Genomic DNA, 115343 nt, shown 5'->3' on the forward strand with positions numbered 1-115343 from the left:
GCGCCCCACACGGCCACGAGCACGAGGCACGCGCGGGTCACGCCGACGACGGTGCCGAGGGCCAGGGCCGCCGAGGTGAAGGCGAGACAGGGCAGCAGCGAGCGCCCGGCCGTCACCCCGGTCGCCGACTCGGCCACCAGCAGCGGAGGCAGGACCACGGCGAGTACGGCCGTGGTGCGCCACAGCACCAGATACAGCCCGGCTCTCGGCGAGGAGGCCGCCAGCTCGTACGCCGGGTCCAGGCCGCGCGACCAGGAAGCGGCCACCCCGCAGACGGGCAGCAGCGGTGCCAGCAGCAGCACCAGCGGCTCGTCACCGCCGCCCGGCCGGAGCCCGGCGACGTCCAGCAGCACCGCGATCAGCGTCACACTCACCGCCATGGCCAGCCACGGCACCATCACCGGTGTCATCCATGCCGACACACCTGCCGCCCGGTGGCTCCTGGCCGGAGCCGGCTCGGTCGCGGCCAGCTGGGGCTCCAGGTCGGCCCACACCGCGTCGACGAGCGACTCGACCGCGGGCGCCCCCGTGGTCACGGCGTGCGCGAGCCTTTCGCGGCACGTCCCGCAGGCCTCCAAGTGGGCCTCGAGAGCCCACACTTCGTCGGCGGCGATTGCGGAGTCGCCGCGCGCGTAGGCGTCGATGATCACTTCCGACGCATGTTCCACGCTCATGTCAGCGCCTCCCGCATCGCGATTCGGGCCCTGCGGGCGCGGGTCTTGACCGTGCCCTCGGGCAGTCCCAGGAGGACGGCGGTCTCCCGTACGGACAGCCCGTCGAGCACCATGGCCTGCAATACCTGCCTGAGTTCCGGTGCGATGCGCCGCAACGCGTCCCCTACGTCACCGCCGACGGTCTCCGCCAGCGCCTCCTCCTCGGCGGCGGGCGCGACGGTCTGTCCGGCGGCCGCGGGCGGCGGCTGCGCGTGGTGGGCACGGCGGCGGAAGGCGTCGACGAGGCGGCGTGCCGCGATCGTCCACAGCCAGCCGACGGCGGTGCCGCCCACGGCGCTTCCGGCGAACGCGCCCGCCGCACGCCACACCGCCAGATACGTCTCCTGCATGACCTCGGCGACGATCTGCTCGTCCGTGCACCGGCGGCGCAGCCGCACCGCCAGCCACGGCGCAGTGCGCCTGTACAGCTCCTCGAACGCGGCGCGGTCGCCCTTGGACACCAGGCGGACGAGGCGCTCCTCGTCCTGCTCCCGCGGCTTTGCCCTGACTGATCTCACACGTGCTAGACGCGGCGGCCGCGCCCCGGGTTTTCGATTCCGTGTGACCTGGGTCACTCTTGGGGGTGCGGGGCGGTACGGCGTCGGCGTCCGGCCTTATGGGGTGTCAGCAGTCCGTGGCTCGGCGCCGAACGGGCGTCGGCCGGGGAGGCTCAGGTCGGCCGTGGCGGTCGCGGCGCGAGGCGAGCCTGGAAAACGGGACCGGGGCACGGCCGGGTCCCGAACTGCGGTTCCCGCGGCGGCGGTTGACACGGCAGCCGCCGGAGGATCAGCTCTCCGTGCGGTACATCAGATCCCTCTCGTACATCGTGAACCCGAGCCGCTCGTAGACGCTCACGGCCGTGGCTTCGTTCACTTCTGGCGACAGCGCTCGTGCATGGGTTGCGGCGGCAGGCCCGTGCGCGGGTGCTGGCGAGGCGGTAGGAGTCGGCCCCGGTCTCGATGATGGTGCCGTTGAAGGTGAGGCGGTCGACGATGGCCGCGCAGAGGCGGGGACCGGTGAAGGAACGGGGCGTGCGGAAGGCGAACCACCGGTCCGTCTCCTCCACGTTCACCGGCGGGCGACCAGGACGGCCGCGACGACCAGCGGCGTCACGGCACCTCTGCGGAGTGCTCGCGCACGTCCGCCAGCGCCCCCGGGCGTGGACGAGGAGCGTCTCGGGGGCGACGGCGAAGACCGTGTGCGGCGTGCCCGCCGCGGCCCACACCAGCTCATGGCGGAGCAGGCCGCGGTCGGCGAGGACGCGCATCTCGGTGGCGTGGCCGAAGGGCGGCACGCCCCCGATCGCGTACCCCGTCGCCCGGCGCACCAGGTCCGCGTCCGCCCGCCGTACCTTCTGCGCGCCCAACTCCTCCCGCACCAGAGCGACGTCGACGCGCGAGGCGCCGTCCATCAGGACCAGTACGGGCTCGCCGTCGGCCTCGAAGACCAGGGACTTCACGATCTGGCTCAGCTCGCAGCCGACCGCCTCGGCAGCCTGCGCGGCGGTGCGCGTGGCGTCGGGGAAGGCGCGGATCTCCACATCGCCGACGCGGAGGGCGGACAGGGCGGCCGCGAAGCGGGGATGGGCTGATGGCGCCTGGCTCATGGCGCCGACGCTACCCGCTGCGGCAACGGGCACGCGACACGGTTTCACACGCAGCGCGGCGGGGGCGCAACGCACCGGGAGCGGCGCCCCCTTGAGGGGCACCGCTCCCGGTGCGTCCTGATGTGCGCGTCAGGGCACCCGCACATGGGCGTTCCGCCTGTGCGCCTTCGCCCGTGCCCGGGCAGGCCCGTGGCGCGGAGGCCGCGCGGGGCGCCGGGCGCGGGCTCAGCCCGTACCGGCCTCCAGGATCTTGCGGACGACCGGGCCGGCGTTGTCGCTGCCGTGCCCCGAGGCGGGTACGACCGCGGCCGCCGAGATGTCGCCGTTGTAAGCCGTGAACCACGCGTTCGGCTTCTTCTGGCCGTCGACCTCGGCGGAGCCCGTCTTGGCACCGACGTCGCCGCTGAGGCCCGCCATCGGCTCGGCGGCCGTACCGCTCGCCGCCGTCAGCTTCATCAGGTTCTTCAGCGCGCTCTTCGTCCCCGGCTTCATCTCACGCGAGGCCTTGGCGATCTCCCGGTCGTCCAGCGAGGGAGAGACGATCACCGGCTGCCTGAAGGTGCCGCTCTGCACGGTCGCCGCGACGGACGCCATGTTGAGCGGGTTCATCCGCACGCCGCCCTGGCCGATCAGGGAGGCGGCCATCTGGGCGTCCGACATGGTGGGCACGCTGCCGTCGAACGTCCCCGTGCCCACGTTCCAGTTCTGGCCGATGCCGAAGACCTCGCGGGTCTCCTTGCCCAGGTCGTCGTTCTCGAGCTTCTCGGCCTGGGTGATGAAGGCGGTGTTGCAGGAGCGGGCGAAGCTCTGCGCGAAGGTGCCGTTCTCGATCTCGAACTTGTCGTCGTTCTGGAACTTCCAGCCGCCGTACGTGTGGAACTTGGGGCACGGGTGCGGCTTGTCCGGTGAGGCGAGGCCCTTGTCGAGCAGCATCGCGGCGGTGATCACCTTCATGGTGGAGCCGGGCGCGAGGGAGCCGCGGAAGGCGGCGTTGAAGCCGTCGGCGGGCGAGTTGGCGACGGCGAGCACCTCGCCGGTGCTGGACTTCACGGCGACGGCGGAGGCCTTGGGCTTGCCCTTCACCGACTGCTCGGCGGTCACCTGGACGTCCTTGTCCAGAGTGGTCTTGAGGGTGCCCGGCTGCCCCTTGGAGAGCGTCCGCAGCGTGGTGCCGGTGTCCTCGCCCTTGGCGTCGACGATGCGTGTCTCGACTCCGGGGGTGCCGTCCGTCTTGTCGCCGTACCGCTTGCGCAGGTCGTCGAGGACGCCGGCGAGCATCGGGTGCTCTTCCTTGGTGAGCGGGGCGCCGTTGCGGTCGACGGCCTTGATCGGCGGCGTCCCCGCCTTGCCGGTCCTGACCGACTCGCCCTCCTTCAGCTTCGGGTTCAGCACCTGCGGCTTCCAGTCGACGACTGCCTCGCCGCTCTTCTTGTCGCGCACGACTTCGAGCGAGGAGCTGTAGGCCCAGGCGGAACGCTGCTTCTCGTACGCGATCTGCGCGGTCACGTCGAACGGGACCTTCGCACCGGAGGGGGTGTCGGGCGAGAGTCCGACCTTCGAGACGCGTGCGTCGTCGTGATAGCTCTTGAGGCTCGCGGCGGCCTGCGCCTTGTCGTCGGTCATCGCGGCGGCCTCCTTGGTGTCCCCTGAGGCCCACGCGCTGAGGAACTGCTTGGCCGTGGTGCGGACTTCGGCCGCGCTGGGCGGGCCGGTCCTGACCTTCTTCCCTCCCTCGCCGTCGTCGGACGAGGTGACGCTTCCGTTGCCGCCTTCCTTGCTGTCACCCCCGACGAGGGCGTAGACGCCGAAGCCGGTGGCACCGACGACGACTGCGGCGGCGCCCCCGATCAGCGCCATCTTCTGAGTGTCACGCATATCTGGATTCTGCCCCTCCGCCCGCCTCGGCCGACCCGGCCAAGGACCCGTCCGAGGCACCCTAGAGCACGCGTGCAACATCACGTGCCCCCGGTCGTCCCCTTCGGGGGCATATGGCCGGGAAGCGGATTCGAATAATCACCGATTCAGGGGTTACCTGCCGACCACTGGGGGCCCGACTGCCGGGCGGCGGGAGCCCGTTCAGATCCAGGTCTCGAACCACATGCGGCCGCGCCACTCCTCCATGGGGAGGGTCTGCCCCGTGTAGATCGGCCAGAAGTACACGAAGTTCCACACGACGAGCAGCACGAGCACGCCCGAACCGACGATCCCGATGGTGCGTCTGCGCTCGTCCACGCCCGGCGGCCCGGCGAGCGCGCCGATCATCATCGACACCGCCAGGCACAGGAACGGCACGAAGACGACGGCGTAGAAGAGGAAGATCGTGCGCTCCTGGTACATGAACCAGGGCAGATAGCCCGCGGCGACACCGCACAGGACGGCGCCCGCCCGCCAGTCACGCCGGAAGAGCCAGCGGTAGAGCACGTACAGCAGCGCGAAGCAGGCCGCCCACCACAGCAACGGCGTTCCCAGCGCCAGCACTTCGCGGGCGCAGCCCTCCGCCTGGTCGGTGCAGCCGTCCTTGCCGGCCTTCGGTGACTCGTAGAAGTAGGAGACGGGGCGGCCGAGGATCAGCCAGCTCCACGGATTCGACTCGTAGGTGTGGTGCGAGGTGAGGCCGACGTGGAAGTCGTAGACCTCCGCCTCGTAGTGCCACAGGCTGCGCAGCGGGCCCGGCAGCCAGCCCCACGGCCCGGCGGCGCCCGCCTTGTCCGCCCAGTCGCGGAAGTAGCCGCCGGAGGTGGCCAGCCAGCCTGACCAGGACGCGAGATATGTGCCGAAGCTCACCACCACCAGTGAGACGAAGGCGGGCGCCGCGTCCCGCCGGAGCATCGCGGCGAACGGTCGCGGTGCCCCGGCCGTGCGGCGGGCGCCCACGTCCCACAGGACGGTGAGGATGCCGAAGGCGGCGAGGATGTAGAGGCCGTTCCACTTGGTGGCGAAGCCGAGGCCCAGGCACAGGCCGGCGGCCAGACGCCACGGACGCAGCCCGTGCCTCAGCCGGGCGCCCACATCCGGGTCGGGGCGTGAGCCGCCGGCGGTGTCGCTGCGGACGCTGCCCCCGGGTCCGTCCGGGGGCGCGTGGACGGGCGGTCCTTCGGGGAGATCGACGGGCAGCGCGCGGGCGAGGTGCGCGCGGGTGCGCTCCCGGTCCAGCAGCAGGCAGCCGAAGGCCGCCAGGACCCAGAACATCAGCACCAGGTCGAGCAGCGCGGCCCGGCTCATCACGAAGTGCAGGCCGTCCACGGCCATGAGCGCCCCGGCCAGGCAGCCCAGCACGGTGGAGCGGAAGAGGCGCCGTCCGATGCGGCAGAGCATCAGCACGGACAGTGTGCCGAGTACGGCCGTCATGAAGCGCCAGCCGAAGGGGTCCAGGCCGAACATCCACTCCCCGGCGCCGATGATCCACTTCCCGGCGGGAGGATGGACGACGTAGGAGCCCTCCGGCGAGAGCGGAATCCGCTGGGGGTCGCCGAGGATGCTGTCGTTGGCCTTGTCCGGCCAGCTTCCTTCGTAGCCGTACCGGAAGAGCGACCAGGCGTCCTTCGCGTAGTACGTCTCGTCGAATATCACGGCGTGCGGGGAGCCGAGCTGCCAGAAACGCAGCACCCCCGCGACGAGCGCGACCAGAAGCGGGCCGCCCCACGCGGACCAGCGCGCGAGGAAGGCGGCGGCGCGGGGGGAGAGGCCGAACAGCGCGCCGATTCGCAGGTCCGGCCCGGGGAACGGCGGCACCAGGCGTTCCCGGGTGCCGATCCGCGGGCGTCCCGCGTAGCCGAATCGGCGCAGCCGGACCTGCCATGTGGGCAGGCTGTCCGGGCTCTCCACGCGCTGGACGTCTGCCGCGGTGTCACTGGTCGTCACCGGGCCATCGTAGGGAACCTGCACGCGCCCCACGGCCGGCCCGCGAAGTCCGCACAGGCGCACACGGCCGCAGCGGGTGCCGGGCCGCGGCCGGGTGCGCGAGGGCCGCTGCCGGGTGCCCGAGGACCGCTGCGGGGTGCCCGAGGACCGCTGCGGGGTGCGGGAGGCCGGTGACCGTACGTGCGGTGCGGCCCGGCCGCCCTGGGAGGATGGGGTGTGTGACTGGAACGCTCGTACTCGCCGGGACACCCATCGGGGACGTCGCGGACGCGCCGCCGAGGCTCGCCCGTGAACTCGCGGAGGCCGACATCGTCGCCGCGGAGGACACCAGGCGGCTGCGGCGGCTCACGCAGGCGCTCGGCGTACGCCCCGGCGGCCGCGTCGTGTCCTACTTCGAGGGCAACGAGGCCGCCCGCACACCCGAGTTGGCGGACGCGCTCGTCTCGGGGTCCAGGGTGCTGCTGGTGACGGACGCCGGGATGCCGTCGGTCTCCGACCCCGGGTACCGGCTGGTGGCGGCGGCGGTGGAGCGGGGCGTCGGTGTCACGGCTGTGCCCGGTCCGTCCGCCGTGCTGACGGCGCTGGCGGTCTCGGGGCTTCCCGTGGACCGGTTCTGCTTCGAGGGCTTCCTGCCCCGCAAGCGGGGCGAGCGGCGGGCGCGGCTGCGCGAGGCGGCCGACGAGCGCCGCACACTGGTGTACTTCGAGTCGCCGCACCGGCTGGAGGCCGCGCTGGAGACGATGTCGGAGGTCTTCGGCCCCGACAGGCGGGCAGCCGTGTGCCGGGAGCTGACGAAGACGTACGAGGAGGTCCGGCGGGGAACGCTGGGCGAACTGGCCGGATGGGCGGCGGACGGGGTGCGCGGCGAGATCACCGTCGTCGTCGAGGGCGCGGCGGTGGGCGGCGCGCAGGAACTGGACGCCACGGAGCTGGCGCGCCGCGTCGCGGTGCGCGAAGAGGCGGGCGAGCGCCGAAAGGAGGCGATCGCGGCGGTGGCACAGCAGGAGGGAGTGCCCAAGCGCGAGGTCTTCGACGCGGTGGTGGCGGCGAAGAAGGGCGCCGCCCCGCAGGGCGGTTCCGCCTGAGCGCACGGCCTCCGCACGGCGCGGAACGGCGGCGCCGGGGGCGGTTCGGGGCACAGCGCCGGGGTGCCGCTGCCCAAGCGGCGGGCAAGGCCGCCTCCGCGAACGGCAAAGAAGGTCCGGGCAGCCGGGCGGCTTTCCCACGGCGGGACCAAATCTCCCCCAACACGGCAGAAGGGGTCGTGTGTTCGGTCCGTGGGAGGAGTCCACTGGTGGTGAGCCGTTCAGTCCGGAGAGAGCCGGAGAGTCCGGCACGTCCGGAACGTTCGGAGAGAGGTGCTGCCATGGACCACTCCGGAACGACAGTTCACGAGGCGTACTCCTTCGCCTGCATGCGGTGCGGACACGGCTGGGAGCAGGAGTACGAAGTGAGGCGCCTCGAATATCCCGACGGCACTCCGTTCGTCACCTACCGCACGGACGGTGAGCGGGTGCCGTCACCGATCACGCACCCCACGTGCGTGAAGTGCGACGGGCATCAACTGCGGATCATGCGGGCCGGGCGGGTCGCCGCCGCCCGGCCGGAACGCACCCCGCAGCGGCGGCCCGCGCCGGAGGGCCGGCCGGGCAGGCCGTCACCGGCGGACCCGGGACACCCCCGCACGTAGGGCGGCGCGCGGTACGCGCGTGGAGCGGCGCGGTACGCCGCCCGGCGGCGCCCTTCGTCCGGCACGACCTAGGATCGCGGCATGCCCACTTCCGCCAAGCCGCAGTCCCAGCCCGCGCCGCCGCTGCCCGAACCGCTGCGCGTACCGGTGGCGGATTCGCACACGCATCTGGACATGCAGGAGCCCTCTGTGGAGGAGGCCGTCGCCGCGGCGGCATCGGTGGGGGTCACCACTCTCGTCCAGGTCGGCTGCGACCTGGAGCGCTCGCGCTGGGCAGCGGAAGTGGCCGCCGAACACCCCTCGGTGCACGCGGCCGTGGCCCTGCACCCCAACGAGGCACCCCGCGCGGGCACCCGGGCCGGACTGGACGAGGCCCTCGCAGAGATCGAGAAGCTGGCAGCCCTGCCCCAGGTGCTCGCCGTCGGCGAGACAGGCCTGGACTACTTCCGCACGGGCGAGGAGGGCGTCGCGGCGCAGCAGTACTCCTTCCGCGCCCACATCGGCATCGCCAAGCGGCAGCAGCGCGCGCTCGTCATCCACGACCGTGACGCGCACGAGGACGTGCTGCGCGTCCTGGCCGAGGAGGGCGCTCCCGAGCGCACCGTCTTCCACTGCTTCTCCGGCGACGCGGACATGGCCCGACTCTGCGCGCAGAAGGGCTGGTTCATGTCCTTCGCCGGCAACGTGACCTTCAAGAACGCCGCTCCGCTGCGGGAAGCCCTCGCCGCCGCACCCCCCGAACTGCTGCTGGTGGAGACCGACGCGCCGTTCCTGACGCCGATGCCGTACCGCGGACGGCCTAACGCGCCCTACCTCGTTCCGGTCACGCTGCGCGCGATGGCGGAGACGAAGGGAATGTCCGAAGATTCCCTGGCCGGGCACGTCGCCGCCAACACGGCGCGCGCCTTCGGCTGTTGAGAGCCGCTTCGCCACGGCTTCCCGAAGCACCGGACAGTCACTCTGCGCAGTGACTCCGCTTTGGAGAGTGACGCCGACTCCGGCTACAGTCCGCGCGACATCCCGCCGGATCTTGGAGTGCGTCGTTGAGCCAGTCGCAGGGAAGTCACCGCGCGGCGCGCCGTGGTGGACACGGCACCCGCGAGCAGATGAAGCCGTCACCGCACGTGCCCGAGCAGGCGTACGACACCGACCGGGGCCGCACCGTCCGTACACGCCGCGCGGCACCGCCGTACGTGCCGCCGGTCTACGCCCAGCCCTACGGCCCGCCCTACCTCCAGCCCTACGGCCGGCTCCACGAGCGCGGACACGGGCGGGAGTCCGGCACCGGCGTCCGGACTCCCCCGGTGTACGAGCGCGGCTTCCAGGCTCCCGCTGGCTACGACCGCCCCGTCGAGCGCAGGACCGAGCGCGCGATCGAGCGCACCGTCGAGCGCGGCCTCCAGGACACCTACCGCCCCTCCTACGAGTCCTACGAGAGTTCCGAGCCCTCCCGTCCCGCTGCTGAGCCCCTGCGCGCCCCTTCCGCGGCCGCGGGGGTGCGCACCGAGGGCGGACGTGCCGCCGCGCGGCGTGCCGAGCGCGCGCGCAGGGCGTCCCAACGCCCCGAGATGCTGCGCCGGTTGCTGCCGCAGGCCCTGGTCGTGGCGTTCCTCGCAGGTGGGACGTCCGCCTTCGTCGCCCACGACAAGGCGGTGAAGCTGAGCGTGGACGGTACGCCGCGCACCCTGCACACGTTCGCGGACGACGTCGGTGAACTCCTCGACGAGGAGGGCGTGAAGGTCGGTGAGCACGACGCCGTAGGCCCCTCACCGCAGCAGGCCCTCACCCACGGTGACACGGTCGAGGTCCGCCGCGGACGACCCCTCGACCTCACCCTCGACGGCACGCGCCGCCGCGCGTGGACCACCGCGCGCACCGTGGGGGACGCGCTGCGGCAACTCGGCGTACGCACCGCGGGCGCCCGCATCTCGCCGGCACGCAGCACCCCCGTCACGCGTGACGGCCTTGAACTGGAGGTGCGCACGGAGCGCGGCGTCACCTTTCTCGCCGACGGCCGGGAGCAGACCGTAAGGACGAACGCGGCGACGGTGCTCGACGCCCTCGCCGACGCCGGGATCGAACTCGGCGCCCTGGACAGCACGTCCGAACCGCCCGACAGCTTCCCGCGCGACGGGCAGACCATCACGGTGACGCGGATCACCGGGAGCGAGAAGGTGGAGGAGGAGCGGATCGGATTCGAGACGGTCCGGCGGGCGGACCCGGAGCTGACCGTCGGCACGGAGGTCGTGGCACAGGCGGGCAGGCCGGGCCTGAGGCGTGTCACCTACCGGCTGCGTACCGTCGACGGCGTGCGGGAGAAGCCGAGACGGATCGCCGTGGAGGTGCTGCGGCGCCCGGAGCACCGGATCGTCCGGGTCGGCACGAAGCCGCTGCCCACCTCCGTGCCGGGCGCGGACCACCTCGACTGGCAGGCGCTGGCGCAGTGCGAGTCCGGCGGCAGGCCGGGCGCGGTGGACGCCTCCGGGCACTACGGCGGGATGTACCAGTTCGACCCGCACACCTGGCGCGGGCTGGGCGGACAGGGACGTCCGCAGGACGCGCCGGCGGAGGAGCAGACCTACCGCGCCAAGAAGCTCTACGTCTCACAGGGGGCGAGTCCGTGGCCGTCCTGCGGCCGTAAACTGGCGGGGTGAACGCAGCCCCCGGCCCCGACCCCGACCGCGCTTCCGGCGGCCTCCCCGCCTCCGGCGCACAGGAGGAGGGCGGCGGCGACGCGCTCCTGGGCCCCGCCGAGATCCGCGAACTGGCTGCGGCGCTGGGCCTGCGGCCCACCAAGCAGCGGGGGCAGAACTTCGTCATCGACGCCAACACCGTGCGCAGGATCGTGCGCACGGCGGACGTCCACGCCGATGACGTCGTGCTGGAGGTCGGCCCGGGGCTGGGCTCGCTGACCCTCGCGCTGCTGCAGACCGCGCGGCAGGTCGTCGCCGTCGAGGTGGACGATCAGCTCGCCGGCGCGCTGCCTGCGACGGTAGGGGCCCGACTGCCGCACCGCTGTGGGGACTTCACCCTTGTGCACGAGGACGCGATGCACGTGAGCCGGCTGCCCGGACCGCCGCCAACCGCGCTGGTGGCCAACCTCCCCTACAACGTGGCCGTTCCGGTGCTGCTGCACATGCTGGCCACGTTCCCGGAGCTGCGACGGGCCCTGGTCATGGTGCAGTCGGAGGTCGCCGACCGGCTGGCGGCGGCACCGGGCTCGAAGGTCTACGGTGTTCCCTCGGTCAAGGCGTCCTGGTACTGCGAGGTGAAACGGGCGGGCTCCATCGGCCGCAGCGTGTTCTGGCCCGCGCCCAACGTGGACTCCGGGCTGGTCTCGCTGGTGCGCCGCGACCCGCCGCGTACGAGCGCGAGCAGGGACGAGGTGTTCGCCGTCGTGGACGCCGCGTTCGCGCAGCGCCGCAAGACGCTGCGCTCGGCGCTGACCGGGTGGGCGGGCTCCGCGGCGGCGGCCGAGGAGGCACTGAACCGTGCGGGCGTCTCCCCGCAGGCGCGCGGGGAGGCACTCACCGTCGGGGAGTTCGCAGCCATCGCCGAACAGCACTCGCCGCAGAAGGAGTCCGCAGCATGAGCGACCCCGGCCAGGTCACGGTGCGGGTTCCCGCGAAGGTCAACGTCCAGCTCGGAGTGGGTGGTCTGCGCCCCGACGGCTTCCACGGACTGGCGAACGTCTTCCTCGCCGTCGGCCTGTACGACGAGGTCACGGCGAGCCCCGCCGAGGAGCTGCGGATCACCGTCTCCGGTGCGGACGCGGCCCAGGTCCCCCTGGACGAGAGCAATCTCGCGGTGCGTGCCGCCCGGCTCCTGGCCGAGCGGCACGGACGCGAGCCGCGCGCCGCCCTGCACATCACCAAGGACATTCCCGTCGCGGGCGGTATGGCGGGCGGCAGCGCCGACGCCGCCGGCGCACTGCTCGCCTGCGACGCCCTGTGGGGTACGCGGACGTCGCAGGACGAACTGCTTTCGCTCGGGGCGCGGTTGGGCTCGGACGTGCCCTTCGCGCTCGTCGGCGGTGCCGCTCTGGGCCGTGGCCGCGGCGATCTCCTGACGCCGCTGGAGGTGGGCGGCGCCTTTCACTGGGTGTTCGCCGTCGCGGACGGCGGCCTGTCCACACCGGCCGTCTACCGCGAGTGCGACAGGCTCCGGGAAGCGGCCGGTACGGGCGCGGACGCCTTCCCCGAACCCGAGCCGTCGGCACGGCTGCTCGACGCGCTGCGCACCGGAGAGCCCGCCGCGCTGGCCGCCGCCCTCTCCAACGACCTCCAGGCCGCTGCCGTTTCGCTGCGGCCCTCACTGGCCGACACCCTCAAGACGGGTGTCGCCGCCGGGGCGCTGGCGGCGCTGGTCTCCGGCTCGGGCCCGACGTGCGCCTTCCTCACCGGGGACGCCGCCTCGGCGGACGCGGTCGCCCGCGCACTCGACGCCTCGGGCCACTGCCGTACCGCACGGCGGACGACCTCACCGGCACCGGGTGCGACGGTGGTGCAGCCATAGGGCCCGGCCGGTGAGCCGCGTGGCTGCCTGACGTTCCGATCGCTCCGATCGCTCCGATCGGCGTGACGCTGGGCGACTTGCCGAACGAACAACGGGCCCGGCAGGCGTCACCCCGCCCGAAAACCGGTGGAGCCGCACTGCCGTGCGCCGCTAGGGGGTGTCTGACAAATGGCGTCGTTCGCCCGCGAGGGCGGGGCCGCGGTGGCCGGTGCGTGCGATCGCAAGGCGGAGGGAGGAGAGCGCAGCGGGCTGCGCCGACGACCGACAACGCAGCGAGCGTGCGTGCCGGCCACCGCGGCCCAGACGGGATTTGTCAGACACCCCCTAGCGTGCTCCCGCCCCTGCCGCCTCGTCGAGGACTGCCGTTGTACATCCAGTGAGACCTCCTGAGCGCTGATTCGTCGCGCGTCGCGCATCTGCGACGCGCTCCTTTTCGCTGCGGACTTCTCACTGGAACCGGTGTACTCCTGTGTCCGAGAACTGGGTGGTTCTGCCCACCCGCCTCCCGCTCGTAATCCGCCGTTGCCACGCGTGCGCCTCCGAGCGCTTCAGGGCGAGCGGCAGATTCCGCGTCAACGCCAACCACAAGCTCATCGACGCCTGGCTCCTCGCGCTGTGCGCCCTCTGCGGGGAGACCAGCAAGATCACTGTCCTGGAACGGGTGAACGTGCGCTCTGTACGATCCGAGTTCCTGGACCTGCTGCACGGCAACGACCCCGGCCTGGCAGCCGTGTTGCTCCAGGACCTGCTCGTGCGGCGCCGCAATCGCATCGCCCTCGACTGGGACGGCGCCTGGCGCCTCGAAACCGGCGTCCCGGAGGAGCCCGACGGCGAGGCCACGGAGGTCTCCGTCCGCTTCGCGGCGCGGATTCCTGTACGGCCGGTACGGCTGATCGCTGAGGGCTTCGGCCTTTCGCGAGCCGAGGTCGGGAGACTGATCACCGAGGGGAACCTCGTATCGGCAGTCCGCCTGAGCGGCAAGCTGTCCGGCGATTTCGCCTTCACGCTCAAGCGCTGAGTCCGGGGGCGCCGGTGCGGGGCGGGCTGGGGCGGGGACGGTGGCCGGTACGGGGCGGAAATGCACGTGCGGAACATGCGTTCCGTTGACAGTCTGACGCCCATGAGCTCTCAGCCCGACCCCGTCCCAGGCGCTCCCTCCTCTCCCCGCGGGAGGGAGTGGATCACCACGCCCGTCTCCGCGGACCTCCTGCGCGGCGCGCTCGAACTGGAGCGCACCGAGCACGGGGTACTGCCGCACCGGCTGCCCGCCCGGGCCCGCGCACAGTGCGCCGACGGGCAGTTGGCCATGGCGGAGGCCCAGCCTTCGGGCGTACGGCTGGTGTTGCGGACCCGGGCCACCGCCGTCGAGCTGGACGCGCTCCGCACCAAGATCGCCTACGAGGGTGTCCCGCCCCGCCCGGACGGCGTGTACGACCTGCTCGTCGACGGCCGTCCGGCAGGGCAGGCCGGTGTGAGCGGCGGCAACGTCCTGACGGTGGACATGGCCACGAGCTCCGCGGAAACCCGGCCCGGCCCGGTCGGCACGGTCCGTTTCACGGGTCTGCCCGACCGCCTGAAGGACGTCGAGATCTGGCTGCCGCACAACGAGATCACGCAACTTGTGGCCCTGCGTACGGACGCCCCCGTGGAGGCCGTACCGCACGGGGACCGCAAGGTGTGGCTGCACCACGGCAGTTCGATCAGTCACGGCTCCAACGCGGCGAGCCCCACCACGACCTGGCCGGCGCTGGCCGCCTCCCTCGGCGGCGTGGAGCTGATCAACCTCGGCCTGAGCGGCAGCGCCCTGCTCGACCCGTTCACCGCCCGCGCCATGCGCGACACCCCCGCGGACCTGATCAGCGTCAAGATCGGGATCAATCTGGTCAACGCCGACCTGATGCGTCTGCGTGCCTTCGCTCCCGCGGTGCACGGCTTCCTGGACACCATCCGCGAGGGGCATCCCACCACGCCGCTGCTGGTCGTCTCGCCCGTCCTGTGCCCCATCCACGAGGACACCCCCGGCCCCGGTGCCCCGGACTTCTCCGAAATCAGCGAAGGAAGGCTCCGGTTCCGCGCCACGGGGGATCCGGCGGAACGGGCCACCGGGAAGCTGACCCTCAACGTCATCCGCGACGAACTGGCCCGCGTCGTGAAGCAGCGCTCGGCGGACGACGCGAACCTGAGTCATCTCGACGGCCGCGACCTCTACGGCGAGACGGACGCTGCCGAACTGCCACTGCCCGACCAGCTCCATCCGGACGCCGCCACCCACCGCCGCATCGGCGAACGCTTCGCCGCCCTGGCCTTCGGCTCCGGCGGCCCGTTCGCCGCCGAAAGCGCTCCCGGGAGCGGCTGACCGCCTCGAACAGCCGGCCGCACGGTGGTACGGGCCTAATCGCTGCCCGCACCACCGTGCCGAATGGCGTTGTGAAAGGCGGTGTTGACGGATGTGATGCCGCCGTCGACGGGGAGCGTGACCCCGGTGATCCACGCCGCGTCCCCGGAGGCCAGGAAGGCGACCGCCGCAGCGATGTCGTCGGGAAGACCCACCCGGCGCAGCGGATAGACCGCCGCCGCGCGCTCCAGTGCCGCTTCCCGTCCCGCCCAGGCCGCGGTGTGCACGGTGCCGGGAGCGACGAGGTTGACCCGAACGCCCCGTTCCCCGCCGTCCCCCGCGAGGGTGCGGGTGAGACCGGCGAGTCCGGCCTTGGCGGCGCTGTAGGCGTGGTTGCCGAAGTCCTGGATGCCGTTGACCGAACCGATGTTGACGATCGCGCCCCGTCCGCCGGCCGCCGCGAGGTACGGCATGGCGGCGCGTGCGCAGCGGAAGGCGCCGGTGAGGGTGGTGTCCAGGTCCCGCTCCCAGACCTCGTCCGGCTCGTCCTCCAGCAGGGAGGCGTCCGCATGGCAGGAGTAGGCGTTGTTGACGAGGACGTCGAGGCGGCCGAAGCGGGCCACGGCGCCTTCCACCGCTGCGCCCACGGCCTGCCGGTCCCCCACGTCGCAGGCCATGCCGTCGGCCTCGCCACCGCTCTCGCGGATCTCCCCGGCCGTACGGGCGGCGCGCGCGCCGTCCAGGTCGGTCACCAGCACCCGCGCGCCCTCACCCGCCAGCCGCCGGGAGACGGCGGCGCCGATCCCCTGTCCGGCTCCGGTCACCAGCGCCGTGTGTCCCTCGAATCTCCGCATCGGCCGAGCTTGACGTGCCCGCCCGGCCCAAGTCCAGGGATTCCGCGACGACGCGCGCCTGCCGGTGCGGTGGTGGTCAGTCCGGTGTCCGCTCCGGTGGCGGTCCCCCGGCGGCGTCCGCCGTGTCCACCGCCTCGGCCGGTGTCCCCGCCTCGGCCGGTGTCCCCGCCTCGGCCGCGGAGGCCGCCTCAGCAGTGCCCGGCTCCCGCGCCGCCTCCGCACCGTCACTTCGAGCCCGGCCACGCGCGGCGCGCGAGATCGGGATCACGGGAGCGAGCCGGTCCGCTCCGGCGCCGCCGTCACCGCGTCCGCCGGCCTCGCCGGCACCCGGCGGCGCCCCGGGCCCCGTCGCTGCGTCCCCGGACTCCGGCCCGTAGCGGCCCGCGCCCATGAACACCGACAGCACGTGCGCCACGGACTCGCCGGTCGTCCTGGCGCGTATACGGGCCATCTGCAGCTGGTGCTCCGTGGGCCTCTGTCCGCGGCCGGAGACCTCATCCCTTCCCAGAGGGTCACTCATGGCTTCCTGCCCACGGCCGCGTAGAGCGTGGCGCTGCGCAGCACTTCGGCTTCCTCCGCGGTGAGTTCGGCCGCCGGCTCCGGACGCCATTCGTGTGCGGCGGTCACTCCGGGTTCGAGCAGCTCCATGCCCTCGAAGAAGCCTTCGACCTCCTGCTGGGAACGCAGCTGCACGGTCGTGCCGCCCGCGTCGTAGATCTTCTTCACGCCCTGCCAGGCGGCCGCGTCGAAGTCGGTGGTGCAGTGCGAGAGGACCAGGAAGCTGCCGGGGGCGAGCTGTTCGAGCAGACCGCGCACGATGTCGTACGGCCTGTTCTCGTCCGGGACGAAGTGCAGGAGGGCCACGAGCGAGAGGGCCACGGGCCTGTCCAGGTCGATGATCTCGCGCAGCCGCGGGGAGTCGAGGATGGCGTCCTCGCGGACGTCGGCGTTGATGTAGGCGGTGCGGCCCTCGGGTGTGCTGCGCATCAGCACGTCCGCGTACTCCAGGACGGTCGCGTCGTGGTCGGCGTAGACGACGCGTGCGTCGGGGGCGGTCTCCTGGGCGACCTGATGGAGGTTGGGCGCCGTGGGGATGCCGGTGCCGATGTCCACGAACTGCCGGATGCCGTACTCGGAGGCCAGGGTTCGCGTCGCGCGGTGCATGAACGCCCGGTTGGTCTCGGCGGTGTGACGGATCTGGGGGCAGACCGTCAGGACCTTCTCCGCCGCCTCCTCGTCGACCGGGTACCAGTCCTTCCCGCCGAGGTAGTAGTCGTACATGCGGGCCGAGTGGGGCCTGCTGGTGTCTATCTCCGGCTTCCCGGGCGTGGTCATGTGTCATCCCTCTTCTGCCGTGCGGAGCCTGCGGGGGCGCGGCGGCGAGTACGTCCCCCGCAGGCCGGTCGGTGTGGTCGGCCGGACCGGCGGACGGTGCTGTGGTCGGGTCGTGCCGGTCCGGGTCCATCGGGCTGTGCGGACGAGTGCGGTCGACTCGTGCCCTGGTGCGGTGGTGCCGTGGTGCCGTGGTGCCGTGGTGCCGTGTGGTGCGGCGGCCGATGCGGTGACCGGCCCGGGTTCATCTGTCGAACTCCTTGCGCAGATCGGTCAGATACGCGCGCGGGTCCGGTACGTGGTCGGCGGCCAGCAGCGAGACGCGCGTGAGAGCCTCCAGGTGCGTGACGACGTCGGGACGCTGGTCCAGGTAGACCGCGCTGGTCAGCCCGACCTCGGTGTAGACGATGTCCTGCAACTCCCGTTCGCGGAAGCGGAAATAGGTCAGATGCCCGCCCGTTCCCGGGTGCGGGCCCGCCGCGAGCGGGAGGATGCGCAGCGTCACGTTCGGCATCCCGGTGGCCTCGATCAGCCGGTCCAACTGGCCCCGCATCACGGCCGGTCCGCCCACTTCGCGCCGCAGCGCGGACTCCTCCAGCACGACCCACAGCGTCGGCGCCTCCGGCCGGTCCAGCAGGGCCTGTCTGCGTACCCGCAGATCGACCCTGTGCTCCAGCGCGTCGTCCGCCTCGTGCGGGAAGCCGGCGCGGATGACCGCCCGTGCGTAGTCCCGTGTCTGCAACAGCCCCGTCACGTAGTGCGGTTCGTAGACCCGGATGACCTGTGCGTCGGTCTCCAGGCTCACGTAGGCACGGAACCAGTCCGGGAGGGCGTCGCGGAACGGATACCACCAACCGGGGGCGTTGGCCTGCTCGGCCATCGCGATGAACTCCCCGATCTCCTCGTCCTGGACGCCGTAGAGCCGCAACAGCTCCTTGACGTAGGGGACTTTCAGGCCGACTTGGGCGTTCTCCATCCGCCTGATCGTCAGATGGTTGACGCGCAGGGCCTTCGCGGCGGTCTCCACACGGACGCCCGAGGTCTCACGCAGCTCCTTGAGCCGCTTCCCGAGGATGATGCGCAGCACCGTGGGGGCACTCGAACCGCTCGGCAGTGCATCGGTCACGCCCTACCTCCTGCGGATCAGTGACTTCGGCAATGATGTCCGGACCCGGTGCTGCAGCGAAGAAATTCGGTCAACTCCGGCCACGTCATTGCGTCTTCACTCTGAAATTATCAGAAGGAAGCTTGCGAGTTGAAGACCGCAGCGCTCATAGTGACCACGTGCTCCCCTTGAGCGTGCCCCCCACGCACCTGCCGCCGCGTCTGCCGTCCGACACCGGCACGGAGACCCATGCGCTCCGGCTGCCCGCCGAGGAGATCAGCGTCCCCCGTGCACGGCATGCCCTGGACCGCTGGCTCCGTGAGCGAGGTGCCTCCTGTGATTTACGCGAGCAAGCCGCCCTCGTGCTGTCGGAGTTGACCACCAACGCGGTCACCCACACGGACAGCGAATGGATCGTCTGCGCCGCCGCCTTCTCCGCCGGCGGCGGGGTCCAGGTGGAGGTGCACGACGACGACACGACCAGCCGTGAACCCCAACGTCAGCCCCCCACCGCCGAGAAGGAGTGCGGACGCGGGCTGTACATCGTCGAGTCACTCGCCCACCGCTGGGGTGTGACGGTCTCCCCCGTCACGCGCGGCAGCGCCGTGTGGGCCCAGCTCGAAGGCTGAAACAGGGCGCCGCCGCGCCGGAGCGCCCGGAGCGCCACCGCTCCCCCGGGCCCCGGGCGCGGCAGGCGCCCGGGGCGCCGGTCTCCTCAGACGCACCCGCGCAGCGCCCGTACCAGGGCGTGCGTGCGCGGGTCCGAGGTGACGGAGCGCTGCATGGCGGCGGTGACGTACGCGAAGGCGGTGCCCGACTCGGGATCGGCGAACGCCAGCGAGCCGCCGCGCCCCGGGTGTCCGAAAGAGCCCGGCGTGAGCATCGGCGCCGACGCGCTGTGCAGCATGAACCCCAGCCCGAAGCGGGAACCGACGACCAGGACCCGGTCGGGCCCGGACGACTCCAGGGAGCGCGCCTGGGTCAGCGTCGCGGGCGTGAACAGGCGCCTCCCGCTGCCCGCCGGCGCGCGCCGCGCACCGCCCCGTCCGGCGCCGCCGGCGGGGCCCTGTGCGCCCTTGCCTCCCCGCGCGCCGTTCCCCTCGGGCAGCGGGCCGATGAGGGCCGCGTAGAAGCGCGAGAGGGAGCGGGCGGTGGCCACGGCGCCCGAGCCGGGGAGTCCGGCGGCGAGGTACGCCGGGTCGTTCTCGTCCGGACGGGGATCGATCGCGTCGAAGGCCCTCCGGGTCAGCGAGCGGGGATCGTCGTACGCCTCGGTCACCGCCTTCTTGGGCCGCAGCCGCAGCCCCGCGGCTGCCGGCAGCTCGGGAGTGGGCACCTGGACGAGACGGGCGAGATCCGCCCCCGCCGTGTCGGGGAGCCCGAACCACATGTCGAGCCCGAGCGGCCCCGCGACCTCTTCGGCGAACCAGCGGCCCAGCGTACGGCCCGTGGCACGCCGCACCAGCTCCGCCAGGAGCCAGCTGTAGGTGTGCGCGTGGTACCCGTGCGCGGTGCCCGGCTCCCACAGGGGCGCCTGCGCGGCGAGCGCGGCCGGCCCGCTGACGCCGTCGACGGCCTGGGCGAGGGTGAGCGGCGCGGTGAGGGCGGGCAGTCCCGCGCGGTGCGCGAGCACGTGGCGCACCAGCAGCCGCTCCTTGCCGTTGGTCTTGAACTCGGGCCAGTACGTGGCGACGGGCGCGTCGAGGTCCAGCTGACCCCGCTGGTGCAGCAGATGGAGGACGGCCGCGGCCGGCCCCTTGGAGGCGGAGCGTATGACGGCAGCCGTACCGGACCGCCAGGGGCCGCCCGGCCGCGCGAACCCGCCGGGCATGGGCAGCCCTGCCGGCTCGCCCGACCCGCCCGGCTCTCCCTGCTCCTCCGTCTGCTCCTGCGGCTCCCGCTCCTCCGGCCCGTCGTGCGCGCCGCGTGCCGCGTTGCCCGAACCCGCCCACAGGTCGACGACGACGCGGCCCTCCCGGTGCACCGTCAGCGCCGCGCCGGTCTCCCCGCGCTCCCGGAAGTTCGCCGCGAAAGCGTCACGGACCGGTTCGTAGCCGTCCGCCACCTCGCCCTGGACGTCCACCGCGGTCTCCGCGTTCTCAGCGCTCACGCCCTCGTCCGTCCGCTCGTGCCCGATGCCCGTGCCGTGTGCCCGTGCGCCTTCCATGGTGCTACCGGCCGGGGACGGTCACCGATCCGGGGTCGAAGCCGAAGGGCAGCTCCAGCCGGTGCCTGGCCATCAGCCCCTCGTCGCACAGAAGTTGCTGAGTGCCCCCGTCGGCGACGATGACACCGTCGCTGAGCACCACGGAGCGGGGGCACAACTGGAGGGCGTACGGGAGGTCGTGCGTGACCATCAGCACCGTGACGTCCAGCCGGCCGAGGATGTCCGCCAGTTCACGTCGGGATGCCGGGTCGAGATTCGAGGACGGCTCGTCCAGGACGAGTATCTCCGGCCGCATGGCCAGCACGGTGGCCACGGCGACCCGGCGGCGCTGGCCGAAGGAGAGGTGGTGCGGCGGACGGTCCGCATGGGCCTCCATGCCGACCTGTGCGAGCGCGTCGTGCACGCGCGAGGCCAGTTCCGCGCCCCGCAGACCCGCCGTGGCGGGGCCGAAGGCGACGTCCTCACGGACCGTCGGCATGAACAGCTGGTCGTCGGGGTCCTGGAAGACGATGCCCACCCGGCGCCGGATCTCGGCCAGGTTCCGTGGCCCGACGGGCAGACCGGCGACGGTCACGGAGCCCGCACCGGCGGAGAGGATGCCGTTGAGGTGCAGCACGAGCGTGGTCTTGCCCGCCCCGTTGGGGCCGAGCAGCGCGACCCGCTCACCCCGCGGGACGGTCAGGTCCACGCCGAACAGGGCCTGGTGGCCGTCGGGGTAGGCGTAGGCGAGCCCGGCGACATGGAGGGAGGGAGGCTGCGGCTCCTCTTCTCCCCGCGGGCTCCCGGCCGCTCCGGTGCCTCCGGTGCCTCCGGTGCCTCCGGTGCCTCCGGTGCCGGTCATGGTGTCCTCACAGGGCCCATCCCATCAGACAGACCGCGAGCGCTGCGAGCGGGAGCATCCCGGCCCCGGTCCACTGCCGGCGCGTCGCGGTCACTTCGTCGATGACGGGCATCGTGCCCGTGTATCCCCGGCTGACCATGGCGAGATGGACGCGCTCGCCGCGTTCGTAGGAGCGGATGAACAGCGCTCCGGCGGACTTCGCCAGCACCCCCCACTGCCGTACGCCCGTCGCCCGGAACCCCCGGGAGAGACGGGCCGTGCGCATGCGGCGCATCTCGTCGGTGATGACGTCCCCGTAGCGGATCATGAAGGACGCGATCTGCACGAGCATCGGCGGCAGCCTCAACCGCTGGAGGCCGAGCAGGAGTTCACGCAGCTCGGTCGTCGAGGCGAGGATGACGGAAGCGGCGACGCCCAGGGTGCCCTTGGCCAGGATGTTCCAGGCGCCCCAGAGACCGGACTCGGACAGGGACAGCCCCCACACCTCGACGTAGGGCCCCCGCGCGACGAACGGCATCAGGAAGGCGAACGCGACGAACGGCACCTCGATCAGCAGCCGTTTGAGCAGATGCCCGTACGGCAGCCGCGCCACGCGCGCGACGGCGGCGAGCAGGAACGCGTACAGCCCGAAGGCCCACATCGCCTCGCGCGGCGTGGAGACGACAAGGAGGACGAAGCAGAGGACGGCGACGAGCTTGCAGTGCGGCGGCAGGGCGTGCACGGGTGAGTGCCCGTGCAGATACAGCTTGTGGGCGTGGCCCGTGCCGCCCATCTCAGCCGGTCCGCTGGTCGTCGTCGTGCGGGGACGTTCCCGGAGTCCGCGCGGCCGGAGCCGGGTCCGGCAGGGACGAGGCGTCCTCGGCGGTGCCCTCCGCGCGGCGGCGGCGCACCGCCACGAAGATGCCGCTGCCGACCGCGAGCGTCGCGCCGACCCCGACCACGCCCGCGAGGCCGCCGGAGAGGCGGGTGTCGGTGACCGCCTCGATGCCGTAGTCGGCGAGGGGGGAGTCCTCGGCCGCGTGGTCCTCGGCCTTCTCGTCGATGCCGTTGTCGGCGGCGACGCTCTCCAGACCGTCGGGGCTGGAGGAGGCGTAGAAGCTGACGACGCCCGCGCACAGCAGGGTCGCGGCCAGACCTCCCAGCCACATCCCGCGGTTGGAGCGGGGCGCGGCAGCGGTCGCTGACTCACCCGCGGCTGCGGCCGCCGGCTGCCGCTCCCCCTCGGGCGCGGAGGCGGGCCGCGCAACCGCACCCTGTTCGGGACGGGGCTGCGCCGCCGTCTCTCCGGGCGCAGCGACCGGTGACGTACGCAGTTGGAGCGGGCCGGAGGCCAACTCCCGTGCCCCGTGGACGAGATCGGGCCGTACGGCGATGACGGCGCCGACCGTGGCCGCCGTGATCACCGCCTCGCCGATGCCGATCAGCACGTGCACACCGGTCATCGCCGCGAGGACGCGGCCCAGTTCGACGTCGGCGGTGCCGCCGAGTGCGTACAGCCCCGTGAAAGCGATCGCCGAAGCGGGGACCGAGATCAGCGCGGCGGCGAAGGAGGCCCCGGTCACCGCGCCGCGGCCGCGCGGCAGTACGAGCAGCAGCGCGCGCAGCACGCCGTACGCGACCAGGACCGTCACGACGCCCATGATGAGGATGTTCACGCCCAGCGCGGTCAGTCCGCCGTCGGCGAAGAGCACCGCCTGCATCAGCAGGACGACCGCGACACAGAGCATTCCCGTGAAGGGGCCCACGAGTATCGCCGCCAGCGCACCGCCCAGCAGGTGCCCGCTCGTCCCTGCCGCCACCGGGAAGTTCAGCATCTGCACGGCGAAGATGAAGGCGGCGACGAGCCCGGCGAGCGGCGCGGTGCGCTCCGCCGTCACCCCGGCCGCTCCGGGGTGGGCCGCGCCGTCCCGGTCGCCGCCGAGTTCGCGGCGGGCGCCGCGCAGCGAGAGCGCGACCGCTCCCGCCGCCGCCACCCCGGCCGCGACCGAGACGGGGGCGTTGATGAATCCGTCCGGCACATGCATGACGCCGCTCCGCTTCTCGAAATCCTGTGGACCGGTGGATGATCCGGCCACTGCACAACCGTTTGATGATAGGGGCTACCTGCAAAGTGATTGCAAGAGCGCCTCCCTGGCCGGAATGGACGGGCATGCGGCGGGTGTTCATCCGTCATTGGTGGAAACCTGTGGCATACCTCACCCCGTTCCGTCAGTGACTCTTTGCCTCTTCGTGCGTCTGACACCAGGAAGGGGCAACACAGTCAGAGCGGCTACGCCCGCCCCGACAACGACAGGAGCAGACGATGTCCGCAGTCTTCGATCAATCAGTTGAGGCACTGCTGATCGCAGAGCCGCCGGCCGCCCGTTCTTTCCACGCCGCACTCCGCTACGACGAGTCCGATCCGCTGGCCGTACGGCTCGTCTTCCCCGCTGACGCCTCCCTGGACGGGACGGAGGTGCCGTGGGCGTTCGCCCGTGAACTGCTGGACGCGGGACTGCGCGAACCGGCGGGCGAGGGCGACGTGCACGTGTGGCCGCGCAGCGGCACCCGTACCGTCGTCGAACTGCTCTCCCAGGAAGGCGTCGCCGTCGTGGAGTTCGACAGTGCGGACCTGCGCCGCTTCCTGCTCCGCTCCTACGACGCGGTCCCGGCCGGCCGCGAACACAGCGAACTGGACCTCGACAACGGCCTGGCCGCCCTGCTGCGCGGCGTCTGACCCCGCACAGGCGGAGACCGGGCGGCCGGGGAGTCCGTGTCCGCGCGCGGACACCCGGCACACCTACACCCGGCACGAGGACGCCCAGCACGCCGACGCCCGGTTCCGCGGAGCCCGGACAGCACCAGGACGCCCCACATGTGACCGTCCGCATGTGACCGTCCGCATGCGACCGCCCGCTCGCGGTCCGCACACAAGCGAAGAGCGGACCCGCGCCGCAGCGCCGGTCCGCCCCTGCTCCCACAGCCCGCGCCGCCCCGCCCGGGGGAGGGAGCGGCACGGACCGTCTCGTCACGTACTACACGTTGCTCGGCTCATGATCCCGCTGATGCGGGAGACGGGGAGCCCCCTCTCCGCCCTCCGCGCCGCGTGCGCCGTCCTCATCCGGCTCCAGCTGGCGCCGCAGCCGCTCACCCTCCACGTCGACGTTGGGCAGCAGCCGGTCCAGGCGGCCCGGCAGCCACCAGGCCTTCCGGCCCAGCAGAGCCAGCACCGCGGGAACGATCGCCATACGGACGACGAGCGCGTCGAAGAGGATCGCGACGGCGAGCCCGAAGCCCATCATCTTGATCATGGATTCCGAGGCGCCGATGAAGCCCGCGAAGACGCTGATCATGATGACGGCCGCGGCCATCACCACTCTCGCTCCCAGCTTGAAGCCGGAGACGATCGCCTGGCCCGGCCCTTCCCCGTGCACGTACGCCTCGCGCATGCGCGTCACCAGGAAGACCTCGTAGTCCATCGCGAGACCGAAGATCACCCCGACCATGAAGATCGGCATCATGCTCATGATCGGCCCCGTCTGTTCCACGCCGATCACGTCCGCGAGCCAGCCCCACTGGAAGACCGCCACGACCGAGCCCAGAGCGGCCAGCACCGACAGCAGGAAGCCCGCCGCCGCCTTGAGCGGAACCAGCACCGAGCGGAAGACCAGCATCAGCAGCACGAAGGCCAGACCGACCACGAGTGACAGGTAGGGCACCAGCGCGTCGTTCATCACCTGTGAGAAGTCGACCGCGACGGCGGTGGCACCGGTGACCAGCAGACCGGCCCCCGTGGCGGACCGTACGTCGCCCGCCTCGGCCCGGATCTCGCGCACGAGCTCCTCCGTCGCGGCGCTGCCCGGACCGGACTCCGGGATGGCCGTGAGGGTCGCCGTGTCTCCGCCCTTGTTGAAGACGGCGGGCGCGACGGCCACGACGCCGTCCGTCCCGGCGACCCGCTCGGAGACCTCCTTGGCCGCCGCCTTCGGGTCGTCGCTCCCGCGTGCGTCGACGACGATCATCAAGGGCCCGTTGAATCCGGGCCCGAAGCCCTCGGAGAGCATGTCGTAGGCCTTGCGCTGCGTGGTGTGCGGAGGCTGGTTGCCCTCGTCGGGCAGCCCCAGCTCCATGCTCGCCACGGGCACCGCGAGGGTGCCGAGCCCCAGCACGCCCACCGCGAGCACCATCAGGGGACGTCGCAGCACGAAGCCCGCCCAGCGCTCACCCGCGCCGGGCCTCGCCCCGGGAGCGTGCGCGTCCGGTACGCCGGTGGCCGGGTTGGCCTTGCGGACCTTGCGTCCGTAGATGCGCTTGCCCACGATCGCGAGCGCCGCCGGGACCAGGGTGATCGCGACGAGGACGGCGATGACGACCGTGCCGGCGGCGGCGAAGCCCATCTTGGTCAACAGCGGGATGTCGACCACGGCGAGTCCGGCCAGCGCGATCACCACGGTCAGTCCGGCGAAGACCACCGCGGAGCCGGCCGTGCCGACGGCCCGGCCGACCGCCTCCTCGCGCTCGCGGCCCTCGGCGAGTTCGGCCCGGTAGCGGGAGGCGATGAAGAGGGCGTAGTCGATGCCGACCGCGAGGCCGATCATCATGGCCAGCGTGGAGGTGTTGGCCGAGAGGCCGAGGGTGGCTCCCAGCGCGGCGATGCCCGAGATGCCGATCATCACACCGATGAGCGCCGTGACGAGCGGCAGCCCGGCGGCGACCAGCGAGCCGAAGGTCAACACGAGTACGACGGCCGCGACGGCGATGCCGAAGACCTCGCCGTTGCCCACTTCGGGCTGTGCGAACAGCGCGTCACCGCCGGTCTCGACCGTGAGACCCGCGTCGCGGCCCTGGCTCGCGGCCGAGTCGATCTGCTCGCGCGTCCCGTCGGAGATCTTGTCGGCGGGGACCTCGTAGGTGACGGAGGCGTAGGCGGTCGTGCCGTCCTTGCTGACGGCGCCGCTGCGCGGGGAGAAGGGGTCGGTGACCCCGGCCGCCTGACCGCCGCCGAGTTCCGCGACGGCCTCCTTCACGGCGGCCCTGTTGTCGGTGGCTGTGATCTTCTCGCCGCCGGGGGCGCGGAAGACCATCCGGGCGCTCGCGCCCTCGGCGTTCGCCTCGGGGAAGCGCTCCTCCAGTACGTCGAAGGCCTGCTGGGCCTCCGTACCGGGCAGCGCGAAGTCGTCGTCGGGCGGATTCGATGCGGTGGATGCGCCCGCACCCGCCGCTACCAGCAGCGCCACCCATATGAGGGCGACGATGCGGCGGCGCCGGAAGGCGAGCCTGCCGAGTCTGTAGAGGAAGGTGGCCACGCGAGAGGTTCTCCGGTCTCGGATCGGTTGGGACACGGCCGACGGGTCCTCACGGCGGGGACGCCGCGGGAAGAGTGTCAGCTCATGCCAAAAGACGCCGTCTCGCAAGTGAGGGATGACTCCACTGCCGCAATGAGGGACACATCACATGCCGGACCAGGGGCATCGCCCCGCGATACCAGGAGAAACAGAACAGAACCCAGTGAATCGCCACCGATCGGCTCCGCCGGACAGCCCTGCGGGTCAGCCGGCGAACGGTCACGTACGAGCGAAACCCCGTCACGGAATCCGGCTGCCCGTCAGCGGAAGGAGGGCGAGGCGCGGGAAACGGTCCGGCCGGGGCAGCCCGACGGATTCCCGGAAGGGCCGCGACCGGATCAGGATCTTGCTGAGGTGCCCTGGTCGGGCGTGACCGATGTGTTGATCGTTCGTGTCGTGTGGACCGGGCGTGCCGGGCCGGCCGTGCTTCCGGCCCGGCACGCCTCCGCGGCGCGGCGCCCCCCGAGGACGTCACACCACGCTCTTCACCGCTTCGCGGCCCGCTCCCCCTCGTCGGCGGCGCCACCCGCGCCGACCAGGCCGGTGCTGGTCCCGGCCGAGGAGAGCCGGGGCTCGAAGCGGCGCATCTCGCGCTGCCCCACCAGTCCGATGACCGGGGGCAGATATCCGCGGACGCCCTGCATACCGCGCAGCCACCACTGGCCGTACACATGGTGCGAGCGGCGTTCGATCCCGGCGACGAGGCGGTCGACGGCCGGGCCCAGCGGGTAGGTGCGGTTGGCCGGCCACGGCAGCCGCTTGCGCAGGTCGCGCATCACCTCGTCCTGGTCGGCGCCGCGCACCATGTCGGTGTCGGTCCAGGAGAGGTACCCCACTCCGACCCGTACGCCCTTGTGCCCGACCTCGGCGCGCAGACAGTGCGCGAACGCCTCCACCCCCGACTTGGAGGAGCAGTAGGCGCTCATCATGGGCGCGGGGGTGATCGCGGCGAGCGAGGCGATCTGCAGGAAGTAGCCGCGGGAGTCGATGAGCGCGGGAAGGAATGCGCGGCCCGTGACCGCTCCGCCTATCAGGTTGACCTCGATGACGCGGCGCCACGAGTCCGGGTCGGAGTCGGTGAACGGACCGCCGGTGGCCACGCCCGCGTTGGCCACCACGATGTCCACCCTGCCGAAGTGGTCCCGCACTTCGGACGCGATCCGCGTCATCGCCCCGTGGTCGGTGACGTCACCGTGCCAGCACGCGGTCTCCGTGCTCAGCGACGCGCTGACCCGCTTCAGCTCCTCCGGCTCCAGGCCGACCAGGGCGACCCGCGCGCCGCGCGCCGCCAGCTTGCGCGCCAGCAGTTCGCCCACGCCGCGGGCGGCGCCTGTGACGACCGCGACCTGTCCGTCCAGACTGCGACGACTCACGAAGTCTCCTCCTTGTCGGCTGTCCGCGCTGACCGCGCTGACCGCGGCTGCGGTGTGTGGCCTGTCTCCACGGATTCCTCCGCCCCCGCCGTTGCCGTCTCCACGGGGGCGAGGTGATCGCGTACGAGCTCCCTCAGCACCCCGGTCACTTCCTGCGGGCACTCGACCGGGGTCATGTGGCCGCGGCGTGGCAGTTCGTGCAACGCGGTGCACGACGGCAGCGCGTCCGCGAGTTCGTGGGCGAGAACGGGCGGTGTGAGGCGGTCGTGCGTACCGGTGATCACGGCTGTGGGGGCGCTGAGCGACGCCACTCCCGAGGCGATGTCGAGCCCGGCCAGCACCGCTCCCCAGCCCCCGCGCTCGCGCGGGCGGCAGGCGTGCACGATCCGGGTGACGGCCGTGACCTGCTCGGCGGTCGCGTCCGGTCCCATCGTTCCGTACTTCAGGGCCTTCTTCGTCAGCGGTGAGACCGGTCCCAGGGGAAGCTTCGAGCGCACCAGGAAGCGGTGGGCGCGGATGCGCGCGGCCTGCGAACGCAGCGGCAGCACGCGCGACTCGGACAGCAGCCGCTGTGCCCCGGTGTTGCACAGCATCACCGCGGCGGCCCGCTGCCGGAGCTGCGTGCGTCCGGCGGCGGCGATCAGGGTCATCGCGCCCATGGAGTGCCCGCCGAGCACGGCCTGTTCGCCGGGTTCCAGCGTGGCGTCCAGTACGGCGCACAGGTCGTCGGCGAGCAGGGCCGGGCTGTAGGCGTGGACGTCCGCACCGGGTGTACGGCCGTGTCCTCGCTGGTCGTACGCGATGACGCGGTGACCCGTCGCCGTCAGCTCCCTGATGACGGGGGCCCAGAAGGCCACTTGGCACGTCCAGCCGTGTACGAGCACCACGGCGGGGTCCGCCTCACGTCCGTGGACCTCGGCGTGCAGCCGTGCCCCGCCGGCGGAGGTGACGGTCAACTCCTTTGCCGCGGGCGGCAGGTCGTAGGGTCCGGCGGGCCTGCCCGCGGACGCTGTCAGGCGCGCCATCAGCCCTCCTCCGCCGCGTGGAAGGCGGCGGCCGCCCTGCCGCGTCCCGCCGTGGCCCGCACACCCGCGCCGCCGGAGGCGGCCGTGCCCGGCGCGGGACGGCGCATCACGTCGTACTCCTCCAGGCGCACCTCCCGGGTGACGCTTCTGAACTCGGCCGTGGTGCCGGGCCACACGGTCGTGTTGCGGCCGTTGGCGTCCAGGTACCAGCTGTCGCAGCCGGTGTTCCACACGCTGCGCCGCATCCGGTCCTGGATGTGCGCGTTCCAGGCGTCGACGGCCTCGGGACGGGCGTCGAGCGCGACCTTGCCGTGCGTACCGCCGAGGGTCTCCAGCTTCTTCACGTAGTCGGTCATGTAGTTGAGCTGGGCCTCGATCATGAGGATCATCGAGCTGTTGCCAAGGCCGGTGTTGGGTCCGATGACCGTCATGAAGTTGGGGAAGCCGCTTGCGGAGCAGCCGCGCAGCGCCTCCATGCCGTCCGACCACTCCTCCGCCAGGGACGTCCCGTTCGCGCCCTTGATGCGCTGTGCGATCGGCATGTCGGTGACGTGGAACCCGGTGCCGAAGATGACGGCGTCCACCTCGGCCTCGGTGCCGTCGGAGGCGACGAGGGTGTTGCCGCGTATCTCCTTCAGCCCGGAGGCGACGAGATCGACGTTCGGCCGGACGAGCGCCGGATAGTAGTTGTTGGAGAGCAGGATGCGCTTGCAGCCGATGCGGTAGTCCGGTGTGAGCTTGCGCCGCAGCAGGGGGTCCTTGACGGCGCGTTTCATGTGGGCTGAGGCCAGCTTCTCGACCAGCCCCAGCACGTTCGGGTGCTTCGCGAAGGCCGAGACCTGCAACTCCCTGATGCCCCACAGCAGTTGACGCCGCAGATAGCGGGTCGCGGGGATTCGGCCGTGGAGTGCGTGCTCGAAGCGTGTGATCCTGCGGTCGGCCCTGGGCATCACCCACGCCGGGGTGCGCTGGAAGAGGGTGAGGCTCTCGACCTCCGGCTGGATGGCGGGCACCACCTGGATCGCGGAGGCGCCCGTCCCGATGACGGCGACGCGCTTGCCGCGCAGGTCGTAGTCGTGGTCCCAGCGGGCGGTGTGGAAGACCTTGCCGCGGAAACCCTCCAGGCCGGGTACGTCCGGGATCTTCGCGTCGGAGAGCGGACCGGTGGCGCTGACCACGAAGTCGGCGGTCAACTGCCGTCCGCGGCTGACGGTGATGTTCCAGTGCAGCACCTCGGGGTCCCAGCTCATCAGTTCGACCTCGGAGTCGAACCGGATGTGCTGCCGCAGCCCGAAGGTGTCCGCGACGTTCTCCAGGTAGGCGCGAATGTGCTCCTGTCCGGAGAAGTTGCGCGGCCACTCGGGGTTGGGCGCGAAGGAGAAGGAGTACAGGTGCGAGGGCACGTCGCACGCGCACCCCGGATAGGTGTTGTCGTGCCAGGTGCCGCCGACCGCCTCCCTGCGTTCAAGGACGACGAAGTCGGTCACTCCGGCGCGGCGCAGCCGCACGGCGGCCCCCAGGCCGCCGAATCCGGATCCGATCACCGCCACCCGTACGTGCTCGTGCTCGCGCTCGGCCGCCATGCGCCGCCTCCCGAGGTCTTCTCTGCCGGCGTTCTATCGCGCCAGTAATCACTGGCACGATTGGAGCCTAGAGCAGAGAGATACCGATGGGTAGGGGGCGGACGCCGGAAGTTACCGCCGGTTGCACCACCGGCCGGGCATCCGGGGCCCCCGTCCGCACGCGTACGCACGGCCGGTACGGCCGATTCCCCTGGTTAAGCTGCCAAGGTGACCGACGACGGAGAGCGAGCACAGAGCACGGAACCGGACGGCGCGGGCGGCACCGGTCACTCCGACACCGGGGGCGGCCCCGGTGAGGGCGCCGTACCCGAAGCGGAGAAGCGCGAGTTCCGCACTTCCGAACTGGCCGAGCTCGCCGGGATCACCACCCGCACCCTCCGCTTCTACCGCGAACGCAAACTCCTGCCTCCGCCGCGCCGCGAGGGCCGTATCGCCTGGTACGACGAGCACCACCTGGCCCGGCTGCGCACCATCTCCGGCCTCCTCGCCCGCGGTCACACACTGGGCGGGATCGCCGATCTGCTCGGGGCGTTCGAGAGCGGACGCGACTCGCACGGGACGGCCGAACTGCTCGGCCTCGAATCACCTCTGATCAGCGCGCTGTTCGCGGAGGAGACGCCGATCCGGCTGACGCCCGAGGAACTGGCCGACCACTACCAGGGCGAGGTCACCGTCGAGAACCTCGCCGCGTCCCTGGACATCGGATACATCGCCGTGGACGGCGACGAGTTCGTACACGTCAGCCGCCGACTCCTGGACGCCTCCTCGGAGTTGGTGAAGAAGGGCATCCCTCTCGCCGCGGTGCTGGACGCCGGACGGGAGCTGCGCGCGCACAGCGAAGCGGTCGCGGACGTCTTCACCGACCTCTTCCGCACCCACCTGCTGCCCGGGGCACAGGCCGCCGCCCCCGACGGGCTCGACGCCGAATGCCTCAACGACCTGCTGACCCAGCTCCGTCCCCTCGCCAAGCAGGTCGTCGAGGCGGAGCTGGGGCTGGCGCTGGACCGCCGCGTACGGGCGGAGATCGAGCAGTGGATGGACGACGGCGGCCGGGCGGGCGGCGGCAACGGGGACGGGGACGGCCCGGAGCCCGGCACCCCGGGCGGGGCCTGACCCCGGGTCACTCGCGTCGCCGGCGCGGGGCGGCGACCGGGGCGCCGGGCGCCGGGCGCCGTCAAATTCTGCCCTCCTCCTCACCGAGCCGCGATCCGGAATACGGGGTTGCCGGTTGCGCTGTACGGGCGTTGCCGGGCACTCCTCGGGCGGGAACGGGCCCGTTCGGGCCCCGTCCGGGCAACGGGCGTGCGCCCCACCGTGGACACCGTTCCGCCCGCCGGACCGCGGGAGGGCGCTGGAGCGTGCCGCACCGCCCGCATTGCCGCACTCACGCACAGAACGAGAAACACGGGTGCAATACAGGACGGAAGAATCCGGCGGCATTCCGCCACCGCAGACGAACGCCACGGCGGCCCCGGGCAGCGGGAATTCATCCGGACGGCACGGAAAAAGAACATCATTCGCGTACCGTGCCGCCTCATCCCGGCGCCACATTCCGGACACACGACCGGAACGGACAGCAGAACCACAGCATTCCCCCGTGTCCGGGCCGGCGGGACCGGCCCGTCCGGCGGCGCCTCGACCGGGACGTTCCGCGGACAGAACGGAGTGCCGCGCGAACGGGACGGCGTGCGCGGCGGGCACCCCGCAGCCGTTCTCACCAGGGACGACAGGTCCGGCCGTACCCGGACCGGGCGCGGCCGCTGCGCCGGGCACCACACCCGCACATGCGCGCGGCCACCGCATATCCCCGTAACGCGTACCGGAAATGGAACGGTTGACGAGCGCGCCGTCCCTCATCAGAATCATGCACGGCCTTCGCGACGCTCATTCGGTCGGCAACCGGTACTCCGGTGTTCTCCGTCGCCCGGCCGGGACGGACCGGTGGAATTCCTCCGATGATCCTCTGCGGATTGGACGGAAAGTGCACGAAGAAGACGGCTGGAACAGAATGCAGCCGATGGCCGGTCCCACCCCGGTCCAGCACCAGATGTCTCTGAACGAGACATTCTTCCCGCCGACCCCGGGTGTGCTGCGGGCCATCCGCGAAGCGGCCGAGGAGTCGCACCGCACGCTCGACGCGCTTGCCACGGGCCTGGCGGGCGAGATCGCCAAGCACTACGGGGTGCCCACCGGTGACGTCCTCGTCGGACCCGGTTCCGCCGTGCTGCTCCAGCACCTGTTCAGCACCCTGACGGGGCCGGACTCCGAGACCGTGCACGCCTGGCCCTCCTGGGAGGCGTACCCGATGATGGCGGCCAACGCGGGTTCCGCAACCGTGCGTGTACCGCTGCGCGAGGAGACCCACGACCTCGACGCGATGGCCGGTGCCGTCACCCGGCGGACCCGCATGGTGCTGCTGTGCAACCCGAACAACCCCACGGGTACGGCCGTACGGCACAGCGACGTGCAGCGGTTCCTGGACCGGCTGCCGCCCGACGTGGTGGTCGTCATCGACGAGGCCTACCGGGACTTCGCCGACACTGACGCGGTCGCCGAAGGCATCGAGCTGTACCGGAACGACGAACGCGTCTGCGTGGTACGCACGTTCTCCAAGTCCTACGGGCTGCTCAGCCAGCGCGTGGGCTATCTGATCGGGCACGAGAGAACCCTCGAACCGCTGCGCGCCCTGCAGTTGTTCGTCCGCGTCAGCAACACCGCGCAGGCCGCGGCAGCCGTGGCGCTGTCCGAGGAGACGGAGATCAGGCGCCGCCGGGACGTCACCGCCGCGGAGCGGGAACGGCTGCGGGAGCTGCTGCTGACGCAGGGCTGGACGGTGACGCCCAGTCAGGCCAACTTCCTCTGGCTGCCGCTGGCCGAGGGCGTGGAGGAGTTCACGCAGCACTGCGCCGACCACGGCGTGCTGGTGTGCGGAAAGCCCGGCGAAGGCATCCGCGTGACCATCGCCGAACGCGAGGCGAACGACGACTTCGCGGAGCTGGCCGCCGCGTTCCGCGACCGGGGAAGCGGACCATGACGGCGCCGGCCCGCGGCCCCTGCCGTGCTTCGCCGCCCGCCGGGGCGTCCGGTCCGGGCCGCTCGACTCCCCGCCGGCTTCCGGGCATCGCCGCCCGGCACCGCCGCCGTGGCGGGGGCGGTGAGCGCGGAGGCGGACAGCCCCAGACCTGCGGCTGACACGACGCGCGACACGGCTTACGGGGGAACGGAACACACGGCGGACGCGAAGAGGCGTCCGCGAACCGGGCAGCCGCAACCCAGGCAGCCAGGCACAAGCAGACGGACGGCGGCCCCACCGCCGTCCCGGAAGTGATGGCCCCCATGACACCCCCCGACTCGACGACCCGGGACCACCCGGTCCCCGCCGGCCTCCCGGAAGCACCACCCGGCGCGGGGCCCACTCTCACGCTGCTGCTGCGGGAGCTGGGCCGCCGCTGGCCGGACGAACTGCCCGACGTGGACGGCGTCTCCCGCCACGCTCTGCTCCCGCCGGGAAAGCTGCTGCGCCCGCTGCTGGTCGTCGAGTCGGCGTCCGCCGTGGGCGGCGATCCCGAGAAGGTGCTGGCAGCCGCGCTCGGACTGGAATACCTGCACGTCGGCTCGCTCGTCCACGACGACGTCATCGACGGGGACGCGGTCCGGCGCGGACGGCCCACCGTGACCGCCCGTTACGGGACGCCGGAGGCCATAGTGGCCGGGGACTCCCTGATCATCGGGGCGTTCGCCGCGGTCGCGGAGGAGACGGATCTGCCGGCCGAGCGGCTGCTTGCCGCCGTGCGCTGCGTGTCGCGGGCAGGTGTCGACCTGTGCCGAGGCGAAGCGCTGGAGGCGGAATTGTGCGGCGACGCGGGGTGCGGGATGGACCGCTATCTGCGGATGATCGCCCTCAAGACGGGCGCGCTGTTCCGCGGTGCCTGCGGCACCGGCGTGCTGCTGGGCGGCGGCACCGCTCAACAGGAGCGCGCCGCCACGGGTTTCGCCGAGCACCTCGGGCTCGCGTACCAGATGGCCGACGATCTGCTGCCCCACACCAGTGACGTCACCGCCAGCGGCAAGTCCGCCCTCAGCGACGTCGCCAACGGCAGGCCCACCTTCCCGGTGCTGATGGCTCACCGGCTCGCGGGGCCCGCGGGCCGCCGGCGTCTGGAGGCGGCACTGCTCCCCGGCACGCCCGCCGCCGAAGCACACGAGACCGTACGGGAGTTGCTGGAGACCACCGGGGCGCTGAAGGCGGCGCGGGAGAGAGCCCGCGGTGAAGCCGCGTCCGCGGAGGCGTGCCTGGCGGAACTTCCCCCTTCACGGTCGCGCGACGTGCTCGCGGGCGTGGCGCGGCGGTCCGTGGACCGGGACCGGTGAGGGAAGGCGAACGATGGGGAACACAGGCACGGTCAGGACGGCCGCCACCGGTGGGCGCGAGGGCGCGGACCCGCACGCGGGCACGGGCACGGGCGAGGTCAGAGACGCGGACGCGGGCGGGACCGCGGAGTCCGGGGACCGGCGCGGCGGGGCCTGGCGTGCCCATCTGGAGACGTGGCGCCCCTACACCCTGGCCTATCCCGGGCTGGTGGGCCTGACCGGTGCGGCACTGAGCAGCGGCCACGCGGACGGGAACCCCACGGTCGGACGGCTGCTGGTGGCGTGGGCGGCCCCGACGCTCGGCTGGATCAGCGGCCACTACCTCGGCGACTTCTCCGACCGTGACCTGGACGCAGTAGCGAAGCCCCAACGCCCCCTGCCGTCCGGGCGGTTGAGCCCGCGCACAGCCCTGGTGTGCGGGGTCCTGTGCGCCGTCGCCGCGGCGTCGGCGGCCGCACTGGCCAACTGGCGTGCCGTGCTGCTCGTTGCCGCCGCGATGCTGGGCATCGTCGCCTACAGCAACCTGCTCAAGGGGCGCGGCCTGTCCGGCAACGCCGTACGGGGCGCGCTGACGGCCACCACCGTCGTCTTCGGCGCGATGACCGTGAATGTGCTGCCGCCGTGGCAGGTGCTGCCGTTCGCCGCGGCGTTCTGGGCGCAGGACACGGCCTCGAACCTGGTGGGCACGCTGCGCGACGTCGAGGGCGACCGGCGGGGCGGCTTCCGGACCGTCCCCGTGCGGCGGGGCATGCGCGTGGCAGTACGAACAGCGGCGCTGCTGCACGCCACCGCGCTCCTCACCGCTCTGGCGGCGCTGCCGCTGCTGCCCGCCGGCCTTCCGGGCGCCGGGGTGCTGATGCTGTGCGCGGCGGGGTGCGGCACCGCCGCGTTCCTGCCGCTGCTGCGTGACGGGACGGCCGCGGTGACGCCCAGGCGGGCGCTGCGGGCGCACGAGATCCTGGTCGCCGAACGCCTCGTGCTGGCCGGGGCGTTGCTCGCGGGGAGCTGGACCCTGCCTCCCGCGCTCGCGGTGCTCGTGCCGCTGCTCGCCGTCAGCCTTCTCGCCCAGTCCCGGATGCGCTCCGGGCACGAGTTCCCCGAGGACTCCCGCGGCACCGGCACCGGCACCGGAACCGGAACCGGAACCGGAACCGGCACGGGCAGCGGCGGGCCGGCCCGCACCGGCGCCGTGCCCGCCCCCGCGTCGGCACCGGTCCTCGGGCCGGACGAACCACACGAGAGGTGATATGAACGTCATGCCTGGTCCCGGCCTGAGCGAACGGGTGGGCGCGGCCGTCACCTCCGGCGCCGAGGCTCTCCTCACCCGGCAGAACGAGGACGGAGTCTTCGTCCCCGGAGGTGACCGCTTCTCCCCCGCCAACACCGCCGCCGCGCTCATCGCGCTCCACCACGCCGCCCCGGACGGGGCCGGAGGCCCCGCCGACCCGGACGGCGTCATCGCACGCGGCGTGATGCGGCTGTGCGCGTCCCAACGCGCCGACGGCGGCTGGGCGATGGCCGGCGTCCCCACCGAACTGCTCACCACCGCGGTCGTCACGGCGGCACTCCGGCTGACCGCCCCGGACGAGGCGGCCTCGGCCGTCCGGGCGGGCACCGCTCTGATCACCCGGCTCGGCGGGCCCGAGACGCTGCCCGAGCCGACGATGACGCGTCTGGTCGCACAGTTCGACGCCCTGGGAGGTGCCGGGGACGCGGCCGCACTGCCGAGGCTGCCGCTGGAACTCCTGCTGCTGCGCGGCCCGGCCCGCAGGCTGCTCAGCCTCCGTCTGCCGATCTTCGCGAGCACGGCGCTCGGTCAGGCGGCGCACCGGCCGCAGGGGCCGGTGCGTGCCCGGCTGAACGCCATGCTGCGGCCCGCCGCGCTCGGCATCGTCCGGGAGGCGTACGAACGCGAGGGCGCGACGGGCGAGTTCAGTACCGATCCATGGCTGACGAGTCTGATCTCCCTGGGCATCACCCGGTCGGGGCTCGCACCCGACATCTCCCGCGCCTCCGCCCGACGGCTGCGCGCCATGGCACGTCCGGACGGCTCGTGGGATCTGATGCCGCTCGATGTGACCTGGTCCGCCTTCGCCGTGTCGGCGCTCTTGGAGGCCGGCTACGCCGCAGACGAGAGGCTGGAGCCGACGCGTGCGATGTTCCACGCACGGCAGGCCGCGGAGCCGTTCGCCGCGCTCGGCTGCCCCGCCGGCTACTGGGGGTTCTCCAGCGCGGCGAGCTGGCCGATGTCCCTGGAGACCGCCGAGGTCAGCTCGGCGCTGCTGCGGCTGCCGGGCGGCGCGCACGACGAGCACGCGCGCCGCGGTACGGAATGGCTGACACGGATGCAGGACTCGGCGGGCTCGTGGAGCCTGGCCGTACGCGACAGCAGGCCGGGTGGCTTCGGCCCCTGCCCGCATCTGACGGCGAAGGCGGTACGCACGCTGCTGGACGCGGGGGTGCCGCCGGCCGACCGCCGGGTGACCAGGGCACTGCGCTGGCTTGCCCGGAAGCAGCGCGCGGACGGCTCGTTCGAGGTGCAGTGGTACCGAGGGCCGGTGCCCGGTACGGCCGTCGTGCTGGAGACGTTGTGCCGGGCGGGCAGCGGTGGCGGCCCGGCCGCGCGGCGTGCACGGGAGCTACTGCTGCGCACGCAGCGCGCGGACGGCTCGTGGTCCGCGGGACGGGACGACGAACCGGAGGGCACGGCCGGCGCGGGCGGCACGGAGGTACCGGGCGCGGGCGGCACCGTCGAGGAGACGTCCTGGGCGCTGCACGCCCTCCTGACCGCGGGAGCCGACCCCTACGGCGACGAGGTCGCGGCGGCTGCCCGCTGGCTGGCCGGCACGCAGTGCGGGGACGGCAGTTGGCAGGGCGCACCGGTCAACGAGTACGTACGGGGCTGCTTGCGCTACGCCGACGACGCGATCGCCTCCGGCCTGGCCGTACGGGCACTCGCCCGCCTGCGCTCCGCGATGTCCGGGAACGGCGCGGCGCCCGGGGCGGTCTCCGGCGCGGCACCCGGCACGGCACCCGGCCCGCTCCCCGGCGCGGCTCCCGCGGGGAAGGAAGCACATGAGTGACAGCTACGACGTAGTGGTCTGCGGCGCCGGAGCGGGCGGTCTCGCCGCCGCGCACGCCCTGGGCGGGCTCGGGCTGCGGGTCCTGGTGGCCGAGAAGCAGCGGGCGCGGCGTCCCGTGGCCAAGGGCGAGGTTCTGCAACCGGGCGCACTGCGCGTGCTGCGCCGATGGGGCACCGAAGCCCTGCTGACGGGCCGGTCCGCCGTACGGCTGGGGCGGCTGGTCGTACGCGACCCGCACGGCGTACCGGTGATGGCTCTGGACTACGGGCAACTCCCGGACGGGGACCGGTCGTTGCTCGCGCACGACCATCTGGCCGTCCTCGACGCGCTGACGGCCGGGCTCGGCCCGCGCGTCGAACTGCTGCGCGGCGTACGCGTCGCGGAGGCGCTGCGCGACGACTCCGGACGGGTCGCGGGCGTACGGCTGGAGGAGGGCGGCCGGGAGCGGACGGTCCACGCCCCGCTCGTCGTCGCCGCCGACGGCATCGGCTCCCGGCTGCGCCGGGACGCGGGCATCGGCGGCAGCCGCAGCGAGTACCCGCACCGGCTGGTCTCCTTCGAGCTGGAGGGCACGTCCCGTCAGCCCGGGGACTTCTCGGCCTACCTCACCGACCGTGGTCTGCGGCTGGTCTACCCGCTGCCGGGCGGCCGGGTCCGGCTGTACGTGCAGGCGCGGAGCGACGAGCTGCGCGGACTGGACCGGGAGGCCACCGCACGGTGGGCCGCGCAGGCGGTAAGTGAAGTGCCCGACCTCGAACCGCTCGCCGGTGCGGTGCGGGCCGCCGCCGGGACGCGGCAGATGTTCCCCGTCGCGCGCTTTCTTGCCGAGCGGCTGGCCGTACCGGGTCTCGCGCTCGTCGGTGAGGCGGCGTACGCCGTGCATCCCATGGCGGCGCAGGGAATGAACACGGCGATCACCAGTGCCGCCGCGCTGGCCGACCAGCTCGCCGCACGGCTCGACGCCCCACTGCAGGAAGCGGCACGGCGGGACGTGGAACGTCAGGACGCCGCACGGCAGGAAGGGCCGGTGTCCACGGCCGGCTCCCCTCCGGAGGGGCTGACACCGGCCAAGGTCGACGCCGCCCTGCACTCCTACCAGGACGAACGTCTTCCCGTGCTCGCTCACGCGGCACGGACCAGCGACAACGCCGCCCGCATGGTCACCGACCTGTCCCTGCCCGGACGGCTGCTGGGACGCCGTGCGGTGCGCTGCACGGGCGCCAACCCCCGGCTCCTGCACACGATCACGTACAACATGGCGGGCCTCGGTCCGCGCCCGCTGACGCTGCTCGACCGTCTGCACCAGATCGGGCTGCTGCCCGACCCCCGGGCCCACAAGGTCCCTCCGGCCTGAACCCCCGCTCCCCGTCCCCGGCGGCAACCGTCCCGCCGACCAACCGTCCCTGCGTCCGCGCTCACCCCACCTGCCCCCCGACTGCTCCAGGAGGACCCCATGTCCGCACAGAAGAACGAGATACAGGTACGCCCCGTCTCCGGCTCCATCGGCGCCGAGCTGCACGGCGTGGACCTCACGGCCCTCGACGACGATCTGTTCGCGCAGATCCGCGAGTTGCTGCTGCGGCATCTGGTCCTCTTCATCCCCGGCCAGTCCCGTCTGACGCCCGAGGCGCACGTCGCGCTGGGGCGCCGCTTCGGCGAGGTCGAGGTGCATCCCTTCCTGCCGAAACTGGAGAGCCACCCGGAGGTGACCCTCATCGAGTCCGACAAGGGCGGCAAGGCCGACGAGTGGCACATCGACGTGACGTTCAGCGCGAACCCGCCCGTCGCCTCGATCCTGCATCTCGTGACCTGCCCCGAGGCCGGCGGCGACACCATGTGGAGCAACCAGTACCTCGCGTACGAGACCCTCTCCGAACCCTTCCGTGAACTGCTCGACGGACTCACCGCCGTGCACGTGCTCGACGCGCCGGAGGTGGGCAGGCTCTCCGCCGAACACCCCGTGGTGCGGGTGCACCCGGAGACCGGACGGCGCTCGCTGTACGTCACGCGGATGTGGACCTCGCACATCCCGCAGCTCAGCCGCAACGAGAGCGACGCGGTGCTCACACACCTCTTCGAGCACTCCGAGGACCCGCGCTTCCACTGCCGCTACCGCTGGGAGCCGGGCGCGGTGGCCATCTGGGACAACCGGGCCACCCAGCACAAGGCCATCAACGACTACCAGGAGTACCGCAAGGGCCAGCGCGTGACGGTCCTCGGCGACCACCCCACCGGCTCCGCGCCGCGCTGGAAGGCATACGAACGCCGGGGCGACGAGCGCTACTACCCCCGCCGCGCGAACGCGCGCAGCGGCTACTGAGACGAGGAGGAGCATCCGCAACACCTGCGTCCGCGCCCGGAGTTCACCCTGGGCGTGACCTCGCCGGAGCCGTCCTCGTAGTTCGCCCTTCGGCCCGTCGCCTGTGCACGGCAGGGCTCGGGCGACATTCCGCGTCACCGTGCGCCGTCCTCACGCTCTTCTGTACCGCTACGGTGCGCAGCATCCTGGTAGCTCAACGAGAGGGGAAGGCATGTCGCGACGCATCCGCATGGTGGGTTCCGGCTCGGGCAACGACGGCTGTCCCACGCTGTAGGTGCAGGAAGCAGCCTGGCATCGCGCCGTCCCCGACGACCAGGCGCAGCGATAACTTCCACGTGTGAGTACCGACTTCCAGCGAGCACGGGTGGCCCTCGGCGCACGACTGCGTGAACTGCGCGGAGGAACCACCGGGCGCGCCCTGGCCGACAGGATCGGCTGGCCACAGTCGAAGGTGTCGAAGCTGGAGACGGGTCGCCAGACCGCGACGCCCGCGGACCTGAAGGCGTGGGCGGAGGCCACCGGACACCCGGAAGCCGCGGACGAACTCACCTCACGCCTGAGCGGGTTGGAATCCCGCTCGCGGTCCTGGCGACGGCAGCTCGCCGCCGGGCACCGGCCGGTGCAGGACGCACTCACCGCCGAGTACCAGCGCTCGACCACGCTGAGGGCGTGGCAAGGCTCCATGGTGGTGGGCATGCTCCAGACCGCGGAGTACGCCCGCGCCGTCTTCACCCGCTGCACCGACCTGCGGCAGTCCGTACGGGACGTGGACGACGCCGTGCGGGCCCGTCTGCGACGGCAGGAAGACCTATACACCCCGGGTCGGACGTACGACATCGTGCTGTGGGAGGCGGCTCTGCACTCCGCCGTGTGCCCGCCCGAGGTGCTGGCCGGCCAACTGGACAGGCTCAGCGGGGTACTGGGGCTCGACACTGTCCGTCTCGGCATCGTGCCGTTCGGCGCTGCGATGAGGATTCCCCCGGCCAACGGGTTCTGGATCTACGACGAGCGGCTGGTCATCGTCGAGGACTGGCACGCCGAGCTGTGGCTGGACGACTCCGAGAACATCGCCCTGTACCTGCGGGTGTGGGAAATGCTGAGGTCGTCGGCGGTGTACGGCGCCCGGGCGCACCGGCTCATCACCCGGGCGAGGGCGCAACTCGACCTCTCGTGAGCAAGGTTGAGAATCACCGCGCCCCGCTGGCGAATATTCGGGAATCACGGCCCCGCGTGACTGCCGGGACTCCCTATGGTCCTGCTCATGGACACGGGAGTGCCCTGGCCACGGGACGGCGGTCCGTCCCGCGTGGCTGCCGTCGGACGATCGCTGCTCCGGCGTCGGCCGCGGGGGGTGTCCCGGGACGGGGCCCCTCACGGATCCGGCTGCGACAGGTGCTGCCTCCGGGGGAGGCGCCCTGCCGGGGCTGACATCAGCAGGGCGCGACGAGAGGAGGGAACCGCATGATCACCTGCGTGGAGACCGACGGCGGCAAGCACGGTGGCGAGCCGTCCGACAGGCCGTGGACCCCGCCACCCGAGCCTCCGTCACCCGACGGCGACGGTCCCGGCCACAGCGGGGCCGGCGTCTGATATGAGCAGCACAGCCCATCCGGGGCACGCCGCGCTCGTCCGCCTGTTGGGCGGGCGCGGTCTGCTGACCCCGGAGGGGCGCAAAGCGTGGGAGGCCGTGCCGCGGGAACGGTTCATCCCGCCGCGGATCTGGCGGCAGGACCCGGGGCGCTGCACGCCGGTGCGCCACGAGTGCGACCGCATGAAGCTGATCCACAGTGATCGGCCCGTGGTGACGCAGGTGGATGACGGGAAGGCCGGCGGGCCCGGCGTCGCCACCTCGTCGAACAGCATGCCGTCCATGGTCGCGCACATGCTCGGGCTGCTCGACGTCCGCGACGGAGACCGGGTGCTGGAAATCGGTACCGCAACCGGCCACGTCGCGGCGCTGCTGTGCGAACGGCTCGGAGACGGGCAGGTGTTCAGTGTGGAGCTGGACCCGGAGCTGGCGGAACAGGCGCGGGAACAGCTCGCGATGGCCGGATATGAGCCAACGGTGGTGTGTGGCGACGGCGAGCACGGCTGTCCGGAGGCCGCACCGTACGACCGGCTGATTGCCACTTGTGCGCTGAGGCATGTGCCACTCGATCTGGTGGCTCAGGTGAGACCGGGCGGCATCCTGGTGGCGCCGATGGCGCGCGAGTTCTGGTCCGGCGCCGTGGTCCAGCTCATCGTGCAGGACGACGGCACCGCGGCCGGGCACTTCCGCGGCGGTGCCTCGTACATGCCGATGCGGTCACATCGGCTGCCGCCCGCCCCTTCGGTGGACCAGGAAGAGCCGCCCCGAACCGTGCAGGCGGCAGTCGACCCGCGGTCGCTGCTCACCCTCGGCTTCGCTCTGTACGGCGGAGCACGGCTGCCGGAGGTGAAGTTGGTTCACGCCCGGACCGGGGCCGGGTGCCGGGTGTGGCTGATGGACCGGGCAGGCTCCGGCGCCATGGCTGACGCCGATGCTGCGGTGTGGCAGTACGGGCCGCGCGACCTGTGGTCCGAGGTCGAGGCGGCGCACCGCGAGTATGTCGGCCTCGGCAGGCCGGAGCCCCATACGTTCGGCCTGACGGTGGGGCTGGGCGGGGAAGAGGTGTGGATCGGCGGACCGGATCAGGTGATCCGGCCCGTGCGGTGAGACGGCCACAGGCACTCGCCTGTTGCCGGGCACCGGGCGGGGGTCCGGCCTGCGGCTGCCCGTGTCTCCCCGTCGCGGACGGCCGGAGCCCGCCGCACTTCCTGGGGCGGCAGCACCCAGAGCAGACGGGCGCCAGGAGCGTGCTGACGCATTCGCGACCGCCCGCAGGCCGGCCTGCTCAATCGGCGTCCCGGCCCAGTGCGGCCGTGCCCGGGGCGCAGGCGGCCCGCAGGCGGGCCAGTTCGTCCCGCGGCAGCGTCCCGGCGGCACCGCTGCGGGCGCCGTCGAGCAGCCGTCCCGCCGCCGTCAGCCAGCCGGTGCGGGGCCGTACTCCGATGTGCCGTGCCAGTGCGGTCAGTTCGCCCTCCGGGTTCTCGAGGAGGTCCTCGTACGACAGGGACGTACGCAGCCCGGCCGGGACCTCCTCCAGCACGGCCAGACCCTCGGTGATCATCCCGCTCCACAGGTCGCCGAACCGCTCCACGGGCACCGGCACGTCCAGCGTGCCTCGCAGGTCGAAGGTGTCGTCCGCGAGCAACTGCCCCAGGTCGCCCGGCAGATCCCGTTCGCCTGCGGCGGCGCGCGCCGCGACCTGCACCAGCCGGAAACCGGCATGGCGGCTCATGGACAGCGCGCAGTCGGGGCCCGAGCGGTGGAGGTGGACGAAGCGTGCATCGGGGAAGACGGCCCGCAGCCGCGGCACCGAGCGCAGAGAGAACCCCGACCGCTCCACGACCACCCTGGTGCCGAACCGCTCCGAGAGCACCTCGAACAGCGCACGGTAGTGCACGGCCACCGGCGCCCTCTCCCTTACAGAGAGCACGGGCTCCAACTCGTCGTACAGCGCGTCGGGGGTGTCGGAGAGGTGCGGCAGTGTGGTCAGCGAGATGGCGGGTATGCCCTCCGCCGTGCTGAAACGGCCCCCCGGCACGCGCGGATAGAGGTGCTCCGGCAGCGGCGTGCCCTCGCGGGTCATCCGGTCGGCGAACGTACGGGGGGAGGAGAGCAGCGACCAGAACTCCGCCCCCGTCAGGGGCTCTTCGGGCAGTGCGCCGGGCTCGACGGAGGCGATCAGCTCGCTCAGGCTGAGGACGTCCGGATGCAGGCGCAGCACCTGCGAGAGGGCGGTCGAACCGCACCGTCCGGTGCCGACGACGAAGGTCAGGGGTCGTTGCGCCATGTCTCTCCCGCATCCGGCGGCCACGCCCGGTGGCCGGTGAGGAGCACGCACCGCCGTGGTACGGCACGCACTGTGGGCGGTCGCCCTGCGGCGAAGCCGCGAGCCCGCGACGCCGCGCCCCCGCAATCCGCGAAAGTCCGGCCGCGCGGGAACGGCAGCCACGGAAGGGCACGCTATCCGTCAGGCGTCCGGCCCGCCCACGGGCCTAACGGGCGAAGTCCACTGTCACCGGCGCGTGATCGCTCCAGCGGAGGTCGTGGCTGACCGCCCGCTCGACCACGGCCTTGACCGCCCGCCCCGCCAGACCCGGCGTCGCCGCCACGCAGTCGATGCGCCAGCCCGCGTCGTTGTCGAAGGCCCGGCCGCGGTAGGACCACCACGAGTACGGCCCGGCGACGTCCGGGTGCAGTTCCCGTACGACGTCCGTGTAGCCGCCGTCGGAGGCGTCGAAGACGCGGGAGAGCCACTCCCGCTCCTCCGGCAGGAAGCCGGACGACTTGCGGTTGGCACGCCAGTTCTTCAGATCCGCCTCCTGGTGGGCGATGTTCCAGTCACCGCACACCAGCACCTCGCGGCCGTCTGCCGCCGCACGCTCGCGCAGCGCCCGCAGGTAGGGCAGGAACGCCGCCATGAAGCGCTCCTTCTGCGCCTGCCGTTCGGTGCCGACGTCGCCCGAGGGCAGATACAGGCTGGCGACGGTCACTCCGGGCAGGTCCACCTCGGCGTAGCGACCCGAGTCCTCGAACTCCGCCGCTCCGAAGCCGGTCCGCGCCTCGTCCGGTTCGCGCCGCGTGAGTACGGCCACGCCCGCCCGGCCCTTGTCGGCGGACGGTGCGTACAGCGTGTGCCAGCCCTCGGGTGCCCGTACGTCGTCGGGGAGCTGGTGCGGCTCGGCCCGTACCTCCTGGAGGCACACCACGTCCGCGTCGGTGGCCGCCAGCCACTCCCGGTAGCCCTTCTTGGCCGCGGCCCGCAGCCCGTTCACGTTGACCGTCGTCACCTTCAGCATCCAGGTCACCATACGATGCGGGCATGCGAATCGTTCGTGTGCGGTACGACCACCCCGATGCCATGAAGCTCAACGACGCCGTACAGCAGGAGTACGCGGAGCGCTACGGCGACGAGGGTGACGTCACCCCGCTCGACCCTTCGATGTTCGAACCGCCCCACGGTCTCTACCTGATGGCCTACGACGAGGAGGACATCCCCGTCGCCACCGGCGGCTGGCGCAGCCAGGACCGCAGCGACGAGGGCTACGCGGACGGGGACGCCGAGATCAAGCGCATGTTCGTGGTCCGTGAGGCACGGGGGCGCGGGCTGGCCCGGCGCATCCTCGCCGAGCTGGAGAAGGACGCCCGCGCCGCCGGACGTTCGCGGATGGTGCTGGAGACCGGGACGCAGCAGCCCGAGGCGATCGCGCTCTACGTCTCCAGCGGCTACTCCCCCGCCGAGAAGTTCGGCCTCTACCGATTCGAGCCCGAAAGCCGCTGCTACGCCCGTGCTTTGTGACCCGCGGGCGGCGGACGGACAGCCGCCGCTCCCCTTCTCCTCTCCCCTCCTACGAGCCGGAGGACGCCGCGCGGGCCTCGTCCGCCGCCCCGGCGATGCCGTGCTCCTCCACGGACACGGCGCGCACGTCCGGCACTTCGGCCGTCAGCTGTGCCGTCAGCACCCGGCCGGGCGGCAGTTCCACACAGCACACGGCTCCTGAGGCGGTCAGCGTCGAGACCGTCCGCGCCCACTGGGCGGGACGCGCCACGGACCGGGCGAGGTCGTCGAAGACCGCGTTGGTGTCGCCGCGCAGATTGCGGCCCTGCAGCGTGCCGACGTACGGCACTGCCTGCGGGCGCCTCTTGATGGTCGCCAGATGCTGCGCGAGCCGGATCGCGACGTCGCCCTCAGGCTCCTGCCCACCCTCCAGCAGTTCACCGCGGAGCCGGACGGCGGCGAGCGCCTCGTCGAGAGTGAGCACCTCGGCGAGTACGGCCGCGGCGTACCCGCCGACGTCGTGACCGGCGACGAGAGCGGGCCGTACCTCCTCGTCCTCGATCAGGGCGCGGGCCCCGGCCACCCCCGCGACGAGCAGTGCCACATGGCAGGCGACCGGGGACTTCTCCAGCGCCTCCGCCGTGTCCAGTTCGACGATGCCGTCCGCGTACTCCCTGCTCGCCTCGGCAGGCGCCCCAGCGGCCCCGGGACGGGCGGCGAGCCGGCGCAGCGCCCGGTCCGCGTCCGCCAGCACGGTCGCGGACGCCGCGGTGTCGGGCAGCCGGTGCAGCATGCCGGGGCGCTGCGAACCGCGGCCGGGGAAGAGGAACGCGATGCTCATGGGGGTCAGCCTGGCCCGCACGACCTCGCGACGCCAGTCAGGTCCGCGCTCCGGAATCAGCGAACGCCCCCGCCACCACGCCGATCGGGCCGCGCCCCCCGCTCCTGGATCACCCGTGCGAGGGACGGCCGGAGGGACGCACGCTCTTGGGGATCAGCGTCCCCGCTCTCAACACCCCCCGGTGCCCCGTGTGATGCTGACCCCATGGACACTCCCGAGGACCCTCAGTTCGCCGAGAAGATCCAGGCGGACAGACCCCATTCGGCACGTGTGTGGAACTACCTGCTGGGCGGCCGGGACAACTACCGGGCCGACCGCGCGGCCGGGGAGATGATCCTCGAGACGTTCCCCGGAATCGCCCGGCTCGCCCGTCTCCAGCGGTACTTCCTCGCACGCGCGGTCCGCTGCCTCGCCGCCGAGGCCGGAATCCGCCAGTTCCTGGACGTCGGCACGGGGTTGCCGACCGTGGACAACACGCACGAGGTCGCGCAGCGCGTCGCGCCGGACTCCCGCATCGTCTACGTCGACAACGACCCGCTGGTGCTCGTGCACGCCCATGCCTTGCTCACCAGCAGCCCGCAGGGCGCCTGCGCCTACATCGACGCGGACGTGCGCGACCCGGCGAACATCCTCCGACAGGCCGCCGGGACCCTCGACTTCAGCAAGCCGGTGGCGCTGACGCTGCTGGGGACGCTGGGCCAGCTCCCCGACTCCGACGATCCGTCCTCGATCGTCGCGCGGCTCATGGAGCCCCTGCCCTCCGGCAGTTACCTCGTGCTGAGCGACGGCACCGACACCGACGAGGCACTCAACCAGGCCATCGCCGTCTACAACGACAACTCAGCGAGCTCCTACCACCTGCGCAGCCCCGAACGCATCGCGCGCTTCTTCGACGGTCTGGAACTGCTGGAGCCCGGCGTGGTCACCACGTCCAACTGGCGCCCGGAGTTCGCCGATCCCGACGACGGCACGGAGCAGGTGGACGCCATCTGCGGCATCGGCCGGAAGCCGTGACCCCCGCGGCCGACGGGGCTCCCGGCTTCGCCGGCTGAGGCGCGGCGCCCGCTGCTGTGCCTGTTCCCGGGCGCCGCCGACGGGCACTTCCCGCCCGTCGACGGCGGTGACGGATGACGCCACGCTGCGCTGCGCGAGCGGGCGTTCGCGAGGCCCTCTGTGGCGACGCGGCGATCCGTGCTTGTCTTGAGCATGACCATAAGACGCCGGTACTTCCTCCAGTCCGTGACCGCTCTTTCGGCCACCGCACTGCTGAGCGGCGCCTCATCGGGCCGGGCGAGCGCGGCGTCCGGCGCGGCGGCGCCCTCCCCCGCGTCGTGGATGGCACAGCTCCCGGACGGCACCGCCCTGCGCGAGCTGACGATCCCTGGCACCCACAACTCCGGTGCGCTGCACGGCGGTCCGTGGACCGAGTGCCAGAACACCGGCATCGCGGAGCAGCTCGCCGGCGGCCACCGTTTCCTCGACATCCGCTGCCGGCTCTTCGAGGGCTCCTTCACCATCCACCACGGCGCCAGCTACCAGCACCTCAACTTCGACGACGTCCTGAGCAGTTGCCGTGACTTCCTCGCGGCCGAGCCCTCCGAGACGGTCCTGATGCGGGTGAAGCAGGAATACTCGCAGGAGAGTTCCGAAGCCTTCCGCGCCGTCTTCGAGGACTATCTGGACGGACGGGGCTGGCGCTCCCTCTTCCGTCTCGGCTCCGCCCTGCCCGCGCTGGGCGAGGCGCGCGGCAAGGTGGTCCTGCTCGGCGACTCCGACGGGCTGCCGGGGGTGCGGTACGGCGACGCGGGGCTCTTCGACATCCAGGACTCCTACATGACGGAACCGGAGGCCAAGTACCCGCTGATCGAGGACCACTTCCGCAAGGCGGTCGCCGAACCGGGCAAGCTGTACGTCAACTACGTCAGCACGGCGGCCCTGCTTCCGCCCCGCTCCAACGCCGACCGGCTCAACCCCCGCGTGCGCGACCTGCTCTCCTCTGCGGAGGCCTCCTCCTGGCACGGTCTGGGCATCGTGCCGATGGACTATCCCAACGAGCACGGCGTCATGGAGACCCTGCTCGCCCGCCAGCCCGCACAGGCGGTCCGTACCGTCGGCTGACACTCGCGGCTGACGCACCGGCGGCCCCCGCCCCCGGCCCGCAGGCCGGGGGCCGGACCGGCCGACCGTACAGTGCCGTGCCGTGCCGTGCCGTTGCAGCGGGGGGTCAGCTCCTCGCCGGAACCTCGCGGGCGACCTCCAGGTTCACGAACCGGGGCTCGCTCGTGCACAGTTCACGCATCCGGTCGGCTATGCGGCCGGTCTCGGGCAGACCGTTGTTCTCCATCGCCTTGTCGTAGGACGGGAATTCCACGATGTCCACGTAGTGCGAAGGGTTGTCGCGGTCCTGGGTGTGCAGCTCGTGCATCACCGTCCGCTTGCCTTCCGTGGCGCTCATCCACTCCTCGAAGGCACGGTTCAACTCGTCGATGTGGTTGGTCTCGTACTCGATGATCTGGACGAATGTCATGGCAGGACCTCCTGTCGTGCGGTGTCTTCCGCTCCTGGACTCTCCGCTTCACCTCCCTGTGCCGTCGATCCGCTCTCTCCCGGCTGTGCGCGTCCTTCCCGCGGACGCTGTCGCTGTGCGCGCTTCAGCTTCAGTTGCCGGCTTTCGCGTACTCGGCCGCGCCGCCGGAGAAGTCATGCGTCACGAAGGGTTCGTCCCCCACCACCCAGGCGTCGTGGCCGGGCGGGCACACGAAGACGTCGCCGGGCCCGACCTCCGCCTCCTCGCCGTCGTCCATGCGCATGTGCATGCGCCCCTTGACGACGTAGGCCATGTGACGCACCTGGCAGCTGTCCGTGCCGGCGATGGGCCCTACGGCCTCCGACCAGCGCCAGCCGGGTTCGAGGGTGGCCACCCCGAAGGCGAGTCCGTCGAGGTCAAGGATCTCGATGTGACCGTGTGAGAAGTCCCGCCGCTCGTCCGCCTTGCGTATGTTCTTGACCTCGATCACAGCGACCATCTCCTTTGCTGTCTGCTCCCCGGGTGACCGTGAAAGCGCCGGCGTCACACGCTGAGCGTCACGGGATGGATCTCGTCGGCCGGGTGTCCGGCCCGCTCGTGGACGCGCCGCACGGCGCCGGAGGAGGGGCCCTCGGAGAGGCAGAAGACGGTTCCGGACTCCGGGTCCGCCCATGCGTGGTGGAAGTGGACGTTCTCCTCGCCCTCGATGGCGAGATCGGCCCGGTGGCCCTCGTGGAGCTGTTCCGGAGTGATGCCGTGCATTCCGTGGTGGACGTCCATGAACAGAGTCACCGCTTCGCACCTCCGGTGATCGCGCCGGGCCACCTTCGAAACCGTCCGTGAGGTCCACGGACGAACGTCGCCGTGCACGGCCTCTCTGTCTTCATGGTGCGCCTCCCGGGCCGTATGCCCAAGCGGAGCCGGCGGCGGCCGCGCGAGCCCCGCGCACAGCCCGTCCTCCCCGGATCCCGCGCGAGGTATTGACAGCGGAGAAGGCCGGGCGCAGCATCCTTCCCAGTCTAATTAACTATCTAGTGCGTTCACAGAGCCGGGCCGTACGCCTGGGGCCGCCCCGGCACGCATACGCTCGACACGGCCCGTGAGCGCACCCGCACCCGCACCCGCTCACCCCACGTTCCCCCCGGGAATGCCGGGCCGTATCCGGAGGAGCCACATGTCCGAGCAGCCGGCTGGAGCCCCGACCCAGCCCGACGTCCCACCGGGCAAACCCCGCAAGGCCGCGCTCGCCGCGTGGATCGGCAGCGCACTGGAGTACTACGACTTCTTCATCTACGGCAGTGCGGCGGCGCTCGTCTTCCCCAAGGTCTTCTTCAACCCCGACGACCCCGCCACCGCGACGCTCATCTCACTGGCGACCTTCGGCGTCGCCTACGCCGCCCGCCCCGTCGGCGCCCTCTTCCTCGGACACTTCGGCGACAAGCTCGGCCGCCGGAAGATCATGGTCCTCACGCTGCTCCTGATGGGCGTGAGCACCTTCCTCATCGGCTGCCTGCCCACATACGCGCAGATAGGGACCGCCGCCCCCGTGCTGCTCGTCCTGATGCGGGTCGCCCAGGGCCTCTCCGCCGCCGGCGAGCAGGCCAGCGCGAACTCCATGACGCTGGAACACGCGCCCGAGCACCGCCGCGGCTACTACGCGAGCTTCACCCTCAACGGGACACAGGCGGGCCAGATCCTGGCCACGCTCGTCTTCATCCCCGTCGCCGCCCTCCCCGACGACCAGCTCTACACCTGGGGCTGGCGCATCCCGTTCCTGCTGAGCGCGGTCGTCGCCGTCGCCGGCTACGTCATCCGCCGGAAGCTGGAGGAGACGCCCGTCTTCAAGCAGGTCTCCGCCGGCAACGAGGTGGCCAGGCTTCCACTGGTCGAACTGGTCCGACACCACTGGGCGGACGTGCTGCGCGTCGTCGCCGCCGCGCTCATCGCCACCGTCAGCACCATCTTCACGGTCTGGGCCCTCTCCTTCGCCACCGGCGACGACGGCGGCATGGAGGAGTCCTCGATGCTGCTGGTCGGCGTGCTCGCCAACGCAGTCGCACTGCTCGCGATCCCGCTGTGGGCGAAGCTCTCGGACCGGATCGGACGCAAGCCCGTCTTCCTCACCGGCGCCGTCGGCTCGGGCGTCATGATCTTCGTCTACCTGTGGGCGATCTCCACCGGCAGCTTCCCGCTGGTACTGGTCACCGGCATCCTCCTCTTCGGCGTGATCTACAGCGCGGCCAACGGCATCTGGCCCTCGCTCTACGGCGAGATGTTCACCGCGCAGGTCCGGCTGTCCGGCATGGCCGTGGGAACCCAGCTCGGCTTCGCCGTCGCCGGGTTCGCGGTCACCTTCGCCGAGCAGATCGCGGGACCGGGCGGTGACGGCTGGATCGGCGTCGCCGCCTTCACCGCCGCCATCTGCGCCGTCAGCGCGATCGCCATCGCCACCGGACGCGAGACCCACCGGGTGCCGACGCACGAACTCGGCCTGAAGAAGGACGGGGCCGACGCCCGCACCCGCGCGCCCGAGTCGGCCCTGCCCGGCTGAGCCCGGGCGCGGCAGCGGCGGCGGCAGCCCGCCGAGGTCCACGGCACAGCAGACCCAGACCCCAGTCCGAGAGCACGGGAGTGTGCACATGCGGAACCCCGCCGAGACGGCCCCTCAGCCCCCGGGAGCGGTGCCCGCGGCCCGGCAGAGCGGAGCCGTACGGTGAACGCGTCCGCCGCGCCCTCGTACCTCACCGGCCTCATCGGCGCCGGCATAGGTCCGTCGCTGAGTCCTCTCCTGCACGAGCGGGAGGCCGACCGGCAGGGGCTGCGCCTGCTGTACCGCAGCATCGACCTCGCTTCCCTGCCGGGAACCCGGACCCCGGAGGGAGCGGGCGAAGCCGCCGCCGAACTGCTGCGCGCCGCACGGTCGGTGGGCTTCGACGGGCTCAACATCACCCACCCGTGCAAGCAGTCCGTGATCTCCCACCTGGACGAACTGTCACCGGACGCGGCGCAGCTCGGCGCCGTCAACACGGTCGTCTTCCGGGCGGGCAGGGCCGTGGGACACAACACGGACGTGACCGGCTTCGCCCAGTCCTTCGCCCGCGGCCTGCCGGGTGCGCCGCTGCGTCACGTCGTACAGCTCGGCGCGGGCGGCGCGGGAGCCGCCGTCTCCCATGCGCTGCTCGGTCTGGGAGCGGCACGGCTCGCCCTGGTCGACACCGAGGACGCGCGGGCCGCCGAGCTGGCCGGAGCGCTCTGCCGGCGCTACGGCCGGGGACGCGCCACGGCCGTGACGCGGGAGGAGCTGGCCGGTGAACTGGCCGGCGCGGACGGGCTCGTGCACGCCACGCCCGTCGGCATGGCCGCACACCCCGGGCTTCCCCTGCCGGCGGGGCTGCTGCGCGCCGGGATGTGGGTGGCCGAGGTCGTCTACCGTCCCCTGGAGACGGAACTGCTGCGTGAGGCCCGCCGTACCGGCTGCCGCACGCTCGACGGCGGGGGCATGGCCGCCTTCCAGGCGGCCGACGCCTTCCGTCTCTTCACCGGCCTGGAGCCGCACACCGACCGGATGCTCGAAGACCTCGCCGACCTCGTCGCGGCCCCGGCACCCTGAGGAGCAAGTCCATGCGCAAATCCATCGCCACGGTCTCGCTGAGCGGATCGCTCTCCGAGAAGCTCACCGCCATCGCCGCGGCCGGCTTCGAGGGCGTGGAGATCTTCGAGAACGATCTGATCGCCTCGCCGCTCAGCCCCGAGGAGGTACGTTCACGGGCCGCGGACCTCGGGCTGGGCATCGACCTCTACCAGCCGTTCCGCGACTTCGAGGCCGTGCCCGCCGACCTCCTGGAGAGGAACCTGGCGCGCGCCGAGCACAAGTTCGCCCTGATGGAACGCCTCGGCGCGGACACCCTCCTGGTGTGCTCCAGCGTCTCGCCGCACGCCGCCGACGACGACGCTCTCGCCGCCGAGCAGCTGCACGCCCTCGCCGAACGCGCCCACGCGCACGGCATCCGCATCGCCTTCGAGGCCCTGGCCTGGGGGCGGCACATCAGCACATACGACCACGCCTGGCGCGTGGTGGAGGCGGCGGACCACCCCGCTCTGGGCACCTGCCTGGACAGCTTCCACATCCTCTCCCGGGCCTGTGACCCCCGCGGTATCGAGGACATCCCCGGCGAGAAGATCTTCTTCCTCCAGCTCGCCGACGCACCGCTGATGGCGATGGACGTCCTGCAGTGGAGCCGCCACTACCGCTGCTTCCCCGGGCAGGGCGGCCTGGACGTCACCGGACTGCTGGCCCACGCCGTCACCGCCGGATACGACGGGCCGCTCTCCCTGGAGGTGTTCAACGACGTCTTCCGGCAGGCGGACGCGGGACGTACCGCCGTCGACGCGATGCGCTCGCTGCTCGCTCTGGAGGAGTCCGCGGGGCTCACCGCGCTCCCCGCCTCCGTCGTACCGTCCGGCTTCGCCTTCACCGAGCTGACGGCGGCGGACACCGAACCGTTGCGCGCCATGCTCGGCGGCCTGGGCTTCACCCGTACGGGGCGGCACACCGGCAAACCGGTGGAGCTGTGGGAGCAGGGCGAGGCGCGCGTACTGCTCAACACCTCGGGTTCGGACCGCCGCTCGGGGCCCTCCCTGGCCGCCGTGGGCCTGGAGTCACCCGACCCCGGTGCCGCCGTGAGGCGCGCGGAGACGCTGCTCGCGCCCGTGGTGCCGCGGCGCCGCGGCCCTGGGGAGACGCCCCTGGACGCCGTCGCCGCTCCCGACGGCACCGAGCTGTTCTTCTGCCGTACCGGCCACGCCGACCATCCGAGCTGGACGGACGACTTCGCACCGGTGCAGAACGGGACGGGAGCCCCGGCACGGGCCACGGCGCACGAGGCAGGCGGGCAGGCGGAGCCGGAAGCGGAGGAGGTCGCCGGCACGGGTATCACCTCCATCGACCACACGGCCCTGACCCAGCCCTGGCACCACTTCGACGAGGCCGCCCTCTTCCACCGCACCGTCCTGGGGCTCCGGCCCGAGGAGAGCCAGGACCTCGCCGACCCCTACGGCCTCTTCCGCAGCCGCGCCGTCGCCAACTCGGGCGGCACCCTGCGGATCGCGCTGAACGTCGCCCCGAGCCCGGACGGTGCGGCCGTGCGCTCCCAGCACATCGCGCTCGCCACCGACGACATCGTCGCCACCGCACGGCAGTTGCGGCGGCGCGGCACCGCGCTGCTGCCCATCCCCGCGAACTACTACGACGATCTCGAAGCCCTCCACGACCTGCCGCCGGAGACGCTCTCGACGCTGCGCGAGCTGGACATCCTCTACGACAGGGACGACAGCGGCGAGTTCTTCCACTTCTACACCGCCACCCTCGGACGGGTCTTCTTCGAGATCGTGCAGAGAACCGGCGGATACAGCGGCTACGGCGCCCGGAACGCCACGGTGCGCCTCGCCGCCCAGCACACGGCCCAGCACGGGGTCGTATGAGTCGTATGAGAGGCGGGCCGCGGCGGCGGTGCCGCGCGGACGGTGCCCGTGCCGAGCCTTCCTAGACTGGTGGGTGTCGCACCGGACCAGACGAGGAGCCGCATGGTCGCCGCCGTCCCCCCGCCGTCGCAGCCCGCCAAGCGCACGAGAGACGCGGCCAGGACCCAGGCGGAGATCCTCGACGTCGCGACGGAGGAGTTCGCCAGGCTCGGTTACGCGGGGGCACGGGTCGACGAGATCGCCGCCCGCACCCGGACGACCAAGCGGATGATCTACTACTACTTCGGCAGCAAGGAGCAGCTCTTCACGGCCGTCCTGGAGCAGGCGTACGCGGTCATCCGGCGCCAGGAACAGGAGCTCGACGTCGGGCATCTCGACCCCGTGGCAGCGATCCGGCGGCTGGCGGAGCTCACCTTCGACCACCACGAGGCGCACCCGGCCTTCATCCGTCTCGTGGGCATCGAGAACATCCACGAGGCCGGGCACATCGCGGCCTCTTCCACGCTCGGCTCCCTCAACTCCCCCGCGATCACGGTCATCGAGCGCATCCTGGAGGCCGGCCGCGCGGACGGCGTCTTCACCGGCGGCATCGACGCCCTCGACCTGCACGCGATGATCAGCTCGTTCTGCTTCTTCCGGGTGGCCAACCGGCACACGTTCCGCACGATCTTCGGCCGCGACCTCACGGCGCCCGACCGGCGCGAGCACTACCGCACGATGCTCGGCGACATGGTCATCGCCTATCTCACCTCGGGCGGAGGCCGGCCGTCCTGACCGCGCCGGCGGCTGCGACGGTTCCTCTCACGTCCGCCCCGTCGGTGAACTTCTCACTCCGGTGACAAAGACGGCCCTCGCACGCGGGTGCGACCTAGAGTCGGGGATCTTCTCCTTCTCAGGGAGCGCTGATGAGAGACCAGTGGTCACCGGCCCACGCCGACCGCACCGAGCGGTACGGCGAGTCGTCGTCGCAGGGAACGCCGGCGCGGCGGTCCTTCCGAGGGCTCGCGCTGCCCGCGCTCGCGGCGGCGTCGGCCGCGGTGCTGCTCGCCGGCTGCAGCCAGGGGGACACCGAGACCGTGGCGAAGTCGGGCAAGCCCCCGTCGGTGGAGAAGCTGGCCGCCGCCCTGGGCTGCAAGGCGAAGTTCACCAGGGGGAAGGTCGAGGACTACCGCCAGGGGGTCTGCCAGATCGGGAAGCAGAAGTACACGCTGGTCACCTTCAAGGACAACGAGGCCAAGCGCGGCTGGCTGGAGTTCTCCAAGGCCTACGGCGGCAAGTACCTCGTCGGGTCCCAGTGGACGGTCGTGGCGAACTCCACCGAGAAGCTGGGCGCCGTCCAGGCGAAGTACGGCGGGACGGTCGAGGAGGGCGACGCCCACCACGTCGGCGGCGAAGGATCGCACCACAAGAAGGACTGACGCACCACGGGCCCCGGACGACCGGGACGGCCCGGTGACGTGACGGCCCCGGCCCACATCTGCACAGCGGCCGTCCGTCCGCGTACGCACCCGTCCGGGAGTCCGGCCGGGCCCGCACAGAGGCCCGGACAGAGGCCCGGACAGAGGGCCCGCGCTGGAACATCCCTCCCGCGCCCCGCCCGCACGGCCCGAACCGCCCACGCGCCGGGCGCCCGGCTCTCCACGGCACACACGAACGAGCGTTCCGGGGTCTTCAAACCGGCGCCGTGGCAATGCTTTTCGGACGAAGAAGGGCATCTGAACGCGTCCCGGGGCGGCCCGCAGAACGACGGCTTCCACCCGCCCGAAAAGGGAACAGAGGGAGAAAACCCCCGACTTCGGGCCTTACTCACCGACGGCGGAATACCGGGAGATACGGGGGTGCCGAGCCGCTCGAAATATGGCTCGTTGTGTTCGAGCACGCATTCTAATAAGCGGTGCGCCGCGTTTACATCCGCCCCACGGCATGCCTCCAGCGACAGTCACGAGCAGGCAAAGCGGACACGATCAAGCACAGACTATGCACACGGCGGGCACAAAAACACCGCTTCACCCACAACGGCCGACAACTGTCCCGCGGCACCCCGCTATTCGGCCACCACCGAGGACTTCGAGCGCGCACAGGACGCGTGAAGGCAGCGCACAGCACCCGCCTTCCCCCTTGTGCGCCCGGCAGTGCCGCCGGAACGCGCACGCCCCTCCCAGGAGGCACGGTGAAGGGTCCGCGCGCACTCACGCAGCGCGGAGGAGGAGATCAGAACCAGGTTGCGGGTTCCCGCCCGCCCCAGCGTCCGGGAACCACACCGACAACCGGCGCTCGACGCAGATCCGCGCCGCCTCAGCCGCCCTGGCCCGAGGTCGGCCACCCCGAGCCGATCCGCTCGAACTGGGAGGTGAGGTCGGCGGCGAGCTTCTGCTCGGTGCCGCTCGGGGACTGCGAGGTGATGTTCATTGCGACCGTCAGCACCCCGCTGACCGGCGCGCTGGGTGTCAGCCGTACCGGAGTGCAGGTGAAGGTGAAGGTCTGGGGGGACTCGTAGTCGTAGGACGCGATACGGGCCTCCCCCAGCGTGGCGGTCTTCCCCGAACGCAGCGCCTGGTCCATCGTCTTGAAGACGCCCACGGAGTCCAGGCCCGGCAGGACCTGGCGCCCCTGGCTCAGCTGCTGCACCCGGCCGAAGGCCGCGCCCTGCTTGGCGTTGGCGTATCGCAGCACGTGGTCCGACCCCTCGGTGAGCATGATGGGGAAGGGCGCGCCGTCGAAGATGGCGAACATCTCCTGCTGCTGGGCCAGGAGGCTGTCACGCAGCTGGAACTCCGACTGGAGTGTCTGCGCGAGGCTCTGCATGCTCTCCATGTGGTCCGCGTTCCACTGGCGCGGCCGCATGTCGGCGACGCACACCGTGCCCAGGACGACCCCTGTGTGGTCCAGGAGCGGCGTGCCCAGGTACGAGCGGACGCCCATCTCGTTGACCAGCGGATTGCCCTTGAAACGCGGGTAGTCGAAGACGTCGTCGAGTGCGAGTTGCGACTTGTCGGCGACCACGTGGGGACAGAAGCCGTAGTCGATGGGAGCCTCGCGGGCGACCTCCGGGATGTTGCTGAGGTCGAAGACGATGCCGCGGTCCTCCCCTGTACTGTTGTCGTCGGGGTTCGAGGGCGGGACGTACATCCCGCGGAACATCTGACGATCCTCATTGATGAAGTTGACCATCGCCAGCGGCGCCTGGGCGAAACGCCCGGCGAGCCGCGCGACGCGGTCGAACTTCGCCTCGGGGTCGGATGTGTTGAGACCGAGTATCTGCAGCCGGCGCCTGCGCTGCTCGCCCTCTTGAGGGGCTTGATTGGGTGTCAGGGGATCCATGACTGCACATGAAACCAGACCCGGGACCGTACGTACCGCCCCCAGAGGCAACTCTCGCCGCAACCGGTCGCATTGGCGCCGATCTCGCGCCATCATGCGTACCGACCGGTCTGCACCCGTCTGCGAGGGATCAGTCTTGCATTCTGTCCAGATTCCTTCTTCTCAACCGCCCGACGATCACTTCCCGCCAATCCACGTAGCGCTATCGAGCCTGACCGGTTTCGCATATGACAATGGGGCCGCGTGTTTGCCGTGCGGCGGCGGGCACGTCACTGCCCCGGCGGTGGACGTAGGCCGGGTGTGCGGGCCTGCCGCGCATGGGGCAGGGTGTGACACTCTCCCACCGCGACGGGTGCGGAGGGACGGGACGGAGTCGAGGTGTGAGGAGGAAACGCAGCGAGGCGAGCCGCGTACGCCGCTCCACGGGGAGCATCGTGGCGCAGGCTTCCGCAGCAGGGCCCTGTCAGTGAAGCGGTTATGAGCTGTCTCCTACGAACTCCAAGAATCCCCGAGAGCCTTGCGGCGACGGTGCGTCCACCTCGCATCGGCCGGATCGGCCCACCCCCACGAACGACCCGCCGCACCGGCACCACCGGCGCAGTCGGGCCGGCCGACGAAGACATCGGCAGGCCACGGCGCCGGGAGGGCGGTCCCCCCACGGCCGTGCCGTGCACGACCCCGCCACGCGAGGGCGCCGCAGCACAGAGCCCATACGGCACAGAACCCGGTAAGACACCCGCACGGGTGTCGCTGAGAACCACCGAGTCAGAGCTCATTCATCGAATTGCGTGTTCCCGCCTGCCCGTTCCTGGGGTGCCCTCCCCTCGGTACGGCGGCCCCGAGGACGGCACGAGACCTCTTCGGGACCGCCCCTCCGCCGGGGAGTCAGCGGCGCAGGTGAACGCACATCACAGGGGACGTCAGGGAAGCATCGGAGGGGTGTACGGGTGAAGAGGTCGAAGGCGGACATCGAAGCACGGTCGGTGGCTGTGATCGGCATGGCGTGCCGGTTCCCCGGCGCGTCGGGAGCGGATCAACTGTGGGAACTACTGCGCGAAGGGGCGGACGTCACCAGTGAGACGCCGCCCGACCGCTACGACGTGGAGGCCATCTACTCCACCTCGGGTGACGCCGGAACCATCGGAAGCCGCCGCGCGGGCTACGTGGAGGGCATGGCGGACTTCGACGCCGGGTTCTTCGAGATGTCGCACACCGAGGCCGTCGAACTCGACCCGCAGCACCGTCTGTTGATGATGGCGACCTGGGAGGCGCTGGAGGACGCGGGCCAGGTGCCCCAGACCCTCGCCGGAAGCAGGACGGGCGTCTTCGTCGGCAACGCACGTGCCGACTTCCTGGAGCGGCAGTTCCGGCAGGGGCTGGAGGCGGTAACCCCCTCCGCGTTCCACAACTACCGCTCGCTGCTGCCTGCCAGGCTCTCCTACACCTTCGACTTCCGGGGCCCCAGCGTCACGGTCGACACCGCCTGCTCCTCGTCGCTGGCCGCCATCCACTCGGCCGTCCAGAGCCTGCGCGCCAAGGAGAGCCCTCTCGCCGTCGTCGCGGGGGTCAACCTCGCACTCCGCCCCGACGAGGGCGTGATGATGACGCAGGCCGGGACGCTGGCGAGCGACGGCCGGAGCAAGTTCGGCGACGCGAGCGCCGACGGCTTCGCACCGAGCGACGGCGTCGGCGTCGTCATCCTCAAGCCGCTCGCCGACGCGCAGGCGGACGGCGACCGCATACGCGCGGTCATCCGCGGCAGCGCGATCAGCAACGACGGCCGCACCAGCGGCTCACTGCTGACGCCCTCCGCGACCGGCCAGTCGCAGGTGCTCAGGTGGGCCTACGAGGACGCCGCGGTCACCCCGGCCGACGTCGACTTCGTCGAGGCCCACGGGACGGGCTCGCCGTCGCTCGACCCGGTCGAGTTCAACGCCCTCGGCGAAGTCCTCGGCGAGGGAAGGCCCTCGGACCGGCCGTGCTACGTGGGGTCGGTGAAGACCAACATCGGTCACGCCGAGGCCGCGAGCAGCATGGCGGGGCTGATCAAGACCGTACTGTGCCTGGAGCACGGCCAGATACCGCCCAGTCTCCACATGGAGACCCCCAACCCGCTCGTCGCCTGGGACGAGTTGCCGCTGGAGGTCCCCGACAAGCTGCGTGACCTTCCCGACCGCGGACGGCCCGCCTACGCGGGGATCACCGGCCAGGGCGCCTCGTGCCTGAACGCCCATCTGGTGGTCGCCCAGGGCGAGACCCGCGCCGCCGGGGCGCACGCACCGCTGCTGCGCCGCCCCCTGCGCAGCAGCAAGCCGTACGTGCTGACTCTCTCCGCCCGTACACCCGAGGCCCTCCAGGCACTCGCCCGCGCCTACAGCGACTATCTCGGCCCCGGCGGCCAGGGCTCGGACTTCGCCCTCCGCGACATCTGCTTCAGCGCCGCGACGCGCCGGCAGCACCACGAGCACCGGCTGGCCGTCACGGGCGCCTCCCACGAAGCGATGGTCTCCGCACTGGGCGGCTGGCTGAGCGGTGCGGAGCCGGACCAGGGCAAGCAGTCGCGGGCGCTGGCCGACGTCGTGGAGAGGTTCCGCAGCGGCCAGCCCGTGTACTGGGACCAACTCTTCGGGTCGCGCTGCCGGTTCGTGCCGTTGCCGACCTACCAGTGGCAGACGCAGCGCTACTGGCCCGGCGAGCAGACCGGCGGGGACGACTCCGGAGACCTGGCCACCTCGGTACTGCGCGAGCACGCGCGCACCTCCCACACGGAGTTCCCCGACACCTCCCTGCTCTCCGACATCGGAATCGACTCGCTGGCGCGGCTGCAGATCACCGTGAAGCTGGCCGGCGAACACAACTACGACGTCGAGGCCGAGGAACTGGCCGAGCTGCGCACCGTGGGCGAACTGCGCAGTTGGCTCCATACGCTGGAGGCGCAGACCGTATGAGCAGTCGTACGAGCAACCGTACGAGCACCGGTCCGCAGACCCTCTACCCGTGGTTCACCGCCTCCGCCGAGGCCTTCGGCGGGCACACCGCCCTGGAGGTGGGCGGCCGGAAGCTGACCTACCGCGAACTGCTGGACGCGGCCGAGGCGTTCGCGGTGCGGCTGGTCACCGCCAACGGCGGCGTCCTGCCCAAGCGCGTCGGGCTGCTGGCGAGCCGTTCCGTGACGGCCTACGCCGGCTATCTCGCCGTGCTGCGCACCGGCGCGGCCGTCGTGCCGCTCAACCCCGAGTTCCCCGCCACGCGCAACGCGGCCATGGCCGCGGCGGCGGGAGCCGACCTGATCGTCACCGACACCCCGCAGCCCGAGGAGGCCGGATCGCAGCTGCCGGTCCTCTACGCCGACCCGGACGAACCGGCCGGGTCCGGCGGGGAGTCCGACGTCGCGGACGGGACGTCCGGCGCGCTGCCGCCCTGTCCCGCCACACCCGACGACGTCGCCTACATCATCTTCACCTCGGGATCGACCGGCACTCCCAAGGGAGTTCCGGTGCTGCACCGCAACGCCGCCGCCTACCTCTCCCACATCGTGCCCCGGTACGAGGCGGGCCCGGGCAGCAGACTGTCGCAGACCTTCGACCTCACCTTCGACGGCTCGCTCTACGACCTGTTCCTCGCCTGGGGTTCCGGCGGCACGCTCGTCGTGCCCAAGCGCAGCCAGTTGATGTCGCCGGTGAAGTTCGTCAACAACCAGCGGCTCACGCACTGGTTCTCGGTGCCCTCGCTCGTCTCCTTCGCCTCCCGCCTGGGCACACTGGTGCCGCAGAGCATGCCGACGCTGCGCTGGAGCGTCTTCGGCGGCGAACCCCTCCCGCTGGCACGGGCGACGGAGTGGCAGGCGGCCGCCCCGAACAGCGAACTGGAGATCCTCTACGGGCCGACAGAGGTCACCGTCTCGTGCACCGAGTACCTGCTGCCCCGCGACCCGGCGCTGCGGCCCGCTCCCGCCAACGGGACGGTGCCGATCGGTACGTGCTACCCGTCGCTGGAGCACGTCCTGCTGGGCGAGGACGGAAAGCAGGGCGACGAGGGCGAGTTGTGCGTACGCGGCCCGCAGCGCTTCCCCGGCTACCTGGACCCGGCGAACAACGCCGGACGCTTCCTGTCGATCGACGCCGACGGCACGGTCCACGTGTACGACGGCGACTCCCCGCTGACCGAAGGGCACTGGTACCGCACGGGCGACCGAGTGGGCCTGCAGGACGGCCAGTTGGTGCACCTGGGACGCGTCGACCACCAGGTCAAGATCCGCGGCTACCGGATCGAGCTCGGAGAGATCGAGGCCATGCTCAGGGCGGAGCCCGGTGTGCGGGACGCGATCGTCCTCGCCGTCGAGGGCCGCGACGGGCAGAACGACCTGGAGGCGGCGGTCAGCGGACCCGCCTGCGACACGGACGCGATGTACTCGGCGCTGAGCGCACGCTTGCCGACGTACATGATTCCGCGGAGGATCACGGTCGTCGACGAACTCCCGCTCAACGCGCACGGAAAGACCGACCGGCGCGCGCTGGCCGCGGCGCTCAGCGACTCGCACGACTGACCCTTCCGGGAGGGCCACCGGTGCCGCGATCCGACCAGGACGCGGCCCTCAGGTGGGTCCGGCCGCGTGCCACCGCGCGTGTGTTCCGGCCCGCTGCCCGTCCTCCCCGTACGTACCTTCCTGCACCTCGCCGACCCTGTGAGGAAACCATGTTCGACGCCATCGTCGTGGGGGCGCGGTGCGCCGGCTCCCCCACGGCCATGCTGCTCGCCCGAGCGGGATACCGGGTACTCATGCTGGACCGGGCGGAGTTCCCCTCCGACACCCTCTCCACCCACCTCATCCACCAGCCCGGCGTCGCCGCGCTCGCACGCTGGGGACTGCTCGACCGCATACGCGCGACGGGCTGCCCACCTCTCGACCGCGCGGTCTACGAAGTGGCGGACGTCCGCCTGGAAGGCTGCAGCGACGGCGTGGAAGGGCAGCGCGCCGGATACGCGCCGCGCCGCCACGTCCTGGACGCCGTCCTCGTGGACGGCGCCGTCGCCTCCGGCGTCGAACTCCGCGAGCACTGCTCGGTCAGCGGCCTGCTCCGCGACGAGACCGGGCGGGTCGTCGGTGTGGAAGGGACGCACCGCGGAAGCCGGTTCACCGAACGCGCCCACCTCGTGATCGGCGCCGACGGCATGCGCTCCAGCGTCGCCAAGCTGTGCGACGCGCCGTACACCTCGCACAAGCCGCGGCTGACGTGCGCCTACTACTCGTACTGGGAGGACGTGCCGGCGACGCTGGAGCTCTACGAGCGGCCCGGTAAGTGGGTGGCGGCCGTGCCGACCAACGACGGTGCGACACTCGTTCTCGCCTACTTCCCTCAGTCCCGCTTCGACGAGGTCCGCAAGGACGCCGAGGCCGCCCACACGGAACAGGTCCGCACCACGGCGCCCGCACTCTTCGAGCGGCTTCAGGGCAAGCGCCGCGTGGAGCGCCTGCGCGGCACCGGCGACCAGCAGAACTTCTTCCGGCAGGCGGCGGGGCCCGGGTGGGCGCTCGTCGGCGACGCGGGGCACCACAAGGACTCCATCACCGCGCGCGGAATCAGTGACGCCTTCCTGCAGGCGGAGAGCCTGGTGCACAACATCGGTGACCGGCTCGGGGACCCGGGGCAACTCGACGCCGCCCTGGACTCGTACGCGAAGGAGCGCGACGACCTGCTGACGGAGGGTTACGAAGCAACGCTGTCCGTGGCGCAGTTGGAGGTGCACGAGCAGCGCCTCTCGCTGCTGCGCGCGGTGCGCAGAGATCCCGAGCTCATCTCGACGTACTTCGACATCGTCGCCGGAATCAGGTCCGTCACGGCGCTCTACACCCCCCGGCTGGTGGCACTGATGTGACCGGCCGGGGAGGACCGGGGTGCCGGACCACGGCCGGGGTGCCGCATCGGGGCCGAGTTCCGCAGCACGGAAACCCGGTGGGAAGATTGGGCCGGTAATGGACAACTGCGCCAGAATTCCCCACAGTTCCCACATCTTCCCCACCGGGTCGGCGCGATCCCGGCACCGTCTCTCCAGGATTCCGGGAGACGAAAAATGGGGCCCCTCCCGCCTTTCGCAGGAAACTGATAGAACATAGCCCATGACACGGGAGTCCTCCTGGGCAGGGCGGTGGGCGAAACAGCAGGAGAATGCCCGGTCGGGCACGGTCGGCGCTCCGTTTCACCTGCGGCGGCGGAGCAACTCCGCTGCTCACAGCGCCCCGTCGCGTCGAAGGTACGCTCCGGCCCTGGTACGGTGCACCGGGTCGGTCGGCCGTTGATGACGCTCCGTCAGCGCGTCGCACGACGTTCGCGCAGAGCCTTTCGGGCATTGCGCGCACCTTCTTCGCACCGCCGCTGCACCTCTCCCATCGCCACCATCGTTCCGCTGCCGCACGAGGAATCAGATGCCAGGCATACGTGACCGGCACTCAGTGCCAAGGGCCCCTCATCGCAGATCTCTGCGATTCGCACTGGCCCTGCCGATCCTCATTCCCACAGTCGCCCTCGCTGGATTGTGGGGTTATGCCGCGAACGGCCTTGTCGGGGACGGGATGCGGATACGTGCCGAGGCGGGCACGGCCTCAACTGCCGGAAAGCCCGCCCACACACTCGTCGCCCGGCTGCAGGACGAACGCCGCGCGACCGCCGCCTGGCAGGAGTCCTCGACTCGCTCCACCCGCGCCGCCCTGCAGACCGCGCGCGCCGGAACCGACAACGCCGTCACCGACTTCCGCGAGGCGGAGACGGACCTGGAGTCCTCGGGTGCGGGGGTACGGAGCAAGGCCGACAGCCTCAACAAGGCACTCGGCCAGCTCTCCGACCAGCGCAGCACCATCAACGCGCGCAAACTCGACGCGACCCGGACGTTCCGCTACTACACGGACACCACCGCCGAGGCCACGGAACTGCTCGCCACCGCGACCCGCATGGACGACGGCGGCCTGGCACGCGCCGCTGCCGCCACGTCGTCCCTGGTGAACTTCTCCGAGATCATCTCGCGTGAGGAGGCGCTGCTCTCCAACGCCCAGCAGGACCCCGACGGCGTCCCCGAGGGCAGTGAAAGCGCCTCCACCCGCGGCGAGTTCTCCCAGTACCTCGCCGTCCAGCGGCAGAGCCGCTCCGCGTTCGAGGCGGACGACCTGCCCGGCGACGGCCCCGCCGCCTACGAGCGCCTCACCGGCACCCCGCAGTGGGACGCGCTGGTACAGGCCGAGGACACCGCGGCAGCGCGCACCACCGCGCTGCCCCGGGAGGTCGACACCTGGCAGGACTCGGCCGGCACAGTCGGCAAGGAGCTGCGGCAGATCAGCTCGGACTCCCTCGACGGCGTCGTCGAGGGCGGCACGGACCGTGCCAACGGCCTTCTGCTGGCCGCCGCTCTCGGCACTGTTCTGGCCCTGGCGGTGCTCGTGGCCAGTTCCGTGATGACCCTGCGGCTCTCACGCTCGCTGACAGGACGTCTCTCCCGGCTGCACCTGGCCACCGGCGAGTGGGCCGACACCGCCTTCCCCCGCTTCGTCGAGGAACTCGGCCGGGACGAGAAGCCCGGGACAGCGGCCGTTCAGAAGCCCGACGGGGACCACGACTACGGCACCGACGAGGTCGGCGGACTCGCCGCGGCCATCCACCGGCAGTGGCAGACGGTCGTGGAGACCACGCTGCAGCAGGCCCGCGGACGCGAGGGAGCCGAGACGGTCTTCCTCGGCCTGGCCCGCCGCACCCAGGTGCTGATCAACCGCATGATCCCCAAGCTGGACAAGCTGGAGCGGGAGCACGAGGACTCCAGGCTGCTGAAGGACATCTTCGCGGTCGACCACCTGGCCACCCGTGTACGGCGGCACACCGAGAACCTTCTGATCCTCGGCGGGGCGCTGCCGGGACGCCGCTGGAGCAAGGCCGTCCCCATCTACGAGGTGCTGCGCAGCGCCATCTCCGAGACCGAGGAGTACAGCCGCGTCGAGGCGCTGCCCGCTCCCCCGGTCTCCCTGGTCGGCCAGGCCGTCGCCGACGTCGGTCACCTCCTCGCCGAACTCATCGAGAACGGCACCTCCTTCTCCCCTCCCGAGACCAGGGTGACCGTCAGCGCGGAGAAGGTCGCCAGGGGCCTGGCGATCGAGGTGGACGACCGCGGTCTGGGTATGCCGGCGGAGCAGTACGACGAACACAACAGGATGCTGGCGGACCCGCCGAAGCCCGACATGATGGCGCTGGGCGAGGCGCCCCGCCTCGGACTCTTCGTGGTGGCCAGGCTCGCGAACCGGCACGGCCTGGAGGTGTCGCTGCGCAAGTCGGCCTACGGCGGCACGCTCGCCGTCGTGCTCCTGCCCAGCGGCCTGCTGGAGGAGACGCAGTCCCTGCTGTCCGGCCTCATACCGGAAGGCCAGCAGGAGCAGGCCGAGGACCGGCAGGACGAACTCCCGGCCGCGAACGTCGCGGCAGAGCTGCCCCCGCCGCCGGAGACCGTCGGTGCTGCCGTGGGTGCCGGAATCGGAAGCGGCCTCATCAGTGCCGAGAACGGTGCCGGAAGCGGCATGGAAGCCCCCGCGGAGCGCCCCGTCGGCGCCAGGGCCGTCAGTGTGGGCAGCGGCCTGCCGCAGCCGCACCTCGACGACCTCGGCGGCTACCCCGCGTACGCGGGTGCCGGCCTGCTGCCCACCGCACCGGGCGGCGACTCCTTCGAGACCCTGGGCACGGCCACCCTGGTCCCCGGCACTCTGAGCGTGCCGGGCCCGGGGATGCTGGACACTCCGGACCTGACGCTGACCCTCGGCTCGATGGGCCTCGGCACGGTCGGTTCGGACGCGGGCCCGCAGGGTGCCGGACTGCTGCCGAGCACACCGGAGACCGACCATCTCGTGGAGGACGCCCCCATGTCAGCGTCGCGGCCACACTCTCCCCATGACCGCTCCTCCCGGGACAGCTTCTCCCGGGACAGCTTCGGCGGCACCCAGTACGGCGGCGCCGGCCAGGGATCCGACGGGTTCCGCGACAACGGCTACGGCGACAACGGCCTCCGCGACAGGAGCTACGGCGACAGCGGCTACGGCGACGGCGGATTCGGCGACGAGCGGCACTCCCCGCCGGCCGAACCCGAAGCCCCGCAGGACCAGCCCGCCCAGCAGCGGACGACCGCGGGCCGGCTGCCCATCCGAGTGCGGGGAGAGAACCTCGCGGAGCAGCTTCGCCACTCGTCCCGGACGCCCTCCGAGACGAGCGACCCGTGGGAGGCCTCCCCCGACAAGGCGGGATCGACCATGGCCGCCATCCAGTCGGGAAGCAAGCGTGCCCGCGCCACGAAGTCCGGCGAAGCCGCCGGTGATTCGCAGGCGGAGACCCCCGGTTACGGAGCCGGTACCGATAATTCTGTGCGGAAGGACCAGTAATGACTGACCGGATCCAAACCGACAGCCGCCTGAACTGGCTGCTCGACAAGCTGGTGACCGGGGTGCCCGAGACCCACCACGCGATCGTGCTGTCGCAGGACGGGCTGCTGCTCGCGCGTTCGAAGGATCTCAGCAGAGACGACGCCGAGCACCTGTCAGCGGTGGCCTCCGGACTGCAGAGCCTCTCCCGGGGTGCCGCACACCGTTTCGAGGGAGGCCAGGTGCGGCAGACAGTCATCGAGATGGAGAACGCGTTCCTCTTCGTCACCAACGCCGGCCAGGGCGCGAAGCTAGCCATGCTCGCCTCCTCCGACGTCGACGCGGGGATGGCCGCGTACGAGATGACCAGGATCGTCCAGCAGGTCGGCGCGTACCTGAGCGCCGCGCCTCGCACGGGGGTTCCGGCGGCCGGTCAGTCACGGTAAGGATCTGGGGCGATTTCCAAGAACACGTCATGGTTCGAAGAGGGGTCCGGATATCTCATCCGGCCCTACGCCATCACCGGCGGGCGTACGACTCCCAACGGTGCCGACCTCCCGCTCATCACCCAGGTGGCCACCACGGGGTCCGCCCAGGGCCGCCAAGGCCAGCCGGCCCAGCCGGAACTGGCAGCCATCCTCGACTTATGCCGGGAGCGCGCACTGGCGATCGTCGAGATCGCGGCGCTTCTGGACCTGCCGCCGAGCGTGGTGAAAGTGCTCTGCGGGGACTTGCTCGCCAAGGCGATGATCGCGATCAAGGCTCCGGGCGAGGAGACAAGCACCCCCAGTGTGGAACTACTTGAGAGGGTAATCCGTGGTATCCGCAAGCTCTGAGCGGCAGGGTGGCTCCGTCACCATGCCCACAGCGCTGAAGATCCTGGTAGCAGGCGGCTTCGGCGTGGGCAAGACCACCATGATCGGCTCGGTGAGCGAGGTGACGCCGCTGGAGACCGACGAATACATGACGCAGGCGAGCCTGGGCGTCGACGACCTCGCCGGCACACCGGACAAGTCCACCACCACGGTGGCCATGGACTTCGGCCGGATCACCCTGGACCCCGAGCATGTGCTCTACATGTTCGGCACCCCGGGGCAGGAGCGCTTCTGGTTCATGTGGGACGACCTCGCGCTGGGCTCGCTCGGCGCGGTCGTACTCGCCGACCCGCGGCGTCTGACCGACAGCTTCGCGTCCGTCGACTTCTTCGAGCAGCGCCACATCCCGTTCGCCGTGGGCGTCAACTGCTTCTACGGGCAGTGCGACTTCGCGGTCGAGGAGGTGCAGACGGCCATGAATCTGCGCTCGCCCGCACCCGTCATCATGTGCGACGTGCGGCACCGTACGTCCAGCAAGCAGGTGCTTCTCGCCCTGCTGGAGTCGGCGAGGGAGCAGGCGGCCCGACGGATGGCGTCGGCTCCCGGCCGCTGACGAAGGCCCCTCCCGTGAGGAGCCCACCGCCCGGACCGGATTGCTGCGGGTCGCCGTACGTCACCGCGCCCCACGAGGACGGGAGCCCCCGCCGGAACTTTCCGGCGGGGGCCCTGCCTTGTGGTGCCGCGGCTCCGAGTTGTGCCGCGGCTCCGAGGCCAAGTGCGCGGTGCGTGCCGCGTCCGGGAGGAGTCACCGGCGTTGCCCGCGTCCGCGGGGATCACCGGCGCGCGCCGGGCACGTAGGTGAGGCCGAGGATGCCGTTCTCGAGCCGTTCGACGTCGACCAGTTCGAACTCCGTGGTGTCGATGCCGTCGTAGAGATGCGCGCCGCTGCCGGCGATCACGGGGAACAACCAGAACAAGTACTCGTCGACGAGGCGGTGTTCGAGCAGGGTGCGGCTGAACGAGCCGCCGGTGCCGACCTTGAGGATGTCCCCTCCCGGCTGTTCCTTGAGCTTCTGCACGGCACCGACCACGTCGCCTTCGAGGAGCGAGGCGTTCCAAGTCGTCGCGGCCAGCGTGCGCGACGCGACGTGCTTGGGGATCGTGTTCATCCGGACCGCGTACTCGCCGAACTCCTCCTCCAGAGCCGGCCACACCTCGGAGTGTGCTTCATAGCTGAGCCGCCCGTAGAGAAGCGCGTCGACCGAGAAGAGCAACTCCTTGGAGCGCCGCTCGAACTCACCGGCCCACCTGGCGGGCAGCCAGTTCTGCGGCGTGCTGACCTGACCGTCCAGAGTGACCACCCCCTGTTCGATGATCTTCCGCATGGCTCCGCGTCCCTTCTGCCGCCCCGCTGGACTGTGTGGTCACCGATTGACCAGCGGGAGGACGAGAACTCATCGCAGGACGGCACACGGCCGGACGACGCCGCCCGGCGGGAGCCGTTTCTCACGGCGGAATCTCGGGAGCCCCCTGAGCGATGGAGCTTTGCTGACACTCATCCCGATGGCGTCCGGCATTCGCCTCCGCCACCCGCCTCCCCATCAACCGCGTCCTCATCAACCTCCGCCGAGGCGACAGAGTCGGTGCTCCAGCCGTAGTACGAGCTCACCATGTCGGTGAAGGTGGGCCCTCCGACGCGCTCCGGCCTGATGTGGAGCCGGTCGGAGAAGGGCCTGCGTCCCGTCACCCTGTGCGGGCTCTCCACAGCGACGTACCGGAGGCGGGACGCCCAGTGGTGCAGCGGCGTGAGGTCGATCGTTCGAATGCCTGAACGCGCCGACAGGGCGAGAACAACGTTCTCCACACCGGGGAAGGCGTCCGGCAGGGGACCGAGCCCCGCGTCTCCCACTACGGTACGCAGCGCCAGGTGCCGCACTTGCGGGAGCCGCGGCGCCATAGCCAGTTCCGCGGTGTCCGTGACGTGCAGGGTCAGCGAACGCAGGTCGGGCAGCTCAGCGAGCCGTGCCAGCGCGCCGGCACCGGTCGTCGGCCGCGGAACCATCAAATGCTGGAGACCCGGCAGCCGTTCGATGCCCTCCAGCGCGTCGGGCTCGGCCCGCAGTCCGTCGATGCTCAGCTCCCGCAGCGGTGACACGCTCCGCCCGCTCGCCTCCTGCGAGCCGCTCAGCAGCGGATTCGGCAGCCTGCCCTGCAGGGTCAGCCTGATCAGCCGTGGCATGCGGGTGAGCGGCGTGAGATCGAGTTCCTCGGGCACGCCCAGCAGCTCCAGCTCCCGCAGTGGCAGCCGCTCCAGCGGAGCGCAGCTCTCCAGCCCCGCACAGTCCTCGACACGCAGGTACGCCGGCTCCCGTGACGCCAGACGCGCGGCCAGATGCTCCGCGAGGTGGCCTGCTGTGCACTCTGAGGTGAGGCCGCTTTCGATCACCACCTCCGGCACCGGTCCCAGCCGCTCCATGGCCTCCAACTCGCGCAGTCGCCCGATGCGCAGTCGGACGTGCTGCAAAGAGATGTGCGCCAGCACTTCGTCGGCATACTGGACGGCGTCGAAATTCCCCCACGCTTCGGCGAGGCGCTGCCGGACGCCGCGAGCGCTGTGCGTCGTGTACTGCCGCAGCATGTGCAGCGCCCTGTTGCCACCGAGTCGCCCGGCGATGAGTACCGCGGCCTCAGCCTCTCGTTCGCTCTTCACCTCGCCGGCCCCGGGCATGATGTCGAGGACGACGGGCCCCACGTCTGCGAGCATCCGTGCGGCCCTTTCGTTGTCCTGCGGCGGCCACAGCGCTCGGCCGTAGGACTGCGCCCTTGCCCGCATCGACGGGTCGAGCGTCGTTACGTGTTCGAGGCCCGAGACGGCGAGCAGATGCAGCCGCCGCCAGCGCAGCCCGAGCCCCGCGCGCCTCGCCGCCTCGCCCTTCTCCAGCAGGCCGTTCAACACCTCGGCGCACTCGCGTTCGCGGCAGTGGCCGAGGGTCATCCGGACCACGTCCTCCCATTGGTCCTTGTGCGCGTTGTCCACGAGCATCCCGAACAGCTCGTCCTCGACGATCTGCCGCGCAGCCAGGAAGTCCTGAAAGACTCGGTGCACGAAGGTGAGGGTCCGCTCCGTGGGTTGCACCAGCAGTCCGCTTCGCAGCAGCAGGTACCGCAGTACCGCCGGGGCCTTCTCCGCCCCCGCCACCTTGGGCATCGCGGGCAGCGCGCGCTCGATGATGCCTTCGGCGCTGCTCCGATGGACCTCCGCACGGCCGTTCTGGAGCAGCCAGAAAGCGATGCGCTGCAGCATCTGCTTCTCGGCAGGGGCCGAAGGATTGATGCCCTCCGGCGGCTGGACCTCGCGCTCTTCGTCGCGGCGGATCAGCAGCATGGTCAGCGCGGCCTCGTACAACGCCATCCGGTCCCGCGGGAGTTCCTTGTGCCGGTCCCTGTGAAGGGCACAGATCAGCGCACACAGCAGCGGGTTGGTGGCAAGCTGGCGTAAATCGGGCTTCGTCTGCAGGGTGTTGACCAAGGTGTCGCGCAGGTCGGTGACGATGTGCCGGTCCCGCGCCGTGACGGTGGTGGCCACGGCGGCATGCCATCGGTGCACGAAGCGCTCGATGTCGTGGCGGCTCAGATCGAGCAGCGTGACCTCGCTGAACGCCGACTCCTGCAGCCAGCCCGTGTCCAGCGCGGAGGGCCGGCTGGTGACCAGGCAATACGCTTCGGGGTACAGGCCGAGCAGTTCGGCGATCCACGCGCGAACCCGCTCCCGGTCCGCTTCCGGCGCCTCATCGACCCCGTCGATCAGCAGCATGCCGCGGCCCGATCGCAGGACGCGCAGCGCCCAGCCCTCCGGTTCCTCGTCCTGGATGAGGTGCCCGACGGACGAGAGGAACTGGCTGGGTCCGGGCATCTCCGCTTCCGGTGTGCGGGTCAGTGTCCTCACGGGCAGCACGAACGGCACGTACGCCGCCAGGTGCTCCAGGCCGGTACCGGACAGACGCCTGGTGGCAGCAGCAACGGCGAGCCACTGCACGAGTGTGGTCTTCCCCGAGCCCGCCTCGCCGCGCAGCATCACGCGGGGATGCCGGGACAGCGCTTCCTCGACGCGCTGGCGCTGCCCCGCGTGCGCGCCGCCGATCTGGCGCGTCTCAAGGCTCAGGTACGCCTCCCCGAGAGGCCAGTGCCCGCGCCGCGGGTCGGAGAAGTCCACACCGAAGATGCGCAGTTCACCATGTTTCTCGGCAAGGCGGGCGAGGTAGCGCTGCTCGAATCCGGCGTCCTCGGCGGACTGGTCGGACAGCCGTGTGAGCGCCTGGTCGACGCGCTGCACGAGTTCGTCCAGCATCCGCACCGTCTCCACGGCCGTGGCGGCGGGAAAGGTGTCCCGTCGGGTGAAGAAGTGCAGGATGTGCAGGCAGGCCAGCTCCAGCAGGCTTTCGTACAACGCCTCCCCGTCACCCGAGAGGTGGCGGACGGCGGCACGGGCGGGCTCGTCGGCCGCGCGACGCAGCACGAGTGCCAGGCCGTCCGGCCGCAGGCGTACGGCCTGCACCTCGTCCATGCCGATGTCGCCCAGCGACAGGAGGGTCCGGGCGAGTGCGTCGGCCACCGCGGATTCCTCGTCTGCCGGGACAGGAGGTTCACTCGGCTCGTTGCGCAGCGCTTCGCGCACCAATTGCTCGGCAACGCGCCGTACTTCGGCTTCGCCAAGTGTGCGCTTGCGGCTCCAGGAGACGAGGGAGTCCAGGCGCACGGCCGAGTCGACGAGGCCGGCCCCCGGGCCGGGCTGGACGAAGAGGCGCCGTACGAGCGGTGCGACGACGGCGGAGGAGACACGCGCGCCGATACTGATGGGTTCCATGGGCCCCCGTTACTGCCGATGTGACCTCGCCTGCACAGAAGTGACCAAGGGTATGCGGCGCTTGGCAGCTGGGCGGTCCGGATGTCAGGATCCCTTCTCGCTGTTGACGGTCGTTGCACTGTGCTGCTGCGGCGCAGCGGCAGCACCGTCGGCGGGCGTGACCGCGTCAGCGCCGCCGGGCTCGTGGTCACCGGCGCCGGCGGCCCGGCGCGGCAGCTTCGCCGCCACGACGATCGTCACCAGCGACAGGGCGGTCGCGACACCGAAGGCCAGCTTCATCCCGCTCACCTGTGCGGGCACGGCGGCGACACCGTCGGCGACCAAGTGGCTGGTGCGCGCGGACATCACGGTCACCACGAGCGCGGTCCCGAACGCCGCGGCGACTTGCTGCAGCGTCCCGAGCATCGAGCTGCCGTGCGAGTACAGGTGCGGGGGAAGTCCGCCCAGGCCGAGCGTGAAGACCGGGGTGAAAGTCGCCGCCAGGCTGACCATCAGCAGCGCGTGCAGGCCCAGTACCTGCCAGTACGGCATCGTCGTCGAAACCTGGGTGAACCCGCCGAGGGCGAGGAACGTGGCGATCGTGCCGGGCAGCACCAGTGGCCGGCTGCCGAACCGGTCGAAGACCTTTCCGACGGTCGGTCCCAGCAGGCCCATGGCCAGGCCGCCCGGCATGACCAGCAGGCCGGTCTCCAACGGGCTGAGCCCGCGCAGGTTCTGCAGGTACAGCGGCAGCAGGATCATCGAGCCGAGCATCGCCAGGAACCCGATGGACATGAGGATCAAGGACAGGCTGTAGGTGCGGTGCCCGAGGATGCGCATGTCCATCAGAGGCTCACCTGTGCGTTGCAGCTTGAGCTGGCGGATCACGAATACCGCGATTGTCGCGACCCCGGCGATGACGATGCCCGCGCCGAGCCCGACCCTGCCGTCCCTGTCGCCGAGGAGGCTCAGGCCGTACACCAGACCGCCGAAGCCGAGCGCCGCCACGCCCACGCTGAGCCAGTCGATGGAACTCACCTGCGGGTCGCTGATGTTCTTCACCTTGCGCAGCCCGAACAGGGTCACCAGAACCGCGATCGGCAGGACGACCAGGAACAGCAGCCGCCAGGAACCGACTTGCAGAATCACCCCCGACACGGCCGGTCCGAGCGCGGGCGCCACCGAGATCGCCAGGGTGACGTTGCCCATCACCCGGCCGCGGTCGTGCTCGGGCACCACGATCATCAACGAGGTCATCAGCAGGGGCATCATCACGGCTGTGCCGGCGGCCTGCACGATCCGTCCCGCCAGCAGCACCTCGAAGGACGGCGCGACGGCTGACAGGGCGGTACCCGCGATGAACACGCCCATGGCTATCCCGTAGGCCTGGCGGGTGGTGACCCGCTGCAGGAACCAGCCGGTGATCGGAATCACGGCCGCCATGGTGAGCATGAAGGCTGTGGTCACCCACTGCGCCGACTGCTCGGTGATGCGGAACGATTCCATCAACCGCGGCATGGCGTTGATCATGATGGTCTCGTTGAGGATCACCACGAACGTGGCCAGTACGAGCAGTCGCACCACCGTCGGTGTACGGCCCGCGCGCACGGCCGGTCGTTCTCGGATCGCAGCGGACATTGCAGCACCTCGTTGGGTTCCTGGTCACAGTCGCCTGGCGGCCGGGAGCCGTCGGCGAGGACGTGGGTATCGGCACCGGTGAAGACCGGCGCGCCTGGCAGAACTGATCGGTCAGCCCGAGTGTTCCGCATAGCCTCGCGGATCTCCTCCCAATTCCCGGGTCACCGGTCCCGGCCGGCGTGACGCGTGGCCACGGCTGGGTGTGCTGCTGGAAGGGTCTTCCCCAGACGGGCGAGTGGGGACAGGGCCATGAACAACGGCGACAGGGACAGCCCCGCGGCGGTCACCAGCAGACTGGTGCGCAACCCCCACTGACCGGCGAGGTACCCGCCCGCCAGCGAACCGAGCGGGGTCAGCCCCATGCCGACGAAATTGATCGTCGCAACGACTCTGCCCTGCATCTGTACGGGCGTGATGGCCTGCCGGACGGCCATGACGGTGACGTTGACCATCTGGCTGAAGACGCCGAACAGGAAGTTGATCGCCACGAGCAACGGGATCGTGACAGCTGAGGAGCCGTGCAGGGCAGGTACGCCCAGCATCACGCCGTCGGCGAGTGCCGCTGACGACACCAGCACGACGCCGTGGCCGAACCTCATCGGCAGTTTCGCGGACAGCAGCGAACCGGCCAGCGCACCCGGGCCCATTGCCGCCAGCGCCAGTCCGACGGCGGCGCCGGACAGGTCCAGCGTGCGTGGCATGAAGAGCAGGTAGACGGTCATCAGGGCCGCGAAGAAGAACTGAAAGATCGCGGAGCAGATACCCACAGCCCGTAAAGAGGTGTCGCAGGCGACGAGTTGGAGACCTTCGCGGATCTGCCGCCGGATCCGTTCATGTGGTTCGGCCTGCCCTGGTACCGGTTCGCGTCCACGGTGGATGCGTCGGATCGACAGGAAGGAAAGCGCGAAGAAGAACGCGCTCACCACGCCGGCGATCGGCGCTGAAAGCAGCGACACCATCGCGCCGCCGAGTGCGGGGCCACCGATCTGCGCTGCGGACCTGCTGCCCTCGAGCGCGCTGTTGCCCTGCACGAGTTGGTCGCGCTTCACCAGTCTGACGAGAGACGCCTGGTAGGCGACGTCGAAGAACACGGTGAGTACGCCGACGAGGAATGCGACGACGATCAGCGCCGGGATACCGAGCATTCCGAACATGTACGCGACGGGGACCGCCAGCAGTGCCAGAGCTCGGCCGAAGTCTGCCAGCACCATCACACTGCGGGACCGCCTGCGGTCGACCCAGGCACCGACGAAGAGCGAGATCAGGAGAATCGGCGCCTGTTCCGCCGCGCGCAGTACGCCGAGTTGGCCGGAGCCGGAGTCGAGTGCCAGCACGGCGATGAGCGGCAGAGTCGTCTGACTGGCGTGCGCCCCGAGCTGGGAGGCTGTCTGTCCCATCCAGAGCTTGCGGAAGTCACCGTCGCGCCACAGGCTCGGCAGGGCTGGACGGCGGGGACCGGCGGCCCTCATCGCCGGCCTCGCGCCCGCAGGCTTCCGGCACTGGGCGCGCACATGACAGCAGACCCGAAGGGCTCAGCAGATGGTGCTGTACGGGCGGCCGTGCCAGGACCGGAGCCGAGATCGCGGGACAGGAGGGGACAGCACGCAGGCGTGAGCGGGCAAACGGACGGCACAGGCATTCCTTGAGTCGTCGAGGACGCCCGCCACCGGCGCGTATGGCAGTGCACCGGCAGGTCTCGGGCGGGGAAGGCTCGCTGTGCCGCACATCAGGGGCAGCACGCGATGACGGGCCGAATGTGACCGGGTGATGTCAACGCGCGCTTCGGTGACCGACCATCTCAGCTCCTCAAGGCAGTTGTGCTCAAGCTTAGGCGGCGGGCGCTCCCCGCGGAAGGACAGCGGGTCCAACCCCCTTTGTGCGGACGGGACGCGGTCGGCGGGCGACCCGGTGCGGCCCGGTGCGGGCCGATTCGCCGCCGGACCACTGGCCGAGGACGTCCTCGGCCAGTGGTCGGGGCCCGGCTCGACTGTCGTGGAACCGTTCTCGCCGCCCAAGGGAGCGCGGACGGCCCGACGGCCGTGCGACCGGTGGCCTCTTGGGGCTCCGGGCCGCAGCGGGCCGAGGGGCCGAGGGCCGTCCGTCCGTCCGTCCGTCAGAGGTGCGGGGTTCCTGTCAGCAGTTGTTGCTCACGACGTTCCGCCAGGTCTGGCTGGCTCCGGCGTACTCGACTCCGTCGAAGGAGGCGTTGACCCGCTCGGAGTCCGCTTGGCCCCAGGAGGCCTCCCCGTCGCCGTTGGCGTCGAAGCCGAGCTCGAAGTGCAGGTGGGGGTGGTCGTTGGCTCCCGCGCCTGTCCGTCCGACGAAGCCGATCTCCTGGCCCTGAGCGACTGTGTCGCCCACGTTCACGGACCGCGACTGCATGTGGATGTACGTGGTGAAGTGGCCGTCACCGTGGTTGATCTGGACCACGTTGCCCGCGTTGTCGTGCCAGAAGGACATGTTGACGGTGCCTGCCTCCGAGGCGATCAGCAGCGCGCCCTCGGTCCCGTGCTGGTCGGGCTCGTGGACCATGTCCAGCGCGGGGTTGTGGCCCCAGGTGTCGAGTCTCCAGGAGTCCCCGCAGGTGAAGGGGAGTTGGAAGTTCGCCGCCTGCGGTTCCGCGGCCGACGCGACCGGTGCGCTCGCCCCCGCCACGAGGATCATGCCCAGCAGGATGCCGGTTCGCTTCTTCATGAGGGCCTCTCCGATGATAGTTGTCGTGAGCACGCCATTTCTGACGCGACAGCGTACCCTCGACGGCGAGTTGCGTCTGCGCTCCCGCTCAGGCGTCGTACCCGCAACCGGGCCACAATTACGGACGCTCTCGGGAGACCGGCCACTGGGCTAGCCTGCGGGTGTGAGCACCGGAGGGGAAGGCCCAGAAGCCGCGGGGTGGTTGGCGGACACCCGGGCGTCCTACGATGCCGACGCCACCAGATACGCGGACGAGGTGCGAAACCTCCTGGAGAGGCTGCCGGCCGAGCGGGACGTCATGGCGCTGTTCGCCGAGCAGGTGCGGGCGCAGGGCGGCGGACCCGTGGCGGACGTGGGGTGCGGGCCTGGGAGGATCACCGCCCACCTGAGGAACCTCGGCGTCGACGCCTTCGGTGTCGACCTGTCGCCCCGGATGATCGAAGTGGCGCGGCGAGAACATCCCGGCCTGCGGTTCGAGGTGGGGTCGATGACCCGACTCGACCTTGCGGACGGCTCGCTGTCCGCCCTGATCGCCTGGTACTCGATCATTCACGTCCCCGATGAAGCCATCGGCACGGTCCTTGCCGGCTTCCGTCGGGTGCTGCGGCCCGGCGGTCTGCTGCTGCTGGGCTTTCACGTCGGCGAGGCCGCACCGCCCGAGCCGCAGGAGATGGACGGGAACTGGCCGGAGTCCTACGTCCGTCGTCGACGGCCCAGCCAAGTCGCTGCCTGGCTCGACGAGGCCGGCTTCACCGTCGAGGCCCACCCCACGCTCACGTCGGCCGCGGGCACGCTCGGCGTGCTGCTCGCGCGCCGCTGAGCAGATCCGCGCAGTCCAACTACCGCACCTGCCACGCCTTCACCCGAGGCGTGCTCTGACCGACTCCACGAGCCACCTCGGACACGTCCCGAGCGAACCCCACAAACGCGAAGATCCCGTCCGATCTGCATGATCGGACGGGATCTCGTCAACCGTTCTTGAGTTGGTTCAAGAACGGCCCCGCTGTTGCTGTGGACCTGAGGGGATTTGAACCCCTGACCCTCTCGTTGCGAACGAGATGCGCTACCGGACTGCGCCACAGGCCCTTGCGACGGGTGAAACCTTAGCATCCCCGTAGTGCTGGGCGGTAATCCGTTCCGGTGCTGGTCACCGGGCTCCACCGGACCGCGATCGGCGGGCCGGGGAGCCACCGGTCACTCGTTGGCCGCGCGCGGGCGGTCCTTGTCCTCGTACTGGTCGAAGAGCGGTGTGCGGCCCGGACCCCGCCCCCGGCGGGAGCCCGGCGCGGGCTCCTCGTCCGGCTCCTGCGCTTCCGGCGCGGCCGGTTCGCCGCCCGCCAGGCCGGAGCGGGCCGAACTCCACGTGCCCGGGGCCTCCAGGTCGACTTCACGCGTCGTGCGCGGCGCGACGGGCGCGCTGACGTACGTCGGCAGCGGCACCGGTACCGGATCCCAGCCCTCGGACTGCTCGCGCTCGCCGTCGCGCTGCTGGTCGACCCACTCTGCGTGGTCGGTCTGCTCGACGAGGGCTCGGCGGTCGACCGCGCCGCGCTCCCCGGCGCGCCCCCCGGCGGGCTTCGCGGAACCTGCCGTCCCATGTGTTCCGCCCCCGGTGGCCGCCTCGGGGGTGGCGGGGTCTGCGTCGGGCCCCTCCCCGGCAGCACCGGGGACGGCCCGCGTCTCCGCACCGGGGCCGGGGGCCGGGGACGTCCGCTGTTCCCTCGGGCCCCGGGCGGGAGCCTCACCCCGCCCCTTGCCCACGGCGGCGGCGAAGCGCCTGCGCTCCTGCACCCGCAGGTGGACGATGTACGCGCTCAGCAGCAGTCCCGGCACGGCGGGCACCCAGAGGTAGGCGAGTCCGCCGACGGCGGCGACGATGGTGCCGGCCGTGAAGGCGAGGAAGAGCGCCATGGTGGTTCGGCGGCGCCGGGCGAGCACCCGGGCGCGCTTGCTGCTCTGCCGGACCCTGTTGCGCTCGGCGGTGCCGTGCTGTGCCTCGGCCTCGTGCTGCCGGGCCTCCTCCCCGGCGCCTTCGCCCCGCCCCTCTCCGCCCCGGGCGGCTTCACCCCGGGCGTCGGCGCCCTGGTGGTCCGCGTGACGCTGCGCGGGTCTGGCCACTATTTCGGTCGGGGCCTCGGCGCCGGCCGCTCCGACCATGGTCTTGGGGTCGGCGAAGGCCCGGACGTCGACCGACTCGTCCGCGGGGTCCGGGGCGTCTGGGTGCGCGTCGTCATGCCCGGTGCGGGAGCCGGAGTCCAAGCCGTCGGGAATGCCCTGACCCTCCGGGGCTTCGTCGTCGCCCCCGTCGCTCCCCTTCGCGTACCGCCGTTCCATCGCCGCCTTGCCCGACAGCAGCCGGATGGCGGTGCTGAAGCGTTCCGTCGGACGGGACTCGTTCAGCTCGTCCTGCCTGCGGAGCCACATCGGCACCAAGTAGGCGGCCCAGGCCCCGACGATGACTGCGTAGATGAGGCCACTGCTGTTCACCCTCACACGGTAGAGGGGTTTAGCCGCACCCATCTGCCAAATACGAGGTGTGTCGCACGATCTGCCTGATCTCTCGAGGTTCTTTTCCGATCGCGGCGCTCTTCGTGACTTGCGCTCAATTCCGAAGCGCGCGGGGTCTGTTCAGCGGGCATCATTCAAATTTCGAACACTTATCTTATTTCTTGGTGGTGTCCTGAGCCCTGCGGTGCCAGCGTGCGAGCAGCCCTTCGGGAACTTCCTCGGCGGTCAGCGCGAAAACCAGATGGTCGCGCCAGGCCCCGTCGATATGCAGATAGCGGGGCCGTACGCCCTCCTCGCGGAAACCCAGTTTCTCCACGACCCGGCGGCTCGGAGTGTTCTCGGGGCGGATGCAGATCTCGATGCGGTGCAGTCCGACCGCGCGGAAGCAGTGGTCGGTGGCCAGCGCGACCGCCGTCGGCATCACGCCTCGGCCCGCCACCGCGCGGTCGACCCAGTAGCCGATGTGCCCCGAGCACATCGACCCCCAGGTGATCCCCGCGACCGTCAACTGGCCCGCCAGGCGCCCCTGATGCTCCACCACGAACGGCAGCATCCGGCCCGCCTGCGCCTCCGCGCGCAGGTGGCGGACCATCTGCCGGTAGGAAGGGCGGCGCGGCGGGGTGAGCCCCGGCGGAGCCGGCGGGACGGTCGCCTCCCAGGGGCGCAGCCAATCGCGGTTGCGCTGGTTCACCTCGCGCCAGGCACGGTGGTCGCGCAGCCTTATGGGACGGAGGGCGGTCTCGCCGTCCGTCAGCACGATCGGCCAGGACGCGTTCAGTTGGGGTTCCCTCTGGGGTGGTCACCGCCGTGGATCTGGTCCACGGCGTGTTCCAGCATCCGTCCGAGGACGGCGAGCCCGTCGCGCACCCCGCCGGAGGAGCCGGGGAGGTTGACGATCAGTGTGCGGCCCCCCGCGACGCCCGCGATGCCGCGGGAGAGAGCCGCTGTCGGGACCTTGCCCGAGCCCTCGGCACGGATCGCCTCGGCGATGCCGGGGATCTCGTAGTCGAGCACGCGGCGCGTCATCTCCGGGGTGGCGTCCGTGGGTGAGATGCCGGTGCCGCCCGTGGTGAGGACGACGTCGTAGCCCGCGGCGACGGCGGCGTCGAGCACCTCGGCGACCGGCTCACCGTCCGGGACGACGCTCGGGCCCTCGGTCTCGAAGCCCATGGCCGCCAGACCTTCGATGATGATCGGACCGCACGTGTCCTCGTAGACGCCGTCGGCGGCCCGGTTGGACGCCGTGACGGCGAGCGCGCGATACGGCTGCTGAACGGGGCTCATACGCCGGTTCCCTCCTGGTTGGGGTACTCGTCCTCGGACGCCGGAACCGGTGAACTCTGTCCGGGACGAACCCAGTTCCCCGACCGGCCACCCGTCTTCTCCTCCACGCGTACGTCGGCGATGACGGCGGACTTGTCGACGGCCTTCACCATGTCGATCACGGTGAGGGCCGCGACCGTCACCGCCGTCAGGGCCTCCATCTCGACGCCCGTCCGGTCCGTCGTCCTCACCTGCGCGGTGATCTCCACGGCCTCGTCGGAGACCGACAGATCCACCCCGACGCCGGAGACCGCGAGCGGATGGCACAGGGGGATGAGGTCCGGTGTGCGCTTGGCACCCATGATGCCCGCGATACGGGCCGTGGCCAGGGCGTCCCCCTTGGGAACCCCCTCGCCCCGCAGCAGCTCGACGACACGGGGCGCGACCAGCACCCGGCCTGCCGCACGTGCGGTACGCGTGGTGACGTCCTTGGCGGAGACGTCGACCATGCGGGCCGCCCCGCCCTCGTCGATGTGGGTGAGGTGCTGTTGCTCGGCGCTGCTCATGGTTCTCCCGGTCCCGTCCCTGTGACCGGATACGGTACCGGGCCGGAAGCGTGCCGGCGCCGGCCCGTGACGCCCGTCAGCGAACCGTCACCCGCTCATGCCACGGCCGCCGCGGCCACCGGCACGTCCGCGCCGGTCCGGTCGGGGACGTCGACGGACGACGGGCGAGGACGGGCCGGCGGGGCCCGTCCACAGCACTAGTCCAGCAGAACCACGGTCACTTCCTCGCCCGGGGTGAGCCGGGTCGACTTCTCCGGGACGTCGATCAGTGCGTTCGCCTGTGCGAGCGCCGCGATCAGGTGCGATCCCGCACCGCCGACCGGCCGCACCGGACCGTGCGCCTCCCCCGCCGCCGGAGGGAGGTAACTGCCGCGCAGGAACTGCCGCTTGCCTCCCGGCGACGTCAGCGTCTCGTCCGTCTCCAGGCGGGCGCGAGCCGTCTCGCGGCGTACCGACGCGCGCCCCATCAGGGCCCGCACCGCGGGGCGTACGAAGAGCTCGAAGGAGACGTACGCGCTCACCGGATTGCCCGGGAGGGCGAGGACGGGCGTGCGCTCGGGCCCGATCAGGCCGAAACCCTGCGGCTTGCCGGGCTGCATGGCCAGCCGACGGAACTCCACGTGGCCGCTTCCGCCGTCGATCTGGGAGAGCACCTCCTTGACCACGTCGTACGCGCCGACGCTGACTCCGCCGCTGGTGACGATGATGTCGGCGCGGATGAGCTGGTCCTCGATCGTCGCGCGCAGGGTGTCGGCGTCGTCGGTGACGGCACCGACGCGGTAGGAGAGAGCTCCGGCCTCGCGGGCGGCGGAGGTCAGCATGAAGCTGTTCGAGTCGTGGATCTGGCCGGAGCCCAACTGCTCGCCGGGCTGCACGAGTTCACTGCCGGTGGAGAGGACGACCACTCGCGGGCGCGGGCGCACCCTCACGGTGCCGCGGCCGATGGCCGCCAGCAGCCCCACCTGGGGCGGGCCGAGGACCGTTCCGGCGCTGAGCGCCACCGCTCCGGCCCGTACGTCGCTGCCGCGCGGGCGGATGTGCTGCCCGTCCGTGACGGGACGGTGGACGCGGACCTCGCCGGCCGCACCGCGCGGGTCGCTGCTGCGGGCGTTCATCGAGTCGACCGGGCCGCCGCCCAGGCCGCCGTCCGTCCACTCGACGGGGACGACCGCCCCGGCGCCGGGCGGCAGCGCCGCGCCGGTCATGATGCGGGCCGCCTGGCCGGGCTCGACCACGGGGAGGGCGCCGCTGCCCGCCGCGACGTCCCCTATGACCGTGAGCACGGCCGGGAACTCCTCGGACGCGCCGTCGACGTCGGCGGTGCGCACGGCGTATCCGTCCATCGAGCTGTTGTCGAAGGGCGGCAGGGAGGCCGGCACCGTGACGTCCTCGACGAGCACGCACCCCTGTGCGTCGAGCAGTTGGAGCTCGATCGGCTCCAGGGGACGCACGCTGCCGAGGATGTCGTCCAGATGCTCCTCGACCGACCAGGTCTCGCTCAACGCCTCACATCTCCTCGGTGACGAAACTGCGCAGCCAGTCCCGGAAGTCCGGGCCCAGGTCCTCACGTTCGCATGCCAGTCTGACAATGGCGCGCAGGTAGTCGCCGCGGTCACCGGTGTCGTAGCGGCGGCCGCGGAAGACGACGCCGTGCACGGGCCCGCCGAGCGAGGGTTCGGCGGCCAGCGCCTGGAGTGCGTCGGTCAGCTGGATCTCGCCGCCCCGGCCGGGTTCGGTCTTGCGCAGCACCTCGAAGACGGCCGGGTCGAGGACGTAGCGCCCGATGATGGCGAGGTTGGAGGGCGCCTCGGCGGAAGAGGGCTTCTCCACCAGGTCGGAGACACGCACCACGTCGTCCGTGCCGGTGGGGTGTGCGGCCGCGCAGCCGTAGAGGTGGATGGTCTCGGGGTCGACCTCCATGAGCGCGATGACGCTGCCGCCGTGCTCTTCGCGTACCCGCGTCATCTGTGCGAGCAGCGGGTCGCGCGGATCGATCAGGTCGTCGCCGAGGAGTACGGCGAAGGGCTGGTCGCCCACGTGCGGGGAGGCGCACAGTACGGCGTGGCCCAGGCCGCGCGGGTCGCCCTGGCGTACGTAGTGCATGGTCGCCAGGCCGCTGGACTCCTCGACCCTGCTGAGCTTGGCCTCGTCGCCCTTGTCGCGGAGAACCTGCTCCAGTTCGTAGTTGCGGTCGAAGTGGTCCTCAAGCGGACGCTTGTTGCGGCCGGTGACCATGAGAACGTCCGACAGACCGGCCGTGACGGCTTCCTCGACCACATACTGGATCGCCGGCTTGTCGACGACCGGCAGCATCTCCTTGGGTGTGGCCTTGGTCGCCGGCAGGAAGCGGGTGCCCAGGCCCGCCGCCGGGATGACAGCCTTGCTGATCTGTGCTCGGGATTCAGTCATGTCCCGCACGATAACCGGTGGCTTTGCGCCGAAGACATGGATTCGCTCTGATATGTAGCGAAATGAGCAGGCCGGCAGGACAGGACGCGACACGGGGCGGAGCGGTGAGCGAAATCGACGGTAGTAAGCGCGCGTTGCGGGAGAGCATCCTCGCGGTTAGGGCCCGGTTGACGGCACGGTACGCGGAGGAGACCGCCACCGTGCTCGCCGAGCGGGCCCTGGAGCTTCCGGAGCTGGCGGAGGCCCGTTCGGTGGCGGCGTACGTGTCGGTGGGACGGGAGCCCGGGACGCTGCCGCTGCTCGAAGCGCTGCGCGCTCAGGGCGTACGCGTGCTGCTGCCCGTGCTGCTCGCGGACAACGACCTGGACTGGGCCGCCTACGAGGGCCCGGACCATCTCGTACGCGCCGGGCGCGGCCTGCTGGAGCCGGAAGGAGAGCGCCTGGGCCGGGAGGCGGTGACCCGTGCGGACGCCGTGCTGCTGCCCGGGCTGGCCGTGGACGGGGAGGGCGTGCGGCTGGGGCGCGGCGGCGGCTCGTACGACCGCGTGCTGGCGCGCATCGTGGCGGCGGGCGCCCGTCCGGCGCTCGCGGTGCTGCTCTACGACGCCGAACTGGTCGGCAGCGTACCGGCGGAGCCGCACGACCTTCCCGTCGCTGCCGCGGTGACCCCCTCCGGCATCCACCGCTTCGCCGCACCGCCGCCCCGGCACTGAACGCGGCACGCCACGAGCGCCCGTCCGACCGCACGGCCCGGACGGCGGCCCGACCGCGGCCGGCGCACGCCGGGGCGGCGGGCTCGCGCGCCCGGACGGCGGCCCGCGGACCGCGCCCTACGGAGTGAGAGCCATCTTGTCCTCGGTGGCCTTCTCGACCGCCTGCTGGCTGAACGCCCAGGGCAGCGTCGCGCCTTCCGACCACTTGTCCATCTGGTCCACGTAGTTCGGGTTGTAGGCGTGTCCGGACGCACCGGTGAGGTTGATCCAGCGGGACTTGTCGAAGTTGTCGAGGCTGACGACCATGCGCATCGACGGCACCCAGACCACCTCGTAGCCGCCGGCCGCGTTCCAGCCGGTGGCGTTGACCGCGTCCTTGCCGCCGCCGAGGTCCCAGGGGCCGCGGTTGAGCAGGAACTGCATGAAGCCGGGCCCGTCCGTGCCGATGGTCTGGTTCTTCAGCATCAGCTGGTGCAGACGGCCCCAGCTCCAGGTGTCTATGTCCTTGCCGAGCTTGGACGTCAGCTCCCAGCGTGCGTTCTTCATCGCGTGCGCGAGCAGTTCGTCGCGGTCGCGGTCGCCGCCCCTGCGCCCGTTGTCGGGGGTCTTCCACCAGTCGCTGTCGGTGTCCTTGATGAGGTTGCGCACGACCTCGTACCAGCGGTCACCGCCGTCCGGCTGCGCGGAGGCCGCGTCCCGGACGCCGCACTCGCGCACCAGCCGGGTGTTGCCGTTCAGGTCGTCCACCGGGCCGGAGTCGTCCGAGGGGCGCACGTTGAGGCAGTCGCCCTTCACGCGCAGCTCCTTGGGCAGCTTGTTGCCGAAGGCGAGCAGCAGCATGTTGCGCCACACGGCGTTGAAGTACGCGGCGGGGGCGGAGTCGGCGTCCTGGGTGTAGTCCCAGCCCTCCAGCAGTTGCTGCGCCTCGCGGACGTAGCTGTCCTCGACGTTCGTCTTCAGCAGGTACGGGACGAGCAGCTTGGCGATCTCACTGCTGTTGTCCATCTGCATGGTCTGCATGTCGCCCATGGAGATCTTGCCGCCGTCCTTGATCTTCGACCTGATCAGGTCGTTGATCCGCTGGCTGCGGGTGCCGTAGCCCCAGTCCTTGGTCAGCAGGTACGGGTACTTCTCCTCGTCGATGACGGCCTGGTTGGCGGTCACTATGTATCCGCGTTCGGGGTTGTACTCCCAGGGCAGCGCTCTCTGCGGCACATAGCCCTTCCAGCGGTAGCGCGGCTCCCAGCCGGGCGCCGGGTAGCGTCCGTCGCCGGCGCCCCGCACGGGGATGCGTCCGGGCGCCTGGTAGCCGATGTTGCCCTTGGTGTCGGCGTAGATCAGGTTCTGCGAGGGCACCGCGAAGTCGCGGGCGGCGGCGCGGAACTCCTTGAAGTCGGAGGCACGGTTGAGCTTGAAGACCGCGTCCATGGACTTGCCGGGGGACAGTGCCGTCCAGCGCAGGGAGACGGCGTAGCCGTCGCCGCGGTCGGGTGCCGCGTTGCCCACGGGTGCCTCGTCGCCGACCTCGCGCAGTTCGCTGTCGCGGTCGGAGATGACGGGGCCGTTGCCGGTCTCCCGCACGGTGATCTCACGGCTGGGGCCGCCCGCGACCTTGATCGTCTCCTGGCGGGTCTTGTACGAGCGCCGCTTGCCGTCGTAGACGTAGCCGCCGTCCCGCAGTTTCTCCAGGTACAGGTCGGTCACGTCGGCCCCGAGATTGGTCATGCCCCAGGAGATGTCCCGGTTGTGTCCGATGACCACACCGGGCAGCCCGGAGAAGGTGAACCCGGAGACGTCGTAGGGGCAGGACTTGCTGACCGTGCGGCAGTGCAGCCCCATCTGGTACCAGATCGACGGCAGTTGGGGCGAGAGATGCGGATCGTTGGCGAGCAGCGGCTTGCCGGTCGTCGTGTACTTCCCGGAGACCACCCACGAGTTGGAGCCGATGCCGCTGTTGCTCGGACCGAGCAGGGAGGGGATCTTGTCGAGCTGTGTGGCGACGGAACCGAGTTGCGCGTCCGCGTCCCGTACGGCCTGCTGTGCCTGCGCTCCGCCGCTGCTCCCCGCGCTGCCGGAGCTCCCGCCGGGCGTGAAGTTCTTGCTGCCGGGGTCTATCGCACCGTCGACGATGGGTTCGTGCCGGTCGGCGGGGTAGTCGGGGTACAACTCCTCGATCTGCGCCTCCGTGAGACGGCTGGACATCAGCGCGCGGTCGATCTCGGACGACATGTTGGCGCGCAGGTCCCAGGCCATGGCCTTGAGCCAGGCCACGGAGTCGACGGGGCTCCACTTGTGCGGCGTGTACTCCTGGGAGAGTTCGAGAGCCGCGTACTCGACGGAGGCGGCGGAGCCCTTGTGGTCCTTGAGATAGGCGTTGACACCCGCGGAGTACGCCTTGAGGTTGGCCCGGGCCTCCTGCGAGAGGCTCGCGTACTCGCGCTCGGCGACGTCGCGCCAGCCGAGCGTACGCAGGAACGCGTCGGTCTTCACCTGGCTCTCACCGAACATCTCCGAGAGCCGTCCGGACGTCATGTGCCGCCGTACGTCCATCTCCCAGAAGCGGTCCTGGGCCTGCACGTACCCCTGGGCGGTGAAGAGGTCCTTCGAACTGTCCGCGTAGATCTGCGGAATGCCCTGCCGGTCACGCTGGACGGTCACGGGGTCGCTCAGTCCATTGAGCTTCAGCGAACCGGTCGTCTGCGGGAACGAGTCGCGCACGCTGCTGATCGTCCAGAACGTGCCGCCCCCGATACCGGCCACGAGCAGCAACACGACTGCGATCACGATCAGACGGGCGCGTCGCGAGGTCTTCTTGGCGGGCATCGCTGTCCTTCGAGGGCAGGGTGGACCGGGGGCGTACGGAGCGGGAGCGAATCCACGCTGGGAGCCACCATAGGCGGAGCATGCGCGGCGCTACACAGGGAGTCACGGGCGAACCGGGCCGGACATTCAAGCAATGGTAAATTGTTAGCCACGCGAACGAACTCGCGCACCTGAAAGGGACTTCGCCCCACCGAGGAAGGAATCCGCCCCTGACTGTCGACCGCCTCAACCAGCTCCTGCTCCTCAGCACCCTCGTCCTGCTCTTCGCGGTCGCCGCCGTCAAGCTCTCCTCCCGCAGCGGACTGCCCAGCCTGCTGATCTATCTCGGCATCGGCATCGCCCTCGGACAGGACGGCCTCGGCGTGCAGTTCAGCAACACCGAACTGACACAGACCCTGGGCTACGCCGCTCTGGTGGTGATCCTGACCGAGGGCGGCCTGAGCACCAAGTGGCACGAGATCCGCCCCTCGGTGCCCGCCGCCGCGGTGCTCTCGACCGTGGGCGTGGGCGTGAGCGTGGCGGTCACGGCATGCGCGGCCCACTATCTCGTCGGACTCAACTGGCAGACGTCGCTGCTGATGGGCGCCGTCGTCTCCTCGACCGACGCCGCCGCCGTCTTCTCCGTGCTGCGGAAGGTGCCGCTGCCGAAACGGCTGACCGGAGTGCTGGAGGCGGAGTCGGGCTTCAACGACGCACCCGTCGTCATCCTCGTGGTCACCCTCTCCACGCTCCACATCGCCGTCGGCGACTGGTACGTACTCGTCGGGGAGCTCATGCTGGAGCTGGCCATCGGGCTGGTCGTCGGCCTCGGGGTGGGCAAACTGGGCGCACTGGGGCTGGGAAGGGTGGCGCTGCCCGCCTCCGGCCTCTACCCGATCGCCGTGACGGCGCTGTGCGTGCTGGCCTACGCCAGCAGCGCGATGGTGCACGGATCGGGATTCCTCGCCGTCTACGTCACCGCCCTGTTCCTGGGCAACGCACGGCTGCCGCACCGTCCCGCCGTACGCGGCTTCGCCGACGGGCTGGCCTGGATCGCCCAGATCGGCCTCTTCGTGCTGCTGGGCCTGCTGGTCTCCCCGCACGATCTGCTCACGGACCTCTGGCCCGCGATCGCCATCGGACTGGTGCTCACCATGGTGGCGCGGCCGCTGTCGGTGGTCTGCTGCATGCTGCCCTTCGACCAGCGCTGGAAGGACCAGGCGCTGCTGTCCTGGGCGGGGTTGCGCGGCGCGGTGCCGATCGTGATGGCGACCATCCCGAGAGTCGCCGACGTCGAGGGCAGCGAACGCATCTTCAACATCGTCTTCCTGCTCGTGATCATCTTCACCGCGGTGCAGGGGCCGACGCTGCCCTGGCTCGCGCGCAAGCTGCGCCTGAGCGACGGCGAGGAACCCGTCGACCTCGACATCGAGTCCGCCCCGCTGGAACGGCTCCGCGGTCACCTGCTGTCGGTGGCCATCCCGCAGCGTTCCCGTATGCACGGCGTCGAGGTCACCGAACTGCGCATGCCGCCCGGCGCGGAGGTCACCCTGGTCGTACGGGAGGGCAGGAGCTTCGTCCCCCAGCCGACGACCGTGCTGCGGCACGGCGACGAGCTGCTCGTCGTGACCACCGACCAGGTGAGGGACGCGGCCGAGCAGCGGCTGCTGGACGTCGGACGCGGCGGCAAGCTGGCCGGCTGGCTGAAGCAGTCACCGGGGGTCTGAGCGGCCGACGGTGCGGACGGAGACCGGTCCGCGGCAGGGGGACCGGTCTCCGTCCGAGCGGGCACGGCGGGCCGGACGGAGATCCGTCCCAGCGGCACCGCACGGGAGATCGGTCCGGACGGACAGCGGTCCCAGCGGCACCGGACGGGAGATCCGGCCGGAGCGGCACAGCCCCGGAACGCGGCCGAACCCGGCCGGGCCGAGGACGTCGTCGGGTCTCACCCCGCCGCCTCCCGTGACCGCGCCGCACCTCCGCGGCACCCCGTACCGGGCCCTCTCCGCCCGGAGCCGGAACGCCGTCCGGGCCGTTATCCTTCCTGTCGGAAAGTCTTGTTTCACCGATCCTGCCTGACGCAGGGCTGGCGCGAGAGGGAGATCCCGCGCGAGAGGACAGCCCTCGGCGCGAACGGAGCGCTACCAGGCGGCAGAGAGGCCCGGCCGTGGCAACTCCGGCCACCGCGACCGGCGAACGCCGTCCCGGCTACGGCGAACTGCTGCGCACACCCGGCGCCTGGCGATTCCTGATCCCCGGCTTCCTGGCACGGCAGCCCATAGCGATGCTCGGCATAGGCACCGTGCTGCTCGTCGAGCACACGACCGGCTCGTACGGCGCCGGCGGGCTCGTCACGGCCACCTCGGGCGTCGCCATGGCGCTCCTCGCACCGCAGAGCGGCAAGCTCACCGACCGCTTCGGCCAGGGCACCGTCCTCGTTCCCGGTGTCTTCCTGCACGCCCTCTCGGTCTCACTGCTGATCGTGCTCGCGCTGCGGGAGGCACCGCTGTGGGCGCTGGTCGCGGCCGCCGTGCCGGCCGGTGCGAGCACCCCTCCGATCAGTCCGATGGTGCGGGCCCGCTGGTCCGCGAGCCTGGAGGAGGGCTCGTCGCTCCTGAACACCGCCGCCGCTTTCGAATCGGTCACCGACGAGTTCACCTTCGTCGTCGGACCGGTTCTGGCGACGGCGCTGTGCACAGGGGTGCATCCGGCAGCGGGGCTGATCGCGGAGGTCGCGATGATCCTGGGCGGCGGGCTGCTCTTCGCCGCGCAGCGCGGCACACAGCCCGCGACGCGCGGGCGGAGCGTACGGAAGGGGCGCAAGGGGCGGAGCGCCACCGCCGGAACGGGTGCCGCGCGCAGCCGTGGACCGGAGGAGGGAGGCGGCGGGCACTCGGCGCTGAGCGTTCCGGGCGTACGCGTGCTGATCCCCGCGCTGCTGGGAATCGGCACCGTCTTCGGCGGCATGCAAGTCTCGGTGGCGGCGTTCACGGAGCACGCGGGGAAGCCGGAACTCAACGGCGTGCTGTACGGCGTCTTCGCCGCGGGCAACATGCTCGCCGCCCTCGCCGCCGGAGCCGTCCGCTGGAGGCGGCCCCCGCACGTCCGGCTGCTGATCGCCTATCCGGTGCTCGTCGTCGCGACTGTGGCGCTGGCCGCGACGGCTCAAGTGGCGCCCTGGCTCACGCTGCTGGGCACGCTCGGCGTGCTGGCGGGACTGTGCGTCGCACCGTCCATGATCACGAGTTTCACGCTGGTGGAACTGCTCGTGCCGGCGGGCGTACGCACCGAGGCGTTCACCTGGCTCACGGGGGCCGTGGCGCTGGGGCAGGCAGCGGGTTCGATGGCGGCGGGGCAGCTGGCGGACGGCTTCGGCGCGAGCGCCGGGTTCTTCGCGCCGCTCGCCGGTACGGGCCTTGCCCTGACCGCCCTCGTCGCCTTCCGGCGGTGGCTGGAGGACCGTACGGGCGGACGTCCGCCGGGGCGTGGGGTGGGTCACCGTCCACCTGTCGCGGTGGACTGAGACGCGGGAATACTGCACTATGGATCGTCGTTAGCACTCACCGAGTAAGAGTGCCAGGAGGATGAACGTGCCGACGTATCAGTACCAGTGCACCGAGTGCGGCGAGGGCCTCGAGGTGGTGCAGAAGTTCACCGAGGATTCGCTGACCGAGTGCCCCGACTGCCAGGGCCGCCTGAAGAAGGTGTTCTCGGCCGTCGGCATCGTCTTCAAGGGCTCCGGTTTCTACCGCAACGACAGCCGCAGCTCGTCGTCGGGCGCGGCCGCCGGCTCCTCGGACTCCTCGTCCAAGAGCAACGGAGAGGGCTCCTCGTCCTCCTCGGAGTCCTCTTCCTCGTCCTCCTCTTCGGAGAAGAGTTCCTCCGACTCCGGCAGCTCGGGCTCCTCCAAGCAGGGCTCCTCGTCCGGCGACAGCCCCTCCAAGAGCGCGAGCAAGGCGGGGACTTCGGCCGCGTGACGCCCGCGCCGGGCACTGTGCGGCCCGGCACCGGCCCGCTCGCGGGCTGCCCGTAGGGTGGCCCGCATGAGCGAACAGGCAGAGATCGGCGTCATCGGCGGTTCCGGCTTCTACTCCTTCCTCGACGACGTGACAGAGATCACTGTCGACACCCCGTACGGCCGGCCGAGCGACTCCCTCTTCCTCGGCGAACTGGCCGGGCGGCGCGTCGCCTTCCTGCCGCGCCACGGCCGTAAACACCACCTGCCGCCGCACCGCATCAACTACCGCGCCAACATGTGGGCCCTGCGGTCCACCGGGGTCCGGCAGGTGCTCGGGCCCTGCGCCGTGGGCGGGCTGCGCCGCGAGTTCGGGCCGGGGACGCTGCTGGTGCCCGACCAGTTGGTCGACCGGACCAAGTCGCGCGTGCAGACGTTCTTCGACGGTGAGCCGCTGCCGGACGGCTCCGTCCCCAACGTCGTGCACCTCACGTTCGCCGATCCCTACTGCGAGGCGGGCAGAAGGGCGTCCCTGGACGCCGCTGACGCACACGGCTGGGACGCGGTGGACGGCGGCACGCTCTGCGTCGTCGAAGGACCCCGCTTCTCCACCCGCGCCGAATCCGAATGGCACGCCGCACAGGGCTGGTCGGTGGTCGGCATGACGGGCCACCCCGAGGCCGCCCTGGCCCGCGAGCTCGGGCTCTGCTACTCCTCCCTCACCCTCGTCACCGACCTGGACGCCGGAGCCGAGACGGGCGAGGGGGTATCGCACGAAGAGGTGCTGCGGGTCTTCGGGGAGAACGTCGGACGGCTGCGCAAGGTGCTCTTCGACGCCGTGGGCAGGCTGCCGGCCGAGCGCACCTGCGACTGCGCTCACGGCCTGGGCGGGCTCGACCCGGGCATCGAACTCCCCTGACCCGCCTACCGCTCGCGGAGAACGCCGTCCCCGGGACGGCACTGCACGAGCGGCACTCTCCCGTGCCGCGCTCCCCCGGGACGGCCTGTTCCGGGACGGCCTGTTCCGGGACGGCACTGCCCCGGGGACGGCACCACCCCCGACCGGCCGGTGACGGCTCCGCACGACAGGGGTGAGTGACGGCTTTTTCCACAATTGCCGCGTCATCCACAGCACTCAGCGCATTTCGTCGAGTTCGGGCAACGTGTGCCCGGAAGTCCTGAACTCCGACGGCAGGCGGTGAGCGCGGTGCCCCGAAACGACGAACCCGGCAGCGACGAGGGCGAGGCCCGCCACCCGGGCCGCGACGGCATGGCAGCCCACGCACAGTGCGTGGTGCCCGAGCTCACCCCCGTACGGGCGGGGGGCGGGCACGGCAGGCACCGCATGCGCCGACTGCTGCACCGCAGACGGCACTTCACCGCTGCCGGGCTCGCCGTCGCGGCGGCCGCGATGGCCGCCTTCGCTCCTCGTGGTGACCGCGGCGAGACACGTCCCGGCCCCGAGCGGGAGACAGCGGCAGCGTCGTCAGGCGCCGCACAGAAGGCACCCGGGCGCTCGCCGCGCGGCGGCCGGTCGCGCCCGGCTCCGGACGTCTCAGCTCCGGTGCGCATCGCGGACGCCGCCACTGTCGCGCTGCTCCGCCCGGGAGACCGCGTCGACGTGATCGCCGGCACGGACGATCCGGGCCGGGCCCGGGTGATCGCCAAGGGTGCCCTGGTGGCTCGGGTGCCGAAGTCCGTGGAGACTGATCCGGCCGACGGAGCGCTCGTCGTGCTCAGGGTCCCGCGCGGGACCGCCACCACTCTCGCCGGGACCGCCGTCAGCGGCCGGCTGGCGGTGACGCTGTGCTGAGCCGGCGCCGGGCCCGTACGGTGCACCGGTACCGGAACGGATTCAGGAAGAGGCAGGTCGAAGAGCGTGGAGTCTGCTCCCCAGAGCGAGAAGAAGAGTCTGCTGGCAGGATTCAGGGAATTCCTGATGCGCGGCAACGTGGTCGAGCTGGCCGTCGCCGTCGTCATCGGCACCGCTTTCAGCAAGATCGTGGATTCGGTCGTCAAGGGACTGATCAATCCGCTGGTGGGCGCGGTGGGGACGAAGGACCTGGACAAGTACAGGTCCTGCCTCAAGGCGCCGTGCGAGATCAACGAAGCGACCGGCGAGGTGACGAGTGGCATCCCGATCAACTGGGGGCCGGTGATCAGCGCGTCCCTGACCTTCCTGATCACGGCCGCCGTCGTCTACTTCCTGATGATCCTGCCGATGTCGAAGTACAAGGAGCGGCAGGCAGCGAAGAACCCGGTGCCCGAAGCGCCGCCGGAGCTGAGCGAGATCGACCTGCTGGCGGAGATCCGCGACCTGATCGCCGCCCAGCAGAACGGCGAGAGGGCGACCGCCGGAGGCGGGGAGGACTCCGTGGTGCGGCAGCGCGAGCGCGACGGGGTGAACACCGAGAAGCAGTAGCGCGCCTGCGTCACAGGTGGTGGGGCGGTTTCTCGTCCAGGAAGCGGGCCAGGTCCGCCGCGGCGTCGGCGGTGCCGCTGCCCGCGGGGCGGGCGGTGGAGCCGCCCGCCGCGTCGCCCCAGCCGCTGTCGGTGTCGTCCGCGGAGCGCATGCTCAGCGGATCACCGAAGTCCAGCGCGGCTGCGGGGTCTGCGTGCCTGTGCGAACCGGTGCTCATGGCTCCAGCGTACGGGGCGCCCGCGGGCCTGGTATCCATGCCGCATGACGATTCAGGACGCGCTCACGGACGTACGGGGCATGCGGGTGGGGCACGCGCAGCGGGCCGGGGACGGCTGGCTGACCGGGACGACAGTGGTACTGGCACCCGAGGACGGCGCCGTCGCCGGGGTCGACTCGCGCGGCGGCGCTCCCGGCACGAGGGAGACGGACGCCCTGGACCCCCGGAACGTCGTGGAACGCATCCATTCGGTGGTGCTCACCGGTGGCAGCGCCTTCGGACTCGACTCCGCCGCCGGCGTGATGAGCTGGCTGGAGGAGCAGGGCCGCGGGGTGCGCGTGGGAGCCGACCCCGCGCAGGTGGTGCCCGTGGTTCCCGCGGCCGTCCTCTTCGACCTGGGGCGCGGCGGGCGTTGGCGGGCCCGTCCGGACGCGGCGCTGGGAAGGGAAGCCGCCGAGGCGGCCGCGCGTACGGAGCCGGGAGCGCTCGTGGTCCAGGGCAATGCGGGTGCGGGTACCGGTGCCGTGGTGGGCGGTCTCAAGGGCGGGATCGGCTCGGCGAGCGCACTGCTGTCCTCGGGGGTGACGGTGGGAGTGCTCGCGGCGGTCAACGCGGCGGGCTCCGCACTGGACCCGGCCACCGGCGCACTGTACGGGGAGCAGTGGGACGGACCTCCTCCCCCGCTTCCCGAGGGCCGTGTGCATGCGGAAGCGCTGCGGCGGCTTGCGGCGGCGCAGGAGGAGACGGCCTCCCGGTCGGCGGGGGTACTACGCCCGCCGTTCAACACCACACTCGCCGTGATCGCGACGGACGCGGCCCTCACACGGGCACAGGCGCAGAAACTGGCGGGCACGGCGCACGACGGGCTGGCCCGCTCCCTGCGGCCCGTGCATCTCATGCACGACGGGGACACCGTCTTCACCCTCGCGACCGGCGAACGTCCGCTGGAGGGCGAGCAGTTGAACGACCTGCTTGCTGCCGGGGCGGATGTGCTGACCAGGGCGGTGGTGAAGGCGGTGCTCGCGGCGGAGGGGGTGGACGGACCGGGCGGCGTCTTCCCCTCCTACCGCGACCTCTACGGGCGGCGGGGCGGCTGACGCCGAGCCGCTCAGGCGGACACGTGGACACCGCCGCCGCTGCCGGTCCTGCCCTCGCCGGCGGACTCGCCGCTGCCGGACCCGCCGTCACCCACCCCGGCGCCGGGGGCCGCTGCCGGGACGGCGGCGCCGTCACGGGCACCGGCGGGCCCGCTGCCTGCGGCGTCCGGGAGCTGCGCCCCCGCCGGACCCGTCCTGTTGCGGGCGCCCTTGAGGACCACGACCAGCGCGGTGGTGACCGCCGTGCCGGCGGCGATGGCCACGAGGTACTGCAGCGGAGAGCCGATCAGCGGTACGACGAAGACGCCTCCGTGCGGCGCCCGGAGCGTGCTGCCGAAGGCCATGGTCAAAGCACCGGTCACGGCGCCTCCCGCCATGGCGGAGGGAATGACGCGCAGCGGGTCGGCGGCGGCGAAGGGGATGGCCCCCTCGGTGATGAAGGAACCGCCCAGCACCCATGCCGCCTTGCCGTTCTCGCGTTCGGCCTTGCTGAAGAGCCTGCTGCGTACGACCGTCGCGAGTGCCATGCCGAGCGGCGGGACCATCCCGGCACCCATGGCCGCGGCCATCACGGTCAGGCTGCCGGTGCCGGGGTCTGCGGTGGCGATGCCTCCGGTGGCGAAGGTGTACGCCACCTTGTTGACGGGGCCGCCGAGGTCGAAGCACATCATGAGCCCGATCAGCAGCCCCAGCAGGACGGCGTTGGTCCCGGTGAGACCGCCGAGCCAGTCGGTCATGGCCTTCTGCGCGGAAGCGATGGGAGCACCGATCAGCACGAACATCAGCGTTCCCACGACCGCCGCGGAGATCAGCGGAATGACGACCACGGGCATGATGCCGCGAAGCACGGACGGGATGGCCACCCGCTGGATCGCCATCACCACGGCACCCGCCACCAGACCGGCCACCAGGCCGCCCAGGAAACCCGCCTCGATCTCGACCGCTACGGCGCCGCCCACGAATCCCGGCACCAGTCCCGGCCGGTCCGCCATGCCGTAGGCGATGTATCCGGCGAGTACCGGAACCAGGAAGCTGAAGGCGAGACCGCCGACCTGATTGAGCAGGGCGGCCCAGCTGTGGGCCTCGGTCCAGACGAAGTGGTCGGCCACGGACTTGGCGTCGGCGATCTCGTATCCGCCGACGGCGAAGGAGAGAGCGATCAGCAGACCGCCCGCCGCAACGAACGGGACCATGTAACTCACGCCGGTCATCAGCCACTTGCGCAGCCGCGTACCGAATCCGTCCTCCCGGTCGCCGGCGCCGTCCATCGGGGCGGGATTCCCGGACGGCTCGGGGATCTCACCCCGTGCGGCCTTGCCGCGGACCTCCTCGATGAGCTCCGCCGGCCGGTTCACCGCGGCCTTCACCCCGGTGTCCACGGTCGGCCTGCCCTCGAAGCGCTCCTTCTCGCGGACCTCGACGTCGTGCGCGAAGATCACTCCGTCGGCTGCGGCGATGACCGCGGGGTCGAGCCGGTCGAACCCGGCCGAGCCCTGGGTCTCCACGGCTACCTCGACACCCGCTTCCTGACCTGCCCGCTGCAGGGATTCGGCGGCCATGTAGGTGTGGGCGATTCCGGTGGGGCAGGACGTGACGGCCACGATGCGGAAGGGGCGGGCGTCTCCCGCCGCGCTCGGGGAATCCTGGGCCTTCGGGTCCTCGCCCGGCGAACCCCCGCTCTGCTCAGCGGGCTCCGTCCCGGGCCTCGCACCGGACGCCGCCTCCTCGTCCGCCGCCGTCCGTGGCGGTTCCGGCTCGGCACCGCCCTCTTGCGGGGCGTCGCCGCGGATGAGGGCCGCGGCCCTGTCCGGGTCGGCGGCGGCGCGCAGCGCCCCTGTGAAGTCCTCGTCGGCCAGGCGCCGGGCGAGGCCGGAGAGGATGCCGAGGTGGTCGCTGTCGGCTCCGTCGGGAGCGGCTATCAGGAAGATCAGGTCGGCCGGCCCGTCCGTGGCACCGAAGTCGACGGGCGCGGCAGGACGGCCGAACGCCAGCGTGGGCACGGTGACATGGGCACTGCGGCAGTGAGGTATGCCGATGCCGCCTTCGAGGCCCGTCGGCATCTGCGCCTCGCGGGCAGCCACATCGGCGAGGAATCCCTCGAGGTCGGTGACACGGCCCTCCGCGAACATCCGCTCGGCGAGCGAGCGCGCGGCTTCGTCCTTGTCGGCCGCGGTCAGGTCGAGGTCGACCAGCTCCGCGGTGATCAGCTGGTTCATCGCACAGCTCCATCGGTGTGGTGGGGCAGGGGGCGGCCCAAGGGGTGGTCCAAGGGGAGTTCGCTCGTCACGCGGACGGCATCGGGGCGCAGGTCGACGGGGCGCGGCATCTCGCTGCCGGGAAGCTGTACGGCCGCCGCGCCGTGCGCGACGGCCTGCGTGAGCGCCCCGGGCCCGCTGCCTCCGGCCGCGAGGAACCCCGCCAGCGAGGCGTCCCCGGCTCCCACGTCGCTGCGTACGGTGACGGCGGGGGCGCTGCCGAAGTACGTGCCGGTGCTGTCGAGGAGCAGCTGCCCGGTGGCACCGAGGCTGGCGAGTACGGCGCCGGCGCCCGCGTCCCGCAGCTCCTCGGCGGCCTTGACCGCATCACCCAGAGTGGCCAGGGAACGGCCGGCGGCCTCGGCCAGTTCGTCGGCGTTCGGTTTGACCACGTCGGGCCGTTCGCGCAGCGCTGCGGCCAGTGCGGGCCCGGAGGTGTCCAGGGCGATCCGTACTCCGCTGGTGTGGGCACGTGCGACGAGTCCCGCGTACCACTCGGGGGGCAGTCCGCGCGGAAGGCTGCCACAGCAGACGGTCCAGGCGGCGCCGTCGACGGCGGCCCGGTCACCCACCGTCTCCAGCAGGGCCTCCGCCTCGGCGGTGGTGAGTTCGGGACCGGCAGCGTTGATCTTCGTGAGGGTGCCGTCGGGCTCGGCGAGGGAGATGTTCACACGGGTCGACTCCCGTAGGGGAACTCCGGCGACCTCGATGCCGCGCTCCCCCAGCAGCCGTGCGAGCAGATCCCCTTCGGGCCCGCCGAGAGGGAGCACGGCCACGGTGCGGCGTCCAGCCGCGGCCAGGGCCCGGGAGACATTGACGCCCTTGCCGCCCGGGTCGACCCTGTCGTCCCCGGCCCGCAGCACGGCGCCGCGGGCCAGTCCGGGTATCTCGTACGTACGGTCCAGGCTGGGGTTGGGAGTGACGGTGAGGACGGTGCTCTCGCCGCTTGCGCCGGTCACGCCGTTCATACCCGCCTCACCTGCGGACCCTTGGCTTCGATGGCTCGGGCGTCCTCCGGGCCGAGACCGGTGTCGGTGATGATCAGGTCGACGTCGGCGACGTCGCCGAAGCGCGCGAAGTGCTCCCGCCCGAACTTGCTGGAGTCGGCCAGCAGCACGACCCTGCGGGCGGCTCGTATCGAGGCGCGTTTGACGGCCGCTTCCGCGAGGTCGGGTGTGGTCAGCCCGCCGTCGAGGGAGAAGCCGTTGGTGGCCAGGAGGAGGAGGTCCGCGTTGATCTCGCCGTAGGTCCTCAGCGCCCAGGCGTCGACGGCGGCGCGGGTGCGGTGCCGTACTCGCCCGCCGATGATGTGCAGGTCGATACCGGGGTGGTCGGCGAGCCCGGCGGCCAGGGGGAGGGCGTGGGTCACGGCAGTGAATGCGGCGTCGACGGGAAGAGCCGCGGCCAGCCGGGCGGTCGTCGACCCCGCGTCGAGCAGGACGCTGCCCTCGGAGGGCAGTTCGTCGAGCGCGGCGTGAGCGATGCGGTCCTTCTCACCGGTGGCGGACGTCTCCCGCTCGTCGAGGTCGGGCTCGAAGTCGAGCCTGCCCGCCGGGATCGCGCCGCCGTGCACCCGGCGGATGACTCCCGCCCGGTCCAGGGCCTTCAGGTCACGCCTGACCGTCTCGGCGGTGACCTGGAAATCGTGCGCGAGCGAGAGAACGTCCACCCGCCCGCGCTCACGGGCGAGGCGGAGGATCTCCTGCTGGCGCTCCGGTGCGTACATGTGGCTTCAGGTCCGTTCCATGCCCGAACGTGTGACTTCGGCGCGAACATTACGGTCCCGCTGCGGGAAAGTAAACACATCTGGGCACACGAACAGACACAGACAGGCATCCCGCAGCGGACAGCAGGACCCGCCGGCCAGCGCGGCCGCGCAGGGAAGAGCCCCGGCGCTCGGGGGAGGGCACCGGGGCTCGTCATGGGGCGGCTCGCGAACTCCGCCGCTGTCTTCGGTTTTTCTCGGGTTCTCTTCCGGTCTTCGCCCTGTCGTCCGCCGCGGCCCTCGTCACGCCGCGGCGTCGAAGCCGGTGTCGGAGGCCAGCTTCTTCAGCTCCAGCAGGGCGTGCTTCTCGATCTGCCGGATTCGCTCACGCGTCAGCCCGTGCTGCTTGCCGACCTCCGTGAGCGTGCGCTCCCGTCCGTCGACCATGCCGTAGCGGGCCTTGATGATGGAGGCCGTACGCGAGTCGAGGCGTCCGATGAGCCCGTCCAGCTCCTCCCGGCGCAGCAGCGTCAGCACCGACTGCTCCGGCGACGCCGCCGAGGTGTCCTCCAGCAGGTCACCGAACTGCGTCTCGCCCTCTTCGTCGACGGACATGTTCAGGCTGACCGGGTCGCGTGCCCAGTCCAGGACGTCGACGACGCGCTCCGGCGTGGAGTTCAGCTCGGCCGCGACCTCGGAAGGCTCCGGCTCTCGCCCGTTCTCCCTGTTGAACTCGCGCTGGACGCGCCGGATGCGCCCCAGCTCCTCCACGAGGTGCACGGGAAGCCGGATCGTGCGCGACTGGTCGGCGATCGAGCGCGTGATGGCCTGACGGATCCACCAGGTCGCGTATGTGGAGAACTTGAAGCCCTTGCGGTAGTCGAACTTCTCCACCGCGCGGACCAGACCCGCGTTGCCCTCCTGGATGAGGTCGAGCAACGGCAGTCCGCTCCGCGGGTAACGCCTGGCGACAGCGACGACGAGCCGGAGGTTGGACCGGATGAAGACGTCCTTGGCACGCTCCCCCTCGGCCACGATGGCTTCGAGCTCCTCGCGGGTCGCGGTCGCGCTCGCGGAGTCGGCGCTCACCGGCTCCTCTTCCTGGTCCAGTATTCGGCGGGCGAACACCCCCGCCTCGATGGCGAGGGAGAGTTCGACTTCCTTCGCCGCATCGAGCAGTGGTGTACGGGCGATCTCGTCGAGATACATGCCGACCAGGTCGCGGTCCGCGACTTCACTGCCTGCGGCGCGAACACTGCTTGCCGTGTCATTGGCACCGGTCTCGGTGGCCTGACGACGGGCGACGGCACGGGTTGCCATGCGTGCTCCCTTGCGAGTGGACTCAATCCGGTCGGTGACTCTTGAGTGGTGGCTGGTGGCTGAACACTCCCCGGGTGCCCCCATCCGTAGGAAACAACGAGTGGAAACCGGACTTAATTCCCAACGGCCGCGTCATTTTCCTGATCATGCAGTACCCTGTCCGCCCACCTGAAGGAGTCCTGAGTGGGAGAGACCTCGGAGATACTGGTCAGAGTGGGCGCCGAGGAAGACCTCGAAGCGCTGACCGACATCTACAACCACTACGTCCGTGAGTCACCGGCCACCTTCGACACGGAGCCGTTCACGCCCGAGGAGCGGCGTGACTGGTTGCTCTCACACCTTGAAGACGGCCCGTACCGTCTGTTGGTTGCCCTGCGGCGCGGGCAGGACCAGAAAGATCCCGGAAAGCACGACGGCTCCGGACGGTCCGGCGGCACCCCCGCCGCGGCCGGAGGGGGCGGGCCTGCTTCCGGCCAACTTCTCGGTTACGCCACGAGCAGCCAGTTCCGTCCCCGTGCCGCGTACAGCACCTCCGTGGAGACCAGTGTCTATCTGGCGCCCGGTGCGTCGGGGCTCGGAGTGGGCTCCCTGCTCTACGGGCGTCTCTTCGCCGCCCTCGAGGGCCAGGACCTGCACCGCGCGTACGCGGGCATCACCGTCCCCAACGATGCCTCGGTGCGGCTGCACAAACGCTTCGGCTTCGAACTGGTCGGCACGTACCACGAGGCCGGCAGGAAGTTCGGCCGCTACTACGACGTGCAGCGTTACGAGAAGCCGCTGGGCCCGTGACCTCAGCGGTCACGGGCCCGTCGGCGTCCTCGCCCCCGCACCGCGGAGGGCTCGGCTCAGCGCGCCGGCACCGGCGCAGGCTCCTCCCCCGCATCGTCCGTCCGCGCTGTGCCCTCCCCCTCCTCGTCCGGCCTCGCCTCGTACGTCCCCGCCTTGGACATCCCCGCCTCGTACGTCCCCGCCTCTGAATCCCCGGTCGGCCTGCCGCCGCCACGGACGCGCCCGCCGCCGTCACGGGTGCCGCCCTGCCGGACAGCGCCGCTGCCCTGCCCCCGGGCCGTCACCAGCGTGAGGGCGATGAGAGCCGAGGTCAGCAGGATGCCCACGGCCCACCAGATGGCGGTGGTGTAGCCGTGCACCATTCCCTGCGCCACCAGCAGCCGGGACTGCTCACCCGTGGCGCCCGCCGAGCGAGCGGCGATCCACGAGGCGGAGGCGCTGGCCGCGACGGTGTTCAGCAGCGCGGTCCCGATGGCGCCGCCCACCTGCTGCGAGGTGTTGACCATGGCGGAGGCAACCCCCGCGTCGCGCGGTTCGACGCCGATCGTGGCGAGCGACATCGCCGTCATGAACGCCGTGCCCATGCCGAGCCCCATCAGCAGCTCGGCCGGGAGGATCAGCGTCGTGTACGAGCTGTCCACCTCGAGCTGCGTGAGGATCAGCATGCCGCTTGCGGCCAGTACGAAGCCGGGTCCCATCAGCAGCCGCGGACGCACTCGCGTCATCAGCCGCGCCCCGATCTGCGTCGATCCGGTGATCATGCCGACGATCATGGGAAGGAAGGCGATGCCGGTCCTGACCGGGGAGTACCCCTTCACGACCTGCAGGTAGTACGTCAGGAAGAGGAAGAGCCCGAACATCGCGATCACGGCGAGGCCGAGCGAGAGGTAGACCCCCGCGCGGTTGCGGTCCGTGAGGACGCGCAGCGGCAGCAGCGGCGCCCTCACCCCCCTCTCGACGCCCACGAACGCGCCGAGCAGCAGCACGGACGCCACGAACAGCGCGACGGTGCCGCCGTCACCCCAGCCGTGTGCCTCCGCCCTGGTGAAGCCGTAGACCAGAGCGACCAGACCCAGCGTGGAGAGCACCACGCCGGGGATGTCGAGTGAGGAGCGGTTGCGGGCGCTCGCGGGCTCCCGTATGACCAGCAGCGCTCCCAGTGCGGCGACGGCGGCGAAGGGGATGTTGACGAAGAAGGTCCAGCGCCAGTCCAGGTATTCGGTCAGCACGCCGCCGAGAATCAGGCCGATCGCGCCGCCGCCTCCCGCGATGGCGCCGAAGACCCCGAACGCCTTCGCCCGTTCCCTGCCGTCGGTGAACGTCACCGTGAGCAGCGACAGCGCGGCCGGCGCGAGCATCGCGCCGAAGACGCCCTGGAGCGCACGGGAGGCGAGCAGTACGGCCTCGCCGGGTGCCGCGCCGCCCAGCGCGGAGGCGAGTGCGAAGCCGGTCAGCCCCACGACGAAGGTCCGTCTGCGGCCCCACAGATCGGCGATCCTGCCGCCGAAGAGCAGCAGTCCGCCGAAGGCGAGGGCGTAGGCGGTGATGACCCACTGCCGGTTGCCGTCGGAGATTCCGAGGTCGGCCTGTGCGGAGGGGAGGGCGATGTTCACGATGGTCGCGTCGAGGACGACCATCAGCTGGGCGAGCGCGATGAAGACGAGCGCGCTCCAGCGTCTCGGGTCGGGGGCGGTGTCGCCGCCGGTGACGGCGGGGATCTGGTCTGTTCTGGGCATGGGTGTGCCTGCCTCACGGTGCTTGTGGGTGAACGACGAGGTGGAGAGCGTTGACGGAGGGGTGACGAAGCGCGGACAAAGAGTCATTTGTCCCCGCGAGGACATGGCTGCGCCGGGCCCGGACCGGCGGGATCGGCGGTCGGTTCGGTGAGCGCGGTGAGAGGGGTGGGACGGGTGAGTACGGGCAGCAGCGCGGGCGCCTCAGGCGGCCGAGAGGTCCCGATGTCTCACGCGGGGGTGCGCAGCTCCTCCAAGGTGGCGGCGTGGCCGGGCAGTTCGGACCGCGCCGGGGCGCGCAGCCCGTCGAGGAAGAGCTGCACATGGCGGTCGACGAAGCGTGCGATCTCGGCGCAGCCGGTGCCCGGCAGCGGTCTGGTGAGCTGGGTGACGGCGAGGAGCAGGTCCCCGGTCTCCACGTCGGTCCTCAGCTGCCCGGCGGACTTGGCACGCCGGACGAGTTCCGCCACCAGTCCCTCCAGGCGCTCTCTGCCGGCGAGCAGTTGGGGATCGCCCCGGTCGAATCCCTGCGAGAGCATCGGGCAGAGCGCGCCGATCCGCTCCTCGACGGCTGCGAAGACGAACTGCGTCAACGCCTCGAAGGCATCGGCGACTTCGGACGGGTCTGCCGCCGGCGTCCCGTGGGCCGCGCCGGTCCGGGTGAGCGCGGCCTGCGCCCTGTCCGCGATCCGTTCCGTCACAGCGAGCACGACGCCGTGCACGAGCGTGCGGCGGTCGGGAAAGTGCCGGTAGAGGGTGGCGTTGCCCACTCCTGCGCGCCGCGCGATCTCGTCGAGGGGGGCGTCCGCCCCGTGGACGACGAATGCCTCCCGCGCGGCGGCGACGATCCGCTCGCGGTTGCGGGCGGCGTCCGCCCGCGCCCTGGGGGCCGCGCGCCCCGGGCTCGCGGTACCCGTGGTGCTCACGGTGCCCGTGGTACTCGCAGTGCTCGCGGTGCTGTTCATGGCCTGGCCTCTTCTCGGTCACCGACCCGGGGAGCTGGTCCCCGTTTCGCCGGGACACAGACAAGAACGGGGACTTCCTCCCCGCTTATTTCGATCCCGTGCTGTGTTCCGCGTCACAGCCCTGCCGTGAGCCGGCGCCGCCTCGGGACTTCCGACCGTCCCGGCGCCCGGAAATCTCACACGTCCGGGCATCCGGACGTCCGCTCCGTACGGCCGCACGGGCGCAGCCCGAACGCGCGGGCCGCCACCCACCGGCCAAGCCGGCGGTGCGGCTCGCCCACCCCATCCCCTCAGGGGACGGCCCCGGCAACCGCCGCTCCCCACCAGTGGACTGGACCGATGAACATCAGCGCGGCGTCTGGTCCTCCGCGCACCCCCGCTGAAACGATGTCCGCTCCCGTACGCCCGTCTCCACGGCGCCCGTGTGAGGAGCAGCCCCGATGCAGCAGAAGCCGCCGCAGCCGCACCAGTCCACCACCCGCAGACAGATCCTCGCCGGAGCCGGCGCCGCGGGTGTCGCGGCGGCGTTCGGTCTTCAGGCCGGTACGGCACACGCTGCCGGTACGGACGAACGCACCCGGCGCACAGCACGCGCCGCCCTCAAGCGCATGTCGCTCAAGGAGAAGATCGGCCAGCTCTTCGTCGTCGAGGTCTACGGCACTTCCGCAGACACCTCGCACGCCAAGAACAAGGAGCTGTACGGAGTCTCGACACCGGCTGAGGTCGTCGCCAAGTACCGGCCCGGCGGGGTGATCTACTTCGACGCCCGCCGGGGCCCGGACAACCTCAAGGAACCCCGCCAGATCGCCGGCCTCTCCAACGGGCTGCAGCGCGCCGCCCTGCGCGCCGGCGCCCGCGTCCCGCTCCTGATCTCCATCGACCAGGAGGGCGGAAGCGTTGTCTTCCGCATGACGGAGCCGGCGACCCAGCTTCCGGGCAACATGGCGCTGGCCGCGGGCCGTTCACGCCAGGACGTCCGCCGCTCGGCGGAGATCATCGGGACCGAGCTGGCCGCGATGGGCATCAACCAGAACTACGCCCCCGTCGCGGACGTCAACATCAACCCGGACAACCCGATCATCGGCGTCCGCTCCTTCGGCTCCGACCCGGGCCTGTGCTCCACCCTCGTCTCGGACTCCGTACGCGGCTACCACCGTGGCGAAGTCGCCAGCGCCGCCAAGCACTTCCCCGGTCACGGCGACACGGACGTCGACAGCCACAGCGGCCTGCCCGTGATCACACACACGCGCGAGGAACTGGAGACCATCGACCTGCCGCCGTTCCGGGCGGCCGTCGCACGGGGCGTCGACACGATCATGACGGCGCACATCGTCGTCCCCTCACTGGACTCCAGCGAGGTTCCCGCCACGATGTCGAAGCCCATCGTCACCGGTCTGCTCCGCGAGGAGCTGGGCTTCGAGGGCCTCATCGTCACCGACGCCCTCGACATGGGCGGCGCGACCGAGGACTTCCCGCCGGACATCGCCCCGGTGCGTGCGCTGCAGGCCGGATGCGACCAGCTCGTACTCGCTCCGGAGACGGACACGGCGCACGCCGCCGTCCTCGAAGCCGTCACCTCCGGCGACATCCCCGAGTCCCGGCTGGACGCCTCGGTGCTGCGCATCCTCGAACACAAGCTGCGCAACGGCCTCTTCCCCCGTCCGTACGTCGACGAGGCGCGCGCCGAACGGGTCGTGGGCAACCGCCGCCACGCCGCGGACGCCGCCCGCATCACCGACCGCACGGTCACCCTCGTACGGAACGAGGACGGCGCACTGCCCCTGACCGGCGGCGAGCGGTCCGTCCTGGTCACCGGCTGGGGCAGCGATCAGGTCGCCGGACTGGCCGGTGCGGTCGGCAAGCGTGCCGGCCAGTCCGCCACCCCGCTGGAGACAGGAGCGGCACCCGACGCGGCGAAGATCGACGAGGCGGCTGCCGCCGCCCGCGACCACGACGTGGCCGTCGTCCTGACGAACGCCGCCGCGTCGGCGGCCGACAAGGGCGCCGCCCAGGCCGCGCTGGTCAAGGCGCTCATGGAGACCGGCACACCGGTCGTCGCGGTCGCCGTCCGCAACGCCTACGACGTCCAGCGCTTCCCGGACGTCCGTGCCTGCCTGGCGACCTTCTCCTACGGCAAGCTCTCCATCGCCTCCGTGGACAAGGCGCTCTACGGCGAGATCAACCCGGCCGGGAAGCTTCCCGTCAGCATCCCGGCTCTGGACGACCCGGAAGGGACGCTCTACGAGTTCGGGCACGGGCTCAGCTACTGACGGTCCCGCGGACCCGCAGCCGCACGGCCGCGACCCTTACAGCCGGAAACCGCACAACCCCCGGCGCACCCCGTCCGCGTGGGCGGGGTGCCGCCGTGTGCGGCACGGCCGTCAGCGGGGTCCGCACGGCTGACGGGGTCCTCCCCGGGGACGCCGCGCAGGAGCCGGCAGACCGGTGAGCGCGGCAGCAGGGGACATTCGGCCCCTCTTCGGGTACTCCCGGGCCCTCGGCTCCCACCGTCCGCTCGCAGGAGGCTGTCCAGTGAGACCGGGATCACCGAACGGCGCCCGGGACCGGACGCGAGGAGCGAGTCATGAACCCCACCTCATTCGCCGACGACGAGGTGGTCGAGAGCCTGGTCCGCGATGCCTCCACGGCACCCTCCATGCACAACGCACAGCCCTGGCGGTTCCGCTACCGGCGTGCCGACCACAGCATCACCCTTCGTGCGGACCTGGACAGAGCCATGCCGCACGCCGACCCGCAGCTGCGCGCACTGCACCTCGGCTGCGGTGCGGCGCTGTTCAACCTGAGGGTGGCCGCGCAGCACGCCGGGTTCCGTCCGGTGGTCAGGCTGCTGCCCGACCCGGAGGACCAGCGCACACTCGCGTCCGTGGAGCTGACCGAAGCGTCGGACACCCTGGACCACCACCTGGCCGGGCTTCACAACGCGATCGGTGAGCGGCGCACCAACCGCTACCCCTTCGCCGAGCGGCCCATTCCCGTCTCCTTGGTGAACCTGCTGGTCGACCAGGCCCGTGCGGAGGGCGCGAGGATGACCTTCCTCTCGGGCTGGCACCTGGCTCTCGTCCTCGAACTGATCGAGGAGGCCGAGCTGGACTCGGAGCACCACGGTGATCCGGACGAGGAGCGGTGGGTCCGTACGGGAGTGACCCTCACGGACCCGGACGAGGCACCGGGCTCACTCCTTGACGGCGTACCCGAACACAGCCTCGGCCCGCGAAGGCGGGACGGCCGTGCACCTGTACGCGACTTCGCCCGCGGGCGGGCGGAGACCGACGCGGGCGCGGCGGAGTTCGAACACATGCCGCACCTGGGTCTGATCTACACCGACCGCGACCACGCGGAGGACTGGCTCGTGGCGGGACAGGCCATGGAGCGCGTGCTGCTGGTGGCCACGCGTGAGGGGCTGGCGAGTTCGTTCGCGACGCAGGCACTGGAGCGTCCCGAACTGCGCTGGCTGCTGCGCGATCCCGTCTGGGGCTCCGGGCCCGTCCAGATGGTGATCCGGCTGGGGTACGGACCGCTGCGGCCGCGTACACAGCGCCGGGCCGTGCGGGACGTGCTCGACATCGTGCCCTGAGGTCCGCGCGCCTCGTATGCGGAGGACCCCTCGTATCCGGAGGCTCGTGCCCTCGTGCCAGGAGGCTCGTTCCCGGAGGCTCCAGCCGGAGCCGGGCGGGAACCGCGACACAGCCGGGGCGCGAGCGCATGGAGCCCCCGGAGTCCCCTCAGTCCCCCACGCCACGCAGGGTGTCCCCACGCAGGCGGGCTACTCCCGCTTGGTCCACCAGGGGCCGACAGAGGCCCACTCCCGCTCCCACTGCTTGGCACGCACGGAGTCGATGCGCCGCCGCACCAGCCAGCAGCCGCTCCCGACGACGAAGCACGTGGCCACGGCCGTCGCAGCGCCGGCGGCGGTGCTCTCGCCGGTGATCTCCCCCGGGCCGGGGGGCGGCTGGCGCGGTTCGCCGCGGTTGTCGAGCCAGATCGTGACCTTCGTCCGCGCCGGGGTGCCCGCCTCCACCGGGGCGCGGCCGGTGCGGGTGTCGCCGTCGGACGCCTTCCACTTGACCCTGGCGGGCACGGTGGGGTTCTTGTTGACGGTCGCGAGCCCGTCGGTGCTGGGTGCGTTCTGTGTCAGGACGGCCGAGGCGGGACGCATCTGCGAGCGGTCGCTCAGGCCGTCGGCCAGCGCGCCCGAAGCCATCGCTCCGGTGAGTGGGGCGCTGACCGCCATGACTGCCCCCGTCGCCATGACCACCCAGGCCTCGGCCCGGTCGGAGCGGCGCTTGAGCGGGTTGCCGCGCCAGCGCCACAGCCACTTCCTGGTCCTCATGTGCCGACTCCCCTCACAGGCGGCAAACCGGCCACGGAAAGCACCGTCACACGCGCACTCGGGGCGGGGTGAGGGCCGGAGGGGCCACCACCACGGGTACGGATGGCCCGCGCATCGTCCTGGTCGTGCCCGATCGGCCCTATTCCGCCCGCGGTCCGCGGAGTGACGATTCTCGGGAGCCGTCACAAGCCCGGGCGGGACGCCGAGAAGCCGGGAGACCGAGAGATCCCGGAGTCCCGGAGATCCCGGAGGTCCCGGAGGTCCCGCGAAGCCCGGGGACGCAGCCGCCCACAACGGAATCACGAGGCACCCATGAGCGATCTGCGCACGTTCTCCGAGCAGAACCCCATCAGGGTCCTGCTGCTCGACGACCACGAGGTCGTGCGGCGCGGAGTGCACGACCTGCTGGAGTCGGAGGCGGACATCGACGTCGTCGGGGAGGCCGGGACGGCCGAGCAGGCCCTCACACGCGGTCCGGCCCTGCGTCCGCACGTGGCGGTGCTCGATGTCCGGCTGCCCGACAGTGACGGCGTGACCGTCTGCCGTGAGCTGCGCTCGCGCATGCCGGAGCTGGCCTGTCTGATGCTCACCTCGTTCGACGACGACGAAGCCCTGCTGGACGCGATCATGGCGGGTGCCTCGGGCTACGTGCTCAAGCAGATCAAGGGGTCCGACCTGATCTCGGCGGTACGGACAGTGGCCGCGGGGCAGTCGATGCTCGACCCCGCGACCACTGCCCGGCTGATGGGCAGCCTGCGCGCCCCGGAGTCCCAGGAGGAGGACCGCGGGCAGAGCGCGTTCGCGGACCTCTCTCCCCGCGAGCGGGACATCCTCGAACTCATCGGGGAGGGGCTGACGAACCAGGAGATCGGCAAGCGCCTCTATCTGTCGGAGAAGACCGTGAAGAACCACATCTCGCGGCTCCTGGCGAAGCTGGGCGTCGAACGGCGCGTACAGGCGGCCGTGCTCGCCACACAGGCGCATTCGCAGGACAGGGACCGGCACGGTGGACACTGACCGGCGGCGGTGAGTGGCTCAGCCACTCGTCCCCCGGTCCACCGGTCCACGGCCGGGCCGGTAAGCAGGCACGGTGGCTGAGCCTGTCATCCGCCCCGACGCTCTCCCCGAAGCTCTCCCCGGACTCTCCACGAAGCTCTGCCCTCCCGGGCCCTTCCCCCCCCCCGTCGAGGTCAGCCGGTCCGCCCGTGCAGGGGCACCCGCCAGACGACTGCGGTGCCTCCGCCTCCCTCCGGCGTCTCCAGCCGCAGCTCGCCGTCGAGGCGGTCGGCCCTCTCGCCCAGGTTGTGCAGTCCACTGCTGCGCACCTCGTGGGGCATGCCCACACCGTCGTCCACGACGCGCAGCGTGAACGTCTCCCCCGTCGCCTCGGCCGACACTTCGACGGAACCCGCCTCGGCGTGCCTGGCGGCGTTCGAGAGGGCCTCCCGCAGTACGGCGACGGCCTCGTCGGCGACGTCGGCGGGGACCTCCGTGTCGAGCAGCCCCTCCATGCGCAGCGCCGGGGTGAAACCCAGCGCGGAGACGACGTCCTGCACCGCCTCCGTGAGGCGGCTGCGCAGCCCTTCCCCGCCCGGGTCGGCATCGTGCGCCCGCAGACCGAAGATGGTCGAGCGGATGATCTTGATGGTCGCGTCGAGGTCGTCGACGGCTCTCATCAGACGATCGGCCGCCTTGGGGTGGTCGACGAAGCGCATCGCGCTCTGCAGGGTCATCCCCGTGGCGAACAGCCGCTGGATCGCCAGGTCGTGCAGGTCACGTGCGATGCGGTCCCGGTCCTCGAACAGGGTGATCTGCTCGGCGTCTCGCCGTCGTTCCGCGAGCTCCATGGCCACGGCCGCCTGCCCGGCGAACGCGCTGAGCGGCGCCGTCTGGGTGTCGGCGAACGGCTGGCGCGGCTTCGTGCGGGCGAGCAGCAGCACTCCCTTCGCGCTGTCCTCAGCGATCATGGGAACGGCCACGGCCGGCCCCAGTCCGCTCCAGCGCGGCGGGCCGGCCGTGATGCGCGAGTCGTGCTCCACGTCCCCGCTGGTGGTGACCTCACCTGCGTCGACGGCGGCGCCCACGAAGGAACCCTCGCGCGGCAGCAGCAGCCCCCGGTGCAGTTCGGCGTCGGTCCCGGCGGCGACGACGACTCTCAGGGCGTCACCGCCGTTCTCGGGCAGTGCCAGGACGCCCAGGTCGGCCGAGAGGATCGTGCGGGCCAGTTCGACGATCAGCCCGAGGACGCGCCTTTCGCCGACGCCGGACAGCAGTGCCCGCGTGACCTCCGCGTTCGCCTCCATCCAGCGCTGCCGGTAGCGGGCCTCCTCGTACAGCCGGGCGTTCTCGATGGCGACGCCCGCCGCCGCGGCGAGGGTCGACAGCACGGTCTCGTCCTCGCTGTCGAACTCCTTGCTGTCACGTTTCTCGGCCAGGTAGAGGTTGCCGAAGACCTCCTCCCGTACCCGGATCGGGACGCCGAGGAAGGGGCGCATGGACGGATGGGGCGAGGGGAGACCCCGCGAGGACGGGTGCTGCGCCGGCTCGGGGAGCCGCTGGGGCACCGGGTTGTTGATCAGTTCGGCGAGCAGCCCCTTCCCCTCGGGCAGGGGGCCGACGGCCTCCGTCTGCCCGTCGGTCACGCCCACCGGGATGAACTGGGCGAGCTTCCCGTCCTCCCCGACCACCCCGAGCGCGCCGTACTCGGCGTCGACGAGCAGTACGGCCGCCTCCGCGATGCGCCGCAGCACCTGGGAGAGCTCCAGCTCCTGGCCGACCGAGAGCACCGCTTCGAGCAGGCTGTGGACACGGTCGCGGGTGCCGCGTACGGCGTCGATCCGTACCTGCAGTTCTTCCAGCAGGTCGTCGAGCTGCATACGGGGCAGATGTCCGGGACCTTCGCCACCTTCGTGATGCACAGCGCTCATGGACCCTCCGCCCGGATAAGGAGGATTCGACCGTTTCCTCTGTCCAAACAGTAGCCCCGGCCCCGGGGAACGGCAGCGGGGAGAGAGTCCCGGACCCGGCAGGCAGGGACCGGTGGGGCGTCACCGGCGTCCGTGCGGCCCCGGGAAGCCGGGCCGCACGGATGCCCGGCCGGTGTCCTTCGCCCCTGCGGCGGCCTCGGCAGAGCCGCACAGACTGGAGGGAGAACCCTTCCGGTGCCCCGGAAAGACAAGGGAGATGGGTCGGATGCCGTACCGGAGCGTCGACGACCTGATGACGAGGCCGGGCATACGGGTCCACCGCGGCACGGCTGTCGAGGACGTCGCGGAGCTGCTCAGGCAGCAGGACGTCAGCGCCGTCCCTGTGGTCGACGATTTCGAGTGCCCCGTGGGTGTCGTCTCGGCGAGCGACCTGCGGCGCAACGAGCCGCGCCGGCACGCCCCCGCGGACGCCGCCGTCCCGGACCCCCCGCCGCGGCGGCGGGCGCCCGGACCCGGCAACCGCGCGAAGCGCGACGCCGCGACCGCGGGCGAGGTGATGACGAGCCCCGCTGTCACGGCGCACCCCGACTGGACGGTCGTGGAGGCCGCGCGGACGATGGAGCGCCGCCGGGTCAAGCGGCTGCCCGTGGTGGACGACGCCGACCGGCTCGTCGGCTTCCTCGGCAGGGCGGACCTGCTGCGGGTCTTCCTGCGCCGTGACCACGCGGTACGCAAGGAGATCGCGACCGACGTGCTGGACCGCACCCTGGGCCTGGGCCCCTCCCAGGTGACGGTCACGGTCAACGACGGACGCGTGACCCTCCAGGGCATCGTGGACCACCGGGAGCTGCTCCCCGTCGTGGAGCGGCTGGTCCGGGGGGTGGACGGAGTGGTCGAGGTACGGAATCACCTCGCCCACCGGTTCGGCACCCCGAGGGACGGCGTGCTCTCGCGCTGAGTTCGCGCTGTGCCGGGTCCTCACTCCCGTTCCGTCGCCGGCGCCCTCCCGTGAGGGGTCTCCCGTGACGGGTGGGGAGCGGGCGCCCGCACCTGGAACGTGCGCCGTTCACGGACGTACGCCCTCACGGACGTTCGCCGACCCCCGTGCGCAGCTCGCGCAGACGGCCGCCGCCCGGCAGCCGTCGCGTCAGCGTGGGAGTGTCCATCCCGGCCACGTTCCGCAGGCCCGTCAGGAAGGCTCCGACCGCCTCCTCGGCCGTCCACCGCGGTGACCAGCCCAGCTCCTGCCTCGCTCTGCGGTCGTCCATCAGCGGCAGCCGCAGCACCGCGTCGAAGAGCTGCGGTGACGCCGGCAGCAGATGGGAGTGCCATCCGGCTGCCAGGGCCGTACGCAGGGGCCGCAGCGGCATCCGTACGACACGGGCGTCCAGCAGCCGGGCGAGCACCTCGGCGTCGACGACAGGGTCGGCCGCGAGGTTGAAGGCGCCCCGCGCGTCGCCGGTGGCGGCCAGCCGGAACGCCTGGGCGGCGTCGTCGGTGTGCAGTGTCTGCATGCTCAGCCCGGGAAGATCCGGCACGAGCGGCACGAGGCCGGGACGGACCAGCCGCTGCGGAAGAAGCGGTCCGGCGAACAGCCGGCGCTGCTCGCTCGCCGCGGCTTCCTTGAAGAGGAACCCCGGCCGCATGCGCACGACGCGGATCGCGGGGTGCTCGCGTTCGTAGCTGTCCAGGGCCCGTTCGAGATAGGACTTCTCACGGCAGTACGCGGCCTCCGGCCAGCCGTGCGTCGGCCAGCTCTCGTCCACCCGCCGGTCCTTCGGCCCCGGCGAGTACGCGCCGACGGACGAAGCGTGCACGAGCGCGGGCACTCCGGCCTCCGCCACGGCTCGGAAGACCCTGAGGCTGCCGAGCACGTTGGTGTGCCACGTCGTCCGGGGCCGGTGGGTGGGCTGGAAGAGCCACGCCAGGTGGACGACTGCGTCCGCCCCTCGGAAGAGCCCGGTCAGGACGTCCTCCCCGGCGACGCCGCTCAGCCCGGGGCCGTCCCGGCCGTCCCGGTCGTCCCGGCCGTCCGGCGGCGCGACGTCGACGCTCGCCCAGCTCGTCTTCGCCGGTGACCAGCCCGGTACGCGGCGGGCGAGCCCGAGGACGGATTCCACCCGCTCGTCGTCGGCCAGGGCCTGGACGACGCTCGTTCCGGCGTTGCCGGTGGCGCCGACGACCACCACACGCAGCCCGGTACGGTCCGCACCGCTCGCCCCGCCCCTCACGTGCGCTGTCCGTCCTGCGTGCGCCCGGACGGGAGGACTTCCCTGATGTCCGGGGGCAGCGCGCTCTCCAGTTTCCGCATGAGCTCCGGCGCGACCGCCGCATCGAGGACGTCCATGACGGCCGCGGCCCGGCGCAGGGCCTCCTCCTCGGAGGTCTCGGCCCGCCAGGCGACCCGTCCGGCGAAGACGGACAGGTCGAACAGCTCTCCGCGCTCCCGTGCCTCGGCCCGCTCGTGCGGTGCCGCCTCGTGCACGGCGACGGCCCGGCGCAGCGGTTCGGCCGCCTCGTGGGGAAGCTGTGCGGCCAGATGGTCGGCGACTCCGTCCGGCACCCGCTCCGCGACGGTCTCCAGCGTGGCGCGCACGGACGCCTCCGCCGCCTGCCGGCTCCCCAGTGCGGCACGTGCCTGCACCTGACCGGTGAACTCCTCGTAGCGCATGGGTCTGCCTCCGGGTCCGGTTGGTCCGCTGCTCTGCGGGTGCGAGTGACCGTGCGCCGGGGGTGTGACACCCCGGCGCAACCCTCACGGCGAACTCCTCCCGGCGAATTCCCCCGAACTCCCCGCGCGGAAGAGCAGACCCCGCCGGAGCACACGCAGGACTGACGTCCCGGTGTGCTGTGCTCAGCGGCCGGTCAGCCGGCGACGGTGACGAGCGAGGAACTGTCCGGCCGGTAGACCTGCTCGCCCTTGAGCGCGACCTTCAGCGCGCCGGTGTCGGCGGCGCCCGCGAAGACGTCGTACGCCTCCTCCATCGCGCCCAGCTCGAACGTGTGCGTGACCAGTGGCGAGGTGGGCAGCCGCCCGGCAGCGAGCAGGCCCAGCAGCATCGGCGTCGAGGAGGTGTCCACCAGGCCCGTACGGATCGTCACATCCTTGATCCACAGGTCTTCCAGGTGGAGCGCGGCCGGCTTGCCGTGCACGCCGATGTTGGCGACGTGACCGCCGGGACGCACCATGCGGGTGCACATCTCGAACGTCTCCGGCGTGCCGACCGCCTCGATGGTCACGTCCGCGCCGATGCCGTCGGTGAGGTCGGCGACGAACTGTTCGGGCCGGTCCGAGGAGAGCACCCTGGCGTCGGCACCGAGCCGGGCGGCCGACTCCAGCCTGCCGGGCGCGCGGTCGACGGCCACGATCCTGTCGGGCGAGTAGAGCCGTGCCGTGGCGATCGCAGCGAGCCCGATGGGGCCGGTGCCCACCACGACGACCGTGTCCCCGGGGTGCACTTCACCGTTGAGGACTCCCACCTCGTAGCCGGTGGGGTAGATGTCGGCGAACAGCACGGCGTCCTGCCCTTCGATACCGCCGGGAAGCTGGTGCACCGAGTGATCGGCGAACGGCACCCGCACATACTCGGCCTGCGTGCCGTCGATGAGGTGCCCCAGCAGCCAGCCCCCTCCGCCGCGGCACTGTCCGTACAACCCGTCCCGGCAGAAGCGGCACAGCCCGCATGCGGAGATGCACGAGACCAGCACCCGGTCACCGGGGAGCACCGTGCGTACCTCCGAGCCCGCCTCGACCACTTCGCCGACGGCCTCGTGACCGAGCACCGTGCCGGAGGCCACCTCCGGTACGTCACCGCCCAGGATGTGCAGGTCGGTGCCGCAGATGGTGGTGGTCTCCACACGGACGATCACGTCCGCGGCGTCCTGGATCTCCGGCTCCGGGACGCTCTCCCAGGCGGACCTTCCGGGTTCGTGGAAGACAAGCGCCTTCATGGTCGTCTCCTCCCGCCGCTCGCGGCTTCGGGTCCGGCACCGCACCCTGCTGACCGGTGCGCACCCCCGCCTGGCTCCAGGCTGGCCCGGCACCACGGCGCCTCGCTTGGGCCGCCCGGCCCCGGGACGCGGACCGACGGGCCCCGCGGCCCACCGCACCGCACCGCGCGGCCGGGGACGTTCGGCCCCCGCATCGGGTCCCCCCGGGCCTCGGCGCCGCCGCGCGGGAGCGGGACGCTGGCAGTGAGAAGCCCCGCTTCCGCCGCCGGACACCTGCCCGGGAGCCTGCGCAGGGCGGCCGGTCAGGGTCCTTTCCAGGACGGCCGGCGGCGGACCCGGGAGGCAGGACGCGGAGGGAGACGCGATGTTCCAGTCCGTCACCGTGGGACTCG

The 115343-nt window shown here is 71.6% G+C and carries 97 protein-coding genes, 1 tRNA gene and 1 pseudogene (2 of these 99 running past the window's edge); 50 read left to right on the forward strand and 49 right to left on the reverse strand.

Annotated features, from left to right (window positions below):
* The 5 genes and pseudogenes from H343_RS0100740 to H343_RS0100760 all read right to left on the reverse strand — a co-directional run.
* Window positions 1–674, reverse strand: partial view of a zf-HC2 domain-containing protein gene (locus H343_RS0100740; protein ID WP_028429576.1) — the 5' portion only. Its footprint begins 157 nt before the window's first position; only the first 674 of its 831 coding nucleotides appear in the window; the start codon lies at window positions 672–674; its stop codon lies beyond the left edge, outside the window.
* On the reverse strand, window positions 671–1231 hold the full coding sequence (locus H343_RS0100745; RefSeq protein WP_028429577.1) for an RNA polymerase sigma factor: 561 nt from the start codon (window positions 1229–1231) through the stop codon (window positions 671–673). The genes H343_RS0100740 and H343_RS0100745 overlap by 4 nt, the downstream gene beginning before the upstream one ends.
* A gap of 591 nt (window positions 1232–1822) precedes the next feature.
* Window positions 1823–2319, reverse strand: a pseudogene (locus H343_RS35425) (YbaK/EbsC family protein).
* 225 nt (window positions 2320–2544) lie between these two features.
* Complete coding sequence (locus H343_RS0100755) at window positions 2545–4194, reverse strand: penicillin-binding transpeptidase domain-containing protein (RefSeq protein WP_028429578.1); 1650 nt, start codon at window positions 4192–4194, stop codon at window positions 2545–2547.
* A 201-nt stretch (window positions 4195–4395) separates the two neighbouring features.
* Entirely contained in the window at window positions 4396–6180 is a 1785-nt protein-coding gene (locus H343_RS0100760) for a phospholipid carrier-dependent glycosyltransferase (protein WP_037901971.1), read from the reverse strand.
* Between the two features lie 218 nt (window positions 6181–6398).
* On the opposite strand from H343_RS0100760, the gene rsmI reads away from it, so the two are divergent.
* The 8 genes from rsmI to H343_RS0100800 all read left to right on the forward strand — a co-directional run bounded on the left by rsmI (window position 6399) and on the right by H343_RS0100800 (window position 14741).
* Window positions 6399–7265: a 16S rRNA (cytidine(1402)-2'-O)-methyltransferase gene (gene rsmI, locus H343_RS0100765; RefSeq protein WP_028429580.1), complete on the forward strand. Its 867-nt coding sequence runs from the start codon at window positions 6399–6401 to the stop codon at window positions 7263–7265.
* A gap of 281 nt (window positions 7266–7546) precedes the next feature.
* A complete protein-coding gene (locus tag H343_RS28120; protein WP_486586733.1) occupies window positions 7547–7870 on the forward strand; it encodes a hypothetical protein in 324 nt (107 codons plus the stop codon).
* 81 nt (window positions 7871–7951) lie between these two features.
* A complete protein-coding gene (locus H343_RS0100775) occupies window positions 7952–8788 on the forward strand; it encodes a TatD family hydrolase (RefSeq protein WP_028429581.1) in 837 nt (278 codons plus the stop codon).
* 125 nt (window positions 8789–8913) lie between these two features.
* Complete coding sequence (locus H343_RS28125) at window positions 8914–10524, forward strand: resuscitation-promoting factor (RefSeq protein WP_486586734.1); 1611 nt, start codon at window positions 8914–8916, stop codon at window positions 10522–10524.
* A gap of 86 nt (window positions 10525–10610) precedes the next feature.
* A complete protein-coding gene (gene rsmA, locus H343_RS0100785) occupies window positions 10611–11462 on the forward strand; it encodes a 16S rRNA (adenine(1518)-N(6)/adenine(1519)-N(6))-dimethyltransferase RsmA (RefSeq protein WP_028429582.1) in 852 nt (283 codons plus the stop codon).
* Window positions 11459–12385: a 4-(cytidine 5'-diphospho)-2-C-methyl-D-erythritol kinase gene (locus H343_RS0100790; protein ID WP_028429583.1), complete on the forward strand. Its 927-nt coding sequence runs from the start codon at window positions 11459–11461 to the stop codon at window positions 12383–12385. Before rsmA ends, H343_RS0100790 begins: the two co-directional genes overlap by 4 nt.
* A gap of 469 nt (window positions 12386–12854) precedes the next feature.
* A complete protein-coding gene (locus tag H343_RS0100795; RefSeq protein WP_106958749.1) occupies window positions 12855–13403 on the forward strand; it encodes a DUF1062 domain-containing protein in 549 nt (182 codons plus the stop codon).
* Window positions 13404–13505: 102 nt separating this feature from the next.
* Window positions 13506–14741: a GDSL-type esterase/lipase family protein gene (locus H343_RS0100800; protein ID WP_037901978.1), complete on the forward strand. Its 1236-nt coding sequence runs from the start codon at window positions 13506–13508 to the stop codon at window positions 14739–14741.
* Between the two features lie 35 nt (window positions 14742–14776).
* Here H343_RS0100800 and H343_RS0100805 read toward each other — a convergent pair whose 3' ends face one another.
* From H343_RS0100805 to H343_RS0100820, 4 genes are all read right to left on the reverse strand, one after another.
* Complete coding sequence (locus H343_RS0100805; protein WP_028429586.1) at window positions 14777–15574, reverse strand: SDR family oxidoreductase; 798 nt, start codon at window positions 15572–15574, stop codon at window positions 14777–14779.
* Between the two features lie 76 nt (window positions 15575–15650).
* The gene (locus H343_RS0100810; protein ID WP_028429587.1) at window positions 15651–16094 is read right to left on the reverse strand and encodes a hypothetical protein; all 444 of its coding nucleotides are present in this window, start codon (window positions 16092–16094) and stop codon (window positions 15651–15653) included.
* Entirely contained in the window at window positions 16091–16909 is an 819-nt protein-coding gene (locus H343_RS0100815) for an SAM-dependent methyltransferase (RefSeq protein ID WP_028429588.1), read from the reverse strand. The genes H343_RS0100810 and H343_RS0100815 overlap by 4 nt, the downstream gene beginning before the upstream one ends.
* Before the next feature lie 241 nt (window positions 16910–17150).
* A complete protein-coding gene (locus H343_RS0100820) occupies window positions 17151–18032 on the reverse strand; it encodes a Scr1 family TA system antitoxin-like transcriptional regulator (RefSeq protein ID WP_028429589.1) in 882 nt (293 codons plus the stop codon).
* 158 nt (window positions 18033–18190) lie between these two features.
* On the opposite strand from H343_RS0100820, the gene H343_RS0100825 reads away from it, so the two are divergent.
* Complete coding sequence (locus H343_RS0100825) at window positions 18191–18640, forward strand: ATP-binding protein (protein WP_158679491.1); 450 nt, start codon at window positions 18191–18193, stop codon at window positions 18638–18640.
* 86 nt (window positions 18641–18726) lie between these two features.
* On the opposite strand, the gene H343_RS0100830 is transcribed toward H343_RS0100825, so the two are convergent.
* The 4 genes from H343_RS0100830 to H343_RS0100845 form a co-directional block, all read right to left on the reverse strand.
* Window positions 18727–20094, reverse strand: a complete 1368-nt coding sequence (locus H343_RS0100830) for a serine hydrolase domain-containing protein (protein WP_486586757.1) — start codon at window positions 20092–20094, stop codon at window positions 18727–18729.
* 88 nt (window positions 20095–20182) lie between these two features.
* Complete coding sequence (locus H343_RS28130) at window positions 20183–21019, reverse strand: ABC transporter ATP-binding protein (protein WP_051264423.1); 837 nt, start codon at window positions 21017–21019, stop codon at window positions 20183–20185.
* A gap of 7 nt (window positions 21020–21026) precedes the next feature.
* Window positions 21027–21791: a cobalt ECF transporter T component CbiQ gene (gene cbiQ, locus H343_RS0100840; RefSeq protein WP_028429592.1), complete on the reverse strand. Its 765-nt coding sequence runs from the start codon at window positions 21789–21791 to the stop codon at window positions 21027–21029.
* A 1-nt stretch (window position 21792) separates the two neighbouring features.
* Entirely contained in the window at window positions 21793–23043 is a 1251-nt protein-coding gene (locus H343_RS0100845) for an energy-coupling factor ABC transporter permease (protein ID WP_028429593.1), read from the reverse strand.
* 278 nt (window positions 23044–23321) lie between these two features.
* Between H343_RS0100845 and H343_RS0100850 the strand changes: the two genes are divergently transcribed.
* On the forward strand, window positions 23322–23735 hold the full coding sequence (locus H343_RS0100850; protein WP_028429594.1) for an SsgA family sporulation/cell division regulator: 414 nt from the start codon (window positions 23322–23324) through the stop codon (window positions 23733–23735).
* 298 nt (window positions 23736–24033) lie between these two features.
* Here the strand turns inward: H343_RS0100850 and H343_RS28135 are convergent, their stop codons facing one another.
* From H343_RS28135 to H343_RS0100870, 4 genes are all read right to left on the reverse strand, one after another.
* Window positions 24034–26304 (reverse strand): MMPL family transporter, encoded by a 2271-nt coding sequence (locus H343_RS28135; protein WP_051264424.1) that lies wholly within the window; start codon window positions 26302–26304, stop codon window positions 24034–24036.
* A 524-nt stretch (window positions 26305–26828) separates the two neighbouring features.
* Window positions 26829–27716: an SDR family oxidoreductase gene (locus tag H343_RS0100860; RefSeq protein ID WP_028429595.1), complete on the reverse strand. Its 888-nt coding sequence runs from the start codon at window positions 27714–27716 to the stop codon at window positions 26829–26831.
* Window positions 27713–28741, reverse strand: coding sequence for an alpha/beta fold hydrolase (locus tag H343_RS0100865; RefSeq protein WP_028429596.1), 1029 nt, complete (start codon window positions 28739–28741; stop codon window positions 27713–27715). The genes H343_RS0100860 and H343_RS0100865 overlap by 4 nt, the downstream gene beginning before the upstream one ends.
* A complete protein-coding gene (locus H343_RS0100870; RefSeq protein WP_028429597.1) occupies window positions 28741–30324 on the reverse strand; it encodes a flavin-containing monooxygenase in 1584 nt (527 codons plus the stop codon). Before H343_RS0100870 ends, H343_RS0100865 begins: the two co-directional genes overlap by 1 nt.
* Window positions 30325–30531: 207 nt before the next feature.
* Between H343_RS0100870 and H343_RS28140 the strand changes: the two genes are divergently transcribed.
* The 10 genes from H343_RS28140 to H343_RS0100920 all read left to right on the forward strand — a co-directional run bounded on the left by H343_RS28140 (window position 30532) and on the right by H343_RS0100920 (window position 42793).
* On the forward strand, window positions 30532–31437 hold the full coding sequence (locus H343_RS28140; protein ID WP_078504900.1) for a MerR family transcriptional regulator: 906 nt from the start codon (window positions 30532–30534) through the stop codon (window positions 31435–31437).
* A gap of 904 nt (window positions 31438–32341) precedes the next feature.
* Window positions 32342–33358 carry an aminotransferase class I/II-fold pyridoxal phosphate-dependent enzyme gene (locus H343_RS0100880; protein ID WP_486586735.1) on the forward strand — a complete coding sequence of 339 codons (1017 nt, stop codon included), beginning with the start codon at window positions 32342–32344 and terminating at the stop codon, window positions 33356–33358.
* 302 nt (window positions 33359–33660) lie between these two features.
* Window positions 33661–34695 (forward strand): polyprenyl synthetase family protein, encoded by a 1035-nt coding sequence (locus tag H343_RS0100885; protein WP_028429599.1) that lies wholly within the window; start codon window positions 33661–33663, stop codon window positions 34693–34695.
* A 13-nt stretch (window positions 34696–34708) separates the two neighbouring features.
* Window positions 34709–35941 carry a UbiA family prenyltransferase gene (locus tag H343_RS28145; RefSeq protein ID WP_199778844.1) on the forward strand — a complete coding sequence of 411 codons (1233 nt, stop codon included), beginning with the start codon at window positions 34709–34711 and terminating at the stop codon, window positions 35939–35941.
* Between the two features lie 10 nt (window positions 35942–35951).
* Entirely contained in the window at window positions 35952–37778 is a 1827-nt protein-coding gene (locus H343_RS28150; RefSeq protein ID WP_051264495.1) for a prenyltransferase/squalene oxidase repeat-containing protein, read from the forward strand.
* Complete coding sequence (locus H343_RS0100900) at window positions 37771–39132, forward strand: FAD-dependent oxidoreductase (protein WP_028429600.1); 1362 nt, start codon at window positions 37771–37773, stop codon at window positions 39130–39132. The genes H343_RS28150 and H343_RS0100900 overlap by 8 nt, the downstream gene beginning before the upstream one ends.
* 99 nt (window positions 39133–39231) lie before the next feature.
* Window positions 39232–40098, forward strand: a complete 867-nt coding sequence (locus H343_RS0100905; protein ID WP_028429601.1) for a TauD/TfdA family dioxygenase — start codon at window positions 39232–39234, stop codon at window positions 40096–40098.
* Window positions 40099–40435: 337 nt separating this feature from the next.
* Window positions 40436–41272 (forward strand): Scr1 family TA system antitoxin-like transcriptional regulator, encoded by an 837-nt coding sequence (locus H343_RS0100910; RefSeq protein ID WP_028429602.1) that lies wholly within the window; start codon window positions 40436–40438, stop codon window positions 41270–41272.
* A 287-nt stretch (window positions 41273–41559) separates the two neighbouring features.
* Window positions 41560–41688: a hypothetical protein gene (locus tag H343_RS35725; protein WP_486586736.1), complete on the forward strand. Its 129-nt coding sequence runs from the start codon at window positions 41560–41562 to the stop codon at window positions 41686–41688.
* Window position 41689: 1 nt separating this feature from the next.
* A complete protein-coding gene (locus H343_RS0100920) occupies window positions 41690–42793 on the forward strand; it encodes a methyltransferase domain-containing protein (RefSeq protein ID WP_028429603.1) in 1104 nt (367 codons plus the stop codon).
* Window positions 42794–42971: 178 nt separating this feature from the next.
* Here H343_RS0100920 and H343_RS0100925 read toward each other — a convergent pair whose 3' ends face one another.
* Window positions 42972–43973, reverse strand: a complete 1002-nt coding sequence (locus tag H343_RS0100925) for a sulfotransferase family protein (RefSeq protein ID WP_028429604.1) — start codon at window positions 43971–43973, stop codon at window positions 42972–42974.
* Window positions 43974–44178: 205 nt separating this feature from the next.
* Window positions 44179–44982: an exodeoxyribonuclease III gene (locus tag H343_RS0100930; RefSeq protein ID WP_028429605.1), complete on the reverse strand. Its 804-nt coding sequence runs from the start codon at window positions 44980–44982 to the stop codon at window positions 44179–44181.
* A 23-nt stretch (window positions 44983–45005) separates the two neighbouring features.
* Between H343_RS0100930 and H343_RS0100935 the strand changes: the two genes are divergently transcribed.
* On the forward strand, window positions 45006–45482 hold the full coding sequence (locus tag H343_RS0100935; protein ID WP_028429606.1) for a GNAT family N-acetyltransferase: 477 nt from the start codon (window positions 45006–45008) through the stop codon (window positions 45480–45482).
* 49 nt (window positions 45483–45531) lie between these two features.
* On the opposite strand, the gene H343_RS0100940 is transcribed toward H343_RS0100935, so the two are convergent.
* Window positions 45532–46302 carry an acyltransferase domain-containing protein gene (locus H343_RS0100940; protein ID WP_028429607.1) on the reverse strand — a complete coding sequence of 257 codons (771 nt, stop codon included), beginning with the start codon at window positions 46300–46302 and terminating at the stop codon, window positions 45532–45534.
* Window positions 46303–46506: 204 nt separating this feature from the next.
* Between H343_RS0100940 and H343_RS0100945 the strand changes: the two genes are divergently transcribed.
* Together H343_RS0100945 and H343_RS0100950 are read left to right on the forward strand one after the other, a co-directional pair.
* Window positions 46507–47316, forward strand: coding sequence for an SAM-dependent methyltransferase (locus H343_RS0100945; RefSeq protein WP_028429608.1), 810 nt, complete (start codon window positions 46507–46509; stop codon window positions 47314–47316).
* A gap of 192 nt (window positions 47317–47508) precedes the next feature.
* On the forward strand, window positions 47509–48420 hold the full coding sequence (locus H343_RS0100950) for a phosphatidylinositol-specific phospholipase C (protein ID WP_051264426.1): 912 nt from the start codon (window positions 47509–47511) through the stop codon (window positions 48418–48420).
* 106 nt (window positions 48421–48526) lie between these two features.
* Here H343_RS0100950 and H343_RS0100960 read toward each other — a convergent pair whose 3' ends face one another.
* From H343_RS0100960 to H343_RS0100970, 3 genes are all read right to left on the reverse strand, one after another.
* Window positions 48527–48829: a hypothetical protein gene (locus tag H343_RS0100960; RefSeq protein ID WP_028429610.1), complete on the reverse strand. Its 303-nt coding sequence runs from the start codon at window positions 48827–48829 to the stop codon at window positions 48527–48529.
* 130 nt (window positions 48830–48959) lie between these two features.
* Window positions 48960–49319, reverse strand: coding sequence for a cupin domain-containing protein (locus tag H343_RS0100965; protein ID WP_028429611.1), 360 nt, complete (start codon window positions 49317–49319; stop codon window positions 48960–48962).
* A gap of 53 nt (window positions 49320–49372) precedes the next feature.
* Window positions 49373–49621 carry an SCO4226 family nickel-binding protein gene (locus H343_RS0100970; protein ID WP_028429612.1) on the reverse strand — a complete coding sequence of 83 codons (249 nt, stop codon included), beginning with the start codon at window positions 49619–49621 and terminating at the stop codon, window positions 49373–49375.
* A 382-nt stretch (window positions 49622–50003) separates the two neighbouring features.
* Here H343_RS0100970 and H343_RS0100975 point away from each other — a divergent pair, with 382 nt between their 5' ends.
* From H343_RS0100975 to H343_RS28155, 5 genes are all read left to right on the forward strand, one after another.
* A complete protein-coding gene (locus H343_RS0100975) occupies window positions 50004–51380 on the forward strand; it encodes an MFS transporter (RefSeq protein ID WP_028429613.1) in 1377 nt (458 codons plus the stop codon).
* 162 nt (window positions 51381–51542) lie between these two features.
* Window positions 51543–52439 carry a shikimate dehydrogenase gene (locus H343_RS0100980; protein ID WP_028429614.1) on the forward strand — a complete coding sequence of 299 codons (897 nt, stop codon included), beginning with the start codon at window positions 51543–51545 and terminating at the stop codon, window positions 52437–52439.
* An 11-nt stretch (window positions 52440–52450) separates the two neighbouring features.
* A complete protein-coding gene (locus H343_RS0100985) occupies window positions 52451–54310 on the forward strand; it encodes a sugar phosphate isomerase/epimerase and 4-hydroxyphenylpyruvate domain-containing protein (RefSeq protein ID WP_028429615.1) in 1860 nt (619 codons plus the stop codon).
* 102 nt (window positions 54311–54412) lie between these two features.
* A complete protein-coding gene (locus H343_RS0100990) occupies window positions 54413–55084 on the forward strand; it encodes a TetR family transcriptional regulator (protein WP_028429616.1) in 672 nt (223 codons plus the stop codon).
* A gap of 131 nt (window positions 55085–55215) precedes the next feature.
* Entirely contained in the window at window positions 55216–55728 is a 513-nt protein-coding gene (locus H343_RS28155; RefSeq protein WP_051264427.1) for a hypothetical protein, read from the forward strand.
* 877 nt (window positions 55729–56605) lie between these two features.
* Here H343_RS28155 and H343_RS0101000 read toward each other — a convergent pair.
* A complete protein-coding gene (locus H343_RS0101000) occupies window positions 56606–57631 on the reverse strand; it encodes a GAF domain-containing protein (protein WP_028429617.1) in 1026 nt (341 codons plus the stop codon).
* A gap of 947 nt (window positions 57632–58578) precedes the next feature.
* Between H343_RS0101000 and H343_RS28160 the strand changes: the two genes are divergently transcribed.
* The 7 genes from H343_RS28160 to H343_RS0101035 all read left to right on the forward strand — a co-directional run bounded on the left by H343_RS28160 (window position 58579) and on the right by H343_RS0101035 (window position 68441).
* Entirely contained in the window at window positions 58579–60579 is a 2001-nt protein-coding gene (locus H343_RS28160) for a type I polyketide synthase (RefSeq protein WP_486586737.1), read from the forward strand.
* Window positions 60576–62177 carry an amino acid adenylation domain-containing protein gene (locus H343_RS0101010; RefSeq protein WP_028429618.1) on the forward strand — a complete coding sequence of 534 codons (1602 nt, stop codon included), beginning with the start codon at window positions 60576–60578 and terminating at the stop codon, window positions 62175–62177. The genes H343_RS28160 and H343_RS0101010 overlap by 4 nt, the downstream gene beginning before the upstream one ends.
* Window positions 62178–62326: 149 nt before the next feature.
* Window positions 62327–63508, forward strand: a complete 1182-nt coding sequence (locus H343_RS0101015) for an NAD(P)/FAD-dependent oxidoreductase (RefSeq protein WP_028429619.1) — start codon at window positions 62327–62329, stop codon at window positions 63506–63508.
* A 694-nt stretch (window positions 63509–64202) separates the two neighbouring features.
* On the forward strand, window positions 64203–67034 hold the full coding sequence (locus tag H343_RS28165) for a nitrate- and nitrite sensing domain-containing protein (RefSeq protein WP_037901794.1): 2832 nt from the start codon (window positions 64203–64205) through the stop codon (window positions 67032–67034).
* The gene (locus H343_RS0101025; RefSeq protein WP_028429620.1) at window positions 67034–67459 is read left to right on the forward strand and encodes a roadblock/LC7 domain-containing protein; all 426 of its coding nucleotides are present in this window, start codon (window positions 67034–67036) and stop codon (window positions 67457–67459) included. Before H343_RS28165 ends, H343_RS0101025 begins: the two co-directional genes overlap by 1 nt.
* Window positions 67460–67531: 72 nt before the next feature.
* A complete protein-coding gene (locus H343_RS0101030) occupies window positions 67532–67849 on the forward strand; it encodes a DUF742 domain-containing protein (protein WP_486586758.1) in 318 nt (105 codons plus the stop codon).
* The gene (locus H343_RS0101035) at window positions 67830–68441 is read left to right on the forward strand and encodes an ATP/GTP-binding protein (RefSeq protein ID WP_028429622.1); all 612 of its coding nucleotides are present in this window, start codon (window positions 67830–67832) and stop codon (window positions 68439–68441) included. Before H343_RS0101030 ends, H343_RS0101035 begins: the two co-directional genes overlap by 20 nt.
* A 220-nt stretch (window positions 68442–68661) precedes the next feature.
* Here H343_RS0101035 and H343_RS0101040 read toward each other — a convergent pair whose 3' ends face one another.
* From H343_RS0101040 to H343_RS28180, 5 genes are all read right to left on the reverse strand, one after another.
* Window positions 68662–69213, reverse strand: a complete 552-nt coding sequence (locus H343_RS0101040; protein ID WP_028429623.1) for a dihydrofolate reductase family protein — start codon at window positions 69211–69213, stop codon at window positions 68662–68664.
* 170 nt (window positions 69214–69383) lie between these two features.
* Window positions 69384–72692 (reverse strand): NACHT N-terminal Helical domain 1-containing protein, encoded by a 3309-nt coding sequence (locus tag H343_RS28170; RefSeq protein ID WP_051264429.1) that lies wholly within the window; start codon window positions 72690–72692, stop codon window positions 69384–69386.
* Between the two features lie 84 nt (window positions 72693–72776).
* Window positions 72777–74309: an MDR family MFS transporter gene (locus tag H343_RS28175; protein ID WP_051264430.1), complete on the reverse strand. Its 1533-nt coding sequence runs from the start codon at window positions 74307–74309 to the stop codon at window positions 72777–72779.
* Window positions 74310–74470: 161 nt separating this feature from the next.
* Window positions 74471–75778 (reverse strand): MFS transporter, encoded by a 1308-nt coding sequence (locus tag H343_RS0101055; RefSeq protein ID WP_051264431.1) that lies wholly within the window; start codon window positions 75776–75778, stop codon window positions 74471–74473.
* 664 nt (window positions 75779–76442) lie between these two features.
* Window positions 76443–77003 carry a M23 family metallopeptidase gene (locus H343_RS28180; protein ID WP_051264432.1) on the reverse strand — a complete coding sequence of 187 codons (561 nt, stop codon included), beginning with the start codon at window positions 77001–77003 and terminating at the stop codon, window positions 76443–76445.
* A gap of 163 nt (window positions 77004–77166) precedes the next feature.
* Here H343_RS28180 and H343_RS0101065 point away from each other — a divergent pair, with 163 nt between their 5' ends.
* A complete protein-coding gene (locus H343_RS0101065; RefSeq protein ID WP_037901797.1) occupies window positions 77167–77823 on the forward strand; it encodes a class I SAM-dependent methyltransferase in 657 nt (218 codons plus the stop codon).
* Between the two features lie 192 nt (window positions 77824–78015).
* Here the strand turns inward: H343_RS0101065 and H343_RS0101070 are convergent.
* From H343_RS0101070 to galU, 7 genes are all read right to left on the reverse strand, one after another.
* A tRNA-Ala gene (locus H343_RS0101070) sits at window positions 78016–78089 on the reverse strand.
* A gap of 108 nt (window positions 78090–78197) precedes the next feature.
* On the reverse strand, window positions 78198–79490 hold the full coding sequence (gene sepX / locus H343_RS0101075; RefSeq protein WP_028429626.1) for a divisome protein SepX/GlpR: 1293 nt from the start codon (window positions 79488–79490) through the stop codon (window positions 78198–78200).
* 175 nt (window positions 79491–79665) lie between these two features.
* Entirely contained in the window at window positions 79666–80289 is a 624-nt protein-coding gene (locus H343_RS0101080; RefSeq protein ID WP_037901799.1) for a GNAT family N-acetyltransferase, read from the reverse strand.
* Entirely contained in the window at window positions 80286–80795 is a 510-nt protein-coding gene (locus H343_RS0101085; RefSeq protein ID WP_028429628.1) for a MogA/MoaB family molybdenum cofactor biosynthesis protein, read from the reverse strand. The genes H343_RS0101080 and H343_RS0101085 overlap by 4 nt, the downstream gene beginning before the upstream one ends.
* The gene (gene moaC / locus H343_RS28185; RefSeq protein ID WP_051264433.1) at window positions 80792–81340 is read right to left on the reverse strand and encodes a cyclic pyranopterin monophosphate synthase MoaC; all 549 of its coding nucleotides are present in this window, start codon (window positions 81338–81340) and stop codon (window positions 80792–80794) included. Before moaC ends, H343_RS0101085 begins: the two co-directional genes overlap by 4 nt.
* 197 nt (window positions 81341–81537) lie before the next feature.
* Window positions 81538–82842: a molybdotransferase-like divisome protein Glp gene (gene glp, locus H343_RS0101095; protein ID WP_028429629.1), complete on the reverse strand. Its 1305-nt coding sequence runs from the start codon at window positions 82840–82842 to the stop codon at window positions 81538–81540.
* 4 nt (window positions 82843–82846) lie between these two features.
* Window positions 82847–83749 (reverse strand): UTP--glucose-1-phosphate uridylyltransferase GalU, encoded by a 903-nt coding sequence (gene galU / locus H343_RS0101100; RefSeq protein ID WP_028429630.1) that lies wholly within the window; start codon window positions 83747–83749, stop codon window positions 82847–82849.
* Window positions 83750–83811: 62 nt separating this feature from the next.
* On the opposite strand from galU, the gene H343_RS0101105 reads away from it, so the two are divergent.
* Window positions 83812–84462 (forward strand): 5-formyltetrahydrofolate cyclo-ligase, encoded by a 651-nt coding sequence (locus H343_RS0101105; protein ID WP_051264435.1) that lies wholly within the window; start codon window positions 83812–83814, stop codon window positions 84460–84462.
* 117 nt (window positions 84463–84579) lie between these two features.
* Here H343_RS0101105 and H343_RS0101110 read toward each other — a convergent pair whose 3' ends face one another.
* Entirely contained in the window at window positions 84580–87285 is a 2706-nt protein-coding gene (locus H343_RS0101110; RefSeq protein ID WP_028429632.1) for a penicillin acylase family protein, read from the reverse strand.
* A gap of 170 nt (window positions 87286–87455) precedes the next feature.
* Here H343_RS0101110 and H343_RS0101115 point away from each other — a divergent pair, with 170 nt between their 5' ends.
* The 6 genes from H343_RS0101115 to H343_RS28190 all read left to right on the forward strand — a co-directional run bounded on the left by H343_RS0101115 (window position 87456) and on the right by H343_RS28190 (window position 93641).
* Window positions 87456–88991 (forward strand): potassium/proton antiporter, encoded by a 1536-nt coding sequence (locus H343_RS0101115; RefSeq protein ID WP_028429633.1) that lies wholly within the window; start codon window positions 87456–87458, stop codon window positions 88989–88991.
* Window positions 88992–89431: 440 nt separating this feature from the next.
* The gene (locus H343_RS0101125; RefSeq protein WP_028429635.1) at window positions 89432–90787 is read left to right on the forward strand and encodes an MFS transporter; all 1356 of its coding nucleotides are present in this window, start codon (window positions 89432–89434) and stop codon (window positions 90785–90787) included.
* A gap of 67 nt (window positions 90788–90854) precedes the next feature.
* Complete coding sequence (locus H343_RS0101130) at window positions 90855–91241, forward strand: FmdB family zinc ribbon protein (RefSeq protein WP_028429636.1); 387 nt, start codon at window positions 90855–90857, stop codon at window positions 91239–91241.
* 66 nt (window positions 91242–91307) lie between these two features.
* Window positions 91308–92138: an S-methyl-5'-thioadenosine phosphorylase gene (locus tag H343_RS0101135; protein ID WP_028429637.1), complete on the forward strand. Its 831-nt coding sequence runs from the start codon at window positions 91308–91310 to the stop codon at window positions 92136–92138.
* A gap of 288 nt (window positions 92139–92426) precedes the next feature.
* Window positions 92427–93032 (forward strand): hypothetical protein, encoded by a 606-nt coding sequence (locus H343_RS0101140; RefSeq protein ID WP_486586738.1) that lies wholly within the window; start codon window positions 92427–92429, stop codon window positions 93030–93032.
* A 126-nt stretch (window positions 93033–93158) separates the two neighbouring features.
* The gene (locus H343_RS28190) at window positions 93159–93641 is read left to right on the forward strand and encodes a large conductance mechanosensitive channel protein MscL (RefSeq protein ID WP_051264497.1); all 483 of its coding nucleotides are present in this window, start codon (window positions 93159–93161) and stop codon (window positions 93639–93641) included.
* A 10-nt stretch (window positions 93642–93651) separates the two neighbouring features.
* Here H343_RS28190 and H343_RS0101150 read toward each other — a convergent pair whose 3' ends face one another.
* Window positions 93652–93858, reverse strand: coding sequence for a hypothetical protein (locus H343_RS0101150; RefSeq protein ID WP_028429639.1), 207 nt, complete (start codon window positions 93856–93858; stop codon window positions 93652–93654).
* A 44-nt stretch (window positions 93859–93902) separates the two neighbouring features.
* On the opposite strand from H343_RS0101150, the gene H343_RS0101155 reads away from it, so the two are divergent.
* On the forward strand, window positions 93903–94955 hold the full coding sequence (locus H343_RS0101155; RefSeq protein WP_028429640.1) for a P1 family peptidase: 1053 nt from the start codon (window positions 93903–93905) through the stop codon (window positions 94953–94955).
* Between the two features lie 11 nt (window positions 94956–94966).
* Here H343_RS0101155 and H343_RS28195 read toward each other — a convergent pair whose 3' ends face one another.
* The 4 genes from H343_RS28195 to H343_RS0101175 form a co-directional block, all read right to left on the reverse strand.
* Window positions 94967–97171, reverse strand: a complete 2205-nt coding sequence (locus H343_RS28195; protein ID WP_078504902.1) for a fructose-specific PTS transporter subunit EIIC — start codon at window positions 97169–97171, stop codon at window positions 94967–94969.
* Window positions 97168–98178, reverse strand: a complete 1011-nt coding sequence (pfkB, locus tag H343_RS0101165; RefSeq protein ID WP_051264436.1) for a 1-phosphofructokinase — start codon at window positions 98176–98178, stop codon at window positions 97168–97170. Before pfkB ends, H343_RS28195 begins: the two co-directional genes overlap by 4 nt.
* Window positions 98175–98936, reverse strand: coding sequence for a DeoR/GlpR family DNA-binding transcription regulator (locus H343_RS0101170; protein WP_028429642.1), 762 nt, complete (start codon window positions 98934–98936; stop codon window positions 98175–98177). The genes pfkB and H343_RS0101170 overlap by 4 nt, the downstream gene beginning before the upstream one ends.
* A 282-nt stretch (window positions 98937–99218) precedes the next feature.
* Window positions 99219–100235, reverse strand: coding sequence for a sigma-70 family RNA polymerase sigma factor (locus tag H343_RS0101175; protein ID WP_028429643.1), 1017 nt, complete (start codon window positions 100233–100235; stop codon window positions 99219–99221).
* A gap of 183 nt (window positions 100236–100418) precedes the next feature.
* On the opposite strand from H343_RS0101175, the gene H343_RS0101180 reads away from it, so the two are divergent.
* Window positions 100419–101024, forward strand: coding sequence for a GNAT family N-acetyltransferase (locus H343_RS0101180; protein ID WP_028429644.1), 606 nt, complete (start codon window positions 100419–100421; stop codon window positions 101022–101024).
* A 56-nt stretch (window positions 101025–101080) separates the two neighbouring features.
* Here H343_RS0101180 and H343_RS28200 read toward each other — a convergent pair whose 3' ends face one another.
* Window positions 101081–102760, reverse strand: a complete 1680-nt coding sequence (locus H343_RS28200) for an MFS transporter (protein ID WP_078504903.1) — start codon at window positions 102758–102760, stop codon at window positions 101081–101083.
* 227 nt (window positions 102761–102987) lie between these two features.
* Window positions 102988–103683, reverse strand: coding sequence for a TetR/AcrR family transcriptional regulator (locus H343_RS0101190; RefSeq protein WP_028429645.1), 696 nt, complete (start codon window positions 103681–103683; stop codon window positions 102988–102990).
* Between the two features lie 479 nt (window positions 103684–104162).
* On the opposite strand from H343_RS0101190, the gene H343_RS0101195 reads away from it, so the two are divergent.
* Both H343_RS0101195 and H343_RS0101200 read left to right on the forward strand, forming a co-directional pair.
* Window positions 104163–105992 (forward strand): glycoside hydrolase family 3 protein, encoded by a 1830-nt coding sequence (locus H343_RS0101195; RefSeq protein ID WP_028429646.1) that lies wholly within the window; start codon window positions 104163–104165, stop codon window positions 105990–105992.
* A gap of 314 nt (window positions 105993–106306) precedes the next feature.
* A complete protein-coding gene (locus H343_RS0101200) occupies window positions 106307–107317 on the forward strand; it encodes an Acg family FMN-binding oxidoreductase (RefSeq protein WP_037901811.1) in 1011 nt (336 codons plus the stop codon).
* A gap of 189 nt (window positions 107318–107506) precedes the next feature.
* On the opposite strand, the gene H343_RS34675 is transcribed toward H343_RS0101200, so the two are convergent.
* The gene (locus H343_RS34675; protein WP_028429648.1) at window positions 107507–108073 is read right to left on the reverse strand and encodes an Rv1733c family protein; all 567 of its coding nucleotides are present in this window, start codon (window positions 108071–108073) and stop codon (window positions 107507–107509) included.
* A 312-nt stretch (window positions 108074–108385) separates the two neighbouring features.
* On the opposite strand from H343_RS34675, the gene H343_RS0101210 reads away from it, so the two are divergent.
* Window positions 108386–109090, forward strand: coding sequence for a response regulator transcription factor (locus H343_RS0101210; RefSeq protein WP_028429649.1), 705 nt, complete (start codon window positions 108386–108388; stop codon window positions 109088–109090).
* Between the two features lie 173 nt (window positions 109091–109263).
* On the opposite strand, the gene H343_RS0101215 is transcribed toward H343_RS0101210, so the two are convergent.
* A complete protein-coding gene (locus tag H343_RS0101215; RefSeq protein ID WP_051264437.1) occupies window positions 109264–111000 on the reverse strand; it encodes a GAF domain-containing protein in 1737 nt (578 codons plus the stop codon).
* Between the two features lie 265 nt (window positions 111001–111265).
* Here H343_RS0101215 and H343_RS0101220 point away from each other — a divergent pair, with 265 nt between their 5' ends.
* Window positions 111266–111958 carry a CBS domain-containing protein gene (locus tag H343_RS0101220; RefSeq protein WP_028429651.1) on the forward strand — a complete coding sequence of 231 codons (693 nt, stop codon included), beginning with the start codon at window positions 111266–111268 and terminating at the stop codon, window positions 111956–111958.
* A 124-nt stretch (window positions 111959–112082) separates the two neighbouring features.
* On the opposite strand, the gene H343_RS0101225 is transcribed toward H343_RS0101220, so the two are convergent.
* The 3 genes from H343_RS0101225 to H343_RS0101235 form a co-directional block, all read right to left on the reverse strand.
* On the reverse strand, window positions 112083–113231 hold the full coding sequence (locus tag H343_RS0101225; RefSeq protein ID WP_486586739.1) for an NAD-dependent epimerase/dehydratase family protein: 1149 nt from the start codon (window positions 113229–113231) through the stop codon (window positions 112083–112085).
* On the reverse strand, window positions 113228–113671 hold the full coding sequence (locus H343_RS0101230) for a DUF2267 domain-containing protein (protein WP_028429653.1): 444 nt from the start codon (window positions 113669–113671) through the stop codon (window positions 113228–113230). Before H343_RS0101230 ends, H343_RS0101225 begins: the two co-directional genes overlap by 4 nt.
* Before the next feature lie 194 nt (window positions 113672–113865).
* The gene (locus H343_RS0101235) at window positions 113866–114951 is read right to left on the reverse strand and encodes an alcohol dehydrogenase catalytic domain-containing protein (RefSeq protein ID WP_028429654.1); all 1086 of its coding nucleotides are present in this window, start codon (window positions 114949–114951) and stop codon (window positions 113866–113868) included.
* A 364-nt stretch (window positions 114952–115315) separates the two neighbouring features.
* Here H343_RS0101235 and H343_RS0101240 point away from each other — a divergent pair, with 364 nt between their 5' ends.
* Window positions 115316–115343, forward strand: the start of a protein-coding gene (locus H343_RS0101240; RefSeq protein WP_028429655.1) for a universal stress protein. It continues 926 nt past the right edge of the window; the window shows 28 of its 954 coding nt (coding positions 1–28); it begins with the start codon at window positions 115316–115318; its stop codon lies beyond the right edge, outside the window.

It is taken from the genome of Streptomyces sp. TAA204, assembly GCF_000424965.1.

Coding starts and splice junctions, on each gene's coding strand:
- H343_RS0101025 (WP_028429620.1), top strand. CDS start 67,034: ATGACTGACCGGATCCAAACCGACAGCCGCCTGAACTGGCTGCTCGAC.
- H343_RS0101175 (WP_028429643.1), bottom strand. CDS start 100,235: ATGGCAACCCGTGCCGTCGCCCGTCGTCAGGCCACCGAGACCGGTGCC.
- H343_RS0101195 (WP_028429646.1), top strand. CDS start 104,163: ATGCAGCAGAAGCCGCCGCAGCCGCACCAGTCCACCACCCGCAGACAG.
- H343_RS0100905 (WP_028429601.1), top strand. CDS start 39,232: ATGTCCGCACAGAAGAACGAGATACAGGTACGCCCCGTCTCCGGCTCC.
- H343_RS28165 (WP_037901794.1), top strand. CDS start 64,203: ATGCGGATACGTGCCGAGGCGGGCACGGCCTCAACTGCCGGAAAGCCC.
- H343_RS0100975 (WP_028429613.1), top strand. CDS start 50,004: ATGTCCGAGCAGCCGGCTGGAGCCCCGACCCAGCCCGACGTCCCACCG.
- H343_RS0101170 (WP_028429642.1), bottom strand. CDS start 98,936: ATGTACGCACCGGAGCGCCAGCAGGAGATCCTCCGCCTCGCCCGTGAG.
- H343_RS0100900 (WP_028429600.1), top strand. CDS start 37,771: ATGAGTGACAGCTACGACGTAGTGGTCTGCGGCGCCGGAGCGGGCGGT.
- H343_RS0101105 (WP_051264435.1), top strand. CDS start 83,812: ATGAGCAGGCCGGCAGGACAGGACGCGACACGGGGCGGAGCGGTGAGC.
- H343_RS0100885 (WP_028429599.1), top strand. CDS start 33,661: ATGACACCCCCCGACTCGACGACCCGGGACCACCCGGTCCCCGCCGGC.
- H343_RS0100815 (WP_028429588.1), bottom strand. CDS start 16,909: ATGACCACGCCCGGGAAGCCGGAGATAGACACCAGCAGGCCCCACTCG.
- H343_RS0101155 (WP_028429640.1), top strand. CDS start 93,903: ATGACGATTCAGGACGCGCTCACGGACGTACGGGGCATGCGGGTGGGG.
- H343_RS0100930 (WP_028429605.1), bottom strand. CDS start 44,982: ATGCTGAAGGTGACGACGGTCAACGTGAACGGGCTGCGGGCCGCGGCC.
- H343_RS0101010 (WP_028429618.1), top strand. CDS start 60,576: ATGAGCAGTCGTACGAGCAACCGTACGAGCACCGGTCCGCAGACCCTC.
- H343_RS0100865 (WP_028429596.1), bottom strand. CDS start 28,741: ATGGCGCGCCTGACAGCGTCCGCGGGCAGGCCCGCCGGACCCTACGAC.
- H343_RS0100935 (WP_028429606.1), top strand. CDS start 45,006: ATGCGAATCGTTCGTGTGCGGTACGACCACCCCGATGCCATGAAGCTC.
- H343_RS28120 (WP_486586733.1), top strand. CDS start 7,547: ATGGACCACTCCGGAACGACAGTTCACGAGGCGTACTCCTTCGCCTGC.
- H343_RS28150 (WP_051264495.1), top strand. CDS start 35,952: ATGCCTGGTCCCGGCCTGAGCGAACGGGTGGGCGCGGCCGTCACCTCC.
- H343_RS0100880 (WP_486586735.1), top strand. CDS start 32,342: ATGGCCGGTCCCACCCCGGTCCAGCACCAGATGTCTCTGAACGAGACA.
- H343_RS0100845 (WP_028429593.1), bottom strand. CDS start 23,043: ATGCATGTGCCGGACGGATTCATCAACGCCCCCGTCTCGGTCGCGGCC.
- H343_RS0100790 (WP_028429583.1), top strand. CDS start 11,459: ATGAGCGACCCCGGCCAGGTCACGGTGCGGGTTCCCGCGAAGGTCAAC.
- H343_RS0101220 (WP_028429651.1), top strand. CDS start 111,266: ATGCCGTACCGGAGCGTCGACGACCTGATGACGAGGCCGGGCATACGG.
- moaC (WP_051264433.1), bottom strand. CDS start 81,340: ATGAGCAGCGCCGAGCAACAGCACCTCACCCACATCGACGAGGGCGGG.
- H343_RS0101230 (WP_028429653.1), bottom strand. CDS start 113,671: ATGCGCTACGAGGAGTTCACCGGTCAGGTGCAGGCACGTGCCGCACTG.
- H343_RS28130 (WP_051264423.1), bottom strand. CDS start 21,019: ATGACCGGCACCGGAGGCACCGGAGGCACCGGAGGCACCGGAGGCACC.
- H343_RS0101235 (WP_028429654.1), bottom strand. CDS start 114,951: ATGAAGGCGCTTGTCTTCCACGAACCCGGAAGGTCCGCCTGGGAGAGC.
- H343_RS0100805 (WP_028429586.1), bottom strand. CDS start 15,574: ATGCGGAGATTCGAGGGACACACGGCGCTGGTGACCGGAGCCGGACAG.
- H343_RS34675 (WP_028429648.1), bottom strand. CDS start 108,073: ATGAGGACCAGGAAGTGGCTGTGGCGCTGGCGCGGCAACCCGCTCAAG.
- H343_RS0100810 (WP_028429587.1), bottom strand. CDS start 16,094: ATGAGTGACCCTCTGGGAAGGGATGAGGTCTCCGGCCGCGGACAGAGG.
- cbiQ (WP_028429592.1), bottom strand. CDS start 21,791: ATGGGCGGCACGGGCCACGCCCACAAGCTGTATCTGCACGGGCACTCA.
- H343_RS0100985 (WP_028429615.1), top strand. CDS start 52,451: ATGCGCAAATCCATCGCCACGGTCTCGCTGAGCGGATCGCTCTCCGAG.
- H343_RS0100945 (WP_028429608.1), top strand. CDS start 46,507: ATGGACACTCCCGAGGACCCTCAGTTCGCCGAGAAGATCCAGGCGGAC.
- H343_RS0101200 (WP_037901811.1), top strand. CDS start 106,307: ATGAACCCCACCTCATTCGCCGACGACGAGGTGGTCGAGAGCCTGGTC.
- H343_RS0100940 (WP_028429607.1), bottom strand. CDS start 46,302: ATGAGCATCGCGTTCCTCTTCCCCGGCCGCGGTTCGCAGCGCCCCGGC.
- H343_RS28170 (WP_051264429.1), bottom strand. CDS start 72,692: ATGGAACCCATCAGTATCGGCGCGCGTGTCTCCTCCGCCGTCGTCGCA.
- H343_RS35725 (WP_486586736.1), top strand. CDS start 41,560: ATGATCACCTGCGTGGAGACCGACGGCGGCAAGCACGGTGGCGAGCCG.
- galU (WP_028429630.1), bottom strand. CDS start 83,749: ATGACTGAATCCCGAGCACAGATCAGCAAGGCTGTCATCCCGGCGGCG.
- H343_RS0101150 (WP_028429639.1), bottom strand. CDS start 93,858: ATGAGCACCGGTTCGCACAGGCACGCAGACCCCGCAGCCGCGCTGGAC.
- H343_RS0100925 (WP_028429604.1), bottom strand. CDS start 43,973: ATGGCGCAACGACCCCTGACCTTCGTCGTCGGCACCGGACGGTGCGGT.
- H343_RS0101040 (WP_028429623.1), bottom strand. CDS start 69,213: ATGCGGAAGATCATCGAACAGGGGGTGGTCACTCTGGACGGTCAGGTC.
- H343_RS0101210 (WP_028429649.1), top strand. CDS start 108,386: ATGAGCGATCTGCGCACGTTCTCCGAGCAGAACCCCATCAGGGTCCTG.
- H343_RS28175 (WP_051264430.1), bottom strand. CDS start 74,309: ATGTCCGCTGCGATCCGAGAACGACCGGCCGTGCGCGCGGGCCGTACA.
- H343_RS0100800 (WP_037901978.1), top strand. CDS start 13,506: ATGAGCTCTCAGCCCGACCCCGTCCCAGGCGCTCCCTCCTCTCCCCGC.
- H343_RS28200 (WP_078504903.1), bottom strand. CDS start 102,760: ATGCCCAGAACAGACCAGATCCCCGCCGTCACCGGCGGCGACACCGCC.
- H343_RS0101110 (WP_028429632.1), bottom strand. CDS start 87,285: ATGCCCGCCAAGAAGACCTCGCGACGCGCCCGTCTGATCGTGATCGCA.
- H343_RS0101015 (WP_028429619.1), top strand. CDS start 62,327: ATGTTCGACGCCATCGTCGTGGGGGCGCGGTGCGCCGGCTCCCCCACG.
- H343_RS0100850 (WP_028429594.1), top strand. CDS start 23,322: ATGTCCGCAGTCTTCGATCAATCAGTTGAGGCACTGCTGATCGCAGAG.
- H343_RS0101085 (WP_028429628.1), bottom strand. CDS start 80,795: ATGAGCCCCGTTCAGCAGCCGTATCGCGCGCTCGCCGTCACGGCGTCC.
- H343_RS0101135 (WP_028429637.1), top strand. CDS start 91,308: ATGAGCGAACAGGCAGAGATCGGCGTCATCGGCGGTTCCGGCTTCTAC.
- H343_RS0100920 (WP_028429603.1), top strand. CDS start 41,690: ATGAGCAGCACAGCCCATCCGGGGCACGCCGCGCTCGTCCGCCTGTTG.
- H343_RS0100870 (WP_028429597.1), bottom strand. CDS start 30,324: ATGGCGGCCGAGCGCGAGCACGAGCACGTACGGGTGGCGGTGATCGGA.
- H343_RS0101215 (WP_051264437.1), bottom strand. CDS start 111,000: ATGAGCGCTGTGCATCACGAAGGTGGCGAAGGTCCCGGACATCTGCCC.
- H343_RS28180 (WP_051264432.1), bottom strand. CDS start 77,003: ATGAAGAAGCGAACCGGCATCCTGCTGGGCATGATCCTCGTGGCGGGG.
- H343_RS0100755 (WP_028429578.1), bottom strand. CDS start 4,194: ATGCGTGACACTCAGAAGATGGCGCTGATCGGGGGCGCCGCCGCAGTC.
- H343_RS28190 (WP_051264497.1), top strand. CDS start 93,159: ATGCGCGGCAACGTGGTCGAGCTGGCCGTCGCCGTCGTCATCGGCACC.
- H343_RS28155 (WP_051264427.1), top strand. CDS start 55,216: ATGAGAGACCAGTGGTCACCGGCCCACGCCGACCGCACCGAGCGGTAC.
- H343_RS28195 (WP_078504902.1), bottom strand. CDS start 97,171: ATGAACCAGCTGATCACCGCGGAGCTGGTCGACCTCGACCTGACCGCG.
- H343_RS28145 (WP_199778844.1), top strand. CDS start 34,709: ATGGGGAACACAGGCACGGTCAGGACGGCCGCCACCGGTGGGCGCGAG.
- pfkB (WP_051264436.1), bottom strand. CDS start 98,178: ATGAACGGCGTGACCGGCGCAAGCGGCGAGAGCACCGTCCTCACCGTC.
- H343_RS0100960 (WP_028429610.1), bottom strand. CDS start 48,829: ATGACATTCGTCCAGATCATCGAGTACGAGACCAACCACATCGACGAG.
- H343_RS0100775 (WP_028429581.1), top strand. CDS start 7,952: ATGCCCACTTCCGCCAAGCCGCAGTCCCAGCCCGCGCCGCCGCTGCCC.
- H343_RS0100990 (WP_028429616.1), top strand. CDS start 54,413: ATGGTCGCCGCCGTCCCCCCGCCGTCGCAGCCCGCCAAGCGCACGAGA.
- H343_RS0100950 (WP_051264426.1), top strand. CDS start 47,509: ATGACCATAAGACGCCGGTACTTCCTCCAGTCCGTGACCGCTCTTTCG.
- H343_RS0101000 (WP_028429617.1), bottom strand. CDS start 57,631: ATGGATCCCCTGACACCCAATCAAGCCCCTCAAGAGGGCGAGCAGCGC.
- H343_RS0101055 (WP_051264431.1), bottom strand. CDS start 75,778: ATGAGGGCCGCCGGTCCCCGCCGTCCAGCCCTGCCGAGCCTGTGGCGC.